The 109,843-nt window shown below is 63.2% G+C and carries 108 protein-coding genes, 1 tRNA gene and 1 riboswitch (1 of these 110 running past the window's edge); of the genes, 57 read left to right on the top strand and 52 right to left on the bottom strand.

Features of this window, described 5'->3' with window-relative positions; genetic code table 11:
* The 4 genes from ACYG9V_RS01155 to ACYG9V_RS01140 all read left to right on the top strand — a co-directional run.
* Window positions 1–506 carry the 3' portion of a VOC family protein gene (locus ACYG9V_RS01155; protein WP_023696420.1) on the top strand. The gene continues 427 nt to the left of window position 1, outside the view, so 506 of the gene's 933 nt are visible here — the last part of the coding sequence; its start codon lies beyond the left edge, outside the window; it ends in the stop codon at window positions 504–506.
* Between the two features lie 4 nt (window positions 507–510).
* Window positions 511–1,143, top strand: coding sequence for an alpha/beta hydrolase (locus tag ACYG9V_RS01150; protein ID WP_023727286.1), 633 nt, complete (start codon window positions 511–513; stop codon window positions 1,141–1,143).
* A complete protein-coding gene (locus ACYG9V_RS01145) occupies window positions 1,136–1,435 on the top strand; it encodes a GNAT family N-acetyltransferase (RefSeq protein ID WP_023683956.1) in 300 nt (99 codons plus the stop codon). Before ACYG9V_RS01150 ends, ACYG9V_RS01145 begins: the two co-directional genes overlap by 8 nt.
* Window positions 1,436–1,684: 249 nt before the next feature.
* Entirely contained in the window at window positions 1,685–2,743 is a 1,059-nt protein-coding gene (locus ACYG9V_RS01140) for a dipeptidase (protein ID WP_023715013.1), read from the top strand.
* A 3-nt stretch (window positions 2,744–2,746) separates the two neighbouring features.
* Here the strand turns inward: ACYG9V_RS01140 and ACYG9V_RS01135 are convergent, their stop codons facing one another.
* From ACYG9V_RS01135 to ACYG9V_RS01120, 4 genes are read right to left on the bottom strand one after another with little or no spacing between them, the layout of a single operon-like run.
* Window positions 2,747–2,992, bottom strand: coding sequence for a hypothetical protein (locus tag ACYG9V_RS01135; RefSeq protein ID WP_023711677.1), 246 nt, complete (start codon window positions 2,990–2,992; stop codon window positions 2,747–2,749).
* Between the two features lie 2 nt (window positions 2,993–2,994).
* Complete coding sequence (locus ACYG9V_RS01130) at window positions 2,995–4,221, bottom strand: aminomethyltransferase family protein (RefSeq protein WP_023711678.1); 1,227 nt, start codon at window positions 4,219–4,221, stop codon at window positions 2,995–2,997.
* 51 nt (window positions 4,222–4,272) lie between these two features.
* Window positions 4,273–5,838, bottom strand: coding sequence for a phytoene desaturase family protein (locus ACYG9V_RS01125; protein WP_352765106.1), 1,566 nt, complete (start codon window positions 5,836–5,838; stop codon window positions 4,273–4,275).
* Complete coding sequence (locus tag ACYG9V_RS01120; protein WP_460221894.1) at window positions 5,825–7,444, bottom strand: phytoene desaturase family protein; 1,620 nt, start codon at window positions 7,442–7,444, stop codon at window positions 5,825–5,827. Before ACYG9V_RS01120 ends, ACYG9V_RS01125 begins: the two co-directional genes overlap by 14 nt.
* A gap of 201 nt (window positions 7,445–7,645) precedes the next feature.
* Here ACYG9V_RS01120 and ACYG9V_RS01115 point away from each other — a divergent pair, with 201 nt between their 5' ends.
* The 5 genes from ACYG9V_RS01115 to ACYG9V_RS01095 all read left to right on the top strand — a co-directional run bounded on the left by ACYG9V_RS01115 (window position 7,646) and on the right by ACYG9V_RS01095 (window position 12,780).
* The gene (locus tag ACYG9V_RS01115) at window positions 7,646–8,446 is read left to right on the top strand and encodes a class I SAM-dependent methyltransferase (protein ID WP_352765105.1); all 801 of its coding nucleotides are present in this window, start codon (window positions 7,646–7,648) and stop codon (window positions 8,444–8,446) included.
* Window positions 8,447–8,473: 27 nt separating this feature from the next.
* On the top strand, window positions 8,474–9,154 hold the full coding sequence (gene betI, locus ACYG9V_RS01110; RefSeq protein WP_023690120.1) for a transcriptional regulator BetI: 681 nt from the start codon (window positions 8,474–8,476) through the stop codon (window positions 9,152–9,154).
* Window positions 9,155–9,212: 58 nt separating this feature from the next.
* Window positions 9,213–10,295, top strand: a complete 1,083-nt coding sequence (locus tag ACYG9V_RS01105; protein ID WP_460221893.1) for an ABC transporter substrate-binding protein — start codon at window positions 9,213–9,215, stop codon at window positions 10,293–10,295.
* 116 nt (window positions 10,296–10,411) lie between these two features.
* Complete coding sequence (locus ACYG9V_RS01100) at window positions 10,412–11,488, top strand: extracellular solute-binding protein (protein ID WP_352765103.1); 1,077 nt, start codon at window positions 10,412–10,414, stop codon at window positions 11,486–11,488.
* Window positions 11,485–12,780, top strand: coding sequence for a flavin monoamine oxidase family protein (locus ACYG9V_RS01095; protein WP_352765102.1), 1,296 nt, complete (start codon window positions 11,485–11,487; stop codon window positions 12,778–12,780). Before ACYG9V_RS01100 ends, ACYG9V_RS01095 begins: the two co-directional genes overlap by 4 nt.
* 40 nt (window positions 12,781–12,820) lie before the next feature.
* Here the strand turns inward: ACYG9V_RS01095 and ACYG9V_RS01090 are convergent, their stop codons facing one another.
* The 3 genes from ACYG9V_RS01090 to ACYG9V_RS01080 form a co-directional block, all read right to left on the bottom strand.
* Window positions 12,821–13,894 carry an ABC transporter ATP-binding protein gene (locus ACYG9V_RS01090; RefSeq protein WP_023730780.1) on the bottom strand — a complete coding sequence of 358 codons (1,074 nt, stop codon included), beginning with the start codon at window positions 13,892–13,894 and terminating at the stop codon, window positions 12,821–12,823.
* A 91-nt stretch (window positions 13,895–13,985) separates the two neighbouring features.
* The gene (locus ACYG9V_RS01085; protein WP_023690125.1) at window positions 13,986–14,810 is read right to left on the bottom strand and encodes an ABC transporter permease; all 825 of its coding nucleotides are present in this window, start codon (window positions 14,808–14,810) and stop codon (window positions 13,986–13,988) included.
* Complete coding sequence (locus tag ACYG9V_RS01080; RefSeq protein WP_023701363.1) at window positions 14,807–15,724, bottom strand: ABC transporter permease; 918 nt, start codon at window positions 15,722–15,724, stop codon at window positions 14,807–14,809. The genes ACYG9V_RS01085 and ACYG9V_RS01080 overlap by 4 nt, the downstream gene beginning before the upstream one ends.
* Window positions 15,725–16,016: 292 nt before the next feature.
* Here ACYG9V_RS01080 and ACYG9V_RS01075 point away from each other — a divergent pair, with 292 nt between their 5' ends.
* Window positions 16,017–17,429 (top strand): aminotransferase, encoded by a 1,413-nt coding sequence (locus ACYG9V_RS01075; RefSeq protein WP_023670068.1) that lies wholly within the window; start codon window positions 16,017–16,019, stop codon window positions 17,427–17,429.
* 15 nt (window positions 17,430–17,444) lie between these two features.
* Here the strand turns inward: ACYG9V_RS01075 and ACYG9V_RS01070 are convergent, their stop codons facing one another.
* Window positions 17,445–18,647: an aromatic ring-hydroxylating oxygenase subunit alpha gene (locus ACYG9V_RS01070; RefSeq protein WP_352765100.1), complete on the bottom strand. Its 1,203-nt coding sequence runs from the start codon at window positions 18,645–18,647 to the stop codon at window positions 17,445–17,447.
* Window positions 18,648–19,150: 503 nt separating this feature from the next.
* Between ACYG9V_RS01070 and ACYG9V_RS01065 the strand changes: the two genes are divergently transcribed.
* Window positions 19,151–19,531 carry a hypothetical protein gene (locus tag ACYG9V_RS01065; RefSeq protein ID WP_023670066.1) on the top strand — a complete coding sequence of 127 codons (381 nt, stop codon included), beginning with the start codon at window positions 19,151–19,153 and terminating at the stop codon, window positions 19,529–19,531.
* A 235-nt stretch (window positions 19,532–19,766) separates the two neighbouring features.
* On the opposite strand, the gene ACYG9V_RS01060 is transcribed toward ACYG9V_RS01065, so the two are convergent.
* Complete coding sequence (locus tag ACYG9V_RS01060) at window positions 19,767–21,857, bottom strand: hybrid sensor histidine kinase/response regulator (protein WP_023670065.1); 2,091 nt, start codon at window positions 21,855–21,857, stop codon at window positions 19,767–19,769.
* 222 nt (window positions 21,858–22,079) lie between these two features.
* A complete protein-coding gene (locus tag ACYG9V_RS01055; RefSeq protein WP_023670064.1) occupies window positions 22,080–22,808 on the bottom strand; it encodes a response regulator in 729 nt (242 codons plus the stop codon).
* A 94-nt stretch (window positions 22,809–22,902) separates the two neighbouring features.
* Here ACYG9V_RS01055 and ACYG9V_RS01050 point away from each other — a divergent pair, with 94 nt between their 5' ends.
* Window positions 22,903–23,607, top strand: a complete 705-nt coding sequence (locus ACYG9V_RS01050; RefSeq protein WP_023670063.1) for a response regulator transcription factor — start codon at window positions 22,903–22,905, stop codon at window positions 23,605–23,607.
* A gap of 71 nt (window positions 23,608–23,678) precedes the next feature.
* Here the strand turns inward: ACYG9V_RS01050 and ACYG9V_RS01045 are convergent, their stop codons facing one another.
* Together ACYG9V_RS01045 and ACYG9V_RS01040 are read right to left on the bottom strand one after the other, a co-directional pair.
* A complete protein-coding gene (locus tag ACYG9V_RS01045; protein WP_023670062.1) occupies window positions 23,679–23,849 on the bottom strand; it encodes a hypothetical protein in 171 nt (56 codons plus the stop codon).
* Between the two features lie 33 nt (window positions 23,850–23,882).
* Window positions 23,883–24,215 (bottom strand): hypothetical protein, encoded by a 333-nt coding sequence (locus ACYG9V_RS01040; RefSeq protein ID WP_023713277.1) that lies wholly within the window; start codon window positions 24,213–24,215, stop codon window positions 23,883–23,885.
* A gap of 329 nt (window positions 24,216–24,544) precedes the next feature.
* On the opposite strand from ACYG9V_RS01040, the gene ACYG9V_RS01035 reads away from it, so the two are divergent.
* Window positions 24,545–25,006 carry a L,D-transpeptidase gene (locus ACYG9V_RS01035; RefSeq protein ID WP_023730774.1) on the top strand — a complete coding sequence of 154 codons (462 nt, stop codon included), beginning with the start codon at window positions 24,545–24,547 and terminating at the stop codon, window positions 25,004–25,006.
* 164 nt (window positions 25,007–25,170) lie between these two features.
* On the opposite strand, the gene ACYG9V_RS01030 is transcribed toward ACYG9V_RS01035, so the two are convergent.
* Together ACYG9V_RS01030 and ACYG9V_RS01025 are read right to left on the bottom strand one after the other, a co-directional pair.
* Window positions 25,171–28,254: an efflux RND transporter permease subunit gene (locus ACYG9V_RS01030; RefSeq protein ID WP_023693710.1), complete on the bottom strand. Its 3,084-nt coding sequence runs from the start codon at window positions 28,252–28,254 to the stop codon at window positions 25,171–25,173.
* Window positions 28,251–29,555: an efflux RND transporter periplasmic adaptor subunit gene (locus tag ACYG9V_RS01025; RefSeq protein WP_023730773.1), complete on the bottom strand. Its 1,305-nt coding sequence runs from the start codon at window positions 29,553–29,555 to the stop codon at window positions 28,251–28,253. Before ACYG9V_RS01025 ends, ACYG9V_RS01030 begins: the two co-directional genes overlap by 4 nt.
* 149 nt (window positions 29,556–29,704) lie before the next feature.
* On the opposite strand from ACYG9V_RS01025, the gene ACYG9V_RS01020 reads away from it, so the two are divergent.
* The 8 genes from ACYG9V_RS01020 to ACYG9V_RS00985 all read left to right on the top strand — a co-directional run bounded on the left by ACYG9V_RS01020 (window position 29,705) and on the right by ACYG9V_RS00985 (window position 37,357).
* Window positions 29,705–30,241: a TetR/AcrR family transcriptional regulator gene (locus ACYG9V_RS01020; protein ID WP_023824982.1), complete on the top strand. Its 537-nt coding sequence runs from the start codon at window positions 29,705–29,707 to the stop codon at window positions 30,239–30,241.
* A gap of 333 nt (window positions 30,242–30,574) precedes the next feature.
* Entirely contained in the window at window positions 30,575–31,363 is a 789-nt protein-coding gene (locus ACYG9V_RS01015; protein WP_023824981.1) for a 3-hydroxybutyrate dehydrogenase, read from the top strand.
* A 140-nt stretch (window positions 31,364–31,503) separates the two neighbouring features.
* Entirely contained in the window at window positions 31,504–32,322 is an 819-nt protein-coding gene (locus ACYG9V_RS01010) for a chromate resistance protein ChrB domain-containing protein (protein ID WP_023683941.1), read from the top strand.
* The gene (gene chrA, locus ACYG9V_RS01005; RefSeq protein WP_023826749.1) at window positions 32,319–33,710 is read left to right on the top strand and encodes a chromate efflux transporter; all 1,392 of its coding nucleotides are present in this window, start codon (window positions 32,319–32,321) and stop codon (window positions 33,708–33,710) included. The genes ACYG9V_RS01010 and chrA overlap by 4 nt, the downstream gene beginning before the upstream one ends.
* Window positions 33,711–33,947: 237 nt before the next feature.
* Window positions 33,948–34,934 carry a methyltransferase gene (locus tag ACYG9V_RS01000; protein ID WP_023751680.1) on the top strand — a complete coding sequence of 329 codons (987 nt, stop codon included), beginning with the start codon at window positions 33,948–33,950 and terminating at the stop codon, window positions 34,932–34,934.
* A gap of 381 nt (window positions 34,935–35,315) precedes the next feature.
* Window positions 35,316–36,521 carry a pilus assembly protein TadG-related protein gene (locus tag ACYG9V_RS00995; protein WP_348524259.1) on the top strand — a complete coding sequence of 402 codons (1,206 nt, stop codon included), beginning with the start codon at window positions 35,316–35,318 and terminating at the stop codon, window positions 36,519–36,521.
* A 4-nt stretch (window positions 36,522–36,525) separates the two neighbouring features.
* Window positions 36,526–36,957: a TadE/TadG family type IV pilus assembly protein gene (locus ACYG9V_RS00990; RefSeq protein ID WP_023690708.1), complete on the top strand. Its 432-nt coding sequence runs from the start codon at window positions 36,526–36,528 to the stop codon at window positions 36,955–36,957.
* Window positions 36,947–37,357, top strand: coding sequence for a TadE/TadG family type IV pilus assembly protein (locus tag ACYG9V_RS00985; RefSeq protein WP_023708223.1), 411 nt, complete (start codon window positions 36,947–36,949; stop codon window positions 37,355–37,357). Before ACYG9V_RS00990 ends, ACYG9V_RS00985 begins: the two co-directional genes overlap by 11 nt.
* Before the next feature lie 277 nt (window positions 37,358–37,634).
* Here ACYG9V_RS00985 and ACYG9V_RS00980 read toward each other — a convergent pair.
* Window positions 37,635–37,711 (bottom strand) — tRNA-Arg (locus ACYG9V_RS00980).
* 106 nt (window positions 37,712–37,817) lie between these two features.
* Window positions 37,818–38,981 carry a M20 aminoacylase family protein gene (locus tag ACYG9V_RS00975; RefSeq protein WP_352463186.1) on the bottom strand — a complete coding sequence of 388 codons (1,164 nt, stop codon included), beginning with the start codon at window positions 38,979–38,981 and terminating at the stop codon, window positions 37,818–37,820.
* 233 nt (window positions 38,982–39,214) lie between these two features.
* Here ACYG9V_RS00975 and ACYG9V_RS00970 point away from each other — a divergent pair, with 233 nt between their 5' ends.
* Together ACYG9V_RS00970 and ACYG9V_RS00965 are read left to right on the top strand one after the other, a co-directional pair.
* Window positions 39,215–40,393, top strand: coding sequence for a D-alanyl-D-alanine carboxypeptidase family protein (locus ACYG9V_RS00970; RefSeq protein ID WP_023699101.1), 1,179 nt, complete (start codon window positions 39,215–39,217; stop codon window positions 40,391–40,393).
* Between the two features lie 3 nt (window positions 40,394–40,396).
* The gene (locus tag ACYG9V_RS00965; protein ID WP_352765920.1) at window positions 40,397–41,500 is read left to right on the top strand and encodes a CobW family GTP-binding protein; all 1,104 of its coding nucleotides are present in this window, start codon (window positions 40,397–40,399) and stop codon (window positions 41,498–41,500) included.
* A gap of 12 nt (window positions 41,501–41,512) precedes the next feature.
* Here the strand turns inward: ACYG9V_RS00965 and ACYG9V_RS00960 are convergent, their stop codons facing one another.
* From ACYG9V_RS00960 to ACYG9V_RS00940, 5 genes are all read right to left on the bottom strand, one after another.
* A complete protein-coding gene (locus ACYG9V_RS00960) occupies window positions 41,513–41,761 on the bottom strand; it encodes a sulfurtransferase TusA family protein (RefSeq protein WP_027050749.1) in 249 nt (82 codons plus the stop codon).
* Window positions 41,762–41,821: 60 nt separating this feature from the next.
* Entirely contained in the window at window positions 41,822–43,117 is a 1,296-nt protein-coding gene (locus ACYG9V_RS00955; protein WP_352765918.1) for a murein L,D-transpeptidase family protein, read from the bottom strand.
* 233 nt (window positions 43,118–43,350) lie between these two features.
* Window positions 43,351–44,301, bottom strand: coding sequence for an acetyl-CoA carboxylase carboxyltransferase subunit alpha (locus ACYG9V_RS00950; protein WP_023685389.1), 951 nt, complete (start codon window positions 44,299–44,301; stop codon window positions 43,351–43,353).
* A gap of 88 nt (window positions 44,302–44,389) precedes the next feature.
* Entirely contained in the window at window positions 44,390–45,301 is a 912-nt protein-coding gene (locus ACYG9V_RS00945; RefSeq protein WP_286458628.1) for a site-specific tyrosine recombinase XerD, read from the bottom strand.
* A 21-nt stretch (window positions 45,302–45,322) separates the two neighbouring features.
* The gene (locus tag ACYG9V_RS00940) at window positions 45,323–45,475 is read right to left on the bottom strand and encodes a hypothetical protein (RefSeq protein WP_023670666.1); all 153 of its coding nucleotides are present in this window, start codon (window positions 45,473–45,475) and stop codon (window positions 45,323–45,325) included.
* 172 nt (window positions 45,476–45,647) lie between these two features.
* Between ACYG9V_RS00940 and ACYG9V_RS00935 the strand changes: the two genes are divergently transcribed.
* From ACYG9V_RS00935 to ACYG9V_RS00925, 3 genes are read left to right on the top strand one after another with little or no spacing between them, the layout of a single operon-like run.
* Window positions 45,648–46,259, top strand: a complete 612-nt coding sequence (locus tag ACYG9V_RS00935) for a shikimate kinase (protein WP_023670667.1) — start codon at window positions 45,648–45,650, stop codon at window positions 46,257–46,259.
* Window positions 46,256–47,389, top strand: coding sequence for a 3-dehydroquinate synthase (gene aroB / locus ACYG9V_RS00930; protein WP_023694054.1), 1,134 nt, complete (start codon window positions 46,256–46,258; stop codon window positions 47,387–47,389). The genes ACYG9V_RS00935 and aroB overlap by 4 nt, the downstream gene beginning before the upstream one ends.
* Complete coding sequence (locus ACYG9V_RS00925) at window positions 47,386–48,282, top strand: HlyC/CorC family transporter (protein WP_023670669.1); 897 nt, start codon at window positions 47,386–47,388, stop codon at window positions 48,280–48,282. The genes aroB and ACYG9V_RS00925 overlap by 4 nt, the downstream gene beginning before the upstream one ends.
* 41 nt (window positions 48,283–48,323) lie before the next feature.
* Here the strand turns inward: ACYG9V_RS00925 and ACYG9V_RS00920 are convergent, their stop codons facing one another.
* Genes ACYG9V_RS00920 through ACYG9V_RS00910 form a run of 3 tightly spaced genes read right to left on the bottom strand, consistent with a single transcriptional unit; the run spans window position 48,324 to window position 53,158 of the window.
* A complete protein-coding gene (locus ACYG9V_RS00920; protein WP_023685369.1) occupies window positions 48,324–49,874 on the bottom strand; it encodes a SpoVR family protein in 1,551 nt (516 codons plus the stop codon).
* Between the two features lie 9 nt (window positions 49,875–49,883).
* The gene (locus ACYG9V_RS00915) at window positions 49,884–51,191 is read right to left on the bottom strand and encodes a YeaH/YhbH family protein (RefSeq protein ID WP_023685368.1); all 1,308 of its coding nucleotides are present in this window, start codon (window positions 51,189–51,191) and stop codon (window positions 49,884–49,886) included.
* Window positions 51,192–51,208: 17 nt separating this feature from the next.
* Complete coding sequence (locus tag ACYG9V_RS00910; protein ID WP_023685367.1) at window positions 51,209–53,158, bottom strand: PrkA family serine protein kinase; 1,950 nt, start codon at window positions 53,156–53,158, stop codon at window positions 51,209–51,211.
* A 92-nt stretch (window positions 53,159–53,250) separates the two neighbouring features.
* Here ACYG9V_RS00910 and ACYG9V_RS00905 point away from each other — a divergent pair, with 92 nt between their 5' ends.
* Window positions 53,251–53,583, top strand: a complete 333-nt coding sequence (locus ACYG9V_RS00905) for a hypothetical protein (RefSeq protein ID WP_245260187.1) — start codon at window positions 53,251–53,253, stop codon at window positions 53,581–53,583.
* A gap of 112 nt (window positions 53,584–53,695) precedes the next feature.
* Window positions 53,696–55,249: an acetolactate synthase large subunit gene (locus ACYG9V_RS00900; protein ID WP_023699106.1), complete on the top strand. Its 1,554-nt coding sequence runs from the start codon at window positions 53,696–53,698 to the stop codon at window positions 55,247–55,249.
* A 12-nt stretch (window positions 55,250–55,261) separates the two neighbouring features.
* Here the strand turns inward: ACYG9V_RS00900 and ACYG9V_RS00895 are convergent, their stop codons facing one another.
* On the bottom strand, window positions 55,262–55,564 hold the full coding sequence (locus ACYG9V_RS00895; RefSeq protein WP_023694052.1) for a BolA family protein: 303 nt from the start codon (window positions 55,562–55,564) through the stop codon (window positions 55,262–55,264).
* Between the two features lie 168 nt (window positions 55,565–55,732).
* Here ACYG9V_RS00895 and ACYG9V_RS00890 point away from each other — a divergent pair, with 168 nt between their 5' ends.
* From ACYG9V_RS00890 to ACYG9V_RS00875, 4 genes are all read left to right on the top strand, one after another.
* A complete protein-coding gene (locus ACYG9V_RS00890) occupies window positions 55,733–56,362 on the top strand; it encodes a J domain-containing protein (RefSeq protein WP_032887126.1) in 630 nt (209 codons plus the stop codon).
* Between the two features lie 123 nt (window positions 56,363–56,485).
* Window positions 56,486–57,472, top strand: coding sequence for a cobaltochelatase subunit CobS (gene cobS / locus ACYG9V_RS00885; RefSeq protein WP_023670677.1), 987 nt, complete (start codon window positions 56,486–56,488; stop codon window positions 57,470–57,472).
* Between the two features lie 11 nt (window positions 57,473–57,483).
* The gene (gene cobT / locus ACYG9V_RS00880; protein WP_023699107.1) at window positions 57,484–59,382 is read left to right on the top strand and encodes a cobaltochelatase subunit CobT; all 1,899 of its coding nucleotides are present in this window, start codon (window positions 57,484–57,486) and stop codon (window positions 59,380–59,382) included.
* Entirely contained in the window at window positions 59,379–60,404 is a 1,026-nt protein-coding gene (locus ACYG9V_RS00875; protein ID WP_352443954.1) for an esterase-like activity of phytase family protein, read from the top strand. Before cobT ends, ACYG9V_RS00875 begins: the two co-directional genes overlap by 4 nt.
* Before the next feature lie 5 nt (window positions 60,405–60,409).
* On the opposite strand, the gene ACYG9V_RS00870 is transcribed toward ACYG9V_RS00875, so the two are convergent.
* The 3 genes from ACYG9V_RS00870 to rpmB all read right to left on the bottom strand — a co-directional run bounded on the left by ACYG9V_RS00870 (window position 60,410) and on the right by rpmB (window position 62,184).
* Window positions 60,410–61,081, bottom strand: coding sequence for a hypothetical protein (locus ACYG9V_RS00870; protein ID WP_352765915.1), 672 nt, complete (start codon window positions 61,079–61,081; stop codon window positions 60,410–60,412).
* 3 nt (window positions 61,082–61,084) lie between these two features.
* Entirely contained in the window at window positions 61,085–61,765 is a 681-nt protein-coding gene (locus tag ACYG9V_RS00865; RefSeq protein WP_352765914.1) for a queuosine precursor transporter, read from the bottom strand.
* Between the two features lie 122 nt (window positions 61,766–61,887).
* Window positions 61,888–62,184 carry a 50S ribosomal protein L28 gene (gene rpmB / locus ACYG9V_RS00860; protein ID WP_023670682.1) on the bottom strand — a complete coding sequence of 99 codons (297 nt, stop codon included), beginning with the start codon at window positions 62,182–62,184 and terminating at the stop codon, window positions 61,888–61,890.
* 260 nt (window positions 62,185–62,444) lie between these two features.
* Between rpmB and ACYG9V_RS00855 the strand changes: the two genes are divergently transcribed.
* From ACYG9V_RS00855 to ACYG9V_RS00845, 3 genes are read left to right on the top strand one after another with little or no spacing between them, the layout of a single operon-like run.
* Window positions 62,445–63,245: a DUF3108 domain-containing protein gene (locus tag ACYG9V_RS00855; RefSeq protein WP_023670683.1), complete on the top strand. Its 801-nt coding sequence runs from the start codon at window positions 62,445–62,447 to the stop codon at window positions 63,243–63,245.
* Between the two features lie 44 nt (window positions 63,246–63,289).
* A complete protein-coding gene (gene yddG / locus ACYG9V_RS00850; RefSeq protein ID WP_023670684.1) occupies window positions 63,290–64,177 on the top strand; it encodes an aromatic amino acid exporter YddG in 888 nt (295 codons plus the stop codon).
* The gene (locus ACYG9V_RS00845; RefSeq protein WP_023699113.1) at window positions 64,174–64,848 is read left to right on the top strand and encodes a lysoplasmalogenase family protein; all 675 of its coding nucleotides are present in this window, start codon (window positions 64,174–64,176) and stop codon (window positions 64,846–64,848) included. The genes yddG and ACYG9V_RS00845 overlap by 4 nt, the downstream gene beginning before the upstream one ends.
* Here the strand turns inward: ACYG9V_RS00845 and ACYG9V_RS00840 are convergent.
* The gene (locus ACYG9V_RS00840; protein ID WP_023828397.1) at window positions 64,845–65,276 is read right to left on the bottom strand and encodes a cupin domain-containing protein; all 432 of its coding nucleotides are present in this window, start codon (window positions 65,274–65,276) and stop codon (window positions 64,845–64,847) included. The two genes, ACYG9V_RS00845 and ACYG9V_RS00840, sit on opposite strands and share 4 nt — an antisense overlap.
* Before the next feature lie 20 nt (window positions 65,277–65,296).
* Window positions 65,297–66,064, bottom strand: a complete 768-nt coding sequence (gene gloB / locus ACYG9V_RS00835) for a hydroxyacylglutathione hydrolase (protein WP_352674257.1) — start codon at window positions 66,062–66,064, stop codon at window positions 65,297–65,299.
* A gap of 118 nt (window positions 66,065–66,182) precedes the next feature.
* On the opposite strand from gloB, the gene ACYG9V_RS00830 reads away from it, so the two are divergent.
* The 3 genes from ACYG9V_RS00830 to ACYG9V_RS00820 all read left to right on the top strand — a co-directional run bounded on the left by ACYG9V_RS00830 (window position 66,183) and on the right by ACYG9V_RS00820 (window position 69,776).
* On the top strand, window positions 66,183–66,965 hold the full coding sequence (locus ACYG9V_RS00830) for a class I SAM-dependent methyltransferase (RefSeq protein ID WP_352765923.1): 783 nt from the start codon (window positions 66,183–66,185) through the stop codon (window positions 66,963–66,965).
* A gap of 137 nt (window positions 66,966–67,102) precedes the next feature.
* Window positions 67,103–68,923: an ABC transporter ATP-binding protein/permease gene (locus ACYG9V_RS00825; protein ID WP_460221892.1), complete on the top strand. Its 1,821-nt coding sequence runs from the start codon at window positions 67,103–67,105 to the stop codon at window positions 68,921–68,923.
* Window positions 68,924–68,987: 64 nt separating this feature from the next.
* Window positions 68,988–69,776 carry a DUF1194 domain-containing protein gene (locus tag ACYG9V_RS00820; RefSeq protein ID WP_023714977.1) on the top strand — a complete coding sequence of 263 codons (789 nt, stop codon included), beginning with the start codon at window positions 68,988–68,990 and terminating at the stop codon, window positions 69,774–69,776.
* A gap of 51 nt (window positions 69,777–69,827) precedes the next feature.
* Here the strand turns inward: ACYG9V_RS00820 and ACYG9V_RS00815 are convergent, their stop codons facing one another.
* Complete coding sequence (locus ACYG9V_RS00815) at window positions 69,828–70,763, bottom strand: glycosyltransferase family 2 protein (RefSeq protein ID WP_023673297.1); 936 nt, start codon at window positions 70,761–70,763, stop codon at window positions 69,828–69,830.
* A 248-nt stretch (window positions 70,764–71,011) separates the two neighbouring features.
* Here ACYG9V_RS00815 and ACYG9V_RS00810 point away from each other — a divergent pair, with 248 nt between their 5' ends.
* On the top strand, window positions 71,012–71,332 hold the full coding sequence (locus ACYG9V_RS00810) for a DUF1330 domain-containing protein (RefSeq protein ID WP_460221891.1): 321 nt from the start codon (window positions 71,012–71,014) through the stop codon (window positions 71,330–71,332).
* A 7-nt stretch (window positions 71,333–71,339) separates the two neighbouring features.
* On the opposite strand, the gene metW is transcribed toward ACYG9V_RS00810, so the two are convergent.
* Both metW and metX read right to left on the bottom strand, forming a co-directional pair.
* Entirely contained in the window at window positions 71,340–71,954 is a 615-nt protein-coding gene (gene metW, locus ACYG9V_RS00805) for a methionine biosynthesis protein MetW (protein ID WP_023673299.1), read from the bottom strand.
* On the bottom strand, window positions 71,951–73,120 hold the full coding sequence (gene metX, locus ACYG9V_RS00800) for a homoserine O-acetyltransferase MetX (RefSeq protein WP_023685352.1): 1,170 nt from the start codon (window positions 73,118–73,120) through the stop codon (window positions 71,951–71,953). Before metX ends, metW begins: the two co-directional genes overlap by 4 nt.
* 60 nt (window positions 73,121–73,180) lie before the next feature.
* A riboswitch (SAM riboswitch) is annotated at window positions 73,181–73,258 on the bottom strand.
* 126 nt (window positions 73,259–73,384) lie between these two features.
* Between metX and hisC the strand changes: the two genes are divergently transcribed.
* Window positions 73,385–74,494: a histidinol-phosphate transaminase gene (gene hisC, locus ACYG9V_RS00795; protein WP_352762722.1), complete on the top strand. Its 1,110-nt coding sequence runs from the start codon at window positions 73,385–73,387 to the stop codon at window positions 74,492–74,494.
* Window positions 74,495–74,498: 4 nt separating this feature from the next.
* The gene (locus tag ACYG9V_RS00790; protein WP_023686715.1) at window positions 74,499–75,434 is read left to right on the top strand and encodes a prephenate/arogenate dehydrogenase family protein; all 936 of its coding nucleotides are present in this window, start codon (window positions 74,499–74,501) and stop codon (window positions 75,432–75,434) included.
* Window positions 75,435–75,440: 6 nt separating this feature from the next.
* Here ACYG9V_RS00790 and ACYG9V_RS00785 read toward each other — a convergent pair whose 3' ends face one another.
* On the bottom strand, window positions 75,441–76,364 hold the full coding sequence (locus tag ACYG9V_RS00785; RefSeq protein ID WP_352762721.1) for a sugar kinase: 924 nt from the start codon (window positions 76,362–76,364) through the stop codon (window positions 75,441–75,443).
* 124 nt (window positions 76,365–76,488) lie between these two features.
* Window positions 76,489–77,487: a DUF2125 domain-containing protein gene (locus ACYG9V_RS00780; RefSeq protein ID WP_352762719.1), complete on the bottom strand. Its 999-nt coding sequence runs from the start codon at window positions 77,485–77,487 to the stop codon at window positions 76,489–76,491.
* Window positions 77,488–77,610: 123 nt separating this feature from the next.
* On the opposite strand from ACYG9V_RS00780, the gene ACYG9V_RS00775 reads away from it, so the two are divergent.
* From ACYG9V_RS00775 to ACYG9V_RS00765, 3 genes are all read left to right on the top strand, one after another.
* Window positions 77,611–78,144 (top strand): gamma-glutamylcyclotransferase, encoded by a 534-nt coding sequence (locus ACYG9V_RS00775; protein ID WP_023673305.1) that lies wholly within the window; start codon window positions 77,611–77,613, stop codon window positions 78,142–78,144.
* 163 nt (window positions 78,145–78,307) lie between these two features.
* The gene (locus ACYG9V_RS00770; protein ID WP_023685347.1) at window positions 78,308–79,255 is read left to right on the top strand and encodes an aldo/keto reductase; all 948 of its coding nucleotides are present in this window, start codon (window positions 78,308–78,310) and stop codon (window positions 79,253–79,255) included.
* Between the two features lie 83 nt (window positions 79,256–79,338).
* Window positions 79,339–79,953 (top strand): LysE family translocator, encoded by a 615-nt coding sequence (locus tag ACYG9V_RS00765; RefSeq protein WP_023685346.1) that lies wholly within the window; start codon window positions 79,339–79,341, stop codon window positions 79,951–79,953.
* Window positions 79,954–80,022: 69 nt separating this feature from the next.
* Here ACYG9V_RS00765 and ACYG9V_RS00760 read toward each other — a convergent pair whose 3' ends face one another.
* Together ACYG9V_RS00760 and ACYG9V_RS00755 are read right to left on the bottom strand one after the other, a co-directional pair.
* On the bottom strand, window positions 80,023–80,832 hold the full coding sequence (locus ACYG9V_RS00760; protein WP_023673308.1) for a lysophospholipid acyltransferase family protein: 810 nt from the start codon (window positions 80,830–80,832) through the stop codon (window positions 80,023–80,025).
* A gap of 115 nt (window positions 80,833–80,947) precedes the next feature.
* Window positions 80,948–81,853: a LysR family transcriptional regulator gene (locus ACYG9V_RS00755; RefSeq protein WP_352762718.1), complete on the bottom strand. Its 906-nt coding sequence runs from the start codon at window positions 81,851–81,853 to the stop codon at window positions 80,948–80,950.
* A gap of 114 nt (window positions 81,854–81,967) precedes the next feature.
* On the opposite strand from ACYG9V_RS00755, the gene ACYG9V_RS00750 reads away from it, so the two are divergent.
* On the top strand, window positions 81,968–82,600 hold the full coding sequence (locus ACYG9V_RS00750; RefSeq protein WP_023673310.1) for a pyridoxamine 5'-phosphate oxidase family protein: 633 nt from the start codon (window positions 81,968–81,970) through the stop codon (window positions 82,598–82,600).
* Between the two features lie 98 nt (window positions 82,601–82,698).
* Here the strand turns inward: ACYG9V_RS00750 and ACYG9V_RS00745 are convergent, their stop codons facing one another.
* From ACYG9V_RS00745 to ftsE, 3 genes are all read right to left on the bottom strand, one after another.
* Complete coding sequence (locus ACYG9V_RS00745; RefSeq protein WP_023673311.1) at window positions 82,699–83,418, bottom strand: YdcF family protein; 720 nt, start codon at window positions 83,416–83,418, stop codon at window positions 82,699–82,701.
* Window positions 83,419–83,551: 133 nt separating this feature from the next.
* The gene (locus tag ACYG9V_RS00740; RefSeq protein ID WP_023704319.1) at window positions 83,552–84,541 is read right to left on the bottom strand and encodes a cell division protein FtsX; all 990 of its coding nucleotides are present in this window, start codon (window positions 84,539–84,541) and stop codon (window positions 83,552–83,554) included.
* On the bottom strand, window positions 84,534–85,193 hold the full coding sequence (gene ftsE / locus ACYG9V_RS00735) for a cell division ATP-binding protein FtsE (RefSeq protein WP_023685344.1): 660 nt from the start codon (window positions 85,191–85,193) through the stop codon (window positions 84,534–84,536). Before ftsE ends, ACYG9V_RS00740 begins: the two co-directional genes overlap by 8 nt.
* A 180-nt stretch (window positions 85,194–85,373) precedes the next feature.
* Between ftsE and ACYG9V_RS00730 the strand changes: the two genes are divergently transcribed.
* The 3 genes from ACYG9V_RS00730 to ACYG9V_RS00720 all read left to right on the top strand — a co-directional run bounded on the left by ACYG9V_RS00730 (window position 85,374) and on the right by ACYG9V_RS00720 (window position 87,010).
* A complete protein-coding gene (locus ACYG9V_RS00730) occupies window positions 85,374–86,009 on the top strand; it encodes a hypothetical protein (RefSeq protein WP_023685343.1) in 636 nt (211 codons plus the stop codon).
* Window positions 86,010–86,032: 23 nt separating this feature from the next.
* A complete protein-coding gene (gene hpt / locus ACYG9V_RS00725) occupies window positions 86,033–86,575 on the top strand; it encodes a hypoxanthine phosphoribosyltransferase (protein ID WP_023673315.1) in 543 nt (180 codons plus the stop codon).
* A 63-nt stretch (window positions 86,576–86,638) separates the two neighbouring features.
* The gene (locus ACYG9V_RS00720) at window positions 86,639–87,010 is read left to right on the top strand and encodes a response regulator (RefSeq protein WP_023673316.1); all 372 of its coding nucleotides are present in this window, start codon (window positions 86,639–86,641) and stop codon (window positions 87,008–87,010) included.
* A gap of 6 nt (window positions 87,011–87,016) precedes the next feature.
* Here ACYG9V_RS00720 and ACYG9V_RS00715 read toward each other — a convergent pair whose 3' ends face one another.
* Window positions 87,017–87,967 carry a DMT family transporter gene (locus tag ACYG9V_RS00715; protein ID WP_023686707.1) on the bottom strand — a complete coding sequence of 317 codons (951 nt, stop codon included), beginning with the start codon at window positions 87,965–87,967 and terminating at the stop codon, window positions 87,017–87,019.
* A 226-nt stretch (window positions 87,968–88,193) separates the two neighbouring features.
* On the opposite strand from ACYG9V_RS00715, the gene ACYG9V_RS00710 reads away from it, so the two are divergent.
* Window positions 88,194–89,057, top strand: a complete 864-nt coding sequence (locus ACYG9V_RS00710; protein WP_023704318.1) for a LysR family transcriptional regulator — start codon at window positions 88,194–88,196, stop codon at window positions 89,055–89,057.
* On the opposite strand, the gene ACYG9V_RS00705 is transcribed toward ACYG9V_RS00710, so the two are convergent.
* From ACYG9V_RS00705 to ACYG9V_RS00695, 3 genes are all read right to left on the bottom strand, one after another.
* Window positions 89,054–89,425, bottom strand: a complete 372-nt coding sequence (locus ACYG9V_RS00705; RefSeq protein WP_023685340.1) for a glyoxalase superfamily protein — start codon at window positions 89,423–89,425, stop codon at window positions 89,054–89,056. The genes ACYG9V_RS00710 and ACYG9V_RS00705 overlap by 4 nt on opposite strands.
* A 41-nt stretch (window positions 89,426–89,466) precedes the next feature.
* Window positions 89,467–92,055, bottom strand: a complete 2,589-nt coding sequence (locus ACYG9V_RS00700) for a TIGR02302 family protein (protein ID WP_352762716.1) — start codon at window positions 92,053–92,055, stop codon at window positions 89,467–89,469.
* A 136-nt stretch (window positions 92,056–92,191) separates the two neighbouring features.
* On the bottom strand, window positions 92,192–93,133 hold the full coding sequence (locus ACYG9V_RS00695) for a threonine/serine dehydratase (RefSeq protein WP_352500415.1): 942 nt from the start codon (window positions 93,131–93,133) through the stop codon (window positions 92,192–92,194).
* A 54-nt stretch (window positions 93,134–93,187) separates the two neighbouring features.
* Between ACYG9V_RS00695 and ACYG9V_RS00690 the strand changes: the two genes are divergently transcribed.
* Window positions 93,188–93,490: an ArsR/SmtB family transcription factor gene (locus ACYG9V_RS00690; RefSeq protein WP_023694025.1), complete on the top strand. Its 303-nt coding sequence runs from the start codon at window positions 93,188–93,190 to the stop codon at window positions 93,488–93,490.
* 20 nt (window positions 93,491–93,510) lie between these two features.
* Here the strand turns inward: ACYG9V_RS00690 and lysA are convergent, their stop codons facing one another.
* The 3 genes from lysA to argH form a co-directional block, all read right to left on the bottom strand.
* Window positions 93,511–94,779 (bottom strand): diaminopimelate decarboxylase, encoded by a 1,269-nt coding sequence (lysA, locus tag ACYG9V_RS00685; RefSeq protein ID WP_023751696.1) that lies wholly within the window; start codon window positions 94,777–94,779, stop codon window positions 93,511–93,513.
* A gap of 80 nt (window positions 94,780–94,859) precedes the next feature.
* Entirely contained in the window at window positions 94,860–95,066 is a 207-nt protein-coding gene (locus ACYG9V_RS00680) for a hypothetical protein (RefSeq protein WP_023673325.1), read from the bottom strand.
* A gap of 68 nt (window positions 95,067–95,134) precedes the next feature.
* On the bottom strand, window positions 95,135–96,535 hold the full coding sequence (gene argH / locus ACYG9V_RS00675) for an argininosuccinate lyase (RefSeq protein ID WP_023735182.1): 1,401 nt from the start codon (window positions 96,533–96,535) through the stop codon (window positions 95,135–95,137).
* 34 nt (window positions 96,536–96,569) lie between these two features.
* Here argH and tlpA point away from each other — a divergent pair, with 34 nt between their 5' ends.
* The gene (tlpA, locus tag ACYG9V_RS00670) at window positions 96,570–97,262 is read left to right on the top strand and encodes a thiol:disulfide interchange protein TlpA (protein WP_023701405.1); all 693 of its coding nucleotides are present in this window, start codon (window positions 96,570–96,572) and stop codon (window positions 97,260–97,262) included.
* A 99-nt stretch (window positions 97,263–97,361) separates the two neighbouring features.
* Here tlpA and ACYG9V_RS00665 read toward each other — a convergent pair whose 3' ends face one another.
* A complete protein-coding gene (locus tag ACYG9V_RS00665; RefSeq protein ID WP_352762713.1) occupies window positions 97,362–99,809 on the bottom strand; it encodes a bifunctional diguanylate cyclase/phosphodiesterase in 2,448 nt (815 codons plus the stop codon).
* A 147-nt stretch (window positions 99,810–99,956) separates the two neighbouring features.
* A complete protein-coding gene (locus ACYG9V_RS00660; RefSeq protein ID WP_023685332.1) occupies window positions 99,957–100,103 on the bottom strand; it encodes a hypothetical protein in 147 nt (48 codons plus the stop codon).
* Between the two features lie 185 nt (window positions 100,104–100,288).
* Here ACYG9V_RS00660 and ugpB point away from each other — a divergent pair, with 185 nt between their 5' ends.
* The 4 genes from ugpB (at window position 100,289) to ACYG9V_RS00640 (ending at window position 104,482) form a co-directional block, all read left to right on the top strand.
* Window positions 100,289–101,599 (top strand): sn-glycerol-3-phosphate ABC transporter substrate-binding protein UgpB, encoded by a 1,311-nt coding sequence (ugpB, locus tag ACYG9V_RS00655; protein WP_023685331.1) that lies wholly within the window; start codon window positions 100,289–100,291, stop codon window positions 101,597–101,599.
* A 71-nt stretch (window positions 101,600–101,670) separates the two neighbouring features.
* The gene (ugpA, locus tag ACYG9V_RS00650) at window positions 101,671–102,555 is read left to right on the top strand and encodes a sn-glycerol-3-phosphate ABC transporter permease UgpA (RefSeq protein ID WP_023694019.1); all 885 of its coding nucleotides are present in this window, start codon (window positions 101,671–101,673) and stop codon (window positions 102,553–102,555) included.
* 9 nt (window positions 102,556–102,564) lie between these two features.
* Window positions 102,565–103,413, top strand: a complete 849-nt coding sequence (gene ugpE, locus ACYG9V_RS00645) for a sn-glycerol-3-phosphate ABC transporter permease UgpE (protein WP_023694018.1) — start codon at window positions 102,565–102,567, stop codon at window positions 103,411–103,413.
* Window positions 103,414–103,420: 7 nt separating this feature from the next.
* On the top strand, window positions 103,421–104,482 hold the full coding sequence (locus ACYG9V_RS00640) for a sn-glycerol-3-phosphate import ATP-binding protein UgpC (RefSeq protein ID WP_023694017.1): 1,062 nt from the start codon (window positions 103,421–103,423) through the stop codon (window positions 104,480–104,482).
* Between the two features lie 35 nt (window positions 104,483–104,517).
* Here the strand turns inward: ACYG9V_RS00640 and ACYG9V_RS00635 are convergent, their stop codons facing one another.
* The 3 genes from ACYG9V_RS00635 to ACYG9V_RS00625 form a co-directional block, all read right to left on the bottom strand.
* Complete coding sequence (locus ACYG9V_RS00635) at window positions 104,518–105,600, bottom strand: ABC transporter ATP-binding protein (RefSeq protein ID WP_352762711.1); 1,083 nt, start codon at window positions 105,598–105,600, stop codon at window positions 104,518–104,520.
* Window positions 105,597–107,168 (bottom strand): ABC transporter permease, encoded by a 1,572-nt coding sequence (locus tag ACYG9V_RS00630; protein WP_023694015.1) that lies wholly within the window; start codon window positions 107,166–107,168, stop codon window positions 105,597–105,599. The genes ACYG9V_RS00635 and ACYG9V_RS00630 overlap by 4 nt, the downstream gene beginning before the upstream one ends.
* A gap of 154 nt (window positions 107,169–107,322) precedes the next feature.
* A complete protein-coding gene (locus tag ACYG9V_RS00625; RefSeq protein WP_023698702.1) occupies window positions 107,323–108,330 on the bottom strand; it encodes an iron ABC transporter substrate-binding protein in 1,008 nt (335 codons plus the stop codon).
* A gap of 204 nt (window positions 108,331–108,534) precedes the next feature.
* Between ACYG9V_RS00625 and ACYG9V_RS00620 the strand changes: the two genes are divergently transcribed.
* Both ACYG9V_RS00620 and ACYG9V_RS00615 read left to right on the top strand, forming a co-directional pair.
* A complete protein-coding gene (locus tag ACYG9V_RS00620) occupies window positions 108,535–109,086 on the top strand; it encodes a sigma-70 family RNA polymerase sigma factor (protein ID WP_023671665.1) in 552 nt (183 codons plus the stop codon).
* 1 nt (window position 109,087) lies between these two features.
* Window positions 109,088–109,726: an NrsF family protein gene (locus tag ACYG9V_RS00615; protein WP_460221890.1), complete on the top strand. Its 639-nt coding sequence runs from the start codon at window positions 109,088–109,090 to the stop codon at window positions 109,724–109,726.
* The last annotated feature ends 117 nt before the right edge of the window (window positions 109,727–109,843 follow it).

Genomic DNA, 109,843 nt, shown 5'->3' with positions numbered 1-109,843 from the left:
GCGGCATTCCCGCTGATGAGGCGATACGCGGCTTCCACTCGGTCTCGCTCAGATTGAAGGATGGCGGCGCCACGGAAGAGCTGTTGAAGTTCATGGGCTATGAGCAAGTGGACAAGTCCGGCAGTGTCAGCCGGCTCGCCATCAAGAACGGCAACGGCGCTGATGTCGTCGATATCGAATCGCTGCCTACCGCGGGCTTTGCCAATCTCGGCGCCGGCTCGGTCCACCATGTCGCCTTCGCGGTGGAGAACCGCGCCCAGCAACTCCAAGTGCGCAAGGCGCTGATCGATACGGGTTATGGCGTAACGCCGGTGATCGACCGCGACTATTTCTGGGCGATCTATTTCCGCACGCCGGGCGGCGTGCTGTTCGAAGTCGCCACCAATGAGCCGGGCTTCGACCGCGACGAGGACACCGCCCATCTCGGCGAAGCCCTGAAACTGCCGACGCAGCACCAGCATCTGCGGCCCTATCTTGAAGAGCATCTGCAGAAGCTGGAAGGCTGAGACGATGAGCAAGGAAGCTTACATCCATAAGGCGCTGCCGGGTTCGCCCGGCGGCCCGCTGCTCTTCGTCTTTCACGGCACCGGCGCGGACGAGAGCCAGCTGCTGTCGCTCGGGCGCGACCTCGCGCCACAGGCGACGATCGTATCGCCGCGCGGCGATGTTTCCGAGCATGGTGCGGCGCGTTTCTTCCGCCGCACCGGCGAGGGCGTCTACGACATGGACGACCTCGCGCGGGCGACCGCCAAGATGGCCGGTTTCATCAAGGCGCAGGTGGCAGCGGCAAGGCCATCTTCGGTCTTGGGTCTCGGCTATTCCAACGGCGCCAACATCCTGGCGTCCGTAATGTTCGCCGCGCCCGAGCTGTTCGATGCGGCGGTGCTGATGCACCCGCTGATCCCGTTCGAACCGCAGGTGCAGGGCAGCCTTGCCGGACGCCGCATCCTGGTCACCGCCGGCAAGCGCGACCCGATCTGCCCGCCCAACCTGACATCCCGGCTGGAGGCCTATTTGCGCGCCGATGGCGCCGATGTCACAGTGGAGTGGCACGATGGCGGCCACGAAATTCGACCAAACGAGATCGAAGCGGCGAGGCGGCTTTTTGCCGATGCGCCGGTTGAAGGAGCAAGCGATGCCTGACGAATTGCCTGAGATCGAACTCGAGGACCGCGGCTCGAAGGGACGTTATGTGCTGCGCGGACCCGGCGGCGCCGAGGCGGAAATGACCTTCACCAAGGTCGGCGAGCACCAGATCATCATCGATCACACCGAAGTGCCGGACGTGTTTCGCGGCCAGGGCGCCGGCCTTCGGCTTGTCACACGCGCCGTCGAGGACGCGCGGGCAGTGGGCAAGAAGATCATCCCGCTCTGCCCCTTCGCCAACGCCCAGTTCCGCCGCCATCCGGAATGGGCGGATGTGCTGAAGCAATAGACCTTTTTCCCTTCTCCCCTTGTGGGGTGAGTTGCCGGTCGCCGAAGGCGAATTCATCGTGCCGGTGGCACGATGAAAGGCCGGCGAACGCCGGGACGCTGCGAAGCAGCGGGGACCCGGCAGGTGGTCGGAGTCGCTCAGCCACAAGAGCGAACGCCTCTCTGGCATTTGCGCAGTTCGGCCTTCTTGCCTAAGTACACAGTTCGCTGCGGTTCGTCCGCTCCTGCCAACTGACCGAATGGCTTCCTGATGACCGAATCCGATCTCGTCCCCGTCTTCGACGGCCACAACGACACGCTGCTGCGACTGTACCAGTCGAAAGACACCGACGTCGAAAAGCTGTTCATCGAGGGGACGCAGGGCGGTCATATAGATCTGCCGCGCGCCAAGAAGGGCGGCTTTGCCGGCGGCATGTTCGCGATCTTTCCACCGCCGGTCGAGAAGAGCAAACGCTCTGCGGTGCCGCCGGCGCCGAGCGACAATGAGCCATTGCCGCCGGAACTGCCACGCGCTGATGCGCTCAATTCCACCATCGGCATGGCCTCGATCCTGTTTCGGCTGGAGCGAGCGGGGGCGCTGACCGTCTGCCGCAGTGCCGGTGACATTCGCGAGGCGATGGCGAAAGGTTCGATCGCAGCGGTGTTTCACATCGAAGGCGTCGAGGCGATCGATCCCGAACTTACCTTGCTCGACGTGCTCTACGAAGCCGGCCTGCGCTCGCTCGGCATTGTCTGGAGCCGACCCAACGCCTTCGGCCATGGCGTCCCGTTCCGCTTTCCGTCGTCGCCCGATACCGGACCGGGGCTGACCGATGCCGGCAAGGCGCTGGTCAAGGCCTGCAATCAGCTCAAGATCATGGTCGACCTGTCACATCTCAACGAAAAGGGCTTTCGCGATGTCGCCGCGCTCAGCGATGCGCCGCTGGTCGCCACTCATTCCAACGTGCATGCGCTGTGCACCCATTCGCGCAACCTGACGGACTGGCAGCTCGGCGCTATCCGCGAGACCGGCGGCATGGTCGGGCTCAACTTCGCCACCGGCTTCCTGCGTGAAGACGGACGGATGAATTCGGACACCAGCCTCGACATCATGGTGCGCCATGTCGACTCGCTGCTGCAGGCGCTGGGCGAGGACGGCGTCGGTCTCGGCTCGGATTTCGACGGGGCGATGATTCCGGCCGTCATCGGCGACGTTGCCGGTCTGCCGAAGCTGATAGATGCGCTGGCCGCGCGCGGTTTCGGACGCGCGTTGATCGAGAAGATAGCCTATCGCAACTGGCTGAGCGTTCTCGAAAGAACCATAGGCTGAGGCTTAAGCGCCCATGCGCTTCAGCCAATCCTGGCCGCCGCGATCCCTGATCATCGGCAGCGGGTTCTCCCAGTCGAGCCGCGCGCAGATGCGGTAGACTTCGAGCGTCTCGGCGCTCATTTCGCCGCGCTTGTAGAAGTACATGGCGGCGGCATAGCGGGCGCGACCCGACCATTTTTCGCCGAGCGGCGTGTTGACCAGCTGCCACTGTTCGGCGGCTTCCGCCTCATCATCCGGTTCGTCGGCCATGATCAGAAATCCGCCGGCGGATTGGCGGTGCGGCGGTCGAGCTTGATGAAGGGACGGGCCACCACCTTGGCCCGCTTCATCAGCTTCTGGTACTGCAACTCGCGCATTGCGTAGATCTCGACCCAGAGGTCTTCGACCATCCTATCACCATAGGGACGCGTCAGCGAGGCGATGGCGATATTGCGCTTGGCCATCGGCGACCACATGGCGGCGCTGACCAGCCCGACCTCCTGATGCTTCTTGTGATAGACGATGGCGTGTTCGGCCGGGATGTTGCCTTCGATCTCCAGCCCGACCAGCACATGGCGCAGCTTGCGTTTAGCGCGCGCTTCGAGCATGGCGCGGCTTCCATTGAAATGGCCTTTTCCCAAATCGACCATAAAGCCCAGACCGATCTCGTCCGGCATGCGCAGACGGTCGGCGCGAATGGCATGCTCGGCGGTGGTGAAGTCGGCATTGGCGACGATGAGGCCGGCTTCCAGCCGGGCGCGGTTGAGGGCGGCGTAGCCGATGGCGCGGATGCCGCGCAGTTCGCCTGCCGTCATCAGGCGGTCCCAGAGGCTGAGCGCTTTTTCGGCCGGCACGAACAGTTCGTAGCCGAGATCGCCGGTGAAGCCGGTGCGCGAGATGGTGATAGTGCCGCCATCGTGCGGGAACTCGGCGAGATCGAACACTTTGAGTTTTTCAACGCCGGCAAAGCCGGCCTCGCGCAGCACGGCGAAGGAGGTTGGGCCTTGCAGAGCGAGACCAGCGACGCTTTCAGTCTCTTCTTCGACGGTCACTTCGAAACCGATGGCGCTGTCGAGCAGCCAGGGCAGGTGCCGCTCCTGCGAACACAGGCGGAAGCGGGTCGGCGACAGCCGGAACAGCGTGCCGTCATCGAGGACAAAACCTTCGTCGTCGCACCATGCGGTGTAGTGGACGCGGCCCGGTTTCAGCTTGGTGACATCGCGCAGCGTGACGCGATCGAGGAAGGCTTCGGCATCCGGCCCCTCGATGCGGTATTTGGTCATCGGCGAGATGTCGAACAAAGCCGCCTGGCTGCGGATGGCGAAATATTCGAGTTCCTCGTCCCACAGCGAACGCGGCGCGCGATAGCCGGCCCAATTGTACCAGTCCTGAGTTTTGGCCAGCGCATCGATGCGCGGCTGGAACGGCGTGCCGAGACGCAGTGTGCGGAAATGCGACTGCGCTGTGGTGCGGGCGGCGTTGTTGATCGGACTCGTCATGACGGCATTCCTTCGCCGTAAAGTGCGGCGTTGACTGGCTGAAACATCAGATCATCCCTTCATCGCGATGATGCGCCGCGCCGCATTCAAACCGGGAGCACCCGAAACGCCGCCGCCCGGATGCGAACCGGCGCCGGCCAGGAACAGCCCCTCGATCGGCGTGTCGTAGCCCGACCAGCCGGAGACGGGCCGCGACATCAACATCTGGTCGGCCTGCAATTCGCCGTGGTGCCAATGGCCGCCCGGCATGCGGCAATTGGCTTCGATATCGGCTGGCGTCAAAAGCTCGGCATGCAGCACGGACTTGCCGATACCGGGGGCGTACGCTTCGAGTTGCGCCATAACAGCCTTGAGGAATTTCGGCTTGCCGGCATCCCAACCCTCTTTCAGCGCATAAGGCGCGTATTGCACGATCGCCGACAGCACGCAGGCGCCGCTTGGCGCGAGCGACGGGTCGGAGAGCGACGGCAGTGTGATCTCCATCACCGGTTCGGCTGAGAACTCGCCATATTTTGACGGGTTGAAGGCGCGCTCGACATGGTCGGCCGAGGGCGCGATGACCAGACGGCCCTTGTGATTATCGGCGCCGACGCCGGAAAATTGCGGTTGCCGTTCGAGCGCCAGATGGAGCTTCGCCGCGTCGCCCCTCATGCGGATGTTCTTTACCTTGCGCACGAAACCCGTGTCGATCTCGCGCGGGCCGACGAGATCGAGCATGGTCGTCGCCGGGTTGATGGCGGAGACGATCGTTCTGGCGTGCAGCACCTCGCCGCCGTCGAGGGTCACGCCGAGGGCGCGCCCTTTCTCGACGACTATTCTGGCCACGGGCGCTGCCGTGCGGATGGTGACGCCGGCTTTCTCCGCCGCCGCGCGAATGGCGGCAACGACCGCACCCATACCACCTTTCGGCAGCATCTGTGCCCCGGCCGCACCGTCAGTCTCGCCGGCCAGCCGGTAATAGAGGCCAAGCAGCGAGGTCGGCGAACGCGGGCCGAGGTGGCTGCCAAGCGTGGCGTCGAAGGCAAGCAGGCCCTTCAGCCTGAGATCGGCAAGCTGTTCGTCGAGCAGGTCGGCGACGTTCAACAGGAGCACCCGCAGGAAATCGCGCATGTCTTCCTTGCCGAGCTTTTTCAGCGCCACGGCCGTCTGGCCGAGCGCTGCGGTTTCAAGCAGCGACATGCCACCGAGATCGGGCGGGCGCCGCGACAGGAACGGTTTCAGGATGCCGGCATAGCGCATGAGTTGCGCGCGCAATTCCTTCCAGGCGGACTGCTCGGACGGAGTGGAGCCGGTCAGCACTTCGCCATAGGCGCCATGCAGGACAAGCGGCGGGCCGTCCTTCGCCAAGGCGACCGACGGCATGAAGTCTGTACGGGTGACCTGCACCCCGTGTTTCTCCAGCTCCAATGTCTTCACCACGTCGGGGTGCAGGCGGTTCAGCACATGCGCGATCGAGGAGACCCGAAAACCCGGCGCAAACTCTTCGGTGCGCGCCGCGCCGCCGACATCGCCAGCGGCTTCCAGCACCAGCACCTTGCGGCCGGCCTTGGCCAGCGTGGCGGCAGCGACAAGGCCGTTGTGGCCACCGCCAATGATAATGGCATCAAATGACGTCATGGGCCGGGCTCATATGGGAGGTCGATTTGGCGAGGTCGCGCAGGATCTCGGCTGCCGCATTGCGGCCGGGTGCGCCCATGACGCCGCCGCCGGGATGTGTCGAGGAGCCGCACATATAGAGCCCGCCGACCGGCGAGCGGTATTGTGCGTAGCCCGGCACCGGCCGGTTGAACAGCAGCTGGTCGAAGGTCAGCTCGCCCTGGAAAATATTGCCTTCGGTCAGCCCAACCTCGGCCTCGATCTCGCGTGGCGTGCGCACCTCCATATGGACGATGCGGTCGCGGAAGCCTGGCGAGTATTCCGCGATCTGCGCAACCACGCTTTCAGCGAAACCGTCGCGGTCGGCATCGGTCCAGTCCTGGCCATTCACCTTGGGCGGCGCGTACTGCACGAAGCAGCTCATGAAATGCTTGCCCGGCGGCGCCATGGTCGGGTCGAGCGTCGTTGGGATGACCATGTCGAGGAATGGGTCGGCCGACCAGCGACCGGCCTTCCAGTCGTCATAGGCGCGCTCCATGCGCTCCATGGAATCGGTGAAATGCATGTCGCCGCGATAAACGGGTAAATCCTTCGGCAGTGCCGGGAATTCCGGCAGAGAATCCAGCGCGATGTTGACCTTGCCGGAGGAGCCGCGGATCTTGAAGTTCCTGACCCGCCGCAGGAAAATGTCGGGCAGTTCCTTCTCCTCGACCAGTTTCAGGAATGTGCGTTTGACGTCGGCGTTGGAGACGACGAGCTTGCCGTAGACCTCCTCGCCGCCGGCCAGCACCACGCCCTTGGCCTTGCCTCGGCTCACCAGCACATGGTCGACCTCGGCGCCGGTGCGGATAGCGCCGCCGGACGCCTTGAAGGAAGCGGCGAGCGCCTTCGTGACGGCGCCCATGCCGCCGCGCGCATAGCCCCAGGCGCCGACCGAGCCGTCGACCTCACCCATATAATGGTGCAGCAGCACGTAGGCTGTGCCGGGCGACATCGGCCCGAGCGCGGTACCGATAATGCCGGACAAAGCGAAGTTCGCCTTGATGACATCGGTCTCAAAATATTCGTCGAGGAATTCCGAGATCGACATGGTCCAGAAGCGCAGCGTCAGCGCCATTTCTTCTGATGACAGGCCGACGAATTTCTTGCCGAGATAGAGAAGCTCTCCGAGGTCGCGCGGCTTGAGACTGGCCGGGTCCGGTGCGGTGCGCATCAGCAGCGGCTGGATGAAACGGCACTGCCGCGTCACGTCGCGCGAATAGCGGTCATAGGCCTCCGCGTCGCGCCTGGAGAAGCGGGCGAATTCGCGCCGGTGCGCATCGTGGTCACGGTAGTTGGCGAGGTAGTCGCCGTCGCGGGTGAACACGGCGCCGCCTTCATAGGAAATAACCTGCAAGCCGAAACGCGGCAGTTCGAGGTCGCGCATGATCTCGGGGCGAAACAGCGAGCAGACATAGGAGCAGTTGGAGTAGAGGAAGCCCGGCGTCAGCTCGCGGCTGGTGGCGGCGCCGCCGACCCAGTCGTTCTTTTCCACCACCAGCACGTCGAGCCCGGCGCGTTGCAAATAGCAGGCGTTGACCAGGCCGTTGTGTCCGCCGCCGATGACGATCGCATCCCAAGCTTTCATTCGCGCCCAGCCTTCATGGTGCTCGACCCTTCATTTTCGCGTGATTTGTCGCCGAATGCGCGGAATTTGGCACGGCAGCGGCTATTCTGTCCAGCCATTCTGAATGAATGTTCAACAAATGATATTGCGTTTTCCTGTTAATACGCTACGCTTTGCCGGCATTCGAACCTGCGCAATTCGGCTGACGGGACTTAAGGTCTGATGATCGAAACGGCAGATGGCGAGCCGGAATATGACGACGCCGCGATCCGCTTCCTCGAGGCGCTGTGGGCCGAGGGCTATCTGTCGCCGGGCGGACCAGACGAGGTCGACCGGGTGGTCGAAGGGCTGTCGCTCAGGGGCAAGACGATCCTCGACATCGGCTGCGGCTCCGGCGGCATCGCGCTGCATCTGGTGGAGCGCCACGGTGCTGCTCATGCCACCGGCTTCGACATCGAGCGGCCGGTGATCGAGGCGGCCAGAAAGCATGCCGCTGCACGAGGGCTTTCAGACCGCGCCAGCTTCGTCCAGGCGCCGCCGGGGCCGCTGCCTTTTGCCGACGCTTCGTTCGATGTCGTCTTCTCCAAGGATGCGCTGGTGCACGTGTCCGACAAGGACGCGCTGTTTGCGGAAATCTTCCGCGTGCTGAAGCCGGGCGGCGTCCTTGCCGCCTCCGACTGGCTGATCGGCCATGACGGCGAGCCGTCATCTGAGATGAAGGCCTATGTCGCGGCCGAAGGCCTGTCCTTCGCCATGGCCTCGCCGGCACGCTATGCGCAAGCGATGCGCAGCGCCGGCTTTGCCGATGTCACTGTGAAGGACCGCAATTCTTGGTACCGCGAGGTCGCACGCGGCGAGCTGGAAAGGCTGAAAGGCCCGCTCTACGAGACGGCGGCAGTCGCGGTCGGAGCGGCCTATGTCGACAAGAACATCAAGACCTGGGAAGCCATGCAGAAGGTGCTTGACAGTGGCGAGCACCGTCCCACTCATCTTCGCGGGTGGAAGCCGGCTGTGGTGGGATAGCCGGCAATGTGGAGCATGACGGCACCGATGAAAGCTGCAGCGCGCGAAGAGCGATCCTCCGACACGTCTGGAAAAACCGAGCCGGAAAAACGCGGCCGCAAGGCGTCGAAGGAGGTCAGGCAACAGCAGCTGATCGAAGCGACCATCGATTCGCTGGCCAAGCGCGGTTATTCGGAAACGACGATGGCCGATGTCGCTGACGGCGCCGGCCTGTCGCGCGGCATCGTCAACTTTCATTTCGAGAGCAAGGAGAAGCTGCTCGTCGCCACGCTGGCCTATATGGCCGACGAATATGCGGCGCATTGGCGCGTCGCGCTGACCAAGGCCGGCGAGGATCCAGCCCGGCAGCTGCGGGCGCTGGTCGCCGCCGATTTCGACCGTTCGATCTGCAACAAGCGCAAGCTCGCGGCGTGGTGCGCGTTCTGGGGCGAGGCCAAGTCGCGGCCGACCTACCAGGCGCTGTGCGGCGCGCGCGACGCGGCCTACCAGAAGATCTTCATCGACCTCTGTGCCACGCTCAAGCAGGGCGGTGGTTATGGCTATGAGCCGCAGGTCATGGCGCTGGCGCTCAGCGCCATGCTGGAGGGCTTGTGGCTGCGGCTGATGATGGGGACCGAGGACGTCACCCGTGAGAGCGCGCTACAGGCGGCAAACGAATTCCTGTCGGCCGCCTTTCCGAAGCACTACCCGCCGGACAGCGGACGTTGACAACAACCGGCGGATCCAAGCCGGAGCGAACAATCAGAAACAAAGAGGATGGAACAGCATGAAAAGAATAGCCCGACGCCTGACACTGACATTGGCGCTGACGGCGACGCTGGCTGGTTCGGCCGCGGCGATTGCGGTCCCCGCCGACAAGGACCTGATCGTGTTCGACTGGTCCGGCTATGAGGACCCGAGCTTCCACCCCAAATATGTCGAGAAGAACGGCGACTCGCCGACCTTCGCCTTCTTCGGCGACGAGGACGAAGCCTTCGAAAAAGTGCGCTCCGGCTTCAAGGCCGATCTTGGTCATCCCTGCTCGCAGAGCGTGACAAAGTGGCGCGAGGCGGGGCTGCTGCAGCCGCTCGACACCTCGAAGATCACCGGCTGGAAGGATCTCAATCCCGGCATCATGGCGATGAAGGATCTGGCCACCACTTCGGACGGCAAGGCCTGGTTCATGCCGTGGGACTGGGGCAACACCCAGCTCACCTACAACTCCGACAAGATCGACGCGAAGGATGTGCAGTCGCTGAAGGCCTTCGCCGATCCCAAGTTCAAGGGGCGGGTCTCGATCGGCGACAATGTCGACGACGCCTATGCGCTGGCCAGCCTTGCCATGGGGCTCAAGGACTGGACCAAGATGACGGACGACCAGTTCAAGCAGGCGTCCGACTTCCTGCGCCAGGTGCACAAGAATGTCCGCTCCTACTGGACCGATACCACGGACGTCGTCCAGTTGCTGAGCGGCGGCGAGGTCGATCTCGCCTGGGCATGGAACGATGCCACGGTACAATCCGTCGCTGCCGGTGTGCCGATCAAGTCCAAGAAGGATACGGACGAAGGCATCTCGACCTGGGTCTGCGGCTACGTGCTGTTCAAGGACGCACCCGGCAATGTCGACAAGGCCTATGACTACCTCAACGCGATCAACGATCCCGAGACCGCCAAGGTGCTGGTCAAGGACTGGGGTTATGGCCAGGCCAACGCCAAGGGCATGGCCGGCGTCGACCCGGCGATCCTGAAAGAAAAGGGCTATGACGATGTGCAGAAATTCGTCGACAAGACCCTGTTCCAATCGCCCGTGCCGTCGTCGCTCAAGCTCAAGATGATCGCCGAATTCGAGAAGATCAAGGCGGGGTACTAAAGCTCTGTCCGGCTTCCTCCGTCTGCCTGTCAGTGCGCCGGGCAGACGGTCTCGCCAAGGCCGCTGAAATTCCGTAACGTCGCCCGGCCGCTTTTCGCGATGAGGAGTTTCGCGCCATGAATTCCATGCTTCGCCGCCTTGCTCTTGCTGCCGCCCTTACGGTCGGCGCAGGCGACGTGCTTGCTTATGCCGAAGGCGGCGGAGACCTCGTCGTGTTCGACTGGTCGGGTTATGAAGATCCGTTGCTGCACCCCGACTACACCGCCAAATACGGCGCCGAGCCGACCTTTGCTTTCTTCGGCGACGAGGAGGAAGCGTTCCAGAAGATGCGCGCCGGCTTCAAGGCCGACATCGCCCACCCCTGCTCGCAAAGCGTGACCAAGTGGCGCGCGGCCGGCATTCTGCAACCGCTCGACACCTCGCGGATCGCCGGCTGGAAGGATCTCAATCCCGGCATCATGGCGATGAAGGATCTCGCCGTCACCGCCGACGGCAAGGCCTGGTTCATGCCGTTCGACTGGGGCAACACTTCGCTGCTCTACCGCACCGACAAGGTCACCGCGGAGGAAGCGCAGTCGCTGAAGATTTTCGCCGATCCCAAATTCAAGGGCCGCGTCACCATCGGCGACAATGTCGATGACGCCTATGCGCTGGCCAGCCTGGTCATCGGCCTCAAGGACTGGACCAAGATGACCGACGCGCAGTTCCAGGAGGCGTCCGCCTTCCTGCGTGACGTCCACAAGAACATCCGCTTTTACTGGACCGACGACACCGACCTCAACCAGGCCTTTACCGGCAATGAGGTCGACCTCGTCTGGGGCTGGAATGAGACCTTCGTGACGCTCAAGGGCCAAGGCATGCCGATCGCCATGAACCGCGACACCAGGGAAGGCATATCCACCTGGGTGTGCGGCTATGTGCTGATGAAGGATGCGCCGGGCAAGCTCGACCAGGCCTATGATTTCCTCAGTGCGGTCAACGCGCATGCCGTGTCCGATTACTTGGTCAAGACCTTCGGCTACGGCCACGGCAACAGCGCCGGGATGGCCGCGATCGACCATCAGGTGCTGAGCGACCGTGGCTTCGACAATCTCGACAAGTTCTTGGACAAGACGCTGTTCCAGCAGCCGGTGCCGCCTGAGCTCAAGCAGCGCATGGTCACGGAATTCGAGAAGATCAAGGCCGGCTATTGAGCGACAGGACTGAAAGAACCGATGTCGTCATCGTCGGCGCCGGTTTCACCGGCCTGTCGGCTGCGCTTGAGCTCAGAAAGGCCGGCATCGATGTCGTGCTGCTCGAGGCACGCGACCGCGTCGGCGGCAGGGTCGAGGCTATTCGCAACGGGCTTGGCGAGCGCATCGACAGCGGCGGCCAGTTTTTCTGCGAAGACATGCCGGAGGTGACGGCGCTGGCCGCGTCCCGTGGCAAGGCCTTCGTCGAAACCTATGTGAATGGCGATTTCATCACCCATCCATCGCTGTCGGTCGAAGAGGCCGAACGGACCTATCATGGCGCGATGGCAATCCGCGAGCGGATGAATGCGATCGAGCCGGACGATCCCTCGATCGCCGGCATGAGCGCTGCCGCCTGGCTCGAACGCCAGCATGATCCCACTGACGCCAAGACGGCTTTCCGCTCGATGATCGAAGGCCTGTGGTGCCTGGCGATGGACAAGGTGCCGCTGTGGTACCTCATCGACAATGACCGCCGCATCACCAACGAGGTGCCCGAGCTGCAATATTCGCTGCTCGAAACCATGCAGTCGCTGGCCGAGGACATGGCGGGAGATCTCGGCGACAGGGTTTGGCTGAACGAGCCGGTTACGCGCATCGAGCACGGGCCGCAAGGGGTTCGTGCCGTCTCGGCAAGCAGCGCCATCGAAGCGCGAAAAGTGCTGGTCGCGCTGCCGCCGGCGACGGCCGCGAAGCTGGATTTCGCGCCCGCTCTGCCGCCGGCTCTCGCAAAGGCGCTCGGCGTCTGGGAAAGCGGTGCGGTGATCAAGATCCTGGTGCGCTATCCCACGCCGTTCTGGCGCGAGCGCGACCTGTGCGGCATGGTGATGTGGCGCGACCTGCCGGGCCTGTTCGCCTGTGACGCCAGCAAGGATGCGCAACATGCCGCGCTGGTCGTCTTCGTCGGCGGACCACTGGCGTTGCGTTGGCGTCCGCTCGCGGACGCGGCGCTGCGTGCGGAGGTCACGGCAAGGCTCGTTGATGCCCTTGGCCCGGAGGCGGCCGATATTATCGATTTCAGCCAGCGCGACTGGATCGATGACCGCTGGAGCGGCGGCGCCTACAGCGACCTTATTGTCGATGTGACGGCAAGGGATGCCGAGCGCACGATCCGTGCCGGCGCAGATCCTGTTCATTTCGCATCGTCGGAACTGTCGCCGTCATTCCCGGGTTATGTCGAAGGCGCCATCGTGATGGGGCGGATCGCAGCCAAACAGATCGCGACGGAACTTAAAATTCTTAGTGGAGCATGATCTTATTCCGAAAACCGGTTTCCACTTTTCGGGATCATGCTCAGTCCGCCATCGCCACCAAGGCCTCCGGATCGTAGCCGAGGCGGATCGAAGTGCCGACGGGGATATCGTCGGCGCCGAAGTCGTTGGTCTCGGTGACCGACAGTGGCTTTTCCAATCCGGGTATCTCGACGATGAGATGGGTGATCTCGCCAAAATAGTGGCGTTCGACCACCTTGCCGGCCACTTCGAATTTCGCCGTCGCGTTGTCCCACAGCACGCGCAATCGCTCCGGCCTGATGCCCAGCGTGGCGCCGCCGCCATTGCGCACGAAGGCCTTCGGCTTGTCGGTCCTGACCCGGCCGAAGCCCAGCGTGTCGACGACCAGCGAGGCGGCATTCTCCTCTATGATCTGCGCTTTTACGAAATTCATGCCGCCGAGGAAATCGGCGACCTGGCGGTTGACCGGCCGCTGGTAGATTTCCTTGGGCGAGGCGACCTGGGCGATCTTGCCGCCGAACATTACGGCGATGCGGTCGGACATAGCGAGCGCCTCATACTGGTCATGGGTGACCAGCACGAAGGTGATGCCGACCGCCTGCTGCAGGCGGCGCAGTTCGACCTGCATCTGCTCGCGCAATTTCTTGTCGAGAGCCGACAGCGGCTCGTCGAGCAGCAGCACCTTGGGCCGCATCACCAAGGCGCGGGCGAGCGCCACGCGCTGGCGCTGGCCGCCGGAAAGCTCGGTGGCGAGGCGTTTGCCGAGGCCGGTGAGCGACACCTGCGCCAGCCCTTCCTCGACGCGGCGCTTTTCTTCCGTTCCTCCCAGCCTGAGCCGTTTCAGCCCATAGGCGACATTCTGCTCCACATTGAGATGCGGGAAGATGGCATAACTCTGGAATACCATGTTGGTCGGCCGGCGGTTGGCCGGGATGCCTTCCATCGACTGGCCGCCGACCGAGATCGAGCCGCTGGTCGGGTTGTCGAAACCGGCAATCATGCGCAGCAGCGTGGTCTTGCCGCAGCCGGAAGGGCCGAGCAGCGAAAAGAACTCGCCCTCCTTGATGGTCAGCGAGGCGTCGTCGAGCGCCTTGAACGCCCCATAGCTGCGGGTAACGCTGCGGATTTCGATCATTGCTCGGTCGGTTTGGGGTCGATCAGATTGGGCCCGCTCGGACTTATCTTGCTTGGATGGCTCATCCTGAGGCCGTTCGGCCCGGGACTGCTCAGGCATAGAGGCCTCCCTCGCTCTGGGTGCGTCTGGCCGCATGGCGGCGCAGGATCTCGGCAACGGTCATCAAAACGAAAGAGGCAACCAGCAGCAGCGTGCCCAGCGCCAACACACCCGGCAGCTTGGCGGCAAAGCGCAACTGGCCCCAGATATAGATCGGCAGCGTCGTCTCGGTGCCGGTCAGGAAGAAAGCGATGACGAACTCGTCGAGCGAGATGGTGAAGCAGACCAGGAGGCTGGAAATGATCGCCGGCGCTACCATCGGCAGCGTCACCCGCCGGAAGGTGCCGAAGGCACTCTCGCCGAGATCGGCGGAGGCTTCTTCGAGGCTGCGGTCGAAGCCCTCGAAACCGGCGGTCAGCACCGTCATCGAATAGGGAATGCAGATCAGGACATGGCCGAGCACGACGGTGAACAGCGACAGGCTCAGGCCTAACTGCAGCATGACCAGCAGCATGGAGATGGCGAGGATGATTTCCGGCAGCACCAGCGGCGCCATGATCAGGCCATTGATTGTGCGGCGGCCGGGATAGCGGTAGCGGGTAATCGAGCGGGCGGCGAGGATGCCGAGCAGCGTCGACAGCACCGATGCCGAGATACCGACGATCAGGCTGTTCCAGGCGGCGTCAAGCAGCGCCGGCGTCTTCGGCAGGTCTTGGTACCATTTCAGCGTATAGCCGGTGAGAGGAAATTTTGGCGTCGGCGCGGTGTTGATCGAGAAGATCGGCAGGAAGATCACCGGCAGATAGAGAAAGACGACGTAGAGGAGGGCGTAGGCGGACAGCCAGCCGCCGGGGAAAAGGCGCCGCCTCGCTGTCATCGCGCCAGCCTCTGCAGCGCGCGGATGATGAGCACGGTGGCGCCCGCCATCAGCGTCACGACCAGCATGGTGGTCACGGACAGTGCCGCGCCGAGTGGCCAGTTGGAGGCCTTATGGAACTGCGACTCGATGGCATTGGCGATCATCACGCCATCCTTGCCGCCGACCAGCCTTGGGGTGACGTAGTCGCCGACGGTGGGGATCATGACGATGAGAGCGGCCGAGATGACGCCCGGCGCCGACAGCGGCAGCGTCACGCGCAGGAAGGAGCGCAGCGGGCCGTCGCCAAGATCGGTGGCAGCCTCGACCAAGGTGCGGTCGACCTTCTCGAGCGAAACGAAGATCGGCAGGATGGCGAAGGCCGCCCAGGCGTGTGTGAGCGTGATGATGACGGCGCTGGAATTGTAGAGTAGCGCGGTCGATGGTTCGTCGATGATGCCGAGGCCCATCAGGCCGGAATTCAGCACGCCATTATAGCCGAGGATGACTTTCCATGACATCACGCGCAGGAGATAGCTGGTCCAGAACGGGATGGTGATCAGGAACAGCCACAGGCTCTTGTGGCGGCCGCCATGGAACGAAATGAAATAGGCGATCGGATAGGCGAGGATGACGGTGAAAAAGCTCACCGTCAGCGAAATGTAGAGCGAGCGCCAGAGCAGATCGCGGTAGATCGGCTCGGTCAGCGCGATGCGATAATTCTCCAGCGTGAATGTATGGTCGATGGTGAGGTAGTTCTGCGTCCAGAAGGAGTGGGCGAAGACCACCAGGATCGGCACGAGCAGCAGGATCAAAGCGTAGACCAAGGTCGGGCTGATCAGGGCAAGGCCCTGGACGGACTCGGACTGCAGAAGGGCGTTTCGCCTTGCTCGCGTCATGCGCCGCGTGGGCACCCCTTCGGCAGCTACCGTCATTGCAGCGACCCGGGCGTGATCTCGGTTGCTGGCTCGAACTGTTCCGCCATGATGCTCCCATCGACCGGGCCGGCTGCCTGTTCCCAATTTTTGCGGAGCGCGCTTTGCTGGTTGCGCTCCAAGCTTGCCGGCTTTCTTTCATCATGAGCGCATCCGTGCATTGAAATCAAGCGCTATTTCTGTAATATTGATTGAACGGACATTCAAAATGAAGTGAAGAAAGCCGGCTTTCCTGCCCTTGGCGCTTCGCTTTCTGTCCGGTGAAATTACGCTCAGACGATGCGAGGCAATGATGGCGGCTGCAAGAGACCTAAGAGCGATGGAAATGGCTGACGGTGGCGATGCGGTCGAGCTGGCCAAGCGCCATCTCATCCAGCCCTGGCCTTATGCCGGCTCGGTCGGCAATGAAGCGCGTGCGCTGATTGGCGAGGGCGATGGCATCTACATCACCGATGTAACAGGCAAGCGACTGATCGACGGGCCGGCCGGCATGTGGTGCATCAATGTCGGCCACCGCCGCGAGGAGCTGGCCAGGGTGATGTACGACCAGGCGATGATGCTGTCCTACAACACGCCCTGGTATACGATGAATGCGCCGTCGGCCGAGCTCGCCAAGCGCCTCGCCGATCATGCGCCGGGCGATCTCAGCCATACCTTCTTCACCACCGGCGGATCGTCGGCTGTCGAGACGGCGCTGCGCTTCATGCAGTTCTACAACAATGTGCGCGGGCGGCCGGAAAAGAAGCTGATCCTCAGCCGCGGCGGCGCCTATCACGGCTCGACCTATCTGTCGGCCTCGCTCAACGGGCGGCCGCGCGACCGCGACTGGATGGACGGCGCCGACGATCTGGTCGTCAAACTGTCCTCGCCAGACCCGTTCCGGCGGCCGAAAGGCATTGACATCGCCGCCTTCTGCGATTTCCTGGTCGATCAGTTTCGCGATACGGTCGCCCGCGTCGGCGCAGAGAAGATCGGTGCTTTCGTCGGCGAACCGGTGCAGGCATCCGGCGGCGTCGTCGTGCCGCCGGATGGCTATCTCAAGCGCATTCGCGAAATCTGCAGGGACAACGATATCCTCTATATCTCCGATGAGGTGGTGACCGGCTTCGGGCGGCTCGGCCATGTCTTTGCCTCCGGCGATGGCTTCGGCATCGACCCCGACATGATCACCTTCGCCAAGGGCGTTACATCAGGCTATTTCCCGCTTGGCGGCGTCATCATCTCGGAGCGGCTGCTTCAGGAAATGCGCCGTTCCAACCATCCCGATGCGATGTTCGGCCATGGCCTGACCTATACCAGTCATCCCATCGGCTGCGCGGTGGCGCTGAAGAACCTCGATATCCTGGAAGACAGCGTGCTGGCCCACACGCGCGATGTCGCGCCCTATTTCCAGGCGCAGTTGAAGACGCTGGAGGAACTGCCGCTGGTTGGCGAAGTCCGCGGCATGGGCCTGATGGGCTGCGTCGAGTGCGTAGCCGACCGCGAAAGCAAGGATCCGCTGCAGCTCGACAAGGATGTCGGCAAGCGCATCGACGCGCATTGCCACGAACTCGGCCTCCTGGTCCGGCCGCTGATCAACATGTGCGTGATGTCGCCGCCGCTGATCATCACGCGAGAGCAGATCGACGACATGGTGGCGATCCTGCGCGAAGGCATTTCGCGGACCATGGATGATCTGCGCAAAGAGGGCGTGTGGCAGGGGTGACTGGCAGTTCCGCCCCTACACCTGCGAGCGCATAGCCTCATTGAGGTTCCACATGTCCTTCTCCTCCGGCGCCGTCTCCAGGCCCAGCACCGGGATCTGCTTGCGCAGATGGTCGTGGTGGGTGCGCACACCGTATTCGAGGTCGGAGAGATAAAAACCCTCGAAGGCCTCCGAGATCATGGACTCGTTTGACCAGACGGAAAGCTGCACGTCCTCGTTCATGGTATCGCGGTCGATGCGGTAGGCGAGATAGCGGGCTGCCGCCTGTTCCCGGGTCTCGTCGGGGTAGCGGTAGATGGCGCCGCGCAGCAGCGTCTCGCCGGTCGACAGCGGGAACTCCTGATAGAACTGCACCGATTCCGGCATGATCGACAGCGCGTTGTTGGGGAAGATGCCGTAATAGATCCAGGCCCTGCGCAGATGCTCCGGCAGGTGTGAGGCATCGGGCGTGAGCTTGATGTATTCGCGCACGCTCCAGCGCCGGCCGGCATGCGGATTGTAGGTGGCAAACGAGCGCGACACGCCGTTGATGAACGGCTCGTCGAAATAGGTCGAGCCGTAGAGATCCTGCAGCGCCGGATGCGCCATGGCGACGTGGTAGCCTTCATTGTCGACGTCGCGCACCGACTTCCAGTTGACCGGCGTTTTCTGTGTCGAGATGCCCCAGGACGGCACCATCTCGGCCACGTTGTAGTGTGCCATCTCGGCCTCGATCGGCTTCAACAGTTCGGCCACCGAAGGCTGCGGGCCGCCCTTGCGAAAGTGGACAAAGATGAAGCCCATCCATATCTCAAGGTCGAGCGGCATCAGGCCGAATTCGGTCTTGTCGAGCTCGGGGAAGGAGCGCGGCCGGGCGGCGCCGCGCAGCGTGCCGTCGAGATTGTAGACCCAGCCATGGAACGGGCAGACCAGCGCGTTCTTGCAGGTGCCTTGGCTGTCGGCGACGACGCGGCTGCCGCGATGCCGGCACATGTTGTTGAAGGCGCGCACGACGCCGTCCTTGCCGCGCACGATGAGCGCCCGCTCGCCGACCACGTCCATAGTCAGATAGTCGCCGGCATTCGGCACGTCGCAGACATGGCCGGCGATCTGCCAATGGTTGCGGAAGACGTATTCCTTCTCAAGTTCGAGAAGCGCGTCGGAGTGATAACTCCAGCCCGGCAGACCCCGCCGGTCCCAATCATTGGGGATCGCCACGTCACGGAGATGCGGGTTCATAAAAAAGCTCTTCTTTTATTGAATACTCATTCAATAAAACCATATTTTACATTGAAATGCAATGGCTTGTAGAAATCTCAACTTTTCAAGTCGGCACAACAGGACCAGCTGAAAGCCAGAAAATCCCGGAATATCCGGGCGTTAACCGGGGGCGTGAAATAGCTGTCCGGCATGCGGATTTGGCCGTGCCGAGCTTGCAAACACGGCCCGCTCCGAGACGAAAATACCTGGCGTCCGCAAATTCGATCCGCAGTGTGAGCTTGTTCATAGTGCGGCCGACAGGAAGCGGGCTTGGTGCGTTCGCGGCCCGCCTGTCGTCAACATTTGATTGCCCGCATGAAACAGCTTCGCAAACGCATCTTGCCGTCGGCACATGACCGGATCTGTCCGGATATGCCCGAATTTCTTGTTTCAAACCTGTTACGCGGGCAAGCCAAGCGCATCATTCGCCCGTTACCAGGCGCGCTTAGGTTCTTTTCATAAGAAAACGAAGGGGAGCAGCAATGCATACGAAAGTCGAGATCACTAGCAACGAACGACGCGCCAAACTGGCACTGCGTCAGCGCGCCAGCGACCATCCGGTTGCGATGTTCTCCATGCTGGGCGCCTGCGCTCTGGCCGTCATGTTCCTGACACCGGCTTCCGGTCCGGCTTTTGCTTCGCTCAACCCGCCGGCCAATGTTGTCCAGGGCGCGCCGACCACCATCAAGACCGCCCGGCTGCCGGAGCCGGAAATCGATTTTGCCTGCCAGGGTCAGGCCTGGGGCGCCGAGAGCGCGGAGTGCCTGCGCGTCATCGCCGCCCAGTCCGGCGTGCACAAGGCGCGTTCCGTCCGCATGATCGCCAACGCAGCGCCGCTGACCACGACACCCAACGTTTTCTGAACCTCCCGAGCGCTTCCTCCCGCGCTCGTTCTTGGCTCCCGCCGCTTCCCTCGGTCGGGAGCCTCTTTTTTAGGGCCTATCGATATTCGGGTGAGGCCGGCCTGCGCATGGAGGTTCCCTGCGCTTCCGGTGCTCGCGTACTTCAAGTACGCTCCGCTCCGGTTCTCGGGAACCACCATTCTCGACTCGGCCTGACCCGAATCTCGATAGACCCTACATGGGTGCTTCCGAAAACTTAGCCGGCGGCGGCGACCTGGTCGGCTATTGCCGAGAGTACGCCGCGGACGTCCAGCGTCGAGAACGGCTTTTCCAGGATTTGCGGGCGCTGCGGCGCCGGCAAGGCTTCGATCTCGGCCTTGGCGCCGATCAGGTCGCCGGTGACCAGCACGAAGCGTTTGGCCAGCGCCAGGTTGTCGGCGAGCAATTCGCGGTAGATGGCAATGCCGCTGGTGCCGGGCATGCGCAAGTCGGAAAAGACGATGTCTGGCGGCATGTGGCCGGTCAAGGTCGCCGCCGCCGACGTCCAGGCCGGCACGACCCGCGACTTGATACCCATCAGTTCCAGGATGTCGGAGAGGGAGCCGGCGACGTCGGGTTCGTCGTCGATGATCAGCGCATGGCGCAAGCCGCTGGAACGAGCCGGGCTGTCGCCGGCTGCTGCCGCGCCGCCGGTGATTACCGGCAGCTGGACGACGAAGCGCGCGCCACGCGGCAGCACCTCCTCGAACCAGATATTGCCGTTGTGGCGCTCGACGATCGATTTCGAGATCGACAGGCCGATGCCGGTGCCGACGCCGACCGGCTTGGTGGTGAAATAGGATTCGAAGATGCGGCTGCGGATCGCCTCGGGAATGCCCGGTCCGTTGTCCTCGACCGAAAACCCGGGGTTGCCGCGATCGCTGCGGAATGTCCGCACCTTGATCAGGCGGTCGCCGCCGATACCGGCCAGAGCGTGTTGGCTGTTGATCAGGAAATTGGCGGCCACCTGCGTGACGTGGTCGGCATCGGCCATCGCCAGCAGCGGGCCGGGCGCGAAATCGGTGTCGATGATGATGCCGCTCGAGCGTGCGCCATAGGCGGTTACTTCGAGTGCGGCGCGGATCACCTGGTTGAGATCGGTCTCGGCCTGCGCCGCCGGATGCAGGCGCACCATCGACAGGAAGCTTTTGACGATGCGGCCGCAGCGCTCGGCAGCGGCGCGCACTTTCTCGGCGCGAACCTTGGTCTGCGGGTCGGTGGCGAATTCATGCAGCAGCGTCGACTGCGCAACGACCACGGCGAGCGGGTTGTTGAGCTCGTGCGAAACACCGGCCAGCAGTGAACCCATCGCCGCCATCTTCTCGTTCTGGTGCAGTTTTTCGCGCTGGCGGTTGATCTCTTCTTCGGCGCGCAGCTTATCGCGCAGATCGCGGATCGAACCGAAGATGAGCTGACGGTCAGCCACCCGCATCTCGGTCGCCGTCAATTCGATGGGAAACACCTCGCCGGCCGCATTCTGTGTCACGGTCTCAAGCCGTTGGCCAACCATCGGCGCGCCGCGGCCAGACATGTATTCGGCGCCCGAGACATAGCCCTTGCGGTAATATTCCGGCACCACGGTATCGAGCAGGTCCTTGCCGAGGATGTCGCTGCGCTGATAGCCGAACATCTTTTCGGCGGCCGGATTGAATTCGATGATCGAGCCGGTCTCGTCGATGACGATGATGGCGTCGAGCGACGCCTGCAGCATGGTGCGGCGGATGACTTCGCTGGCATGGGCGTCGGACGGCGAGTGCTCGATGGCGTCGCCGATGGCGAGCGCGATGATGTGCATCGTCGCCTCTTCCTCTTCGGTCCATTCGCGCTCGTTTAGGCAGTCATTGACCGCGAACGTGCCCCACAGATGACCGTGCGCGAACACCGATACCGACAGGAACGACTTGATGTGCTGCTTTTCGAAATCGGCCCTGAGGAACCCGTCGAGATCGCGCGTATGGCCGGCGAAGATCTTGCCTTGCCGCTCGTCCTCTCCAATCCGCTCCAGCAGCGGATCGGTATCGACGATCGACTGCATGATCACCGTCGGCGAAGCCAGTTCGCCGCCGAAGCGAGGATCGATCCAGTAGGCGGCGACCGATTGGGCGAAGCCCTGGCCGGGCAATTCGCGCAGCCTGAACAGGATGCCGCGCTGGCAATTCATGGCGCTGCAGAGCGTTTCGAGGATGGTTTCCATCTCGCGCTGCCAGTCGCCGGCATCGCGCAACCGGCGGACGACGCGCACAGCCGCCATCGCGGCGCTCTGGCGAGCGCCTTGCGGGTCCATACGTGGTGCTGGTTCAGCGGTCATGTCAGCCATCAGTAAAGGGCCGTCGAATTAGGCAGCTATGGAGCATTTCACGAAAAAGGTGAAACGCTCCATGTTTCAATGCAATCCCGAACGGAAATCGCTACGCACTGTTCCTGGAATTGCTAGAGCGTTTCACCGTTTCACGGAAACGGAGAAGCCTCTATCTCTTTGTTTTTACGCAATTCCGGGCGGAAAACCGCGTACACTTTTCCTGTAATTGCTCTAGTGCCCGTCACCGGTCGGCAGCGAGAAGATATAGCCTTCGCCGCGCACTGTGCGCAAAAATTTCGGATTGGCCGGATCGGTTTCGATCTTCTTGCGCAGCCGCATGATGCGAATGTCGACGGCGCGCGACGATTCAGGATCCTCAACAAAACCAATCGCCTCGGAGATCGCCGATCGCGTCAACAGCCGGTTGGCGCGGGTCAGGAAAACCTCCAGCACATCGAACTCGCTCTTGGCCATGTCGATGACGGCGCCGTTGGCGCCGGTGACAAGCCTGCCGTCGAGGTCGGCCTGGAACGGGCCGAAGGTCAGGCGGCGGCCGCCATCGGCTTGTGTCTTCGCCGCCTGGGGCGGGCTCGGCTGCGGAACGCGGCGCAGCACGCTGCGCACACGAGCCAGCACCTCACGCAACTCGTAGGGCTTGACGATGTAGTCGTCGGCGCCAAGCTCCAGCCCGACAATGCGGTCGAGTGCGGTGCCGGCAGCCGTGGCATAGATGATGCCGACCGGTATTTTCGAGCGCAGCCAGCGGCCGAGCGACAGTCCGTCCTCGCCCGGCATGGCGATGTCGAGAATGGCCAAATGAAACGATTCCGTCTCCAGCAAGGCGCGCGCCTCGGCCGCGCTTCCGGCCTGGGTCACATCGTAGCCGTTGGCGCCGAGATACTCGGCTACCGCGTCCCGGAGATCGGGCTCGTCCTCGACGATGACAATCCGTGCCCGCACTATGGCCTCGCTCCCGCTTTCAGCGGAAAGTAGATTGGGTATAAACATGATGTCCAGCACTCATATCCGGTTGCGGGGGAACGGGAAGAAAAACATGGCTGCACGATCCGTCATCGCGCTGGTTTCCGTCGCCGATGTGGTGGCCGGCGATCTTGCCGATCATCTCGACCGGCGCGGCCATGACGTGCGCGAGGCGCGGCAGCCCTGGGAAGCTGAATCCCTGCTTTCGGCCGGAGGCATCGATATCGTCATCGTCGGCGACAGCCTCAGCCAGGCGGAAGGGCGGGACCTGCTCAGGCGTTATGGCGGCGGCCAGAGCGCGGACGGGAAGGCGGGGCCGGATTTCATCCTGATCTGCCGGCCGGCCGATCTGGTCGACAAGGTGCTGGCGCTCGAGCTTGGCGCCGCAGATGTCGTCGAAAGTCCGCTCAATGTCAGGGAGCTTGCCGCGCGCATCGGCGGCCTGCTGACGCGGCGCGGCAGGTCCGCCCAGGAACTGATCGTGCTGGAAAATGCCACCGTCGATTTGCGGTCGGCCATCGTCATGCACCGTTCGGGTACGGAAGAACAGCTGTCGCCGGGCCAGGTGGCGCTGCTCAGGCTGTTTCTGGCCAGCCCGCGCAAGGTGCTGACGCGCGACGACATCATTGCGGCGGCGCCCGCCGAAAATGCCGATGCCTTCGACCGCTCGATCGATTCGCGCATCGTGCGGCTGCGCCGCAAGCTCGACACCGAAACCATCACAACTATACGCGGCGCAGGCTACCGGTTCGACCCGCCGACGCAGCGCGCCGACTGAGGGTCGGGAGGCTGGATTGTTCCTCGGCTCGCCCAAAAAAGCTGCGCAATCTCGGGCGCCATGCATAGGCGTCAGCGCACCACCAGAAGCGATGGTCCCGACGGCAATTCGCTGGCGACTACGATTTCGCTGGCGGCATGCGCGCGGTCCTTCAGGAGAACCGTGGCGAGACCGGCAAAGCCGAGCAGGCCTTGTGCATAGAGCAGTACCGAAAGCACGGAGGCTGCAGATTTCGTCTTCATCGGTTGTCCCCAAAAATCAGAACCGCGGGTGCTTCAGGATAAACCCGAAGTGCCCGCGTCGCCCACGGAGCCCCCCGTTGCGACGCGGGCCTTCGGTCCTCTCGGCAGCAAGTTGCCGGAGGGGCCGCGCATCCACTTCAACCCGAGGCCGACCCGCCAGAGGGCCCTGAGACGGTTGATGCGCAGACTGGAGACAATCCAGACCAAGGCTATGAACAGCGCGGCATGCAGCGTCGAAATCTCACCCGAATTCATCACCGCCAGTTTCGTCATCGGGGTGCCGGCTACTGTGCCGATGCCGCCGACGACAAATGCGGCGATGCTTATCCTGAAGTACCAGGACAGGGTTGTCGATTTGATGCTCATTTTTCGTTGGCGCCGGCTGTTCTCGTTGGGATGACTTTGCCGTGAGCCTGTAACCAGATCATGCCGCCCGGGCCGCGCTTTGTTGCAAGTCGGTTTCGAGCGAAGCCAATCTTCTTTCATATAAGGACATCAGCACTTTCGTTTGGGGGGCGGTGCGTGTCGGGAGTGCGCAGCGAAGACGGGAGCACGCTCCTTGTCCACCTTGCTTGTTAACCAGAGGAAACAGATTCGAAACACAAACGAGCCTCAGCGAAGTCAGTCTGAAACATGGCGCAGGGATAAGGCGGCCACCGAATTGACGCCGGCAGGACCGGCAAAGAGGAGCCATCATGTACAAAGCCATTTCCGCCAAACTCATCAACGTCGCCGCCGCCGCTGCCGGCGCCGCGCTTCTGCTTGGCGCTGCCAATAGCACCGCCCATGCCGCGGCAAACCAGATCGTCGCGCGTGTTTCGCTGTCGCAGCAGACCATGGAAGTGCTGGTCGATGGCCGGCCGACTTTCGCCTGGAAGGTCTCGACCGGCGACAGTGCGCATGTCACGCCGACCGGCTCGTTCAAGCCGACCCGCATGCACGAGATGTGGCATTCGAAGAAATACGACAACGCGCCGATGCCGCACTCGGTCTTCTTCAGCGGCGGCTACGCCGTGCATGCGACCAACGCCATCAAGCGGCTGGGACGGCCGGCGTCGCATGGCTGCGTGCGGCTGCATCCCGACAATGCCGCCGACTTCTACCAGTTGGTCGAAACCTTCGGCCCGACCAACACCAGCATCGTCATCGTCAAGTAGCAGACTGCGTTTGGAGCGATGGTGCAGCGCAGCCGGCCAGGTCATGCCGCACCGCAAGTTCCCGCCTGAAGCTCCATCAGAGCTTCGCGGTAAATCAATCCAGTCAAAAAAGAGGCCGGAAATTTCCGGCCTCTTTTCGTTTGTTCGCTAACGCCGTTCGCAGCTCAGTCCGCGTGCACCGGCATCAGCTTCGGGTCTGGCTTTTCGGCGTGGTGCGGCAGGTCCTTGCTGGCGATGAAGGTGTAGAACATCGGCACCACGAACAGGGTGAACATGGTTCCGACCAGGATGCCGGTGAAGATCACGAGGCCCATCGAATAGCGCGCCGCCGCACCAGCACCACTGGACACGATCAGCGGCACGACGCCGAGCGCCATCGCCGCTGTCGTCATCAGGATCGGCCGCAAGCGCACCTTGGCCGAGGCGACGATCGCATCGCGCCGCCTCATGCCATGCAGCTCGCGCTGCTGGTTGGCGAACTCGACCAGAAGAATGCCATGCTTGGTGATCAGACCTATCAGTGTGATCAGGCCGACCTGCGTGTAGATATTGAGCGTTCCAAGCCCCAGATTGAGCGGCACGATGGCGCCAAAGATCGACAGTGGCACCGCCATCATGATGATCAGCGGGTCGCGGAAGCTTTCGAACTGCGCCGCCAGCACCAGATAGATGACGATTACGGCGGCTGCGAACGCGATAAGGATCGTGTTGCCCTGCTCCTTCTCCTGCCGGGACTGGCCGGAATAATCGATGAAGAAGGTATCGGGCAGGCTCTCCTTGGCAAGGTTCTCCAGGGTCTGCAGCCCGTCGCCCGTGGTGACGCCGGGAAGCGGCAGCGCTGATATCGTCGCCGAGTTCAGCTGGTTGAACTGCTCGATCGCGGCCGGCGCGGCGTTGGTCGAAATCTTCACTACCGCTGAAAGCGGCACCATTTCGCCGGTCACGCTACGCACGAAATATTCGCCGAGCTTCTCGGGATTGTCGCGGAATTCCTTCGGCACCTGCGGGATGATGTCGTAGCTGTTGGAGTCGCGGTCGAACTGAGCCACTTCGGCGCCGCCGACCAGCAGCGTCAGCGTCTGGCCGATGTCGGCGATCGGCAGGTTGAGAGCCGCCGCGCGGTCGCGGTCGATGGTCACCGTCACCTGCGGAGCGTCAAAGGACATCGAGTTTTGCACGACGATGAAGCGGCCGGAGGCCTGCGCCTTGTTCTTAATCTGCTCGGCCGCCTCGTAGACCTCGGCGGAACCACCGGTCGAGCGCACCACCATGGAGATCGGCAGGCCGCCGCCGGAGCCCGGCAGCGTCGGCGGCGCGAAGACGAAGGCCTCGACGCCGGCCACCTTGCCGAGGCGTCCCTGGATATCGGCTTGAAGCTCCTTTGAGTTGCGCTGGCGCTCGGCCCAATCCTTGAAGGCGAAGCCGACAAAGGCGCCGTTGGTGGCGCCGCCAAAGGCAACGGCGGAGAATTGCGCCCTGGTTTCGGGAATGTCCTTCACCAGGCCGAGGATCTGGTTGACGTAGGTCTCGGTGTAGTCCGAGGTCGCGTAGCGCGGTGCCGTCACGATAGACAAGAGGAAGCCCTGGTCCTCTTCCGGCGCCAGTTCGCTCGAGGTCTTGGTGAACATGAAGCCGGTGAGCGCAACCAGCGCCACGACCATCAGCAGCGTCACCGGTCGATTTCTCAAGGAGGCGGTGACCGCCCGCTCATAGACATGCTCGACACGGCTGAAGGTTCCGTCGACGACGCGCTGGAAGCGACTGTGCGATCCCGTCTTGAGCAGACGCGCCGCCATCATCGGCGTGATGGTGACGGCTATGAGGCCGGACAGCACCACCGAACCGGCGAGCGTCACCGCGAACTCGCGGAACAGCGCGCCGGTCAGGCCGCCGGTGAAGGCCAGCGGCGCGAACACGGCGGCGAGCGTGATGGTCATGGCCACGATGGCGGAGAAAATCTCGCGCATGCCGTTGAAGGCCGCCTGCATCGGCGACATGTGGTCCTCCTCCATGTGGCGATGGATGTTCTCCACCACCACGATAGCGTCGTCGACGACAAGGCCGATGGCCAGCACCATGGCCAGCAGCGACAGAAGGTTGATCGAATAGCCGACCGCAAACAAAAGAAAGCAGACGCCGACCAGCGACAGCGGGATGGTCACGATCGGCATCATCACCGAGCGGAATGAGCCGAGGAACAACAGGATGACCACGACGACGATGGCGACGGCTTCGGCGATGGTCTTGAACACTTCATCGATCGAGGCGCTGATCTGTTCGGTGGAATCGTAGACGATTTCGATGGTCATGCCTTTCGGCAGCGTCTCTTGAATCAAAGGCACGATCTTGTGGATCGCCTCCGCCGTTGTCAGCGGGTTGGCGGCCGGCGTCGGGAAGATGGCGAGGAAGGTGCCGGGCTTGCCATTGAAGCTCACCCTCGTGTCGGTGCTCTCGGCGGCAAGCTCGACTCGCGCCACGTCGCGCAAGCGCACCACCTGGCCGTCCGTCGAGCGCAGCGGAAGCTCGGCAAAGGCCTCAGGCGTCTGCAGCGTCGAGCGAACCGTGATCGAGGAGACGACATATTCGTTCTCGGTGTTGCCGGGCGCCGACAGGAAGTTGGAGTTGTTGATCGCCGCCAGCACTTCGGCGGCGGTGACGCCACGCGCAGCAAGCTTGACCGGGTCGATCCAGACCCGCATCGAATATTCCTCGGCGCCGAAGATCTGCACGTCGGCGACACCTTCGACCGTCGACATGCGCGGCCGCACCACCCGCTCGATATATTCGGTGAGCTGCTCCTTGCTCATGTTCGGATTCTGCATCGAGATGTACATCATCGCGAACTCTTGGCCGGTGCCCTTGACGATGACCGGGTCCTTGGATGCATCCGGCAAGGTGCCGCGTACGCCCTGCACTTTCGACAGGACCTCGGTCAGCGCGACATCCGGATTGGAGCCGAGCTTCATCTGGACGACCACGGTGCTCGAAGACGGCCGGCTGGACGAGGTGACGTAGTCGATGTTCTCGGTCGAGGCGACGGCCCGCGCGATCGGGGCGGAGATGAAGCCCTGGATCAGGTCGGCGCTGGCGCCGGGATAGGCGGTGGTGATGGTGATCGCCGTCTCGTCAACCTTGGGATACTGCCGGATCGACAGGTTGAAGATGCCCTGGAAACCCAGGAGCAGGATCATGCAGGCGAGGACGGTGGAGAGGACCGGCCGGCGAATGAAGATGTCGGAAAAGTTCATTGCTGAGCCTGCTGGTTCGCCGACTTGCTGGGGTCAATGGTGTTGTCGACAGCAACGGACATGCCGTTGAAGAGACGGTTCTGACCGGCGGTGACGACCTCGTCACCGGCCTTGATGCCCTCGACGATCTCGACCATGCCGTCGTTGCGGCGGCCGGGCTTCACGAACACCTGCGACAGCACGAGCGCCGGCTTTTCCGGTTCTGCCGCGGGCTTCGCGGGGTCGACAGCCGGCTTGTCCGCGGGCTTCGCCGCGGCGTCTTCGGCAGCCGGTTTCGCGCCGGCCGGCTTTGCATCTGCCGCCGGCTTTGCCGCGTCGGCCCCTGCGGCAGGCTTTTCCCCGGGTTTCGCGGCCGGGGCGCCTTCCGCCGGCTTCGCCGGAACGACGACGAAGACGAAGTCGCCATAGAGGCTCGACGTCAATGCCGTCTGCGGCAAGGACAGAATGTTTTTCTCCTGCGGCAGCTCGACGCGAACCTGGACGAACTGGCCGGGCGTCAGCTTGCCGTCAGGGTTGGCGACCTCGCCGCGGACGGACACCAGGCGGCTTGAAGCGTCGATCTTGGGATCGATGCCGCGAATGGAGCCGGCAAACGGCATGTCGGCGCCGCCGCCGGTGCCGCCGAGGCCGAGCCGCACCGCCTGGCCTATCTTGAGCAGCGGCAGCTGCTGTTCGGGTACCGAGAAATCGACCCGCATGGTGTCCAGATCCTGCAAGGTCACCACTGCGTTGCCGGGCGAGAGATATTGGCCGAGGTCGATCTTGGGGATGCCCACGGTGCCGGCGAACGGCGCCGTCAGCTGCTTCTGATCAAGCACGGCCTGCAGCTTGTTGACCTGCGCGGCGGAGGCCGATGCAGCGGCTTGAGCGGTGTCGAGCGTGGCATCCGTTCCGACGCCGCGCCGCTGCAGTTCCAGCGCGCGTTCGAGCGCCGTCTTGTCGGACACGGACTGCGCCTTGGCCGCGACGAGATCCGCGCGTTCGACGGCATCGTCGAGCTGCAGCAGGACCGAATCGACAGGCACCTTCTGGTTGGCGTGGAAAAGGATGTCCTTGACGATGCCGCTGGTCTCGACGGTAAGGTCGACACCGCGCACGGCGCGTACCGTGCCGATCGCCTCGACGCCCGGCGTCCAGTCGGAAGGCTTGACGACAACCGTCGATACGGTCGTCGCCGGCGGCTTCATGGTGGCGAAATACTGTTTGATAGCGTTGTCGCGGAACAGGTTGAAGCCGACAACGCCGACGCACACCAGAGCGAGCAGAAGCAGAATTGCGGTGATAGAGATGAAGCGCTTCACGAACTGTCCCCTCGGCCGGTTTCCGGCAAAATAGCCGAATAGCGGGACACTTATCGACGCCAGGTCCCGATTACAAATGACGGCGAACTTACTGTACCGTCTGGACGGTCTTGTCAATTCCGCCTAGGCTGGTGCGGGGGAAGGGATCGATGAAGACCCAAAGGGCAAATTCGCGCGACAAGATACTCGCCGCCGCCGCCGATGTCGCACGTGAGGCCGGTCCCGGCAGCCTGTCGCTTGACGCCGTCGCCAGCCGCGCCGGCGTGTCAAAAGGCGGCCTGTTATATAACTTTCCGACCAAGGCCAAACTGATGCAGGGCCTGGTGGAGAATTACCTGCGCGCGTTCGAGCTGGCGCTGGAATCGGGCCGTGTCGCCGGCGCCAGCGGTGAGAACCTGCTCGCCACCTATATCCGGCTCTCGGCGGATGATTGCGAGGAGCCGAAGCCGACGGCTTCGTGGATATTCTCGGCGATCGCCGAGGATCCGGATTTCCTGACGCCGATAAAAGCCTTCAAGTCGCAGCTGCTGCAGCGGCTGAAGAGCGAGACGCCGGACCTGAAGACGCTGCTGGTCTGCTTTCTGGCCATCGAAGGGCTGCGCAGCATGAACCTCTTCGATTCCGACGTGCTTTCCGCCGACGAACGCCGCTTGCTGGTATCGGCCCTGCTGGAGATTGCGGGATAGCTCAAGGCGTCGGGTCGAAGAAGCGATACGGGCCGGGCGGAAAGGACGGTTGGTGAGCGGCATGGCATAGCCACGCATCACGACATCGGCGATTTCAAGCTACAGCCCCCCTGATTCGTTGGATCGATGGTTCAGGAATGACTGCGCGAATGCGCGGCCGACTATGTTGCGCCGCACCATAACACTGCCGTGTCAGCCTTGAGACGGCGCTCGGCGAGGCCGGCAAAGCGCGTTTTAGGGCTGTGATGGCGCCGACCTATGGTTATGGCGTTGTCATGTTGTGGCGCACAAACTATGTGCCTTTGTAGTCCTCCTAACAGTCGCGAGATCTCCATGGGTTCCCTTTCTTCGAAGAATGCGCTCGTCACCGGATCGACCAGCGGCATTGGCCTGGCCATTGCCCGCGCCCTTGCCGCCGAGGGCTCCAACGTCACGATCAACGGCCTTGGCGAAGCCGCGGCGATCGAACAGGAGCGCGCCGGCATCGAGAAGGATTTCGGCGTCCAGTGCCGCTACTCCGGCGCCAACATGATGGACGGCGCAGCGGTGACCGCCATGGTGCGCGAAGCCGAGCAGGCCTTGGGCAGCCTCGACATTCTGGTCAACAATGCCGGGATACAGCATGTCGCGCCAATCGAGGAGTTTCCCGACGACAAGTGGGAAGCCATCATCCGCATCAATCTGCTTGCCGCCTTTTACGCGATCAAGGCCGTGGTGCCCGGCATGAAGGCGCGCAAATGGGGCCGCATCATCAACACCGCGTCGGCGCATGCACTGGTCGCCTCGCCGTTCAAGTCGGCTTACGTCTCGGCCAAGCACGGCATAGCGGGTCTGACCAAGACGGTAGCGCTGGAAGTCGCGCAGGACGGCATCACCGTCAACGCCATCGCGCCCGGCTATGTCTGGACGCCACTGGTCGAAAAACAGATCCCCGACACGATGAAGGCGCGCGGCATGACCGAGGAACAGGTCAAGCGCGACGTGCTGCTGGCAGCGCAGCCCACGAAGGAATTCGTCACCGTCGAGGAGCTCGCCGCGCTGACGCTGTTCCTGTGCTCTGACGCAGCCAGACAGATCACCGGCACAACCTTGCCGATGGATGGCGGCTGGACGGCGCAGTAGGCGCGGTCCCCCGGCGCCGCTCTTTCCTTGACAAAGACGAAGGATCAATCCAGCATTGTGGCAAGGGGTTCCTTCGCGACGACCCCGTGAGGCGTCAGCCCAATGATCGCGTCCAAACTCTCACTCTGGAGGTGGACGCCATGCCGTCAACAACCGCAATCACCGTAGCGCAGCTTTCCCGCCTTGTCGGTCTGTCCGACGCGCCTGTTCTTGTCGATGTCCGCATCGACGAAGACTACGACGTCGATCCGCGGCTGCTTCCGGCCTCGTGCCGGCGCGACTTCAAGTCTGTTTCGAGCTGGGCGGCCGAGTTCACGGGGGCTCATGCTGTCGTCATCTGCCAGAAGGGGCTGAAGCTCTCGCAAGGCGTTGCCGCATGGCTGCGCCATGAGGGCATTGCTGCCGAATCCCTTGAAGGCGGCTTCGAGGCGTGGCAGGCGGCCAAGGGACTTCTGGTCAAGGCCGACAAGATACCGCCCCGCGACGACAAGGGCCGCACGGTCTGGGTGACGCGTGCCCGCCCCAAGGTCGACCGCATCGCCTGTCCCTGGCTGATCCGCCGCTTCGTCGATCCCTCGGCGGTGTTCCTGTTTGTCGAGCCGTCTGAAGTGCTGGCGGCCGCCGATCGGTTTGGGGCGGTTGCCTTCGACATCGACGACGTGTTCTGGAGCCATCGCGGCGAGCGCTGCACCTTCGACACGATGATCGAAGAGTTCGGGTTGCGGTCCGAAGCGCTCGATCGCCTTGCGCTGATCGTGCGTGCAGCCGATACGGCGCGCCTCGATCTCGTACCGCAGGCGGCCGGGTTCCTCGCTGCATCGCTCGGGCTGTCGCGCATGTTCCGCGACGATCTCGAACAGCTTGATGCCGGCATGCTGCTCTACGATGCGTTCTTCAGATGGTGCCGCGATGCCACTGACGAAACCCACAATTGGCCCAGCGCGGGCAAAGCGCCATGAGCGCCCTTGCCGCGGACGACAATGCACAGGCTACCGAGGCTCCGATCGTCCCGACCTTCCGCCAAGCCGCGAAACTGTGGGCAAGGATCGGCCTGCTCTCCTTCGGCGGGCCGGCCGGACAGATCGCGCTGATGCACAAGGAATTGGTCGAGGATCGCCGCTGGATCGGCGAGCAGCGGTTCCTGCATGCGCTCAACTACTGCATGCTTCTGCCAGGCCCCGAGGCACAGCAGCTCGCCATCTATATCGGCTGGCTGCTGCACCGGACCGCCGGCGGCCTCGTTGCCGGCATCCTGTTCGTGCTGCCCGGTGCGTTTGTCATGCTGGGCCTCAGCATCTTCTACGTGCTTTACAATGATGCGCCCGTCATCGAGGCGCTGTTTTTCGGCATCAAGGCGGCGGTGCTGGCCGTCGTCGTGGAGGCGGTCCTCCGCATCGGGAAACGGGCGCTCAAGAACCGGGTGATGATGGCGATCGCGGTGGCCGCGTTCCTTGCCATTTATGTCATCAGGCTGCCGTTTCCGCTGATCATCCTGGTTGCAGGGCTGACCGGCTGGATCGGCAACCGCCTGGCACCGGCGCGTTTTTCCGGAGCCGCACGCGGCAAGGACAATTTGCCCGATGTCAGGGGCGCCGTCGACGTCATGTTCGAACGCGGCGAACTCGCTCACACCAAGCCGACGAAATGGCACGCGCCGCGCACCATCGCGATCTGGGTGCCGATCTGGCTCGGGCCGGTCGTACTGATCCTGGCGCTGACCGGCCCTGCCAGTGTTTGGGCACAGCTTGGCGGCTTCTTCAGCCTGATGGCGGTGGTCACATTCGGCGGCGCCTACGCCGCACTCTCCTATGTCGCGCAGGCAGCGGTGACGTCGTTCGGCTGGCTGGCGCCGGGTGAAATGGTCGATGGGCTTGGCCTGGCCGAGACGACGCCGGGACCATTGATCCTGGTGCTGCAATTCGTCGGCTTCGTCGCCGCCTACCGGCACGCCGGTGCGATGGGACCGCTTGTCGCCGGATCGCTCGGCGCATTGCTGACGCTCTGGGTGACGTTCGTGCCGTGCTTCTTCTGGATCTTTCTCGGTGCCCCCTACATCGAAGCGCTGCGCGGCAACAAGGCACTGTCGGCGGCGCTGAGTGCGATCACGGCGGCTGTCGTCGGCGTGGTGATGAACCTTGCGCTGTGGTTCGCACTGCATGTCGTCTTCGGCGCGGTGCACCGCGTTGGCCTGGGCATGGAGGTGCCGGTGCTGTCGTCGCTGGATTGGCGTGCCGCGCTGCTGGCGGCAGCCGCTATGGTCGCCATGCTGAAACTGAGGATCGGCATGCTGCCGACATTGGCCGGCTCGGCGCTGGCCGGACTGGCGCTGCTGGCCTTGCCTGCGTAGCGTCCGAAGGCGCGACCAGCCATTATCACAGCCGGATTTTTGAGGTATGCCGGGCCGGCGCACAACGGTCGCGGGCGCTGGTAGGATCAGCGCTGGCCCCGGAGATACGCTTTACGTCGAACCCGATACCGCCAAGCTGAACCTGCTCGACGCGGAGAGCGGCGCGCTGGCGAACTGATTTGACGAGGTTGGCCGATCTGTTCAAAGTCGATCCTGGATCGCACAACGGGATATGACATGGTGGATTCCGATCGGATCGACAAGCTGATCGCAGGGGTGCCCCCCGCCTTGGCGCTTCGTGCCGGGCTGGACCTTGGCATCTTCACCCGGCTCGGCGGCGATGCTGCGACTGCCGACAGCCTTGGGGCAGCGCTCAAAGTCGAGCCCGCTCGTCTGTCGCGGCTCCTCTACGCGCTCGCCAGCATCGGTCTCCTCGACGTCAAGGATGGTCAGTTTCGCAACGGAGCCGAAGCGTCGAAGTTTCTCGACGCGTCCAAGCCGACCTATCGCGGCGGCGATCATGTGCTGCTGCGCGAACTCTGGGGAGCCGACCTTTTGACCGCAGAGTCGCTGCGGCAGAACCGGCCGGCCGCGCTGCATGACTTTTCTGAAGCGGGGCCAGAATCCGCAGCGGCCTTCAGCCGCATGCTCGCACCGGGAGGGGTGATTTTCGGCCGGAATCTGGCCCGTGAGCTGGACCTCTCGGCGGTCCGTTCGGTGATCGACATCGGCGGCGGCGCCGGGACCATTCTGGTCGGACTTCGCGAGCGATGGCCGCATATTGCGGCGACTTTGATGGAACTCCCGACGGTCGCAGCGGTCGCACCAGCGATCCTGTCGGAATACGGTGCCGGCGATGTGGTTGTCGAAGAAGGCGACATAACGGTCGCTCCATCGACCGGCCGGCATGACTTGGCAATCCTGAAGGCTGTCGTCCAGGTCCTGCCGCCGGACCAGGCGCGCAGTTCGATCCTGAACGCGGCGCGTTGCCTCACCCAAGGAGGCGAGATCGCAATTGCGGGGTGGGGTGTCGTCGATGACGACCGTCTCGGCCCGCCTGAGGGTGTCTTTCTCAATCTCACCTTCCTGAACCTTTACCGCGCAGGCGAATCGTACACGGAAGGTCAGTATCGCGGGTGGATGGCCGGGGCTGGGTTCCGGGATATCTCCAGGTCGCAGCTGACCGACGGCACCACGTTGTTTCGTGGGCGCCTCACGGACTGATCGTGGCTGGAGTGGTTGGTTTCGGGCGTGTGTGGCCCTCAGAGCCAGCCCCGGACGGATTGCACAAAGTTCCTGAGGCGGCGTGAGCCGATCTTTCCCCTTACCGGGCAGCGCGGTGTCCCCTGTCTTCTCGATAGCTTCTTCGCAGAGGGGGCATTTAAATGTCACTTGGTCGACAACAAAGTTCGGGATAGCGGCATATTTCGCATTCGTCGATTGGGGCGGAACCTCCGACAGGATGTTGCGCGGTCGCTGCAACTTGCGCCTAGACTAGCCCGTTCGACTACGTCGAATCGGAATGGAGTTTTTAGACATTCGTTTATCTATTCGTGGTTTCTAATACATATGGCATCCAACGCGTTCACCCGGATTTGGTTTGCTTTGAGCCGCCTAAGGCGCGCCACGAACGGTAACGTTGCCGTCATCGTTGCCTTCACCTTGCCGGTCGTGGTTGGCGGCGCCGGCCTCGGTGTGGAGACATCCTTCTGGTATTACAGCAGCCTTAAGCTGCAGGCCGTTGCCGATGCCGCGGCCTATGCCGGCGCGCTCGAGAAAGTCGCGGGTTCCGATAACCCGACCATCATCGCCGCCGCCACGCAGTCCGCGACCTCGAACAATTTTGCCACGCCGGGCACGATCCAGGTCAACACGCCGCCATTGTCCGGCCCGAACACCGCGAAGAAGGCAGTGGAGGTCATCGTCAAGCAGAACCTCGACCGCTACTTCACGGCGATTTTCAACCAGGCGCCCGTTGCCGAACAGGCAAGGGCGGTGGCGCTGATCAATGACGCCTCCAAAGCTTGCGTGCTGGCGCTCAGTCCGTCGGCCTCCCAGGCTGCGCTCTTTTCCGGTAACACCACCGTCAACCTCACCGGCTGTTCGGTCATGTCGGACTCGATTGCCTCGGACGCCATAAAGACGCAGGGCTCGGCGGTGCTCAAGGCCGACTGCCTGATCACGGTCGGCGGCATGGTGCTGAACAATCCAGCGACCACAGTCTGCAAGTCCAACATCACCCGAGCCTTGCCGGCAGCCGATCCTTTCTCCGGCTTGGCGACGCCGACAGCCGGCAACCCTTGCAAGAATGTCAACGGCAACAAGACGTCGCAAACACTCCAGCCTGGCACCTACTGTAGCGGCATGAGCCTCAGCGGCAACGTCACCCTGCAGCCCGGCGTCTACGTCGTGCAGGGCGGTATGAAGGTCAACGCCAACGCGGTCGTCGCCGGCAGCGGGGTAACCATCTTCATGGCAGGCAGCAACACCGTCAGCATGAACGGCAACGCCAAGGTGACGCTGAGCGCGCCTACCTCCGGAGCCTATTCCGGCGTGCTGTTCTACGGCGACAGGACCGGGACTGCGGCACAGAGCACCTTCAACGGCACAGCGGACTCGCTTTTGACCGGCGCCATCTATTTTCCCAGGCAGCAGGTCAACTACCTTGGCAACTTCTCGGGGAACGGTGGCTGCACTCAGGTCGTCGCCGACACCATCCAGTGGTCAGGCAGTACGACGATAAAGCAGAACTGCAAAGGCCTCGGGATGGACGACATTCCGGCGGCACTGTCCGTTCAGCTTGTCGAGTAGCGGGATGGGTGGGCGGACCTTGCGCATTGTCCGGGACAAATCCGGGATAGCCGCCGTGGAGTTTGCCATGTTGCTGCCCGTCCTGTGCTTGGTCTGCCTCGGCATCGCCGATGGCTGGTCCTACGTGACGAGTTACCTGCAGATGCGCGCGGGCGTCAAAACCGCGGCCAATCTCGTGATGGCCGGCGCGTCCAATGACACCGGGACGCAGGCGGTCGCGCTTTCGAGCTGGAACGACAAGCCCGAGGACGCCGCGGTCGTGCTGGTCCGCTCCTATTTGTGCGGCGCCACGGTCGTGGATGAGACCACCATCTGCGGCGGAAAGAAAATCTTCGTCCAGATAACGGCGACGGGCACCTGGGTGCCCCCGTTTAACTTCGGTGTCTTCCCGGACCCGCGCGCGATCAGTCATCAGCAGGTTATCCGTGTCCGCTGAAAGGATCGGATCCAGGTGGCGCCGTGACTGCTCCGGCGCAGCCGGGCTGGAATTCGCCTTGATCGCGCCTTTCCTGGTGATGCTTTTGTTCGGAATCTTCGCCTTCGGCTGGGCCATGAATGCCGTGTCGACCGTCCGCTATACACTGGAAACCTCTTCCCGGGCGCTGCAGCTGAACAACACGCTTTCGCAGAGCGACATCCAGGCTATCGCCACGCAGAAATTGGTGAACCTGGGTCTGAAGAACGTCATTGTGACGATCGCGACTGACCCTGCCAGCGGCGGTTTCAAGATGGCGCATCTGACCGCCAGCTATGCCTTCGTCATCGCTTTCCCGTATTTCGACCAGTATCCGATAAATTACGCCACGACCGTCACGGTGCCCCTGGTTGCCAGCTAGGATACGGCCGGCTTGGTTGAGTTGGCGGCGCCGAACTCAGACCGTAACGGATCGACTGGGAACCATCGCTCGATCTGGAATTGTACTTGCAAGAGGTCGATTCTCTTCGCGGCTGTAGATGCTTAAAGCTCGCTCCTGAGACCTCAGGGATGGACTTTTCTATGGAACTAAAGTCAGGCTGCTTGCTTGGTCGCGTCCGTGAAAATCACCGAAAACCAGTCCATCAGTGCTGCAACATGCCGACAGGCTATCTCAGTCACCAAGCCTTTGATCTTGCTGGTGATCCCGACAGGAATCGAACCTGTGACCTACAGATTAGGAATCTGCCGCTCTATCCTACTGAGCTACGGGACCACGCGGCCCGACACATAGCCGCTTCCGATCGTTTCGCCAAGAGGCTCGCCGAAGGCAATGAAGAGGCCGGCCGAAGGCTAATCGGCCGGCCTTTCGTCGGGGCAGGTCAGGCTGCCAGCGCCGTTTCGGCCAGTTTCACCCAGTAGCTCATGCCGTGCGGTATGACTTCGTCGTTGAAGTCGTAGGCCGGATGATGGAGGCCGGCGGTCTCGCCATTGCCGATGAAGATGAAGGCGCCAGGTCGGGCTTCCAGCATGTAGGAGAAGTCTTCGCCGCCCATCACCGGCTGGATGGCGCGGTGGACCTGGGTGTCGCCGGCGACATGTGCCGCGACATCGCCGGCAAAGACCGTTTCTTCCGGATGATTGAAGGTCACGGGATAGTTGGCGTCATAGTCGACAGTGATCGTCGCGCCGAAGGCGGTGGCTATTCCTTCGCAGATGGTGCGGATGCGCTCTTCCGACTTCTTGGCGATCTCTTTCTTCAGTGTGCGCACCGTGCCGGCAATCTCGGCGGTCTCGGGAATGACGTTGTAGGCGTCGCCGGCGTGGAACTTCGTCACCGAAACCACCACCGCCTCGACCGGATCGGTGCTGCGCGAAGCGACCGTCTGAAGGGCGCCGACCAACTGGCTGGTGATGACGATCGGGTCGATCGTGCCGTGCGGCATCGCCGCATGGCCGCCGCGGCCCTTCACGGTGATGGTGAACTCGGCGGTCGCCGCCATGATCGGGCCCGGCCGGATGGCGAACTGGCCCACCGGCAGGCCCGGCATGTTGTGCATGCCAAAGACGCGCGAAATGTCGAAACGCTCCATCATGCCGTCCTTGACCATCTCGTTGCCGCCGCCGCCGCCCTCTTCGGCCGGCTGGAAGATAACCGCGACCGAACCGGCGAAATTGCGCGTTTCGGTCAGATATTTGGCGGCGCCCAAAAGCATCGCCGTATGGCCGTCATGGCCGCAGGCGTGCATTTTGCCGGGAACGGTCGAGGCATAGGGCTTGCCGGTGATCTCGTTGATCGGCAGCGCATCCATGTCGGCGCGCAAGCCGATGGTCGCGCCTTGCCCCTTGCGGCCATGGATGATGCCGACGACGCCGGTCTTGCCGAGGCCCGTCACCACGTCGTCGCAGCCGAATTCCTTCAGCTTCTCGGTGACGAAGGCGGCGGTCTTGAAGACATCAAAATTCAGTTCTGGCGTTTGGTGCAGATGGCGTCGCCAGCCGGCAACTTCATCCTGCATCTCGGCGGCGCGGTTGAGAATCGGCATAATGGTTCCATCTCGCTGTTGGAGCAGACGATCTGGCCTGCTTGATTGCAATTGTGATTGCCATGCTTGTTGCCATCTTGGCACTTTGCCATCTTGGCGTCACATAGGGTAAATAGCACCCCAGACAATGTGATCCGGAAATTGAGGGCCGGATCAGGTCATGCTGGCCATCGCGTAACGAAATCTTACGGAGCCAGGGGCGACTACGGCAAGAGGCGATTTCGGATTCCATGATGCGGCACAGCCATATCCTCAAATTACTGCTAACGGGCGGCTTGGCGCTACCTATGCTGGCTGGGCCAGCTTTGGCCAATCCGGTGATCCTGTTCGACCTCAACAGCGGCAAGGTTCTGCAGCACCAGGACGCCTTCAAGCGCTGGTATCCCGCTTCGCTGAGCAAGCTGATGACCGCCTATGTCACCTTCCGGGCGATTGCCGCCGGCGAGGTCCAGCTCGATTCACCGATCAAGGTGACCAAGCATTCGGCGGGCGAACCGCCGAGCAAGATGGGCTTCAAGCCGGGCTCGGTGATGCGGCTCGACAATGCGTTGAAGATGATGCTGGTCAAATCGGCCAACGATATCGCCATGGCCATCGGCGAAAACATAGGCGGCTCGCAGGCCGGATTCGCCGTTCGCATGAATGCGGAGGCGGCGCGGCTTGGCATGACCGGAACGCATTTCGTCAATCCGAACGGCCTGTTTTCGCCGGAGCAGTACACGACGGCGCGCGATCTTGCCCTGCTGGTGATGGCGATCCGCAAGGAATTCCCGCAATACGCCCCCTGGTTCTCGATCGAAGGCCTTGCCGTCGGCAAGAAGGCGATCTCCAACTACAATCTCTTGATCGGGCGCTATCCCGGCGCCGACGGCATGAAAACCGGGTTCGTCTGTCCCTCGGGCTTCAACATGATCGGCTCGGCGACACGCAATGGCCGCACGCTGGTCGCGGTCGTGCTCGGCGAAAAATCGGCGATCAGCCGTGCCGAGACCGCCGCCAGGCTGCTTGACCAGGGCTTTGCCATGCCCGACCCGAACTGGCTCACGGTCGCGGCTATGCCTTCCTATGGCGATACCATGTCACCCAACGACATGCATGATGAGATCTGCAGGAAGAAGGCGCCGCACGAGCAGTCCGAGGCGGCTCCGCCGGTGGCCGCGAAGGGCGCCGACGTGCCGAAATCGCCCTATCAGGAAAAGCTCGACCACGTGCCGACGCTGGTTGCAGTCGGCCTCGGCGGCGCCACCGGGCCGGCGCCGAAGGCGATGCTCGACCAGGGCGGCCAGGAATACGCCGATGTGCCGCTGCCGAGCTGGCGGCCAGACATTCCGGCGCCAAAGGGCGCCGAACCGGCCGTGGTGGGCCAGGCAACCGCGGTGCAGGGCGACCAGCTGGTCAAAGCCGCGAACTAGGCGATGGCTGGCTTTCCGATACCCGTCACGGTGGTCACCGGCTTCCTCGGCGCCGGCAAGACGACATTGCTCAACCGGCTGCTCAAAGATCCGGCACTGGTCGACACGGCCGTCATCATCAACGAATTCGGTGAGGTGGCGATCGACCACCTGCTGGTCGAGCAGGCCTCGGACGGCATCATCCAGTTGTCCGACGGCTGTCTGTGCTGCACGGTGCGCGGCGAACTGGTCGACACGCTGGCTGACCTCGTCGACCGGCTGCAGACGGGCCGTATCGCCCGCCTTGCCCGCGTCGTCGTCGAAACCACCGGGCTCGCCGATCCGGCGCCGGTGCTGCAGTCGATCATGGCGCATCCCGCCCTTGTGCAGGCCTTCCGACTTGATGGCGTCATCACGCTGGTCGACGCGGTCAACGGCAATGCGACGCTCGACGGCCATGTCGAGGCGGTCAAGCAGGTGGCGGTCGCCGATCGCATCGTGCTGACCAAGGTCGATCTGGCCAGCGATCCCGGCGACGTCGATGCTTTGCGAACGCGACTCCATCAGCTCAATCCAGGCGCCGTGGTGCTGGACGCCGGCGACAGCCGAACCGGCGTCACGGCGCTGTTCGATTGCGGCCTCTACAATCCGGCGACCAAATCCGCCGATGTCCGGCGCTGGCTCGGCGAAGAAGCCGCCCATGAGCACCACCATCATCATGATCATGACCACGGCGAGCATGAGCACCACCACCGCCACGATTCCCGCGTGCGCTCCTACTCGCTGGTCCATGACGGCCCGGTGCCGTTTTCGGCGATCGAGATGTTCCTCGACCTGCTGCGTTCTGCGCATGGCGACAAGCTTTTGCGGATGAAGGGCGTCATCGAGCTTGCGGAGGACCCGTCGCGGCCGCTTGTCGTCCACGGGGTGCAGAAGATCCTGCATCCGCCGGCGCGGCTGCTGGCCTGGCCGGACGGCCAACGCGGCACCAGGCTGGTGCTGATCACGCTCGATATGCCGGAAGATTGTGTGCGCCGGCTGTTTTCCGCCTTCACCAACCGGCCGTCGATCGACACGCCGGATCGCGCGGCGCTGGAGAGCAATCCGCTGGCGATAGCCGGGGGCTGATTGTCAGGCTCGCTATGCGCCGCGTTCGACCAGGAAGCGGTGGCCGCCGCTGACGGCTGATGTTTCAACAAGCTGGTGGCCAGCGTCGGCGCAAAAGGCGGGGATGTCGATGACCGCCAGCGGGTCGGTGGTCTCCAGCCAAAGCCGGCTGCCCGGCTGCATTGCCGCCAGGCGTTTTTTCGCCTTGAGAACGGGCAGGGGGCAGTTCAGGCCCTTGAGGTCATAGATCGCGGTGTGATTTGTTTGTTTGTCTTCATGCATGTCTTTGTCCCAAAACCGCTGCGCACTTTTGGGCGACATGCATCGGCAAGGCGAAAAACCTCAGCCGCCGAACATGCCTAGCAGCTTGTTCTTGATCTTCGACATCCGGCTTTCGTCCGCCGGCGGTTCTGCAGGCGCCGCGTCGACGCTCGCAGTGGCGACCGGCTGCTGGGCGGCCTGCTTGGCTGCTTCCTTTTCGGCCAGCGCTTGGGCCTTTGCGGCTTGCTTTTCAGCCAGTGCCTGGGCCTTGGCGGCTTTCGCAGCCTCGATGGCAGCAACCCGCTGTTCCTCGGCCTTGCGCTTGGCTTCCTTCTCTGCGTCCAGCGCCGCCATCTTGCGGCCGGCGGGCGAATCGATGCGGCCCATGCGCGCCGTCTCGGTCAGCGTGCCGTCGGAATTCAGCGACGGCGGTTCGATCGGCACGCGCTCGCCCCGGGCGCGGCGCTTCGACCATTCGGAAACGATGGCGGCTTCCTTGATGCCGGCAATGGTCGGCTTGGGCGCCGGCACGCTGGCTTTGACCGCGCCGGTGAAGGCCGCGTCATAGCTGCTTTGATAGGCGTTGAGTGCGCTCTTCAGCGAATCCGGCTGCGTGGTCGCCGGGCAGGCGCCGGTCGGATCGAATGTCGTGCCCTCGGGCGCCACCTGGTTGAAGACATAGCGCTTGTCGCAGACATCGACTTTCGGCGGCACCTTGGTGATCTCGAAATTGTCGTAACCGACCTTCAGCATCTTCCAGAACTCATAGTTCGGGTCGTTGCGGTAACGCGCCATGTTGGCGGCGGTCATGCGGAATGGGAACGCCTGGATCTGGAACTCGGTCTGGCCGCCCTGGAAGGCATCGCGACCAAAAGCGTAGATCTGCTCGATCTGCGGATCGGTCATCGAATAACAGCCCGACGACGAGCAGGCGCCGTGCACCATCAGATTGGCGCCGGTGCGGCCATTGGCACGGTCATAGGCGTTGGGATAGCCGATGTTGAAGGACAGATGATAGTTCGAGCGCGGATTCATCTGCGACGGGCGGACCGTATAGAAACCTTCCGGCGCCTGGCGGTCGCCCTCGGTGTATTTCGGGCCGAGCTTGCCCGACCATTTGCAGATGTCGTAGCTGGCGACCATCTCGTAGCGGCCGGTGGTCTTGGCCTTCCAGATTTCGAGCTTGCCTTCTTCCTTGAAGATGCGGGCCATCACCGACGAGGTGCGGATCATGCCCTTGGCCTTCATGTCGGCCAGGATCTTGTCCGGCAGCGGCTTGCTGGCTTCCGGCGCAAAATTCTTCATCGAGGAATCGTTGCAGCCGGCAACGCCAAGCGCGGCGATCAGAAGTGCAGTGCGGGCAAGCTTGGTAAACATGGATACGGCTATGTCTTTTTCTCGCGTCACGGCCGGATAGCGCCCGGGCCTGCATGCTGAACACTGACGGACCCTAAGCCCGTTAACCTTGAAAATTCCTTACCGCAAGCGTCGGACAGCGCCCCCACGGCAATTCGCCCGGTGTCACGGATTTTTTATTGAGCCGAATGCGGCGGCATTTTTGTGGCGAAATTGCTCCTTGACGCCACATTGCGGTGCGCTGCCGGCCAAAATCAGAGGCTGCGGCCCATCGCCAGATATTTTTCGCGGCGCTGTTCGCGAAAATCGGTGTTGGCGCCGGCAAAATCCTTCATCGTCTTGGCGATGAGGTCGCCGGTGGCGGCGATCACCGTTTCGGGCGCGCGCTGGGCGCCGCCGAGCGGCTCGGCAATGATGGCGTCGATGATCTTCATTTCCAGAAGGTCCTGGGCGGTGATCTTCATGTTGGTCGCCGCATCTTTCGAGCGCGTGGTGTCGCGCCACAGGATCGAGGCAGCGCCTTCCGGCGAGATCACCGAATAGATGGCGTGTTCCAGCATGTAGACGCGGTTGGCGGTGGCGATCGCAATGGCGCCGCCCGAACCGCCTTCGCCGATGACGACCGAAATCGATGGCACTTTGAGGCCGAGGCAGGCCGAGGTTGAACGGGCGATGGCTTCAGCCTGGCCGCGTTCCTCGGCGCCAACGCCGGGGTAGGCGCCGGCGGTGTCGACCAGCGTCAGAAGTGGAATCTGGAAGCGGTCGGCAAGTTCCATCAGCCGCACGGCCTTACGGTAGCCTTCAGGGCGCACCGAGCCGAAATTGTGCTTGAGCCGGCTCGCCGTGTCGGAGCCCTTTTCCTGGCCGATGACGGCCACCGGTTCGCCGCGGAAGCGGGCGAAGCCGCCGATGATCGCCTGGTCCTCGCCGAAATTGCGGTCGCCGGCGAGCGGCGTGAAATCGCTGAACAGACCCTTGATGTAGTCGAGGCAATGCGGCCTGTCGGTGTGGCGCGCGACCTGCACCTTCTGCCACGGGGTCAGCGCCTTGTAGATGTCGCGCAGCGCGTCGCGCACGCGCTTCTCGAGCCGGCTGATTTCGTCGCCGACATCGACCGCCTCGCCATTCTCGGCAAGCTTCTTCAGCTCGAGGATCTTGAGTTCAAGGTCCTGCACCGGCTTTTCGAAATCGAGGTAATTGTACATTCTTGAGCGGACCGATGCGTCGGAAGGCAAACATCGCGCAGATGTAGGCTCCGCGCGGGCACGTTGCCCTCACATAGCGATATGAGGCCTAGTCGGCAAGCGGATGATGATCGTTGACCAGCCGCACCAACCGCTCTTCCAGCACATGCGTGTAAATCTGCGTGGTCGAGATATCGGCGTGGCCGAGCAGCTGCTGCACCGCCCTGAGATCGGCGCCGTTCTGCAGGAGATGGCTGGCGAAAGCATGGCGCAGCACATGCGGCGAAATTTTCGCCGCCGATATGCCGGCCCGCGCGGCAAGGCCTTTGAGATCGCGGGCAAAGACCTGCCGGGAGAGAAAGCCGCTGTCGCCGGCGGCCGGGAACAGAAACGGGCTGTCGGCGAAAGCCGGCACCGACGCCCGGGCCGTGAGCCATGCCCGCATCGCCATGCGGGCCTTGGCCGACAGCGGCACCATGCGCTCCTTGTCGCCCTTGCCGCGCACCATGAAGAAGCGGTCGTCGCGCTGGGCGACGGTCACCGGCAGGCCGACAAGTTCGGAGACGCGCAGGCCGGTGGCATAGAGCACCTCGACCAAAGCGTGCAGGCGCAGTGCCGCCACCCGGTCGCCATTGACGCCATCGCCTGTCTCAAGCGCCGCACGGTCGAGCAGCCGACCGGTATCGGCCTCGCTCATCGTCTTGGGCAGCGGCCGGCCCTTTTTCGGACTGTCCAGCGTGCCGGTCGGGTCGTCGCCGCGCAAGCCCTCGGCGTAGAGGAACTTGAAGAACTGGCGGATCGCCGACAGTTTGCGCGCCTGCGACGTCGACGCAAAGCCGCGCGCTGCGATGTCGTCGAGATAGGCGCGGATGTCGACTGCGGCGGCAGCGGCAAGCCCGCCGGCAATCTGCTGCGAAGCGTCTTCGAGATCACGGCGGTAGGAAGACAGCGTGTTTGCAGCGGCACCGCGTTCGGCGCTCATCATTTCGAGAAAGGCTTCGATGCGAGCCGCGCTGTTCATGTTCCAGGGGTCAGTTTTGGGTCAGTTTTTCTTGGGGTTCAGCTTTTCCGGTGGAATGCGCACGGTGATTTCGGCTTTTTTCGGCTCGACGAACATCGCCAACGCCACCATCGTACCATAGGCAATGCCGGCAAGAATCATCATCGTCACGACAAAGCGGAACAGTGTCGGCATCAATCTTCGCCCGTCTTCTTGCTCTGCGATTCCAAGCCCTGTGTCCTTATGGGACGCTAATTCCGTCAATTCAAGGACGAAGGGCTCTGCGTGCGAAAGGCGCTATGCTTGACGCAAACGGGCTTTTGATGTCGATACGCCGGCAAAGACGGCTTAGAAACAGCATGGTCTCATGAACGCGTTACCAGCAAATCCTCCCGGCGATAGCCATGCCGCGCTGCTCGACAGGCTGGGCAGCCGCTCGATCGTCTTTGTCGGCCTGATGGGCGCCGGCAAGACGGCGATCGGCCGCAAGGTGGCGACGATGCTGTCGCTGCCCTTCGTCGACAGCGACCAGGAGATAGAAACCGTGTCGCGCATGACGGTGCCGGAACTGTTCGAACGCTATGGCGAGACCGAATTCCGGGCATTGGAGCAGCGCGTCATCCTGCGCGTGCTGGAGAGTGGGCCGCAGGTGCTGTCGACCGGCGGCGGCGCGTTCATGAATGCGCAGACGCGGGAAGCGATCGCCGGGCATGGCGTGTCGGTGTGGCTGAAGGCCGAGATCGACCTGTTGATGGAGCGCGTGTCCAAGAAGCAGAACCGGCCGTTGCTCAAAAGCGCCGATCCGCGCGCCGTGCTCGAGCGACTGATGGGCGAGCGCTACCCGGTCTATGCCACGTCCAACATCACCGTGCCGACACGCGACGACCGCAAGGAGGTCATTGCGACGGAGGTTGTCGACGCGCTGTGCGGGCATTTCGGCATTCCGGCTCCGACTGCGCCAGGCGAGGTGCGGCTGTGAGCGAACCGGTCACTGTCGAGGTCGGCCTTGGCGAGCGTGCCTATGACATCCTGATCGGCCCTGGCCTTTTGGCGCGCGCCGGCGCCGAGATTTCGCGCCGCCTGCCCGGCACGAGGGCGGCGGTGGTCACCGACGACAATGTCGCGGCGGCACATCTCGACGCGCTGAAGGCCGGTCTGGAAACAGGCGGCATCCAGCCTGCCGTCATCACTTTGCCGGCCGGCGAAAAGACCAAGAGCTTTGCCCATCTCGAAGAGGTGGTCGACGGCGTGCTCGCCGCCAAGCTGGAGCGCGGCGATGTCGTCATTGCGCTCGGCGGTGGCGTCATCGGCGACCTGACCGGCTTTGCCGCCGGCATCGTGCGCCGCGGCATGAATTTCGTCCAGATTCCAACCTCGCTGCTGGCGCAGGTCGATTCCTCGGTCGGTGGGAAGACCGGCATCAACAGCCCGCGCGGCAAGAATCTGGTCGGCGTCTTCCATCAGCCGAAGCTGGTGCTGGCCGACACCGAAGTGCTCGACACGCTGCCGATCCGCGAATTTCGCGCCGGCTATGCCGAGCTTGCCAAATACGGGTTGATCGACCGACCGGCGTTTTTCGCCTGGCTGGAAGCGAACTGGGAAAAGGTGTTCGCCGGTGGTGCGGAACGGGCGGAGGCGATTGCCGAGGCCTGCCGCGCCAAAGCCGATGTCGTCGCCCGCGACGAGTTCGAAACCGGCGACCGCGCACTGCTCAATCTTGGCCACACGTTCGGCCATGCGCTGGAAGGCGCCACACAGTATGATGGCGCCCGCCTCGTCCATGGCGAAGGCGTCGCCATCGGCATGGCGCTGGCGCACCGCTTTTCCGCAAGGCTCAATCTGGCCAGCCCGGACGACGCGGCGCGCGTGGAGGCGCATCTTCGCGCCGTCGGTCTACCCTGGCGGATGGCCGACATCCCTGGTGAGTTGCCCGATGCCGAGGCGCTGCTTGGCTTCATCACCCAGGACAAGAAAGTGTCGCGCGGCGCGCTGACCTTCATCCTGACGCGCGGCGTTGGCCAGGCTTTTATTGCCAAGGATGTACCGGCGTCGGAAGTGCTTTCGTTCCTCAGGGAGAACCACCCGGGCCAGGAAAGCCGGCAGCGATGATCAACGAGCCCGGCTGGACCGTCGTCGCCGTCCTTGCCATCCTCATCCTGCTGGTCCTGGCCGTGCGCACGCGCCTGCTTGCCATGTTCGGCTATGAGCTGTCGCGCATCGAGCCGCAGCGCTCGACACAGGACGAGTTGCGCGGCGCGGTCGACGATTTCCGCCGCGACGGCCAGATGGTGCGTGAGGACCGCGACCGCGTCGGCGGGCTGTTCGATCTCGCCGAGCTCGAAGTCTCCGACATCATGGTCCACCGCACCAATATGCGCTCGGTCAATGCCGACAATGGGCCGGAAGCGGTGGTGCGCGAGATCCTGCAAAGCCCGCACACCCGCATGCCGTTGTGGAAAGGCTCTCTCGACAACATTGTCGGCGTGCTGCACGCCAAGGACCTGCTGCGAGCGCTGAACGAGGTCGGCAACGACTTTTCCCGGATCGACGTGATGAAGATCGCTTCGAAGCCTTGGTTCGTGCCCGACACCACGACGCTGCAGGAACAGCTCAACGCCTTCCTGCGCGCCAAGGCGCATTTCGCTATCGTCGTCGACGAATATGGCGAGGTCGAAGGGCTGGTGACGCTGGAGGACATTATCGAGGAGATCGTTGGCGAGATCGCCGACGAGCACGATGTAGACATTCAGGGCGTGAAGCAGGAGGCGGACGGTTCCGTGGTCGTCGACGGCACCGTGCCGATCCGCGATCTCAACCGGGCGCTCGACTGGAACCTGCCTGACGAGGAAGCGACCACCATTGCCGGCCTGGTCATCCACGAGACGCAGTCGATCCCCGAGGAAAAGCAGGCTTTCACCTTCCACGGCAAGCGCTTCGTGGTGATGAAGCGCGACAAAAACCGGATCGCCAGAATCAGGATCAGGCCGGCGGGCGAATCTTAAAGGTACCGAGCAGGCCCGCCACATGACGCTCTTTGCCGAGCTTATGCCGCGATCTGGCTCGTAGACCGTTCGTGGATGGTCGCACCGGTTTGAGCGTCAACTGCGACCAGGCTGACCTCGTAGCCCCAGAGGCTGCGGACATGGCGCAGCGTCGCGTCACGGCTGGCCCCTTCGAGCACAACACCATCCTTTACCCTGTGTTGCAGCCGCAACTGCCGGTCGCCGAGCAGGTCGACATCAATCACCTGGATGTCCGGCCGATTCGCTCCAAGGTCGTAACCGTGGGCTAGCTCGGCCCGTATCTTGTGATAGCCACGTTCGTTGTGGATCGAGGCGACTTCGAAATGCGGTTGGTCGGCTCCATCGCCAAGCACGAAGAACCGCCATTTTCGGATCAAGCTCGGGCTGAGGTACTGGCGGATAAAGGATTCGTCGCGGTGGTTGGCCCAGGCCTCAAGCAGGACCTCGCGCCAGTTGCCATGTCCTGCAATGTCCGGGAACCAGTCGCGGTCCTCCGCCGTCGGCTCGGTCGAAATGCGCTGTATGTCCTGCATCATGTCGAGGCCGAGGGCATAGGGATTGATGCCTGAAAACCGGGGATCGTCAAAGGCCGGCTGGAAGATCACGTTCGAATGGTTGCGCAGGATTTCGAGCATGGCACCTTCGCCGATCCGGCCGCGATCGAATAGCATGTTCATGAGCGTATAATGCACGAAGGTGGCGCAGCCTTCATTCATGACTTGAGTCTGTCGCTGCGGGTAGAAATATTGCGCGATGACGCGGACGATCCTGATGATCTCGCGCTGCCAGGGTTCCAGGATCAGGCTGTTCTTCTCGAGGAAATAAAGGAGGTTTTCCTCGGGAAGGTTGAGCGATCTCTTGCGCTCCGCCATCCCTTGATCCTCATTGCCGGACTTGTTTTTGTTCTGCGACGGCGGCAGCGTGCGCCACAGATCGTTGTAGGAGCGCTCTTCGTATTCGAGGCGCTCGCGAAGCCCTTCGCGCTGTCGCTCCGACGAGAGCTTTGGCGGCCGGTGGTAGCGGAACACCCCTTGTTCCATCAGCGCATGGGCGGAATCGAGAATAGCCTCCACTGCTGCAAGGCCGTGCCGCTCCTCGCACCGGGCGATGTAGCCCTTGGCGAAGTCCAGATAACCCAGGATTGCCCCGGCGTCGGTCCATTGCTGAAACAGATGATTGTTCTTGAAGAAATGATTGTGGCCAAGCGCCGCGTGGGCCGTCACAAGGGCCTGCAACGCCATGGTGTTTTCCTCCATGAGGTAGACGATGCAGGGATTGGAGTTGATGACCAGTTCATAGGCCAGCCCCCGACCACCCTTACGGTAAAGAAGCTCCTGGTGAAGGAAATGTTTGCCGAACGACCAATGCCGATACATCAGTGGCATGCCGATAGATGAGTAGGCGTCGAGCATCTGCTGGGAGGAGATTATCTCCATCTGGACCGGGTAAGTATCGAGATGCAACTCGTCGACCGCGATCGCCTCGATCTCTTCAAAAGCCCGCGATAATTTCTCGAAATTCCAGTCGGAACCGGAAAACAACAAATTCGTTTCGTTGGCTCGCCTGACCATCTCTCTCTCTCAAGCGCTCTTGATGGCCACCGGCTGCCTGGCGAAGAGCCGGTGGAAGACCGGGTAAATATCCGCGGGAGCAGCGATGCGGCTCATCTGGAAGTTGGGCCATTTCAGCTCGATCGTACTGTAGGCGCGCCAAAGCGACGTCCCGTTTTCGGTAGCACCGAATATGTGGCTCTCGCGTTCGTCGATGATCTCGACATAGGCGAAATACTGGCACAGGCGCATGAGCTTGCCGTTCATGAGCTCTATGCATCGCTCGGAATCGGTGGTGAAATTGTCCCCGTCAGAGGCCTGCGCGGCGTAAATGTTCCACTCGCTGGCAGGATAGCGCTGGCCGATAATGCGGTGCATTTCGTCGAGCGCGGTGGAGACGATCGTACCGCCGCTCTGCGTGTTGTAGAAGAACGTGTCCTCATCCACTTCGTGCGCCTCATGGGTATGGCGGATGAAGACGATCTCCGTGCGTTCGTAGCGCCGTTTCAAGAACAGGTGCAGCAGCACGAAGAAGCGTTTGGCCAAGTCCTTTTCGCGTTGGCCCATCGATCCGGACACGTCCATAAGGCAGAACATGACGGCATTGGCATTCGGCACCGGCCGGGCGTCGAAGCGGTTAAATCGGATATCGACCGGATCGACAAAGGCAATTCGCCTGCGCCGTCGCTCCAGCCGGTCAAGCTCGTCGCGTAATTCCGCGATGCGCTGGCGCACCGCCGCGCCGGCCGGGGCCGACTCAAGCGTGACGATTTCCCGGAGGATCGCCTCCAGTTCCTGCTGCGTGGGGCGCCTCAGCGCAATGCGCCGGCCTAGGCTGTTGCGCATCGTGCGGCCGGCATTGATGTTGGTCGGGGAACCAGTTGCCGCGAAGCCGGCCCGGCGCGGCTTGAAGGCAAGGATTTCCTTGAGATTGAGCTTAACCAGGTCGGGCAGTTCGAGATCCTCAAAAAAGAGTTCGAGCACCTCCTCGCGTGACAGCACGAAACGAAAATCGTCTTCCGACGCCGTGTTTCCTGGCGACGACGCCGCGCCGCCCCCATGCGGCTTCGGGAGCAGGTCTCCAGGGGAAAAATGCCTGTTGCCCGGAAGGATGTGTCGGCGCCGTCCGCTGGCCCTGTCATCGTTGAAGCTCGGCTCGGCTGTTTTCCTTTCAGGCATGGGCACGGCGTGCTCGGTATCCACGTCGGCGATCCTGCCAGTGCGGATTTGATCGCGAATGCTCCGCTTCAACTCCTCGCGAGCACGCCTGAGGAAGCGCTGTCGATTGCCAAGGCTCTTGTCCTTGGGGTTCAGGCGACGGTCGATGAAGATCGGCATGGAACCATCCGGCTCTGTCAACCCGCCTTGTTCACCCGCATGTACCAGTCCACCAGCCGGCGTACCTGCCGTTCTGTGTAGCCACGCTCGATCATGCGCTGCACGAATTCGTTGTGGCGCTTTTCCGTAACGCTGTCTTGCTTGGAGCCGAAGCTGATCACCGGCAAGAGGTCCTCGACCTGTCCGAACATCCGCTTCTCGATGACCTCGCGCAGTTTTTCATAGCTGGTCCATGACGGGTTGCGGCCGTGGTTTCTTGCGCGAGCGCGCAGAGTGAACTTCACCACCTCGTTACGGAAGTCCTTGGGATTGGCGATGCCTGCCGGTTTCTCGACCTGCGAAAGTTCGTTGTCCAGGATCTCCCGGTTGAGGATCTGGCCGGTGTCGGGGTCCTTGTAGTCCTGGTCCTCAATCCAGGCATCCGCATAGGCGATGTAGCGGTCGAAGAGGTTCTGGCCGTATTCGCTATAGGACTCCAGATAGGCCTTCTGGATTTCGTGGCCGATGAACTCGGCGTAGCGCGCCGCAAGCTCCGACTTGATGAATTCAAGATAGGCCGCTTCCGTTTCCTTCGGGAACTGCTCCCGCTTGATCGCCTCCTCCAGAATGTACATCAGATGCACAGGATCGGCGGCCACCTCCTCATTATCGAAGTTGAATGTCTGCGAAAGGATCTTAAAGGCAAAGCGCGTGCTGACGCCCGTCATGCCTTCATCGACGCCGGCGGCGTCGCGATATTCTTGGACCGACTTTGCCCTGGGATCGACTTCCTTCAGATTTTCGCCGTCATAGGCGCGCATCTTGGTGTAGAGCGGCGAGTTGTCGTGCTCGGCCAAGCGCGTCGAAACTGCAAAGCGGCTGAGGATGTCCAAAACTTCAGGGGCACAGGGGCTGGCGGCCAACTCGCTCTCACGCAGCAATTTCTCATAGATCTGCCTCTCTTCGGTGATCCGCAGGCAATAGGGTACCTTGACCACCAGGATGCGATCGAGAAACGCCTCGTTGTTCTTGTTGCTCTTGAACTGTTGCCATTCCGACTCGTTGGAATGGGCGACGATGATCCCCTGGTAGGGAAAGGCGCCGAAATTTTCAGTGCCGTTGTAGCTGCCTTCCTGTGTCGCGGTCAGCAGCGGATGCAGAACCTTGATGGGTGCCTTGAACATCTCGACGAATTCAAGCAGACCTTGCGTGGTCCGGTTCAGGCCACCGCTATAGGAATAGGCATCGGGGTCGGACTGGCTAAAATTTTCCAATTGCCTGATGTCGACCTTGCCGACCAGGGCCGAGACATCCTGATTGTTCTCATCGCCAGGTTCGGTCTTGGCAATGCCGATCTGGCGCAGCCGCGAAGGCATCAGCTTGACGACGCTGAATTTGGAAATGTCGCCAGACAATTCGTCGAGGCGCTTGGCCGCCCATGGCGAAATCAATCCGTTCAGCCGGCGCCGGGCTATGCCGTATTTATCCTCTAGCAGATCACCCATGTGATCGGGATGGAACAGCCCAAGCGGCGACTCGAAAACCGGGCTGATCTGGTTGCCGACCTTCAGCGTGTAGATCGGGCGCTGCTCCATCAGTTTCTTCAGGCGCTCGGCCAGAGAGGATTTGCCGCCGCCGACCGGGCCGAGGAGATAGAGGATCTGCTTGCGTTCTTCGAGCCCCTGCGAGGCATAGCGGAAATACCCGGCTATGCGCTCGATCGTATCCTCCATTCCATAGAAGTCGGAAAAATGAGGGTAGACCTTGAGGGTCCGATTCGCGAAAATGCGGCCGAGCCGCTCGTCTTTGCTGGTGTCAACCAGTTTTGGTTCGCCGATTGCGTCGACCATCCTTTCGGGAGCCGAAGCGTACATCGATTTGTCTTCCCGACAGGCAAGAAGATACTGTTGGATGCTGACCTCTTCGTCCGCCGCATTGGCATAAATTTCCGAAAAAAGATCGAAGACGTCGGATTGGGTTGCACGCATGATGTTCTGCCCTCGGAGCCGATCTGGATTCCAATCGCCTCATCACCTTCAACTGTCGGAAAGCATTGTTGGTTCCCTTCACATGAAGGAGAGTGGCTGCAATCCGGGTAGAAGGCTTGGGAGGAAACATTCGGAGTGGCTGGAATGGCGGGTTGCCCGGTGCTGCGGCGCTGATGGGCGGCGTTGTCGCCGGCCAGCTATCTCGATGGACACAAGCATCCGCCGACCTTCATCGCCTATTCGCGCGCCGAAGGCTGCGACGACCAATCGAAGGCTTTGCCAAGCGCCTGCGCGCCACCGGCACTGAAGTGACGCTGTTCGACGGCAACGCCTACACGCATATGTCGATCAATCACGACTTCGGCGAGGACGTCGACGCGTTGACCGCCGCGATGCTGGCCTTCCTGAATGCGACCGTCGGTTGATCCCGGATCCCCGCGAGGCGTCCTGGATCAGACCAAAAGCCCCGGCGGGACATTGCCGACCCGGCGCCTACAGGTGCAATTGTTCCTGAATTGTCGATTGGGAAAGAAAATCATGAATGGCGCCGATCTGCTGTGCGACGTGCTCCTGGCCAATGACGTCACGGTCTGCTTCGCCAATCCTGGCACATCCGAAATGCATTTCGTTGCCGCACTGGACCGCAAACCTCAGATGCGCTGCGTGCTCGGCCTGTTCGAGGGCGTGGTGACCGGCGCCGCCGACGGCTATGCGCGCATGACCGACCGCCCGGCAGCAACGTTGCTGCATACCGGACCGGGTCTCGCCAACGGTTTGGCCAACATGCACAACGCAAGGCGTGCGCGCAGCCCGATGATCAACATTGTCGGCGACCATGCTTCTTACCATCTGCCGCTCGATGCCCCGCTGACCAGCGACATAGAAGGCCTAGCGTCGCCGATGTCGAACTGGGTTGGCCGCGTCAAGGGGCCGGCCGATATTGTGCCGGCCGCAGAGGCGGCTTTCCGCGCTTCACTCACGCCGCCTGGCGTCACGACCTTGATCCTGCCTGCGGATGCCGCCTGGGGCGAAGTTGCTGCGATTTCGCCTGGCAAGGTGAAGCTGGAGCCGCCGCCCGCCGTCGACATGGATGTTGTGCGCACGATCGCCGAAGCAATCCGCGCCGCGCCGGGCCGTGTCGGCATGGTGGTGCGTGGGCAGGCGGCGCGCGCCGATGGACTTGAAATCGCAGGGAGAATCTCATCGGGAAGCGATGTCAGGCTGTTCAGTGAGGTTCTGATCGCCCGCATGCAGCGCGGCCGCGGGCGGTTCGCCCCGACCCGCATTCCCTATCCGGTCGATGCGGCGACGGCCACGCTCCGGGATATCGATTTGCTGGTGCTGGTCGGCGCCAAGGAGCCGGTTGCCTTCTTCGCTTATCCCGGCAAGCCCGGGCGGCTGGTTCGGGACGATTGCAAGGTGCTTTCGCTGGCGGCGCATGGCCAGGATCTGAAAGCGGCGCTGGAGGCGCTGGCCGACGAACTCGGCATCAAGCCGACGCAGCAATTCACCGCGGCAACCGCCTTTCCAGACGAAACGACGCTGAGCGGGAGACTGACGGACGATGCCATCGCGCTGTCGATAGCGCGCAAACTTCCGGCCAATGCCATCGTCTGCGACGAAGCAGTCACCTCGGCGAGACGGTTCTTCGCGCTATCCGCCTTTGCGGCGCCGCACGACTACATGATGGGTACGGGCGGATCGATCGGCGGCGGCATTCCCATGGCTACCGGCGCAGCGATCGCCTGCCCGGACCGCAAGGTGATCAATCTCGAAGCCGACGGCAGCGGTATGTACACGGTGCAGGGACTGTGGACCCAGGCCAGGGAAAAGCTTGACGTGCTGACCATCATCTTTTCCAACCGGACCTACGCCATCCTGCATGGCGAAATGAAGAATGTCGGGGTCAATGAAATCGGCGAGAACGCCAAGCGCATGCTCGATCTCGACCATCCTGCGCTGGACTGGGTTGCGCTGGCCAAAGGCATGGGCGTCGAGGCGGCCCGCGCCGACACGTGCGAACGGTTCGACGCGCTGCTCGACAGTGCGCTGTCGCGTCCGGGACCGTTTCTCATCGAAGCGGTGATCTGAGGCGGAAGAGACTTACCAGCGGGTCTTTTCGCCGGGTGCAGCCGGTTCGATTGCCAGCGCATGGACGCCGCCTTGCAGCTCCGCTGCCAGCAATTCGTTGACGGCGCGGTGGCGGTCGATGCGGCTCATGCCGGCAAAGACGGATGAGACGATGCGGACGCGAAAATGCGTCTCGCCAGTGCCGTCATAGGCACCGTGATGGTCGGAGCCGTGGTGGTGATGACCGGCATGGAGATGGCTTTCATTGACGATCGCCAGCCGCTCCGGCGAAAACGCCTTGTTCAGCTTGTCTTCCATCGTCGCCTGTATGGACATCGCCATCTCCCTTCACCATATCTGCAAGGCGTGATCGGGAAATCGGGATCGATCCCGCTGGGCCGCCTCAAAAATCGCCATTCGCCCTGCTTTATGCCGCGATTCAGCGGTTAGGGCGATGATCGCGAAAATGTCAATTCTTGTTTCGCACGTGCGAACAGCCCATAAATGGGTGAGATGAAACCGTACCCCAAATATTTCGAGAAAATTCGGGTCCGTCCCGACAAGGATGCGGAGCTGAAGTCGCACTCGCCGATCTGCCAGTGGGACGGCTGCAAGGAGGCCGGTACCCACCGGGCGCCGGTCGGACGCATGAAGGAAGGCGAGTATTTTCAGTTCTGCTTCGATCATGTGCGCGAATACAACAAGGGTTTCAACTACTTCTCCGGCGTGCCGGACACCGAGATAGCCCGCTTCCAGAAGGAAGCGATGACCGGCCACCGGCCGACATGGAAGATGGGCGTCGCCGGCGCCTCGACGCGCTCCTCGCCCGATTTCGCCCAGCAGCGTTCCGGTCGCGCCGGCTATTACAACCGCATGCGCGATCCCTTCGATCTGTTCAAAGGGCCGAAGGACCCGCGCGAGGCGCGCGAACGCAAGGCCAAGCCGCTTGAGGCCAAGGCGCTGGAAACGCTTGGCCTTGATACAAAGGCGACTGGCAAGGACATCAAGGCGCGCTATAAGGAACTTGTGAAGCGCCACCATCCGGATGCGAATGGCGGCGATAGAGGTTCGGAAGACCGGTTCCGCGATGTGCTGCAGGCCTATCGCGTGCTCAAGCAGGCGGGTTTGTGCTGAGCAACCTAACGGTTCGTGTCGTTTTCCAACTTTCATAAGGGTGGAAAAGGCTCTAAGACCGCCCCCGGACAAAATCGATTGCCGGCGAAATCAGGCATTTCGCCAGTGGAGACTTGGATAGAGATGAACAAGGTCGATCGCGACATCGCCAATTTGCCCGACACGACGGTGTCGGTGAAAGACAAATTCGGCTTCGAGTCCAAGATGGTGGTGCCGGCCTATTCGGTGACCTCGGAACATGTGCCGGACATCGATCCGGACTATCTGTTCGACAAGGCGACGACGCTGGCGATCCTTGCCGGCTTTGCCTACAATCGCCGCGTCATGGTGTCTGGCTATCACGGCACCGGCAAATCGACCCATATCGAACAGGTCGCCGCCCGCCTTAACTGGCCCTGCGTGCGCGTCAACCTCGACAGCCATGTCAGCCGTATCGACCTCGTCGGCAAGGACGCCATCGTCGTCAAGGATGGCCTGCAGATCACCGAATTCCGCGACGGCATCCTGCCCTGGGCCTACCAGCACAATGTCGCGCTCTGCTTCGACGAGTACGATGCAGGCCGTCCGGACGTGATGTTCGTCATCCAGCGCGTGCTGGAATCGTCGGGCCGCCTGACGCTGCTCGACCAGAGCCGGGTCATCCGACCGCATCCGGCGTTCCGGCTGTTTTCGACCGCCAACACGGTCGGCCTCGGCGACACTACCGGCCTCTATCACGGCACGCAGCAGATCAACCAGGCGCAGATGGATCGCTGGTCGATCGTCACCACGCTGAACTACCTGCCGCACGACAATGAGGTGAACATCGTGCTGGCCAAGGCCAAGCACTATCGCGACGGCAAGGGCAAGGACATCGTCAACAAGATGGTGCGGGTCGCCGACATGACGCGCTCGGCCTTCATCAATGGCGATCTGTCGACCGTGATGAGCCCGCGTACCGTCATCACCTGGGCCGAAAATGCCGAGATCTTCGGCAATATCGGCATGGCGTTCCGGCTGACCTTCCTCAACAAGTGCGACGAGCTGGAGCGTTCGGTGGTGGCCGAGTTCTACCAGCGCGCCTTCGGCGAGGACCTGCCCGAGAGCGCCGCCAACGTGGTGCTGGGCTGAGCAGAGCCTCGATGGCGGGTCCGGGCGACAACACGCGCAACAAGTCGAAGACGGGGTCTGAAGCCGACAGCTTCAAGCGTGCCGTCACCGTCTGCATGCGCGCCATCGCCGGCGACAAGGAGCTCGAAGTCGGTTTCGCCAAGGACCGCCCGGCGCTCGCCGGCAGCCGCGCCCGACTGCCCGAACTGCCGAAGAAAGCGTCCAAGACAGACATCGCGATTACTCGTGGCCTGGGCGATTCCATGGCGCTGAAGCGCGCCTGCCACGATCAGCGCATCCACACCAAACTGGCGCCGGAAGGCAAGCTGGCGCGCTCGATCTATGACGCCGTGGAACAGGCCCGCGTCGAGGCGATCGGCAGCCGCGCCATGCAAGGCGTCGCCGACAATATCGGCTCGATGCTGGAGGACAAATACGCCAAGGCCAACCTTGTCGACGTCAAGGACAAGGCCGACGCGCCGATCGAGGAGGCGCTGGCGCTGATGGTGCGCGAAAAGCTGACCGGACGGCCGATCCCGAAGAGCGGCGAACGGCTGGTCGACCTCTGGCGGCCCTGGGTCGAGGAAAAAGCCAAGGCCGATCTCGACGGACTGTCGGCCAAGCTTGGCGACCAGCAGGCCTTTGCCCGCGTCGTGCGCGAGATGCTTGCGTCCATGGAGATGGCCGAGGAACTCGGCGACGACCAGGAGACCGAAGACTCCGAGGACAATGACGACAACCAGCCGCAAGGCGAGGAGCAGAGCGAGGAGGGCGGTGAAGAGGATTCCGGCTCCGAGCAGTCGCAGTCAGAGGATGCCGAGGCCTCCGCCGACGACGAACAGTCGTCCGAGACGGAAGCGTCCGACGCCACCGCTGACGATCTTTCCGACGATGACGATGCGGACGCCGAAACGCCGGGCGAGGCGCGCCGTAACGACAACCCCTTCGCCAACCTGCCGAAAGAGATTGACTACAAGGTTTTCACCACCGCCTTCGACGAGACGGTCGGTGCGGAAGATCTGTGCGAGGAGGAAGAACTCGACCGGCTGCGCGCCTTCCTCGACAAGCAGTTGGCCAATCTCTCCGGCGTCGTCGGCCGGCTCGCCAACCGGCTGCAGCGCCGCCTGATGGCGCAGCAGAACCGTTCTTGGGATTTCGACCTCGAAGAGGGTTATCTCGATCCGGCACGCCTGGTTCGTGTCGTCATCGACCCGATGCAGCCGTTGTCGTTCAAGCAGGAGCGCGACACCAAATTCCGCGACACGGTGGTGACGCTGGTGCTCGACAATTCGGGCTCGATGCGCGGTCGGCCGATCACGGTTGCCGCCACCTGTGCCGACATTCTGGCGCGCACGCTGGAGCGCTGCGGCGTCTCGGTCGAGATCCTCGGCTTCACCACGCGCGCGTGGAAGGGCGGACAGGCTCGCGAGAAGTGGCTGAAGGACGGCAAGCCGCCGAACCCCGGCCGGCTCAACGATCTGCGCCACATCATCTACAAATCCGCCGATCATCCATGGCGCCGTGCCCGGCGCAATCTCGGCCTGATGATGCGCGAGGGCCTGCTCAAGGAAAACATCGACGGCGAGGCGTTGTTATGGGCGCACAACCGGCTGATCGCCCGGCCCGAACAGCGCAAGATCCTGATGATGATCTCGGACGGCGCGCCGGTCGACGATTCGACGCTGTCGGTCAATCCTGGCAACTATCTCGAGCGGCACCTGCGCGCCGTCATCGAGCTGATCGAGACGCGCTCGCCGGTCGAGCTTCTGGCCATCGGCATCGGCCACGACGTCACCCGCTATTACAGGCGCGCCGTCACCATCGTCGATGCCGAGGAACTGGCCGGCGCCATGACCGAGCAGCTGGCCTCGCTGTTTGCCGAGGAAAACGTGCGCGATACACGCCGCGGCGGCTACCGGCGCGCTGGATGATTTTTTTGCGCGGCGGGTTTCGGCAGATGCTCTTCGCGGTCACTGCCTTGTTCGGCATGGCGTTTGCGCCGGCCATCGCCGCCGGCCCAAGCGCGGTCGAGCCGGTCGAAGTCTCGGCGCGGCCGATCACCACCTTCAATATCGGCAGCGCCGACAAGCAGTTTGGGCTGCTGGAATTCGTCGGCGGTCTTGAGATGAACTCGACGACGCGCGATTTCGGCGCGCTGTCGGCATTTCGGTTCGTCAAACCCGGCAGCGATTTCATCGGCGTCGCCGATACGGGCTTCTGGTTCTTCGGCTCGATCACCCATGATGCCGACAAGCGGCCGTCCGGCATCCAGAATTTCCGCATGCAGCAGATGGTCGATGAAAAGGGCCGGCCGATCGACAGGAAATGGGAAGTCGATGCCGAGGGCCTTGCAGTCAAGGACGGCATCGCCACCGTCGGCTTCGAGCGCGATCACCGCGTCGCCCAGTTCAAGATTGACCCCAGCAACATGACGGCCCCGTTCAAGCAACTGAACTTTCTGGTTCCAGCCCGCGAACTGCGACAGAACCGCGGTTTCGAGACCGTCACCCACGCCAATCCCAACGGCCAGCACGAGGGCGGCCTCGTCGTGGTCTCGGAAAAGAGCTTGGACAAGGCTGGCAACATCTATGCCGCCATCATCGAAGGGCCGCACAAGGGCGTCTTCACGGTCAAGCGCAACGGTGATTTCGACATCACTGACGGCGCCTTCCTGCCGGATGGCGACCTGCTGCTTTTGGAGCGCAGTTTCTCGATGGCCGGCGGTGTCAGGATGCGGCTAAGGCGCATCTATGGCGAAAGCGTCGAGAAGGGCGCGGTTGCCGACGGGCCGGTGCTGATGGAAGCCGACATGGGCTACCAGATCGACAATATGGAAGGACTCGACGTCTGGACCCGCGATGACAGAGCGCTGATGGTGTCGCTGATCTCGGACGACAACCATTCGATCCTGCAGCGCAACCTCTATCTGGAATTCATCCTGCACCAGGATTGAGAGCCCTAAGGCTTGGTGGCGATCCAGATGACGTGGCGCGCGCCGCGCTTGCCATTGGCGCGCGTCTTCACCTCGTCCACGACAAAGCCCGCCTGCTTGAGCCTAAGTGTGAAGCCGGCATCGGGGCCTTGCGACCAAACAGCCAGCACGCCCCCGGGCCTGAGCGCTGCACGCGCCGCGCCGAGGCCGGCAGCGCCATAGAGGGCGTCGTTGCCCTTGTAGACGATGCCTTCGGGGCCATTGTCGACATCGAGCAGGATGGCGTCCCAGGCTGCCTTGTCGGATCTTATGATGTGCCCGGCGTCGGCTTCGCGAACCGTCACACGGGGATCGTAGAGACAGCCGGCGAAGACCGCCTCCATGGGGCCGCGCGCCCAGGCGATGACGGCGGGGACAAGCTCGGCAACGGTGATGCCTGCGTCGGCGCCCATTTGGGCAAGCGCAGCGCGCAGCGTAAAACCCATGCCGAGGCCGCCGATCAGGATTTTCGGTTGGGCGCGGCCGCCGATCTTTTCACAGGAGAGCTTGGCCAGCGCTTCCTCGGAGCCGCTGAGGCGGCTGTTCATCAGCTCATTGGTGCCGAGCATGATCGAGAATTCGCTGCCGCGCTGCTTGAGGCGCAGTTCCTGTCCGCCGTCAGGCGTTTTGGCCGAGCCGAGCTGGACCCAGGGAATCACGGCCTAGACAGCCACGGCCGGCTGGCTCCAGTGGGCGGCGAGCAGCCGGTAGGGGATCAGGGCCACAACAGCGATGATCAGCTTCAAAGAGAGGTCGCCCAGCGCCCAGGAGACCCAGCGCATGGACTCGACCGGCAGCACGCCTATCAGCGGCGCCGTCTCCAGCGCAAAGCTGTCGTTCGGGCCGGCAAAAGCGAAGGCGGCCGAAAAGGCGATGCTGAAGAACACCAGGGTGTCGAACACCGAGCCGACCAGCGTGCCGACGATCGGCGCGCGCCACCAGCTCTGCCGGCGCAACCGGTTGAACACGGTGACGTCGAGCAATTGCGCGCAAAGGAAGGCCGCGCCGGAAGCTGTGGCGATGCGCACCAGCCGGTCGGCTGATGTCTCGAACTCGATCAGGCCGTGGCGAAACAGGAAGGGCGGGACGAGGATCGAGCAGACTACCGCGGTCATGAAGCCGACAAGGACGATGCGGCGCGCCACGGTCGGCCCGTAGCGGCGGTTGGCAAGGTCGGTGACCAGGAAGGAGAAGGGATAGGTGAAGGCGCCCCAGGTCAGGATGTCGCCCAGCGACATACCGCCGGCCTGGCCCTGCATCGGGAACTGCACGAGGATGTTCGATGCCACGACGACAAGCGCCATGGCGGCCACAAAGGGCAGATATCGCGAGAAGGAAGTCATTTTTTTATCCTGGGTAATGGAACCAGCCAGGCGCTAGCCGAAGTTCGGGTCGCGCTGCCTTAGAAGTTTTGAGCATCGGATTGCTCCGATGCTCAGGGCGGTCGTCCCCCGCCTTGATATCGTTAAGCGGCGGGCTGGTCGGCCAGCTTCTTGGCGATCTGCTTCTTCAACAGGCGCGCGCGCTGCGACAATTCCTTGGCGTCGGCCTTGGCCAGGAAGGCGTCGAGGCCGCCGCGATGCTCGACCGAACGCAGCGCGTTGGCCGAAATGCGCAGGCGCACATTCTGGTTCAGCGCTTCCGAAATCAGCGTCACATTGACGAGGTTCGGCAGGAAGCGGCGCTTGGTCTTGTTGTTGGCGTGGCTCACATTGTTGCCGGTCTGGACTGCCTTGGCAGTGAGTTCGCAGGTGCGGGACATGGTTCTAACCTTCAGTTCTGTCTAGCCTGCCAAACCTTGTTCGCCCGCGCCGGGTGGCGCGCGGTTTCAGTCAGGCGGCCTTATGGAAAAGTTGGCGTTCCATAGTTGCATTTCGCCAATGCGTCAAGCTCCGGCTTACCCACGACTGTGACGAGCGTTTCACATAAAGGCCGGAATTCAGCCTATAAGCGGTCGGACAGGGACATCTCAAGCCGGAGTCGCCCGCCTCCGGTTAAAAAAAATCAAGGACCGAGCCCGCCATGCTTCGCCCGTCACATGCCGTTGTCGCCATACTTGTCGCCGCCTTGCCGACATCAACCCTTGCCGCCGCGCCCGCAGCCACCGCACAGTCCTTCAAGGGCGAATACACGGTGTCGTTCCTCGGCCTTTCCGTGGCCAAGGCGACATTTTCCAGCCACTACGAAGGCGGTAGCTATTCCATAGACGGCACCGTCTCCAGCGCGGGTCTCGCCACCTTGTTCGACGACACGAGCGGCACGATCTCGTCAAAGGGCAAGATCCTGGGCAAGCAGATGCAGCCACAGGTATTTCGCGCCGATTATAAGTCCGGCAAGAAGGCTTCCATGGTCGATATCCGCTTTGCCAATGGCGCGGTGACCGCCACCCAGGTCATTCCCGAACCGAAAAAGCGCAATCCCAAAAACTGGATACCGCTGGGCAGCAACGATCTGGCATCTGTGCTCGATCCCATGGCGGCTACCGTTATCCATGCCGACAGCCTCGACCAGGTCTGCGGGCGCAAGGTGAAATTCTATGACGGCGAGATGCGCGCCGACCTGACGCTGACCTACGCCTCGAAAGGATCGATCTCGGTCAAGGGTTACAAGGGCGACACCGTTACCTGCAAGATGAGCTTCGAGCCGGTGGCAGGCTACCGCAAGGGCCGCAAGGCGCTGAATTACCTGAAGAAGAAGAGCCAGATGATGGTGACGTTTGCACCGCTCGGCCAAACCGGCATATATGCGCCGATCCACGCCACGGTCGGGACGCAGATCGGCACCTTGACTGTCAGCGCGGGGCGGTTCGAAGCTACTGAATAGACGCGCCCACCCGAATAGAATGGGGCGAGTCGCCGGAGACGGGCATGGGGCGCGCAACACTGATCGGTTTCTCGGCGGTCGCCATGTGGGCGCTGCTGGCGTTGCTCACCGATGCGTCGGGCGCCGTGCCGCCATTCTTGCTCTCGGCCATCACCTTCACCATCGGCACCGCCGTCGGTTTGGTTGCCCGGCTGTTCATGCCGGCGACCGATAAAAGCCTGAAGATCCCACGCCAGGTCTGGGTGATCGGCATTGCCGGACTGTTCGGCTACCATTTCTTCTATTTCACCGCGCTGCGCAACGCGCCGGCGGTCGAGGCAAGCCTGATCGCCTATCTGTGGCCGCTGCTGATCGTGCTGGGATCAGCGCTGATGCCGGGCGAGAAGCTGGCCTGGAACCATGTCGTCGGCGCGCTGCTCGGGCTCGCCGGGACCGTGCTGATCGTCACCAAGGGTGGCGGCCTCGCCTTCGATGCTCGCTACACCTTCGGCTATGCGATGGCGGCCGTCTGTGCGCTGCTGTGGTCGTCCTATTCGCTGCTGTCGCGGCGCTTTCCGGCGGTGCCGACCTCGATCGTCACCTGGTTCTGCGCCGCCACGGCAGCCCTGTCCCTCATCTGCCATCTTCTGCTGGAAAAGACGGTGCTGCCCGATGGCCCCGGCCAGTGGCTGGCGGTGGTTGGTTTGGGGTTGATGCCGGTGGGTGCCGCCTTCTACGCCTGGGATATCGGCGTCAAACGAGGCAACATCCAGGTGCTCGGCGCGGCAAGCTATGCGGCGCCACTGCTGTCGACATTGGTGCTGATCGCGGCGGGCGTTGCCGAGCCGTCGCTGCGTATCCTGGCTGCCTGCGTACTGATCACCGGCGGCGCGGCGCTGGCGGCGAAATCGTTGTTCCTGCGCAAGGCGGCAACTGGCGGGGCAAGCGCATGACGATGCCGTTTGCCGGCGGCATCGACGCCAACGCAAATGCAACATTGATTTTTTCGCTGGTGGCGGCAGTGATCTACGCCTTCACCCTGGATATGCGGCCGACGCTGGCCCGCTCGGCGGCAAAGACGCTGGCCGTGGCCATGCTTGCGGCACTCGCCTTCATGCAAGGTGGGCCGCTGTTGCTCGTCGTCGCACTGCTGCTCAGCGGCGTCGGCGATGCCTTCCTGTCGCGTGACGGCGAAAAGGCCTTCCTCGGCGGGCTGGCCAGCTTCCTTGCGGCGCATGTCCTCTATGTGCCGCTCTTCCTGCTCGGCGGCGGCGGGCTGGATGTGCTCAGCACCGAGACATGGCGCGGCGCCATCGCGCTTGCCATGGCGGCCTTCGCAGTCGTCATGCTGGCGGCGCTCTGGCGCCGTGTCAGTCCCGGCCTGCGGGTGCCGATCGCCATCTATATCGCGGCCATTCTGGCGATGGGCATCTCGGCGTTGACGCTCGCCAATCCGTGGGTCATCGGCGGCGCTGTTATGTTCATGGCATCGGACGGGCTGCTTGCCGCGGAGAAATTCCTGGTTCCGGCAATAGCACCCTATCGCGCCGGCATCCGTTATGCGGTCTGGGTGCTCTACTATGCCGCCCAGCTCTGCATAACTCTTGGTTTTCTTCTGGCCTAAGGCTGCCAGCCCGGCTCGGCCATTTCAAACGCGGCGAAGTCGAAGCCCGGCGCCACGGTGCAGCCGACCAACGTCCATTCGCCGAGGCTGCGCGCCGATTGCCACCAGCCGGCCGGCACGACGATCTGCGGCCGCTCGCCCGCCGCAAGCTCAATGCCGAGCACCTGCTCGATCACCTGGTTAAGCATTGGACTACCTTCCTCGCACATCGACAGCGCCAGCGGCGCTCCGGCATGGAAGTGCCAGACCTCGGCCGCGTCCTTGACCCGGTGCCAGGCCGAAATCTGGTCCTGTTCAAGGAGGAAATAGATCGCCGTCGAATGGCCACGCGCGCCACCGGCGCCGTCGCGAAAGGTCTCGGCATACCAGCCGCCTTCCGGATGTGGCTTGAGGCCGAGCGTGGCGATGATTTCAGCGGCGCTGGTCATGGCTGATCCCGGAATGATGCTCAGAAATTGTCCTTGCGCTTGCGGATTTCCGCGAACACTTCGGCGTCGGAGGCCGCCTCCATACCGAGATGCTTGCGGATCGCCGGGTCGTGCCAGCGCAGGAACGGATTGGTCGACAATTCCTCGCCGATCGTGGTCGGCAGCGTCGCCTTGTTGTCGGCGCGCAGGGTCTCGATCTTGGCGGCGCGTTCCCTGAGCGCCGAATTGGTCGGGTCGACGGTCAACGCAAAGCGGGCGTTCGAAAGCGTATACTCATGGCCGCAATAGATGACCGTGTCCGCCGGGAGTGCGGCGAGCTTCTTCAGCGACTCATACATCACCGGCGGCTTGCATTCGAACAGCCGGCCGCAGCCGAGCGCGAACAAAGTGTCGGCGGTGAACGCCACTTTCGAGGCCGGAAAATGATAGGAGACATGGCCCGCTGTGTGGCCGGGCGTGGCGATGACATCGATCCGCTCACCGCCGAGATGGACGACCGAGCCTTGCCCGACGGTCTCGTCGATGCCGGGGATCTTTTCCTTTTCCGCCTCCGGTCCGACGATGCGCAGCTTGAAGCGCTCCTTCAGCGCCAGATTGGCCTCGACATGGTCTACATGGTGGTGGGTGGTCAGGATCATCGTCGGCTTCCAGCCGGTACGCTCGATCGCGGCAATGATCGGCGCTTCTTCGGGCGCGTCGATAATGGCGGTCTCGCCGCTTTTCGGGTCATGCACCAGCACGCCGAAATTGTCGCTGCGGCACATGAACTGTTCGATTTCGACGGGCATTGGCATCTCTCCATCTGTTGGCGCAGACATAGGGCGCTTGGCCGCCGATGTCACTCTAGCTTTGCAGAACGTGCCGGCTTTGTTGAACTTGGGCGGCATCGCAGCTACCGTCCCGCGCATGCATTCCGATATCGTCGATCTCCGCTCCTTCTATTCGACCACGCTCGGCCGCCTGGCTGAACGCTCGATCACCATGGCGCTGTCCTCAATATGGGCAACAGTGCCCAATGAGCGGCTGGTCGGGCTCGGCTATACCTTGCCGTGGCTGGAGCGGTTCGGCACCGATGCCGAGCGGGTGTTTGCCTTCATGCCTGCTACGCAAGGCGCCGTCGTCTGGCCGGCGAACGGACCGACGGCTACGGCGCTGGTCTTCGACGAGGAACTGCCGCTGGTCGATTCCTGCATCGACCGCATGCTGCTCGTGCATTCGCTCGAACATGTCGAAAACCCGCGCGAGACGCTGAACGAGATCTGGCGGGTGCTGTCGCCGGCAGGGCGCGTCGTCATCGTCGTGCCCAACCGGCGCGGTGTCTGGGCGCGGTTCGAGCACACGCCGTTCGGCAATGGCCGGCCGTTCTCGCGCGGCCAGCTGACAGAATTGCTGCGCGAGGCGAATTTCACACCGGCTTCCTGGTCCGACGCGCTGTTCTTCCCGCCATCGCCGCGGCGCTTCATGATGCGGTTCCACAATGTGCTGGAGCGCGCCGGCCGGCGGTTCTGGCCGATCTTTTCCGGCGTCATCGTGGTCGAGGCGCAGAAGCGGCTCTATCAGGGCGTGCCGGTCGCGCAGCGCGCCTCGCGCCGTGTCTTCGTGCCGGTACTGTCACCGCACGGTGCGACGCGGCTTGGCCGCCGGGCGGAAGGGGTGACATCGGCGACGCGTCAGGTGACACCTTCGTGATCATCATGAAAACTGGTGTTGCGTGGGTTTTTCCCACCTATCTGTCGCAGATGCATTCGCGGTCCGTTTGAGCGGCGGATGCCTTCAAGTCTCTCCATCTGGTTTCAGCAACGCTTCTGAACGCAAGGACCTCGTGCATGGCTGATCAACCGGACAAGTCCGCCACCGCTCAGCCGGTAACCATCGAAGCCAGCAGCTTGCGCGATCAGGTGGCGACGATCAAACGGGCGCTGATAGGCTCACCGGTGCGCAAGTGGCTGGTCTGGACGTCGGTCGGCATTATGGCGGTCATCGTCGCGACGTCGATCGGCCAGGTTCTGCTCAACCGCTGGAACCAGCCTTTCTACGATGCGCTGGCGCGTCGCGACATGGCGGCCTTCCTGCATCAGCTGATGATCTTTGCCGTGATTGCCGGCACGCTGCTGCTGCTCAACATCGCTCAGACCTGGCTCAACCAGATGATCCGGCTGAAGCTGCGCGAGGCGCTGACGCTCGACCTGATCGACCAATGGATGCGGCCGGCGCGGGCCTTCCGGCTCGCCAATGCCGGCGCCATCGGCGTCAATCCCGACCAGCGCATGCAGCAGGATGCTGCGCATCTGTCCGATCTGTCGACGGACCTCGGCGTCGGCCTGCTGCAATCCTTCATCCTGCTGGTGTCGTTCGTCGGCGTGCTTTGGCAACTCTCGTCGGGCTTCGTCTTCCACATCAACGGCTGGTCGCTGGCGATACCGGGCTACATGGTCTGGGCCGCGTTCCTCTATGCCGGCATCGCCTCCTGGCTGAGCTGGCTGGTCGGGCGGCCGCTGATCCGCCTCAACAGCGACCGCTACACCCGCGAGGCCGAGCTGCGTTCCGGGATGGTGCGCGTCAACGAGAATGTCGACGCCATCGCGCTCTATCACGGCGAAGCCGATGCCAAGAGACGGCTCGAAATCGACCTTGGCACGGTGCTGGGCGCGATGCGAAACATCTACAAAGCGCAGATCAACCTGTCCTGGGTGACCGATACCTATGGCTGGATCACCGTGGTGGCGCCGATCCTTGTGGCATCGCCGGTCTATTTTTCAGGCGATATCAGCTTTGGCGGGTTGATGATGGCGGTCGGCGCCTTCAACCAGGTGCACTCGTCGCTGCGCTGGTTCATCAACAATATCGGCGGCATCGCCGACTGGCGCGCCACGCTGATGCGCGTTGCCGACTTCCGCATTGCGCTCGATGAAACCGATGTGTTGCACGACAAGGAAAAGCGCATCGAATTCGGCGATAACGCCAATGGCAGCCTGACCTTCGAGAAGCTCCAAGTGGCCTCGCCGGAGGGCTGCACCAAACTTTCAGACAGCCATGTCGAGATCCATCCCGGCGAGCGCGTCATGATCACCGGCGACCCAGGCGCCGGCAAGACATTGTTCTTCCGCGCCATTGCCGGCCTTTGGCCCTGGGGCAGCGGGCGGATCGGCTTGCCGGCCGGAGAAACGCCGATTTTCGTGCCGCGTGTTCCGTATTTTCCTGCCGGCACGTTACGCGAAGTGCTGCATCCGAATGGCTCGGCGCCGGCTGGCGATGCTGATTGTGGGGCGGTGCTGGCCGAGGTCGGCCTCGAGCGGCTGTCATCCTCGCTCGACCGTTCCGCACGCTGGGAGCGGGAACTCAACGATGACGAACAGCGGTCGCTGGCCTTCGCCAGGCTGGCCTTGCGGCAGCCGAAATGGGTGATCATCGACGAAGCGATGGACGCGTTCGATGGTCCTTCGCTGCGAAGGGTACTGTCCATGCTGGAGAAACGCCTGCCGGAAACCGCGATCCTCAACATCGGGCGCGGACTGCACAATGGTCATTTCTTTCCACGCGCATTGAACATCGTGAAGGATACGGGTGCTGCGCCACTGAAACCCGCCCGAGTCAGGACCGGCGCCATCGACCCGCCGCCGAAAGCGGCCGTGCGGCGAAAGAAGTAGAAGGGGCTTTATTTCGCCGCGATCGCGGCGAAGATTCACGGGTCGAAACATCCGTGGTGCGGCCATGCTCGATGCGCTCAGCCTGCTTGCCTGCCTTGCCTGCACCACGCCCGTGGCTGCCCCGGCCGTTGCCGTGGATGTCGAACTGGTGCTGGCCGTCGACATCTCACAGTCGATGGACGAGAGGGAGTTCGCGCTGCAGCGCGCTGGCTATGTCGAGGCGCTCAGGCATCCCGATTTCATCAAGGCCGTGCGCTCGGGAACCACCGGGCGCATCGCGCTTGCCTATTTCGAATGGGCGGGCGTCGTGCGCGAGGATGGCGTCATCGCCTGGCAGGTGATCGACAGCGCAGAGAGCGCCAACGCCTTCGCCGACAGAATAGAAGCCCGGCCGTTCCGCAGCTTTCGCGGCACCTCGATTTCCGGTGCGCTTGCCTTCGGCGCCGGGCTGTTCGAGGGCACGGGGTTCGATGCGCCACGCAGCGTCATCGACATTTCCGGCGACGGTCCCAACAACACCGGGCTGCCCGTCGCCACGACACGCGATGCGGCGGTGGCCAAGGGCATCGTCATCAACGGCCTGCCGATCCTGATCAGCCCGTCGCCGACGTTCAGCCATCTCGACCAGTATTATGACGACTGCGTCACCGGTGGGCCAGGCTCCTTCGTGTTGCCGATCTATGCGGCCTCGGAATTCGCCACCGCCATACGCCGCAAGCTGATCCTGGAGGTGAGCGGCATCGCCGATGCGACCGTGGTCCCGATCGATGCCGCCGCACCCATGGACTGCCTACAGGGCGAACGCGACCGGCGGCTATATTCCGACCCATATCTGCCGGAACTCGACAAATGAGGTTTGAGGCAGTTCGGAGGGGAAAGCCGCTGCGCGGCTTGTCGGCAAACTTCAGGCCGGCCGTGCACCGTATTTGTCGCGAAATTCGGCATAGAGATCGCGGCGCCAGCGCCGGCCGCCGACATAGCCACGCAACAGCTGCGGCAGCGAATAGCCAAGCGCCTTCGACGACCGGTTGGCCATATAGCCGGAGAACGCCTGCGAAACCCTGCCCTTGAGTGCATCGGCGATGAGCTGCCGGGCGATCATGTAAGGCGGAATGTAGGGGTAGCGGTCGGCGATATAGGGGTGCTTGTCGATCAAGCTCGCATAGGCTTCGACATAGCCGTCCCGGCGACCGGAGATCGAATTCTCCGAGTTGTACTTTTTCCAGTCGATCACTTCGGACAGCTGCGCGCCGCTGCGACGGGCAAAGCGCAGCAACAATTCGCGATCCTGCATGCGCGTGACGTCACTGTCGTAGCCGCCGATGGCCAGCAGCGACTCGCGCCGGGCGGTGATTGCCGACCCGGCAATGAAGATGGTCTGCGCGACAAGGGCCCGCTCCAGCGAGTCGCGGCTCAGCAGCGCCTCGCGGTTGACGCAGTTGGTGCGGCGATTGCCCTTCAGCGACACGAAGGAACTGATCAGCACTTCGAGCGAGGGATTGTTGTCGAACTGCTCCAGCGTCCGCGCCAGGCGATCCGGCAAATAGACGTCGTCGGAATCGAGGAATGTCACAACCGGCGCCTGCGCCCGCTCGATGCCGGCATTGCGGGCGGCATTGGCGCCGCGCCATTTCGAGCCAACATAGATCAGCCGTGGATCGCGGATTTCGGCAAGTGCGGCTGCCGTACCGTCGGTCGAGCCGTCATCGACGACAATGTGTTCGAACCGGGGAAAATTCTGCGCCAGCACGCTCTCCACGGCGCGCACCACCTTGCTGCGGCGATTGTGCGTCGGTGTGATCACCGAGATCAGCGGAGCGAGGTCGGTTGCCTTGGACATGTTGCTTCGATTGTGCCCCGAAATGCCTGGAGGCCGGAGGTTTTGATGGTCGCCGTCCAAGCCTTACCCCGGGATGGCATTCGCTTCGACGCTACAAAAAACCAGCGGCAATGTCATCACAAACTGTTGAGCCAGGACGCCGGTAAGCCGGCCGATTACCCCAGACGTAATCGACCGATGGCCATCATGTCTGCAGATTGCGCCAACGAAGCCGGTCGTCGGGCTTCGATCTCACAGGGAGTTCAGCCATGGCCGCCTACGCCGTCGCCCATATGCGTCAAGTCACAATGGGCCCGCAGATTGTCGAGTATCTGCAGAGGATCGACGCCACATTGGAGCCTTTCGGCGGCCGCTTCCTTGTCCACGGCGGCGACATGGAGGTGGTCGAAAACGAATGGCCCGGGCATCTGATCGTCATCGAGTTTCCGGACAGGGCGCATGCGTGGGGCTGGTACAATTCATCAGCCTATCGCGAGATTCTGGCCTTGCGCACCCACAACTCCCACGCCGATGTGATCATCGCCGATGGCGTTCAGCACCCGCACAAGGCGACGGACGTGCTGGAATAGGGGCAAACTACCGCTTCAGCAAGAACACCGCTTGCTGGCCGAAGAAATTCCAGAACCACCATGGCATCGACAGGCCGATCTTCTGGCCGTTGCCGTCGAGCGCGGTGGCTTTCTCGACCGAAGCGCCGAGTTCCTCGACCAGATTGACGAAGTCGCGGATGGTGCAGAAATGGATGTTGGGCGTGTCGTACCAGGAATAGGGCAGGTCCGCGGTCACCGGCATCCGGCCATTGACGAACAGCGACAGCCGCACCCGCCAGTGGCCGAAATTGGGGAAGGAGACGATGGCGCGGTTGCCGATTCGCAGCAGCTCGTCGAGCACCAGCTTCGGGTTGCGGGTCGCCTGCAGCGTCTGAGACAGGACGACGAAGTCAAAACCCTTGTCCGGATAGAATTCGAGGTCGGTATCGGCATCGCCCTGGATGACCGAGAGACCGCGCGCCACGCATTCATTGACGCCGCGCTGTGACAGCTCCAGCCCGCGGCCGTCGACCTGCTTGGTCTCCTGCAGGAGTTCGAGCAGCAGGCCGTCGCCGGAGCCGACATCGAGCACCCGCGACTGCGGCGGTATCAGGTTGGCCACGACTTCGAGGTCGACGCGCTGGCTGCCATTGACGCTCATGAGGCGAGCCCCCTTGCGCGGGCCGCCGAGCCGATGAAGCCCTTGATGGCGGCAAACAGTTCGGGTTCATCGAGCAGGAAGGCATCATGGCCGCGGTCGGTGTCGATCTCGACGAAGGAGACGGAGGCGCCGGCGGCGTTGAGCGCATGCACGATCGAGCGGCTCTCCTCGGTCGGGAACAGCCAGTCCGAGGTGAAGGACACCAGGCAGAAGCGGGTCTTGGTCCCGGCAAAGGCATCTGCCAACCGGCCGCCATGGTCGGCGGCGAGGTCGAAATAATCCATCGAACGGGTCATGTAGAGGTAGGAGTTGGCGTCGAAGCGGTCGACGAATGTCATGCCCTGGTGGCGCAGATAGCTTTCGATCTGGAAATCTGCGTCGAAACCGAAGGTCAGCGCTTCGCGGTCCTGCAGATTGCGGCCGAATTTCCGATGCAGGGCGGCTTCCGACAGATAGGTGATGTGGGCGGCCATGCGCGCCACGGCGAGCCCCTTTTCCGGGCGCTTGCCGTGCTCGAAATATTTGCCGCCATGCCAGTCCGGATCAGCCATGACAGCCTGGCGGCCGACCTCGTGGAAGGCGATGTTCTGCGAGGAATGGCGTGCGCCTGTGGCGATCGGCAGGGCCGAGAAGACGCGCTCGGAATAGCATGACGCCCATTCCAGCACCTGCATGCCGCCCATCGAGCCGCCGAGCACGCAAAACAGCTTTTCGATGCCGAAATGGTCGACCAGCATCAGTTGCGCCCGCACCATGTCGCGGATGGTGATGATTGGCAGGTCGAGGCCGTAGGGCTTGCCGGTGGCGGGATTGGTCGAGGCCGGACCGGTGGAGCCGAGGCAGCCGCCGATGACGTTGGAGCAAATGACGAAGAAGCGGTTGGTGTCGATGATCTTGCCGGGACCGATCAGCACTTCCCACCAGCCGGGCTTGCCGGTCACCGGATTGGTGCTGGCGACATGCTGGTCGCCGGTCAGCGCGTGGCAGACCAGGATGGCGTTGGTGCGGGCATCGTTGAGGGCGCCATATGTCTGGTAGGCGATCTGGAACGGCGACAAAAGCGTGCCGGCGTCAAGCTTCAGCGGCTTGTCAGGGCCAAAACGCAACACAGGGCTCGACGGGTTGTCGGCCTCGTTGTTGGTTTTTGTAGCGCGGAGCGCGGCCATGTGACTCTCCTTGCCCGCCGTCAGGCAATAAAAAACCGGCAATGCGATCGCAAAGCCGGTTACGTCACGCAAACGGCCCTTTAGCGAGTTGTTTAACGTGGCTGCAAGCCGACCGGCCAAATCACCACGGAACTGTTGCGTTCTTCTAGAACTCGTGCGGCCCGGCGTCAACGGCCAGCTATTGCCCGCCTCTCGACATTCGCGGCTACGGCTTGTATTTCCGCTGCGGCCTCCGGACGGAGGCATTCTCGATGGATTTGCGACATGGACAAGACAGCGGAAAAGGCACGACCGACGCCCCGCGCGGGCATTATGGACATCGACGCCTATGTGCCGGGCAAGAGCACAGCACCGGCCGGCGTCGCCAAGGTCCATAAACTATCGTCGAACGAGAACCCGCTCGGCCCGTCGCCGAAGGCGATCGAGGCCGCGCGTGAAGTGGCTGCCAAGCTCGATGTCTATCCCGATGGCACCGCCCGCCGGCTGCGCGAGGCGATCGCCGAGGTGCATGGCCTCAACCCGGCAAACATCATCTGCTCCAACGGTTCTGACGAGATACTTGGCCTGCTGGCGCAGACCTATCTTGCGCCAGGCGATGAGGCGATTTTTACCGAACATGCCTTCATGGTCTACAAGATCTACATTCAGTCGGCGGGGGCCAAGCCGGTTGCTGTGAAGGAAACCGAGGAACGCGCCGACGTCGACGCGATCCTGGCCGCGGTGACGCCGCGGACCAAAATCATCTTCCTCGCCAATCCCAACAATCCGACCGGAACCTATCTGCCGTTCCAGGAGGTCCGCCGCCTGCATTCCGCGCTCCCGGGCAACGTGCTTCTGGTGCTGGACGCGGCCTATGCCGAATATGTCAGGCGCAATGACTATGAGGCCGGCATCGAGCTGGCGGGCAGCGCACAGAATGTGGTCATGACCCGCACCTTCTCCAAGCTTGGCCTTGGCGGCGCGCGCATCGGCTGGATGTATGGCCCACTGCACATCGTCGATGCCATCAACCGCATCCGCGGCCCTTTCAACGTTAACGCAACAGCGATCGAGGCCGGCATTGCCGCCATCCGCGACCGCGCCCATGTCGAGCGCAGTTCGTTGCACAACGAGACCTGGCTTACCTGGCTGAATGAAGAACTGACGAAGCTTGGGCTGCGCGTGACGCCCAGCGTCGGCAATTTCGTCCTCATCCACTTTCCCGACGACAAGAGGCATTCGGCTGAGGCGGCGGACGATTACCTCACCCAGCGCGGCTATATATTGCGGCGCGTTACCGGCTATGGCTTTCCCAATGCGCTGCGCATGAGCGTCGGCACCGAAGAAGCAAATCGCGGCGTCATCGATGCCCTCACGACATTCCTGAAAAGCTGAAACAATGACAGCACCGATGTTTGAAAAGATCGCGCTGGTCGGCATCGGCCTGATCGGCTCGTCGCTGGCCCGCATCATCCGCCGCGAGGGCCTGGCCCGCCATGTCGCCATCGCGACGCGCAGCCCGGCCACGCTGGCGCGGGCGAAGGAGCTCGGTCTTGGCGAGAGCTACACCACCGACGCCAGGGAAGCGGTCCGCGACGCCGACCTGATCATCGTCTCGGTGCCAGTGGGGTCGTCGGGCGAGGTGGCGCAAGAGATCGCAGCGGCGCTGAAAAAAGGCGCCATCCTCACCGATGTCGGTTCGACCAAGGCCTCCGTCATTGCGCAAATGCAGCCCTATGTGCCGGACGGCGTGCACTTCATTCCGGGACATCCACTGGCGGGTACGGAGAAATCGGGCCCGGATGCGGGTTTCGCCGAGCTGTTCGAAAACCGTTGGTGCATCTTCACGCCGCTGCCCGGCACCGATCCGGCGGCGCTGGAAAAGCTTTCGGAGTTCTGGCGGCGCTGCGGCTCCAACATCGACACGATGGACCCGCAGCATCATGATATGACGCTGGCCATCGTTTCGCATCTTCCGCATATCATCGCCTACAACATCGTCGGCACCGCCGACGATCTGGAATCGGTGACCAAGTCGGAAGTGATCAAATATTCGGCTTCCGGTTTCCGCGACTTCACCCGTCTGGCCGCCTCCGACCCGACCATGTGGCGCGACGTGTGCCTGCACAACAAGGATGCCATCCTGGAAATGCTGGCGCGCTTTTCAGAGGACCTCGCCTCGCTGCAGCGGGCGATCCGCTGGGGCGACGGCGACAAGCTGTTCGACCTGTTCACCCGCACCCGGGCCGTTCGCCGTTCGATCATCGAGGCCGGCCAGGACATCGACGTGCCGGATTTTGGCCGCCAGGCGGTGGAACATCCGGCGAAGAGCTAAGTCTCCTCAAGCGGGCCATGTCGCCGCGACCATGGCCATTGCCTCGTCCCTGTTTGGCGCCCCCAGCCGGCCGCCGAAGCGCTGGCATTTGAGCGCGGCCGCCGCGCTGGCAAAGCGCAACGCCTGCTCGATCGGCATGGTTTCCGCCAACGCGACAGCAAAGGCGCCGTGGAAGACGTCGCCGGCGGCAAGCGTGTCGACCGCCTTGATCTTCGGCGCCGCGATGTGGCGCACGCATCCGGCGGACCGGTCATGCCACCAGCTTCCCGCGGCGCCGCCGGTCACCGCCACGAAGGCATCGGTGCGGCTGGCGAGGTCGGCACAGGCGGTTTCGGGGTCCAGCGCATGGCCGCAGACGATGCGTGCCGCCGACTCCGAAGCGACGATGTGCGATGCCAGCGGCAGCAGGCGCTCCAGCACCTCAACCGGCGCCGTGTCGGCGTCGAGGATGGCGGGACGGCCGGCGCTGCGCGCGGCGGTCAAGGCAAGAGCGGCGGCGCCCGGCCAGCGCACATCGACCAGCACGGCATCGAAGCCGGAAAGATCGGCGACAGGCACCGCCTCGGGGTCGGCCTGCGCCTTTGGGTCGTAGAAGGGCACGATGATGCGCTCGCCATGAGCGTCGACCAGGATCGCGGCCAGCGCCGAGCGGGCGCCTTCGACGCGGCGGACAAAGCCGCAATCGACGCCCTCGGCCTCGATGCCGGCCAGCAATTGGTCGCCGACGGCATCGTCACCTGCACTTGCCCACAGGAACACCTCGGCGCCGAGACGGCGGGCGGCGCAGGCAGCACTTGTCGCCATGCCCGAGGCGATCTGGATGCCGTCCGAGGCGATGAACTTGCCCTGATGCGTGGGCAGGGTTTCGACGCGCAGGATGGTATCCAGCGTCAGCGCGCCAACGCTCAGCAGTTTCACCGGTCGGTTCATGCGTCGGCTTGCTCGAGCACGATCTCTCCCCAAAAGCCGTTCCCGCTCTTTGCGATCATGCTCTATCTCTTTGTTTTAACGCAATTCCGGACGGAAAACCGCTCACACTTTTCCTGGAATTGCTCTAATCGAGCGGCTTGATCTTGCCCAGCGGAATGAAGCCGAGCGAGGCCTTGCCCTTCACCACCTTGAGCGGCATCGACGGTTCGTTGCCGAGCAGCGCCAGACCGGCAAAGCCTTGCTCGATCTGGCTCTTCTGCTCGGGGATTGCGGTGGCGAGGATTGCCGCCACGGCTTTGGGATCCTGCAGCTTGATCGTCAGGTCGGCATTGACCTGGCCGTTGGCGTCGACCGACACCGGGCCGGAGACGGTGATGCGCGCGGTTCCCGACGACAGATCGAGCTTGTGGATGTCGACCGCCTGGCCGCGCAGGCTCCTGGCCTGCGTCTTCATCAGCGCGACGCCGTTCTTCAGCGTCGCGTCGCCGCTGCCGTCGAGCGGCGGCAGCACGCGCCCGCCGATCGCGTCGGCGTCGATCTCAAGATCGGTGAAGCTTCCGGTATAGCCAAGGTCCTGGCCGTCGGGTCGCAACTCGCCCGCCGCGGTTCCGGCGCTGAACAGTGAAACCGGGTCGGTGTCGTCGGCCGGATCGGTCTGGCCGGACAAGCTCTCGGCCTGCAGCGAAATGCTGCGTGGCAAGGGCCAGGAGAGCTTGGCATTGGCCTGCAGATTGTCCCAATCGATCCATAGCGGCGCCATCCCGGGCACCGAGGTGCGCAGCGGCCCACGCAACTCGGCGGCAGGCGACAAAGGCCGGATGAGCTCTGCAACGAAGTTGAAGCTGCCTGCCGAGGCGGCAACGTTCCTGGCGTCGTCCTCGTAAGCCAGATTGTCACAGGAGATGGCAAAACTCAGGGGGTAGCCGCTGACGGTGAGGTTGGCGCAGCCGGCCTCGATGCCTTTGTCCTTGAGCGAGGCCACCGCCTTGTCGGCTTCGCTGCTGACGCGACCGGCGACATAGAACCAGACTGCGCTGTAGACGCCGAACAGCATAACGAGCAAGGCAGCGAGCCACATCAGCCGGCGGCGAAACTTCGACGGACGCTCGTCACTTGACGTCATGCTGCGGCTTTCATTAACGCGGGCGTGTTGCGGGTGGACTGTGGCTTACGCAAAAGCAAAAAGAACAGAAGAGCACCGATTCCGATGCGGCGGCGTCACTCTCGTACAATCAGGCTTGGCGATATGGGCGATTTTTGGGTTTTTGGCTACGGCTCGCTGATCTGGCGACCGGGATTCGCCCATGTCGAGACACGGCGCGCGCGGCTTTACGGCTACCGCCGGTCGCTCTGCGTCTATTCCTTCGTGCATCGCGGCACGCGCCAGCGGCCGGGCCTGGTGCTAGGCCTCGACCGTGGCGGCTCCTGCATCGGGCTGGCCTTTCGCGTGCCCGGCGAGCTGCGCGATGAGGTGCTGACCTATCTGCGCGAGCGCGAATTGGTGACCAGCGTCTACCTCGAGCGTGTGCTCGATATCAGCCTCGACGGGAATGGGGCGGCCGCGGGAGAGAGAGTGAAAGCGGTTGCCTATATCGTCGACCGCCAGCATGAGCAGTATGCCGGCGGGCTCGACCCCGCGCATGCGGCAGGTGTTATCCGTGGCGCCGTCGGCCAGTCCGGAAACAACGAGGACTATGTGCTCAACACGCTGCAGCATCTCGCGGCGCTGGGTATCAGCGACCACTGGCTGGAAGAGGTGGCGAAGCGGATCGCCTCGTGAGCCAGTGGACCACGGCGAGCCTGCAGGCGAAGCGCTCGCGCCTTTGTGAAGCGCTGGCCCGCTGGAAAATTGGCTGAGGCCTTTGACCTCGGCGCGGCGAGACCTAGCTTAGCTGCGGCCCGAAGCATTCGGGTCGCCCGCCGCCAGCCCACGGAGCCCCGTCTTGCAAAAACGCCGTCTCGGTCAAACCGACCTTTCCATCGCGCCGCTGGTCCTGGGCGGCAATGTCTTCGGCTGGACCGCGGACGAGAAGACCTCCTTCGACCTGCTCGACCGGTTCGGCGGCGCCGGCCTCAACGCTATCGATACGGCCGATGCCTATTCGCGCTGGGTGCCCGGCCACGCGGGCGGCGAGTCCGAGACCATCATCGGCAAATGGATGAAAAGCCGCGGCAACCGTGACAAGATCATCGTCATCACCAAAGTCGGCTCGGATATGGGACAAGGCAAGAAGGATCTGTCCGCTGCCCATATCGAAAGGGCAGTCGAGGCGTCGCTCAAGCGACTGCAGACCGATGTCATCGACCTCTATTTGTCGCACTGGCCGGACCCGACCACGCCTTATGAAGAGACGCTCGGCGCCTACCAGAAGCTGCTCGCTGCCGGCAAGGTCCGCCATATCGGCGCCTCGAATCTCGACGCCGGCCAGCTGCGCGCCGCGCTCGATGTTGCCAGCCTGCGCGGGCTGCCGCGCTACAGCGTGCTGCAGCCGGAATACAATCTCTACGATCGCTCATCCTTCGACGGGCCGCTGCATGATGTGTGCGTGGCCGAGGATATCGGCGTCATCACCTATTTCAGTCTCGCCAAGGGGTTTTTGAGCGGCAAATACCGTAGCGAGGCCGATCTCGGCAAAAGTGAACGCGGCGGCGGCGTGAAGGCTTATCTCAATGCGCGCGGCATGCGCATTCTGGCCGCACTCGACACTGTGGCGGCGCGCCATTCGGCCAAGCAGGCGGAAGTAGCACTCGCATGGGTGATGGCGCAGCCCGGCATCACTGCGCCGATCGCCAGCGCCACGACGCTGGACCAGGTCGACAGCCTGGTGCGCGCCGCATCGCTGAAGCTCAGCGCGGAGGATCTCGTGGCGCTGGACAAGGCCAGCGCCTAGCCGCGCAGGTTCGGCACGATCGTTCAAGACGACGGCTGTCCGCCTTGCCACACTGTTCTCCATTATTGTGGAGAAGAGGCAGCATGGCCGCAGACATTCTTTCGCAGGCGCAGCCCTGGCAGCAATTGCTGGCGCTGGTGCTGGCGGCAACCGTCGTCATGGGCAGTCCTGGCCCGGCGACGATCAGCGTCACGGCGATAGGGGCCGCCTTCGGCCTGCGCAATTCGCTTCACTACACATCGGGGATCATTTTAGGCACGGTCGCGGTGCTGCTGGTCGTGGCCACCGGCATCAAGGCTATCCTCACCTCGATGCCGGGCGTAGCGCCAGTGCTGGCGGTCGCTTCAGCCGCCTATATTCTCTACCTCGCCTACAGAATAGCGACAGCGCCGCCGCTGGCCGCGCGTGACAGCAGCGCGGTTCTGCCGACCTTCCTCGGCGGCTTCCTGCTCGCCGTTGCCAACCCGAAAGCCTATCTGGCGATTGCTGCGGTCCTTGCTGGCTCCGCGACCGCAGCTCTCGGCATCCCGGCCAGGCTGGCGGTTCTCACCCTGATGATCGTAGCCATCCATGTGCTGTGGCTGCTGGCCGGCGCGGCCTTCGCCCGCACCCTGCGCCAGCCGCTGACGTCGCGGATCATCAATCTGGCCTTCGCGGCGACGCTGGTGCTGACCACGGCGCTGGCGGCGTGGCCTTGAGCCGGCCCGCAGAAGAGATCAAGCTTTGGTCTTTTTTGTTTTGGCGCGATTCAGGACGGAAAAAACCGCTCACACTTTTCCTGGAATTGCTTTGGCGGCCGCGGCGAGTTCGGCCAGCCGCTTGACCGCCGTCGGCGGCATTTGCGGCGGGTTAGGAGCCTGCGATGCCTCGATCAGCAGCTGGTCGCAGGCGGCTTCCGTATCGCCGATCAGCCGGTCCATGAATTCGTCCTTGCCGAGCCCGGGCGGGATCGGCGGCAGGAAGCGGGCCTTGATGGTGCCGGGAAAGCGCAAAAATTTGCGGCGAGGCCAATAGAGGCCGGCGACATGGGCGACCGGTACCACCGGGACGCCAAGCTGCGTATAGAGCTCGACAATGCCGTATTTGTAAGCCGGCTCGTCGCCTGGCGCTCGGCGCGTGCCTTCGGGGTAGATAATCAGCTGGCGCGGATTGCGCCCCATCTCCTGCTTTGTCGATGCAACGACCTGCTTCAACGCCTTGGAGCGGCTGCCGCGGTGAACCGGGATCATCCGCATCTTCAGGATGTACCAGCCGAAGAAGGGGATCCAGGTCAGCTCGCGCTTCAGGATATAAAGCGGATCGTGGAGGAAGGGAAAGAAAGCGATCGCGTCCCAAAACGACTGGTGTTTCGGCGCCAGGATGAAAGAGCCCTCCGGCAGGTTCTCGACGCCGGTGATGTCGCTCCTGGTGCCGGCGATCTTGTCGTAGAGCCACAGGCTGGTGCGCGACCAGAATTTCGGCACGAACCAGGCGCGATGGCGTGGCGAGAGGAAGTAGTAAGGGGTCCAGAGGACCATCTGGACGATCAGATTGACATAGAAGACGAAGTTGAACGCCAGCGAGCGGATATAGAGCATGCGGGGAAGGGCCCGTTGAGGAGGTGTGCGTTGGTTACACCAAGCGCGGGCAAAAAGGAAACGCCGCAATGGCCTGACATAGGCCGGCTCGCCACTGACTCAAGCCAGTCTCAACTCACCACGTCGCCTGCAACAGCCGCTGCTTCAGCCGCGGAGCGGCGAAATCGAGGAACGCCCTTAGTTTCACCGCCAGCAGGCCTTGGCCGGCATGGACGAGGCTCACCGGCCACGGCTGCGGCTCGAAGGGTCGCAAGACCGGGACGAGCACGCCGGAACGTACTGCGTCCGCGATCTGGTAGGAGAGCACCCGCGTCATCCCGGCGCCTGCAATCGCGGCATCGATTGCAGCTTCCGCCGTGTTGACGCGCAGCCGTGAGTGGATCGGCACGATCAGTTCGCCCTTGTCGCCGGCAAAGCTCCAGCTGGCGAGCGCTGCAGGCCCTTCGAAACTGATGCATTCATGCGCGGCCAGATCGTCCGGCGTCCGCGGCATGCCATGCGCGGCGATATAGGCGGGGCTGGCGCACACGACGCGACGGATCGCGCCGACGCGGATGGCAATGAGGCTCGAAGGCGCAAGCTCGCCGATGCGGATGGCAAGGTCGAGATGTTCCTCCGCCAGTTGGGTTATCCGGTCAGCCAGCGTCAGGCGAATGTTGACTTGAGGATAAGCCGCCAGGAATTCGGTGACGACAGGCAGCACGTGCAGGCGACCAAAAACGACCGGCGCGGTGATGAACAGGTCGCCGATCGGCGTGCTGTATTCGCCGGCAGCGGTGCGTTCGGCTTCGCCGACCTCGCCGAGGATGCGGCGGCAGGCGGCGAGATAGGCCTGGCCGGCATCGGTCAGCGTGAGCTGCCGGGTCGAACGGTTCAGCAGGCGCGCCTGAAGGTGCTTTTCGAGGTCGGAAACCTTGCGGCTGACCGTTGCCAGTGGAATGCCGAAATGGCGGCCGGCAGCGGAAAGGCTGCCCGCTTCCACCGCGGCGACGAACAGCGACATGGCTTCGAGACGATCCATACTTTCTTCCGGAAATTGGAAGGATAGCTTGCAACTATGCCATCTACATCCAAAACATGGAAGGATCTACCTCTTCGCGTACAATGGCCGTGTTTCGGCCTCGCGGAGGCTTCCATGAATGCTCACACTTTCACCAGCGATGTCGCCTTCACGCCGACGGTCAAGGCGATCCAGACCCGCAAAGGTTCGCGCAAGGGCTATGCCAGCGCCGAGGAGCGCGGCGGATGGCGCGCCCATATGACGCCCGACCTCGCCGACTTCATCGCGGCGCAGACCAGCGTCTTCCTGTCGACGGCAAATGGCGAGGGTCAGCCCTACATCCAGCATCGCGGCGGGCCAGCCGGCTTCCTCAAGGTGCTGGACGAGAAGACCATCGGCTTTGCCGATTTCTCCGGGAACAGGCAGTTCATCACGCAGGGGAATCTCGCCGACAACAACCAGGCATTCCTGTTCCTGATCGACTATGCGCATCGCCAGCGCGTCAAGATCTGGGGCACGGCGCGCGTCGTCGAGGACGATGCCGAGCTTCTGGCAAGGCTGATGCCGCAGGACTACAAGGCGCGCCCCGAGCAGGTCATCTTGTTCACCGTCTCGGCCTGGGATGCCAATTGCCCGCAACACATTCCGCAGCGATTCGAGGCCGCCGATGTCGCGGCCGCACTCGCCGAACGCGACAAGCGGATTGAAAGCCTCGAACAGGAGATTGCGCGGCTGCGTGGCGCGGAAGACGGCACGGCCAAGGGGTAATCGAGCGCCGTCAGAGTCGTCTGTCTGGACGCAATTCCCAAGGGAAAGCGTACGTGCTTTTCCCGGGGAAACCGCTACACACTTTTCCTGGAATTGCTTTAGTCCTTGGCGGTCGAAACCTCGGCCAGTGCGACGCTGTCGGCAGTCTGGCGGACCGGGACGACGCCGCGCGCAAGCGCCAGCAGGTATTTGCTGTATTCGGTCAGAAGCACGCGTAGCGCTTCCGGCTTGGTCAGCCAGTCGCCATTGTCCAGATTGGTGTTGACCACCGGATAGGGTTCAAGCCTGGCGCCATGCAGCAGGCGGCCCATCTCGAGCAGGCTGCGCGGCATGTGGTAATTGTTGGTGACGAGGATGACGCTGCCATAGGCGTGGCTCTCCACCCATTTAGCGCTTTCCTCGGCATTGCCGATCGTGTCGAGCGCGGCGCGGTCGATGTCGACACAGCAGGAAAACAGCGCCTTGTCGCCGCCGGTAGCAGCCTGCAATTGGCGGCGGCTGGCAGAGGGATGCACGCCTGAGATCAGCAGCCGCTCGCCCTTGCCGGAGGCAAGCAGATCGAGTGCTGCGTCGAGGCGGGCCTGACCGCCGGTCAAGACGATGATCGCATCGGCCTTGGCTGGGTTGGTCGGGGTCGTCATGTGGCTGACCTTGCTGGCGAACCAGCCGAAGCCACCGGCAAACAGGGCCACCAGCAGCAGTAGACAGAGGGAGGCGAGACGCAGGGCGGTGCGCAAACGGCCCAGCCCGGTACGCACACGCAAACGCACCACTGGCATCTGTCCAGCCGTTCCGGTCGACTCCCGCGCGTTCATCATCCTATGGTTAATCCTGAAATGCCTTTTTGGTAAGGAAAAAAGCGCACATTGCGTTACGTCGGTTTTCGATCCGTGATCGTCCCTTCCATTCCTGTCCTTGCCCCCGAACTGTTTTCGCTTCTGCCCTCACGGTTCACCCCGCATCCGGCTGGCGGACATCGATGTCGCTGAGATAGGCGACGACGGTGGCGTGCGAGGTCGCCGCCGTCAGTCCGCCGATCACCAGCACCATCAGGCCGACGCCGAGATAGCCTGCCGATCCGATGGCGAAATTGCCGAACAAAGCGGTGGCCTGGTCGGCCTGCGGCGTTGCCATGTTGCGCGACGACCACCAGGAAAAGACGATGAAAACCAGGATCGCGGCTGCGCCGCCGGCGGCCGCGCCCTTCATGCCGGTGACCAGGAAATGCCAGCGGAATTCGCGCGCGATGAAGCGCGCCTCGGCGCCGACGAAATGCAGCACTTCGATGATATGGCCGTTACCCGCCATAGCGCCGCGCGTCGCAAACACTACGGTCAGCACCGTCGCCGACAGCATCAGGACCAGCACGGCGATGCCGATGGTGACCGTGGTGCGGGCCATGGCGACCAGCCGGTCGACCCATGTACGGTGATCGTCGAGCGAAGCACTCGGCAGCTTGGGCGTGAGCGCCGCACGGATGGCGCTAAAGTCGGGCGGACTGGTCTCGTCGATGGTGACGATGATCAGGCGCGGCACCGGCAATTCGTCGATATTCAGGCCCGAGCCCAGCCATGGCTCCAACAGACGCGCGGTGGCGTCGCGATCGATGATCCGGGTTTCCTTCACGCCGGGGAATTCGCCGACGATCTGCGAGGCCTGGGCAAGGGCTGCCTCCATGTCGAGGCCGTCGACCGGTTTGATCTGAATCGTCGCCTCGCGCGAGATCTGGTTTTCCCAGACCGAGGCAGTGTCGCGCACCAGCGTGACGGCGCCGAAAGTCAGGCAGGACAGGAAGGTCATGATGGCGATGACCAGCACCAAGGCGCGGCCGGCAATATTCTGCGCCGGCACGATCGGCGCCATGCGGCGGTGGACGCGCTGCGTCGTCGTCGCGGGCTCGGCGGCGTCTTCATGCAGCTGTTCGGCCGATAGCTCAGTCATAAATATCCAGCCTTCCGCCGGCCAGGATCATGCGGCGCGCGTCGACCTGCTCCATCAGGCCGAGATCGTGAGTGGCGATCACCACCGCGGTGCCGAGCCGGTTGAGCTCAATGAACAGCCTGAGCAACCGGCGCGCCAGCGGCGGGTCGACATTGCCGGTCGGCTCGTCGGCAAGCAGGATTTCGGGCTGTTCGATCAAGGCCCGGGCGATTGCCGCGCGCTGCTTTTCGCCACCCGAAAGGACCGGCGGCAGCACATGCATGCGCTCGCCCAGGCCAACCCATTTCAAAAGTTCGGTGACGTCGGTGCGGTAGCTCGCTTCCTCGCGGCCGCGCACGCGCAGCGGCAGAGCGACATTCTCATAGGTGGTCATGTGGTCGAGCAGGCGGAAATCCTGGAACACCACGCCGATGCGGCGCCTGAGATGCGGCAGTTCAGCGCGCGAGATGCGCGAGCGGTCCTTGCCGAAGATGGTGATCAGCCCGCGTGTCGGCTTCAGCGACATGAACAGAAGGCGCAGCAGCGTCGTCTTGCCGGCGCCGGAGGGCCCGCTCAGGAACTGGAAGGAGCTCTCCGGAATGTGCAGGGAGATGTCGCGGAGGATTTCCGGACCCATGCCATAGCGGAGGCCGACATTTTCGAAGCGGATCACGTGCGACGACCTGAGGTGTGTGGCGGCGGCGTGCCAGCCCTTTCTGTCCAACGACCATCGGCCGCCATGGTTAACCGTCGGTTAATTTTCGCTGTTTTTGAGTGCGTCACAAGGGTTCCGGTGGGGAAGCGTTAACCATTTCCATTTACGCAAAAGAAACGAAGAGGCAACAGCGGGGCCATGATGGCTGAGCAACGAACCGCGCGCCCGGTTTCCGGCGAAATCATGACCGGGACAAGTGTCGCACCGGAATCGCGGCCTGTGGCGACCGACATCGTCGATGCGGATTATGAGGTGCTGCCGCAGCTGATCCCACTGATAGAAGCCATGCCGACGCCGGCGCGCGACATCGCGACGCCGTCGATGGAAGGCATGGAGATGCTGCGCAAATCAGATGCGTCAGCCGGGCGGCCGGCATCGCGTGGCGGGCCGATCTTCTGGATTGCCGGCATCGGTGCGGCGCTTGCCGCCTTCTGGGTCTCGGGTGGCCACGCGCTGGTGCGCCAGACGCCGTTCTGGTCAGTCGAACAGCCGGAGGGCGCCGTACTCAGCATTGCCGGCGTCACGTCGCGTGTCGACGCCTCAGGACCCGCCCCGGTGCTGTTCGTGGATGGCGAGGCCGTCAATGACGGTTTGAAGGCGGGACAATTGCCGCCGCTGGAGATACGTGTCACCGGCAATGACAGCCGCATCACCCGTTATACTCTGGGGACATCCAACCGTTCTCTGGCGCCCGGCGAAAGATTCGGCTTTTCCAGCCGCCTCGATGTGCCTAGAAACGGCGTCAAGGCCGTGGCGGTCACCTTCGCCGGCTAGTCGGTTCTCTGGAAAGGTTGTTGATGCCAGTTGTGCGCGGCAAGGACATCGAGGTCCTGTTTTCGGCGTCCGCGATCGCGCGGCGCAATCTCGAACTCGCCAAGGAGATCGCCGAGCACGACTATCACGACCTGCTGGTGATTTCGGTGCTGAAGGGCTCGTTCATCTTCGCCGCCGATCTGATCCGCGCCATGCACGATGTCGGGCTGTCGCCGGAGGTCGAGTTCATCTTCATTTCCAGCTATGGCGCCGGCACCACCAGCGGCGAGGTGAGGGTGCTGCGCGACATCGACAATGAGGTCGCCGGCCGCGACGTGCTGCTGATCGACGATATCCTGGAGTCGGGCAAGACGCTCTCCTTCACCCGCAACCTGATGCTGTCGCGCGGCGCCAAAAGCTGCGCCATCGCGGTGCTGTTGGACAAGCGCATGCGCCGCCAGACGGAGCTGAACGCCGACTATGTCGGCTTCGACTGTCCCGATTACTTCGTCGTCGGCTACGGCATGGACGTCGCTCACGCTTTTCGCGAACTGCCGTTTGTCGGTGTGGTCAAAGGCGATGCCTGAGAAAAGGGCCCGACGCTTCAAATTTTCAGAAAAAGTCAACTTTTGCCCGCCAAATTCCGGCCCATGGCAAAGCTTCTGATCGTCGAGGACGATGAGTCCGTCCGCACCCTCGCCGCCCGCGCGCTCGAACGCGCCGGGCACTCGATCGATATCGCCGCCGACGGCGCGCAGGGGCTGGCGATGGTCAGTGCTGCAGGCGGCGGTTACGACCTCGTCGTCTCCGATATCCGCATGCCGGAAATGGATGGCATCGAGATGGCGATCGCCGCAGCCAGGCTTTTCCCTGACATGAAGATCCTGCTGATGACCGGCTATGCCGACCAGCGCGAGCGCGCCGAGGAATTGAACGGCATCATTATCGACGTCGTGCAAAAGCCTTTCACGCTGGCCGAAATCCGCTCGCGGGTCGACCAGGCGCTCGCCTGCTTCGCCTGACACGCTTCAGGCGGCATCCTGAGACGCGGCGAGGACAGGCGCAGCGCTCCGGCGCCGTTCGGTGTTGAGCGCCAGCAGACCGGCGCCGATGATCAGCGCCGCACCGATGGCGGTGGTCGAGCGCGGCACCTCGTCGAAGAACAGGAAGCCCCACAGCGGCGACCAGATAATCCCGGTGTATTCGAAGGTGGCGACGCGGTTGGCGGGCGCCAGCCTGTAGGCCTGCGACAGCAGAATCATGCCGGCCGAAGCGACGAAGCCGCAGGCCGCCATCTTGAGGAAATCCGGGGTCGTCGGCCAGACCCACGGCCGCACCAGGAATTCGAGGCTGGGGTGGACAGCATGGGTTATGCCGGCAAGCCAGAATGTGCCGGCAACCGCAGCGGCGCCGACCAGATAGGCGCCGTTCTGGTAGAAGGCCATGACGGTGGAGGATTCGGTGTCGCCGATCTTGCGCGCCATCAGCTGTGAAAAGCCGTAGAGCAAAGCCGAGCCCAACGAAAGCAGCGCCGCCCAGTCGAACAGGCCGGCGCCCGGGCGCAGCATCACGACCACGCCCAGCATGCCGATCAGCACGGTGGCGAGAGCCTGCCAGGATACCCGCTCGCCGAGATAGGGCCCGGCTATCGCCATGATGAACAGGGGCGCCATGAAATAGAGCGCCACCGCGTCGGCGAGCGGCAAGGCAGCGATCGCCAGATAGTAGACCGTATAGGAGGAGAACTGGATGAAGGCGCGTATCGTCAGCAGGCCGAACCGCTTCGAGGCGATGGCCCGCAGGCCGACATCGGCGCGAACGAGAACGACCAGGATCGGCAAAGCGACGATCGAGCGGATCCACATCACCTCGGTCACGGGATAGCCGGCTGACACCGCCTTGACCAGCGGGTCCTGGAGCGAGAACACCAGCACGCCAAGGCACAGGCTGATGATGCCGAGAACGATCCGGTTGCGCATATTGTTCTGCCGGCCCTTGCCTTAACTGCCCGCAGCCGCCCGGCCATGGGGTAAAAAGAACCCGCCACCGTTTTGGGCAGCGGGTATGAGTGAGGACTCTTTGATTGGTCCGCAGCCGGTTTCGCGGCGGCATATCCAATGGGTGAGCGGACTATGCTGCGGCGTTTGACATGTTGCAAACGAATTGGAATGATACCAGAGATCAAATTTGCTTATGACGGATTCGATGCGGCCGACTCTCGACAGCGATCTCCTGCGCACCTTCGTCGCCATTGCCGAAGCGGGCAATTTCACCCGGGCGGCGGAGCAGGCCGGGCGCACCCAGTCGGCGGTGTCGATGCAGATGAAGAAGCTCGAGGAGCTGGTCGGCGACAGCCTGTTCGAACGCGGCTCGCGCGGCGTGGCGCTGACGCGCCGTGGCGGCGAGCTGATCGTCAATGCCCGCCGCATCGTCTCGCTGCTCGACGAGACGGCGGCATCGATGGCGGCGGCACCGCTTGGCGGGCCGGTGCGCATCGGCATTCCCGAGGAATATGGTCACGCCATCCTGTCGCGCGCGCTCGGCGCCTTCTCGAAGCGTCACACCAAGGTCGAGGTCACCGTGCGCTATGCACATTCCGGCGCCCAGCTGGCGGCGCTAGCCGCCGGTGAACTCGACCTCGCCGTGGTGTTCGAATGGCAGGATCCTTCCGGCGGCGAGGTGCTGATGCACGATCCGACAGTGTGGGTGACATCGAGCCTGCATCACATGCATGAGGAGCGGCCGGTGCCGATCGCGCTCTACAACCGGGCCGGCTGGTGCAAGGACTTTGCCATCAAATCGCTTGAGCAGCGTGGGCTGGCCTACCGTGTCGCCTATACCAGCGACACCACCGGCGGCCTGAAGCTCGCCGTCACCTCTGGCCTGGCGATCGCGCCGATCTCGCACAGCAATATTCCGGATGGCTGCCGCGAGCTCACCGCCGCGGACGGGTTCGGCCACATCGATTCCTCGAATGTGGTGATGCATCGCAACCCCAATGCCTCAGGCGAGGCGATCGACGGCATGCAGGAAGCAATACGCGAGGCGTTCGTCAACCGGCCGGCTTAGTCTGTTGCATCCTCGTAGAAATGCAGCCGATTGCCGAAGGGGTCGCCGACCGACACTTCACGGGTCTGCCACGACGTGGTTTCGAGGCCCGGCCGGGCGTAGCGGTATCTCTTGCCGATCAGTTCGCGGTGCAATGCCGCGATGTCCTCGACCTTGATGCGCATGGCTATACCCGGCGCGCCGTCGCCATGATGTTCGCTCAGATGCAGGACACAGCCGTCGCGGATTACACCCATGTAGAGCGGCGCATTGTCGTCGAAGCGGTGCTCGAACTCGACCTTGAAGCCGAGAAAGTCGACATAGAATTCGCGTGCCTTGGCGATGTCGAAGATGCGCAGGATGGGCGTGACGGCACCGAGTTTCGGCATGGCGCTGATACCATTCAGTTCGACGGATGTTGCCTTGGAGGCTACTTCAGCTCCAGCAGCCGCTCGAGGTAGCTGCGCTCGATGTCGGGGCTGAGCGCGTTGCCGAGCCGCTTGCGAATCGCCTCGAGAATCTGGCGGGCGCGCTGCACGTCGATCTCGTCGGGCACCTTCACCGAATCGCCGAAATCGGGTCCGCGGCTGGCGCGTGGTCGGCCCAGCGGATCGCGGCCGGCGTCCTGTTGGCGGCCGCCTTCCTGGCTGCCGCCCTGGTCGCCCTGCATCGCCTGCAGCTGCTTCATCATCTCCTTGGCGCCCTTGCGCAGCGCTTCCAGCGCGCGACCCTGGTGGCCGACTGCCTGGTCGCCTTCGCCTTCGCCAAGCGACTTTTCGGCATTGCCCATGGATTTGCCAGCGTCGCCAAACCCCTCATTGGGTTGCATGCCCATGCCTTCCAGGCCCTTCTTCAGCTTGTCGAGTTCGCTCTGCAACTGGCCCTGGCCTTCCTGCAGCTGCTTCATCGCATCGGCGAATTCCTGCGGTGTCATCGACTTCGGCCGGGCGAGAGGATCGCGATCCTTGCCGACGCCCGGCTGGTCCGGGTCGTCGCCATTGCCTTCGCCGGGCTGCTGATTATCTCCGCGCTGCATCTGGTCCATGCGGTAGGTGTCGTTCATCATCTCCTGCTGGCGGCGCATGATCTCGCCCAGCTTGTCCATCTGCTGGCGCATCTCGCTGTCCTGCTCGCCGCCCTGCTGCTGACGGCCGGCCTGCAGGTTGTTCATCATGTTTTCCAGCTGCGACAGCAGCTCCTGCGCCTTGTCGCGGTCGCCCGACTTCGCCAGGTTCTCGATCTGGTCCATCATGCGGTCGATATCACTCTGACGCAGCTCGCGACCATTCTGCTGCATCTGCGGCGCGTTCGGGTTCTGCTTGGCGCGCTCGGCGAATTCCTGCAGGAATTCGTTCATCGCCTCGCGCAGTTCCTTCATCGCCTTTTCGATCTCTTCGTCGCTGGCGCCGCGCTTGATGGCGTCCTGCAGCGCCTGCTGGGCCTGGCGGAGCCGCTTTTCGGCGGACGAGAGATTGCCTTCCTCGATGCCGAGCGCGATTTCCCAGAGATAGGCAACCTCGTTGCGCAACTGATCGTCGCTGTCCGACATCTTCAGCCGGCTGCGGGCGCTCATGATGGCGAGGTAATGCGACATGTTGTCGAACGTGTCCTCGGGCCGCAGCGTGATGGCGTCCATCAGGTCGAGCACGCGCGGCTTGGCATTGGCGTCGAGCGCCAGCAGGCGGCGCTGCTCGACCACCGCCCGCGCCAGCGGGTTGGCGAAGGGCCGCTCCGGCATCACAATAGTCTTGGTTTCGCTGGTCGCGGTGTGTCCGGCATCGTCGGTGGCCACAAGCGACAGCTTGATGCTGGCGCCGGCCCAGACATGCTCGGTGAGGTCCTTAGTGGTCTTGGCGGCGTTCGCCTTGCCGCCGCGGCGCGGCAGCGCCAGCGGCAGGTCAGGCGGACCGTAGAGCGGATGCGCATCGGGCGCCGCCGGATCGGCCAGCGCGAAAACCGCCTTGGCGGTGGCCGCGCCATAGTCGTCGTCGATCTGGTAGTTGAGCTCGAAGGCGCCGTTGACGGCGCGCTTGGGCTCGCCGACGAAGCGGATCGTCGGCGGATTGTCGGGGATCACCGCGAAGGCCCAGCGACCGAGATCGGCTTCGCCCGACTTCAGCGTCAGCGTGCCGTCGGCGGTCAGCTTGCCGGTGAACTGGCGCAGCTTGGGGGTCGCGGGGTTGACCGCCGCTGCCTTGACGGCCGCCACCTGTGGTCCCGACGGGTCGATGGCGCGAGCATTGCCGCCCTTGTCGGCAAAGCTTAGCGTTTCCTCGCCGGAGCCGCCGGTCACGCGCAGCGAGACGTCGCTGCCTTGCGGCACGGTGAAGGTGGCAACCGCCTGCTTGGCGTTGCCATCGATGACTGGCGCGGTCAAGAAGATGGGCGGCTTGCCGGTATAGGCCGGCGGGGTCACCCAGGCATCGATGCGCGGCGGTACGATGTCGCGCGCCGCATGGGCACTGAAACCATCGGACAGCCTGCCGCCGGACGGTCCGAAGGAGAAGGCAAAAGCGGTGACCAACAGCAGCGCCGCCACGGCACGCAATGCCCACGGATCGCGCTCCGGCACGCGCGTACGCGGCAGGTCGGCGCCAAGGCTGCCGAGCTTGTCGGCCATGCGCTTTTGGTGTTCGCGCCACAACGCCTGGGAAAAGATGCTTTCCTTGCCGCTGGGACGGTCGGTCTGCACCAGCACCGGGCTGTGCTGCAGCTGGTTGGCGGCCTCGATACGGCGGTCGATTTCAGCGGCGGATGGAAGCTTGAAGAAACGCAGCGGATAGAGCGCCGCCAGCGTGGCAATACCGAACGCCGTGACCAGGATAACGCGCGCAATGTCAGGCAGCCGGGGGAAAAGGCCGAGCCAGGAGAGGCTGAGAAACAGGCTGGCGATGATGAGCAGCGGCAGAAGCAGCGGCCAGCCGCGCTCGACCGTCATCGAGACCCGTGTCGCCAGCCGGCTCAGGGCAAGCCGCCCGGCCAGGCTGCGATCGCCACTGGAAATGGGGCGTTCCGTCATCGGCCCTTCCTGCCCGGGCGGGATGGCCCGGACTCAACAAGCAGAAGTTTACCAGCAAACACGGCAAAGGCGAGGCGGTTCCGGAAAACTTGAAAAGCTTTGACGGGTTTGCGTCCCACTTCAGTCGAAGCAAGGTTTAGAATTTCGCCGGATCGGTATTCGAGCCGCAGACAAGGACGGCGATCCGCTCGCCCGGCGCCGGCGTGTAGCGGCCGGACAGCAGCGCTGCGAAGGCCGCTGCGCCGCCCGGCTCGGCGATGATCCGCACCCGCTCCCACAGCGCCTTCTGCGCGGCAATGATGGCGTCGTCGGTGACCAGAATGGAGCGCTCGACAAAAGCCTCGGCGATCGGGAACATCATCTCGCCGACGCGTTTGGGCGCCAGCGAATCGGCGGCAACGCCTTCGGCGGGCGCATCGACGGGGTGGCCGGCTTCGAAGGCGTGATGCAGCGTCGGCGCGCCTTCGGGCTCGATGGCGATGATCCTGATGCCGCCGGCAAACCAGGCGGCGATGCCGCCGATCAGGCCGCCGCCGCCGACAGCGACCAGCAGCGTGTCGATGTCGGGCAGATCGTTTTCGATTTCGAGGCCGAGCGTGCCTTGGCCGACCAATGTTTCCTCCTGGTTGAAGGCATGGATCTGCAGCGCGCCGGTCTTTTCAGCAAAAGCCTCGCTGGCGGCCAGCGCCTCGGCATAGCGGGCGCCGCCGACGATCAGTTCGGCGCCGTAGCCGCGGATGCGCTGCAGCTTGGCCGGTGGGCTGACTTCGGGAACGAAGATCGTCGCCTTGTGGCCAAGCCGCATGGCGGCATAGGCGACCGCGGCGCCATGATTGCCGCCCGATGCGGCGACGACGCCGGCCGCAGGCACCGGCCGTTCGAGCAGATTGGTGAAGGCGCCGCGCGCTTTGAACGAACCGGAATGCTGCAGGCATTCGAGCTTGAGGTCGACCGCCAGCGGCGGCCGGTCGAAATCGGCCATGTCGACGCGCAGCACCGGCGTGTGCCTGATATAGCGGCGGATGCGCGGTTCCATCGCGGCAATGCGTTCGCGCGTGACGGTGTTGCCGTTCGTCATGACCATCTCCCTCCTTGGGATTGACGGCAATTAGTAACTTGGCAAAATGGCTAAATGCAAGAGGTTGATGTCTTCAAGGCGATCGCCAACGAACGCAGGCTGCAGATCCTCGACTGGCTGAAGGATCCGCAGGCGCATTTCCCGGCCCAGGCAGACGGCGATCTGGTCGAGGACGGCGTTTGCGCGCTGCTGATCGCGGAGAAGCTCGGCATTACGCAGGCGACGCTCTCCGAACATATGCGCGTGCTTACCCAGGCCGGCCTGCTGCGCCCCAAGCGCATCAAGCAATGGACGTTCTACCGCCGCGACGAGGACAGGATCGCCGACACAAGGATGCTCATCCAGAACCGGCTGTAGCGCAGCCGGCGCTGCGGCTTCTATTTCAGCCAGTCGGGCACCGAATCCAGGCCGATCAGCTCGTCATAGGTCTGGCGCCGGCGCACGACGTGGAAACGGTCGCCGTCGACCAGAACCTCAGGCACAAGTAGGCGGGTGTTGTAGGTGCCGGATTGCACCGCGCCATAGGCGCCGGCGGTGGTGACGGCAATTAGGTCGCCAGACTTGAGCCGGGGCAGGTCACGGTCGAGGCCGAGATAGTCGCCTGTCTCGCAGACCGGGCCGACGACATCGACCGCCATGCGCGGCGTGTCGGCCGGCGGCTGCACCACCGGCTTGATGTCGTGGAAGGCATCGTAGAGCGTCGGCCGGATCAGATCGTTCATGGCGGCGTCGACGACGAGGAAGTTCTTGGCGTCGCCTTCCTTCACGAAGATCACTTCCGAGACCAGGATGCCGGCATTGCCGACGATCAGCCGGCCCGGCTCGAACATCACCTTCACTCCAAGCTTTGTCAGATGCTTCCTGACGATCTCGGCATAGGCATCGGGCAAAGGCGGCGGGCTGTTGTCGGTGCGGTAGGGGATGCCGAGGCCGCCGCCGAGATCGACATGCTCGACGGCATGGCCATCGGCGCGCAGCGCGCCGACCAGTTCCGCCAGAAGCGCGAAAGCATCGTCAAAGGGCTGCAACTCGGTGATCTGGCTGCCGATATGGGTATCGATGCCGATGGGCTTGGTGCCCGGCAGCCCGGCCGCGCGGGCATAGACCTGGCGCGCCCGTTGCCAGGGAATGCCGAACTTGTTCTCGGCCTTGCCGGTGGAGATCTTCCTGTGCGTCCTGGCGTCGACATCCGGGTTGATGCGCAGCGAGACCGGCGCCACCTTGCCGAGCGCGGTGGCGCGGGCCGACAGCAATTCAAGCTCCGGCTCGGATTCGACATTGAAGCAGAGAATGCCGGCCTCGAGCGCAAAATCCATCTCGCGCGCGGTCTTGCCGACGCCCGAGAATACGATCTTGCTGGCCGGGATGCCGGCGGCGAGCGCGCGGCGCATTTCGCCTTCCGAGACGGTGTCGGCGCCGGCGCCGAGCTTTGCCAGCGTTCGCAGCACCGCCTGGTTGGAATTCGCCTTCAAGGCGTAACAGACCAGCGTGTCGAGCCCGGCAAAGGCCCCGGCGAACACCCGGTAGTGCCTGGTCAAGGTTGCCGTCGAATAACAATAGAACGGCGTGCCGACGCTTGCGGCGATGTCTGGTATCGCCACGTCCTCGGCATGGAGCACGCCGTCGCGGTAATCGAAATGGTTCACGAGAGTGTTTCCGGAAGTTGGAGCACGAGACCTGGTTAGCACGAGACCTGGTCAGAAAGACCAAGCCGGTCTCATCGGCTCTAGATCAGCGGGTCGAGGATGAACTTCTTGTCCACGACCGGTTTTTCCGGCTCCGGCGGCACCGGCTGTTTGGCGCGCTCGGCGTCCTTGCGGGCCTGGACGGCCGCTTCATAGGGCGTGTCGAGACCGGCCTTACGGCCGCAAGCGGTCACGGCAGCCATCGCCGTCAGCAGCGTCAGCGTCACCAAAATCCTGCTTGCGGTCATCGATCCATCCGTCCGAAACTTTATGTGCTGCGCTTTTAACCGAGTTTTAGGCGCATTGCACCCCGGCATCATGCCTTGGCGATGCGCTTTTTCCAGCTGCGGATCTGCTTCCTGACTTCCGACGGCGCGGTGCCGCCGAAGCTGGTGCGGCTCTTGACCGAATTCTGCACGGCCAGAACCGAGAAGATGTCCTGGGTGATGCCGGGATTGATCGACTGCAGATCCTCCAGCGCCAGCTTTTCAAGGCTCACCTTCTTCTCTTCGGCCAACGCCACCGCGCGGCCTGTGACATGGTGTGCCTCACGGAAGGGCAGGCCCAGCGTGCGCACCAGCCAGTCGGCGAGGTCGGTCGCGGTCGCGTGGCCCGAGCCGGCGGCTTTTTTCATGGCGGCGGCATTGACCGTCATGTCGCGCACCATGCCGGTCATCGCCGCCAGCATCAGATCGAGCGTCTCGGCGGCGTCGAAGACCGATTCCTTGTCTTCCTGCATGTCCTTGCCGTAGGTCAGCGGCATGCCCTTCATCACCGTCAAAAGGCCGACCAGATGGCCGGTGACGCGGCCGGTCTTGCCGCGCACCAGTTCGGCGGCGTCCGGGTTCTTCTTCTGCGGCATGATCGAGGAGCCGGTGGAGAAGGAATCCGACAGCCTGACAAAGCCGAATTGCGGCGTCGACCAGATGATGATTTCTTCGGCGAGCCGTGACAGATGCGTGGCGCAGATCGCGGCCAGGCTCAAGAACTCCAGCGCGAAATCGCGGTCGGAGACGCTGTCGAGCGAATTGCGCATCGGCTCGCGAAAGCCGAGCGCCTTCGCGGTCTTGTGGCGGTCGATCGGAAAACTGGTGCCGGCAAGCGCTGCCGCGCCGAGCGGGCTTTCATCCATCCGCTCGATGGCATCGTGGGTCCGCGACAGGTCGCGCGAAAACATCTCGACATAGGCCATGCAATGATGGCCGAAGGTCACCGGCTGCGCCGCCTGCATGTGGGTGAAGCCGGGCATCACGGTCGCCGCATGCTCCTCGGCGCGGTCGAGCAAGGCTGAGATCAGCCCCTTCAGCGCCTCGGCGACGCGAAAGCACTCGTCCTTGACCCAGAGCCGGAGATCCACCGCCACCTGGTCGTTGCGTGACCGCGCCGTGTGCAGGCGGCCGGCGGCCGGGCCGATCAGATCGGCAAGGCGGGCCTCGATGTTCATGTGAATGTCTTCCAGCCGGGTCGAGAACTCGAACGTGCCGGCCTCGATCTCTTTCAGGATCGTGTTCAGGCCTTGAGCGATTTTGTCTTGATCGGCCGCCGAAATAATGCCCGTTTCAGCCAACATTTCGCTGTGGGCGACCGAACCTCTTATGTCTTGCGCATAAAGTTTGCGGTCGAACGAGATCGACGCGTTGATCGCTTCCATGATCGCGGCCGGACCCGAGGCAAAACGTCCGCCCCACATCTGGTTGCTGGCCTTCTTGTCGCTCATCGCTATAACCCGTGCTCCGGAGCAGTCTTAGAAAATGGCAGACGGTAACAGATACTTCCCGGCCCCGCGCCTGATCCTCGCCGCTTTGCTGGCGGGCGTGCTGGCCGGCGCGGTCGCGGTATATGTCAGCGAGAGCGGGTCTGGCAACAACGCAGCCACCGGCAGCGCACCTGCGGCCGGCGCGGGCAACAGCAAGGACGATGTCGCCTGCGCCGCCAAGAGCGACCGCGCCAAAAAGGTTGCCGCCGCGGCTACCGGCCAGGTTGCGGCATTGCTGCCCGCGGATCCGCCGCAATCGCTGAAAAGTCTCGCCTTCAACGGTCCCGACGGCAAGCCGATGACGATCGCCGATCATGCCGGCAAGACCGTGCTGCTCAATTTGTGGGCAACGTGGTGCGCGCCCTGCCGCGCCGAAATGCCGGCGCTCGACGCCTTGCAGAAGGAAAAGGGCAGCGATGCCTTCGAAGTGGTCGCGGTCAATGTCGATGCCGGCGACGATGTGAAGCCGAAGAAGTTCCTCGCCGATATCGGCATCGGGTCGCTCGGCTACTACCGCGATTCGACGCTGGCGCTGTTCAACGACGTCAAGACGCGTGGCTTGGCGCTAGGCCTCCCCGTCACCATGCTGATCGATGGCGAAGGCTGCCTGGTCGCGCATATGAACGGACCGGCCGAATGGTCGGGACCGGATGCCAAGCGCCTGGTCGAGGCCGCACTCGCCCCTTAGAGCGGTTCACCGTTTCGTCGAAACGGCTACCCGCGCTAACTTTTTTGTTTCGACGCAATTTCGGACGGAAAACCGTTTCACACTTTTCCTGAAATTGCTCTAGGCTGAGCGTAGGGCCGCCGCCGGCGGCAGCATCAAGATGCTGCCGCCGCATTGTTTGACGCTGGCGTCGTCTTGTGCCGCCGGCGCCGCGACGCCGGTCAGTTCGCTGAACGCCTCGATCGGGCTCGGCCGGCCTAGATAGTAGCCCTGGCCGATCTCGCAGGCCTCGGCGCCGAGGAATTTCAGCTCGCCCAGCGTCTCGACGCCCTCGGCCAGAACCGGCAGGCCGAGACCGCGGCCAAGCCCCAGAACGGCGCGCACGATGGCTGCCACCTGGCCGTTGCTGTCGACTGATTTGATGAATGAGCCGTCGATCTTGATCTTGTCGAAGGGGAAGGCGCGGAGATTGGACAGCGAGGAGTAGCCGGTGCCGAAATCGTCCATCGCCACACGCACGCCAAGCGCCTTCACCTGGCGCAAGGTCGCCAGCGCGCGCGGCATGTCCTTGACCAGCGCCGTTTCGGTGATCTCGAGTTCGAGCCTGCCGGGCGTCAGGCCGGAGCCGAGCAGGACTTCATGCACCTTGCGGCTGAAATTCGGATTGTGGAGCTGCACCGCCGAGACATTGACCGCGACCGTGAGAGGGTTCTTCCAGCGCGCTGCCTCGGCGCAGGCCGTCGCCAGCACCCATTCGCCGATCTGGATGATGACGCCGCTGTCTTCGGCCACCGGGATGAAGGTCGCCGGCGACACGTCGCCGCGCTGCGGATGGCGCCAGCGGATCAGCGCTTCGAACCCGACCATCCGCCCGCTGCTGATCTCCTTTTGTGGCTGGTAGACGAGGCGAAACTCATCGCGCGCCATGGCCTGGCGCAGTTCGTGCTCCATCACGCGCCGGTCTCGCGCCTCGGCGCCCATCGAGGCCTCGAAGTAACGGTAGGTGTCCTTGCCCTCGGCCTTGGCGCGGTAGAGCGCGGTGTCGGCGTGGCTGACCAGGAGTGTCGGCTCATCGGCGTCGAGCGGATAAAGTGCAATGCCGATGCTGGCCGACACCAGCCCGCCACCGACCGACAGCCGGTTTTCCTCGCGCATGGCCGCCAGCACCGCCTCGGCGATGCGGCCGGCCGCCTGCGGATCGGGAAGGTTCGGAGCGATGATGGCGAACTCGTCGCCGCCGAGTCGCGCCAGCATCTGTCCGTGGCGGAGCACGGCGGAGGCGCATAGCGCCACCTTCTGCAGCATGGCATCGCCGGCGCCATGCCCGAACAGGTCGTTCACTTCCTTGAAGCGGTCGAGGTCGAGCAGCAGCAGCGCAAGATGTCCACCCTTGCCGCCGCGGTCCATTGCGGCAATTTCGGCCTCGAGCCGGCCGGAGAAACTGCGGCGGTTGGGGAGCCCGGTCAGCGGGTCGAAATGGGCGAGGCGCAGGATCTCCTGCTCGGCCTTCCTGCGTTCGCGGATGTCGCGCACGGCGACAACGCTGTGCCGCTTGCCGCAATAGTCGATGCTCCTTGCGATAAGTTCGACGGGGATGGTGGCGCCGTCATGGGCTCTGAGTTCGGCTTCCTGTGCCTGTCCGCTGCAGTCGGACATGCCGGCCGCGGTGCGTTCGCCGAAGAGGTCGCCAAGCAGCATCGCGTTCAGCACTTCCGGCGCAATGCCGGTTAGCGCGGCGATGCTGTCATTGGCGCTGACGATGCGGGCGCCGTCGCATACGATCAGGCCCTCGACGGCGGCGTTGGCGAGGCCGTGCATGCGCTCGGCCTCGATCTTGTGACGACGGAAGCGCAGGTCGATCCACAATGCTGCGGCTGAAAGCACCAGGATAGCCATGCTGACTGCAGCGGCGGCGAAGGCCTGCGACATCGGTTCGACCGTGAACTGCGATATCTCGATGGAGGAGTCCGGGAAGATCGACACCGCGCCCATCGCGATGAAGTGCAGGCTGCAGATCGCCAGCGTCAACAGGATGGCGGCGGCGATTGTGGCCTGCATGGACGGCCGTCGCAACACGACCAGCAGCGCCAGCGCGGCGAGGGTGACGCCTGTCAGCACCGAGACGCCGACCAGCAGCGGGTTCCAGACGATGCGCCCTTCGACCTCGAAGGCGGCCATGCCGATATAGTGCATGGCGGCGATACCGGCGCCGAGGACCGCGCCGCCGACCAGAGGGTAGTCGATGCCCCGGCGCAAGGTGGCGATCCACATGCCCGCGGCGGTCAGGGCGACGGAACCGGCGAGCGAAAGCGCCGACATTTCCGTATTGTAGGCGTTGGGGATTCCGGGAGAAAATGCAAGCATTGCGATGAAATGCGTCGCCCAGATACCGAAGCCGGTGGAAGTGGCTGCTATCATCAGCCAGGTATAGCGGTTGCGCTCGCTCGAGCGGTCGACATGGCGAAGCAGGTTGACCGCCGAGAAGGAAGAAATACCGCAAATGAGCGCTGCCAGTGCGACCAGTCTCAGATCGTGCTCATGCACGATACAATTATAGACCGTCAGCATCTCGCCCCACCTGCTCTCCCACAGCAATCAAGCCGTCCACTTGATTAGTATGCCACGCTTGACGAAGAATCGGTTATGGGAACTACAACTACAGCGGGTTTTTCGGGTTGTATGTTGCGGCGATCCTGTCTCATTCCAGACGCACGGTTACAGCAGCGCCTGGCGCGATGCCGCTCGGCCGATCTCGATCTGGCCGAGCGCCGGTTTGGCGGCCGCACGGTGCAGGTGCGTGGCGCTGTCACGCGGGCCCTTCACGCATCGCTGGGCGGTCGGCGATCCTTGCAGGCCCACCATGCCCCATTCTATCGCTGAGCCGGCTTGGCATTTCTCTCTGTCCTCGTTGCAAGGCGAGGGGGCGCGAAGTTAGCCGGGTATGAAATTCACGAAACAGCAACAAATCCGTTGTCCGATTGTCATCAGCGACACATATTGCGTTCGCGGGAGCGCCCCTTTCGCCAATGACAAACGGGAGATGAAACATGAAGTTGTTCGGCTTTGCGGCCGGTGTTGCCGCCACCTTGACCCTGCTTTCCACCACCTCCGCCTTCGCCGCCACCCAGATCAGTTGGTGGCATGCCATGACCGGCGCGAATGCCGAGGTGGTCGACAAGATCGCCAAGGATTTCAATGCCAGCCAGAGCGACTATGAAATTCTCCCTGTTTTCAAGGGCACCTATCCCGAAACGCTGAATGCCGGCATCGCTGCCTTTCGTGCGGGGCAAGCGCCCGACATCATCCAGGTGTTCGACGTGGGTACCGGCGTCATGATGGCAGCCGAAGGTGCGATCAAACCGGTGGCCGATGTGCTGACCAGCGCCGGCGTGACCTTCGACAAGAGCCAGTATTTGCCCGGCATCGTCGGTTACTATTCGAAGCCGGACGGGACCATGCTGTCCTTCCCCTATAATTCCTCGTCGCCCATCCTCTACTACAACAAGGATATCTTCCAGAAGGCCGGGCTTGATGTGAACAATCCGCCAAAGACCTGGAACGAGGTGTGGGAAGCCGCCAAGAAGATCAAGGCGAGCGGCGCCGCTTCCTGCGGCTATACCTCGACCTGGTTGACCTGGATCCACCTTGAGGCCTTCGCTGCCTGGAATGACGTTTCCTATGGCACCAACCAGAACGGACTTGCCGGAACCGACGTCGAGCTCAAGATCAATGCGCCGATCTTCGTCAATCATTTCCAGGCGCTCGCCGACCTGGCCAAGGACGGCACCTTCAAATATGGCGGCCGTACATCCGAAGCCAAGCAGATCTTTCTTGCCGGAGAATGCGGCATCTTCACCGAATCGTCGGGGGGTCTCGGTGACATCGTCAAGTCGGGCATGAACTACGGCATCGGCCAGCTTCCCTATGATAGTGACGCCAAGGGCGCGCCCCAGAACACCACGCCGGGCGGCGCCAGCCTGTGGGTGTTCGGCAACAAATCGGACGAGGAATACAAGGGCGTCGCGGCGTTCTTCTCCTACCTGTCCAAGACCGAAGTGCAGGAGTATCTGCACCAGAAGTCGGGTTATCTGCCGGTGACGCTCGCTGCCTATGAGGCGACCAAGAAGTCCGGCTTCTATGACAAGAATCCGGGCCGTGAGACGCCGATCCTGCAGATGCTGGGCAAGGCGCCGACCGAGAACTCGAAGGGCGTGCGCCTCGTCAACCTGCCGCAGGTGCGCGACATCGAGAACGAGGAGTTCGAGAAGATGCTGGCCGGCCAGCAGACTGCGCAGCAGGCGCTCGACAACGCGGTCGCACGCGGCAACAAGGCGATTCAGGAAGCGATCGGAAATTGAAGCGATTTGTCAGTTGAACCTCGTCCACGCGGACCCGCGTGGACGACTTCCTGAACAGCGAGGGAACCACACTGTCTCCACGCGTCGTCTTTCCCAACAAGACCCTGCCTTACCTGCTGGTGGCGCCGCAACTCGCCATTACGCTGATCTTTTTCTACTGGCCGACGGGGCAGGCGCTCTACCAGTCGATGCTTAGGGAAGACCCGTTCGGGCTGAAGAGCAAGTTCGTCGGGCTCGCCAATTTTCGCAAGGTGCTGGCCGACCCGGCCTACCTCAACTCGATCAAAGTTACGCTGGTGTTCTCTCTGGCGACCGCGATGGTCGCCATGGGTGTGGCCCTGTTGCTTGCCGTCATGGCCGAGAGGGTGGTGCGCGGCAAAGGCCTTTATCGCACGCTGCTGATCTGGCCGTATGCGGTGGCGCCGGCGATTGCCGGCATGTTGTGGCTGTTTCTGTTCAACCCCTCGATCGGTTCGCTGGCCTACGCCTTGAGAGGTCTCGGCATCGCCTGGGATCCCTTGCTTAACGGAAACCAAGCCATGATCCTGCTGGTGTCTGCGGCTGCCTGGAAGCAGATCAGCTACAATTTCCTGTTCTTCGTCGCCGGGCTGCAGGCGGTGCCGAAGACGTTGATAGAGGCGGCGGCCATGGACGGCGCCGGGGAGACGAAGCGCTTCTGGACCATCGTCTTCCCGCTGCTCGCACCGACGACCTTCTTCCTGCTGGTCGTCAACACTGTCTATGCGCTGTTCGACACTTTCGGTATCGTTCATGCCGTCACCGGCGGCGGGCCAGGCAAGGCCACCGAGACGCTGGTCTACAAGGTCTACAATGACGGTTTCGTCAATTTGATCCTCGGCGATTCGGCCGCGCAGTCGGTCATCCTGATGGTCATCGTCATCTCACTCACGGCCATCCAGTTCCGCTATGTGGAACGCAAAGTCCACTACGGTTGAGCGCGAGCGATGATTGGTCAGTCCCCGCTTCGCGCCCTCATCGCCCACGCCGTGCTCATCCTGGGCATCCTGATCGTCGCTTTCCCGATCTACTACACCTTCGTTGCCTCCACGCAGACGCTGCAGACCATCCTCAAGCCGCCATTGCCTCTTTTGCCCGGCGACCAGGTCTGGAACAATTACAGCGAGGCGCTGTTCGGCGGTGTCGGCCGCATCGGCGGCGTCAGTGTCGGCCGATTGCTGCTCAACACCACGATCATGGCGCTCGGCATCGCGGTGGGGAAGATTTTCATCTCGATCCTTTCGGCCTATGCGATCGTGTTCTTCCGTTTTCCGCTTCGGATGGTCTTCTTCTGGCTGATCTTCATCACGCTGATGCTTCCCGTCGAGGTGCGCATCCTGCCGACCTACAAGGTGATGGTCGATCTCGGCATGATCGACACCTATGCCGGCCTGATCATTCCGCTGATCGCCTCGGCCACCGCCACGCTTCTGTTTCGCCAGTTCTTCATGACCATCCCAGGTGAGTTGGTGGAAGCGGCGCGTGTCGACGGCGCCGGACCATGGCGCTTCTTTTTCGACATCCTGCTGCCGCTGTCGCGCACCAACATCGCGGCGCTGTTCGTCATCCTCTTCATTTATGGCTGGACGCAGTACCTGTGGCCGCTGCTCGTCACCAACAGCAATGACATGAACACCATCGTCATCGCACTTAGAAAGATGGTCTCCTTCGCCGATGCCGATACCCAATGGCATCTGGTCATGGTCACCGCGATGCTGGCCATCCTGCCGCCGATCCTGATCGTGGTGCTGATGCAACGCTGGTTCGTGCGCGGACTGGTCGATACCGAAAAGTGAGAAGCTGATGGCGACCGTCGATCTGAAGGATGTGAAGAAAGTCTATCCCGGCGGCGTCGAGGCGGTGAGGGGTGTCTCGATCGCCATTCCCGACAAGGAGCTTTGCGTTCTGGTTGGGCCGTCCGGCTGCGGCAAGTCCACGCTGCTGCGGATGATCGCCGGGCTTGAGACCATTTCTTCCGGCATCGTCGCCATCGACGGCAAGATCGTCAACACGATCGGTCCGACCGAGCGCGACATCGCCATGGTGTTCCAGAACTATGCGCTCTATCCACATATGAAGGTCTACGACAACATGGCCTACGGGTTGCGCAACCGGGGTACTCCCAAGGACGAGATCGACAGCAGGGTTCGCTCGACCGCCAAGGTGCTGGAGCTCACGGCGCTGCTCGACCGGCGCCCGCGCGAGCTTTCCGGCGGCCAGCGCCAGCGCGTGGCCATGGGTCGCGCAATCGTGCGCAATCCAAAAGTCTTCCTGTTCGACGAACCGCTTTCCAACCTCGACGCCAAACTGCGCGGCCAGATGCGGGTCGAAATCAAGAATTTGCAGCGCTCGCTCGGTGTCACCTCGGTCTACGTCACCCACGACCAGCTTGAGGCGATGACGCTGGCCGATATTCTCGTCGTCATGAATGGCGGGTTGGTCGAGCAGACGGGCGCGCCGCTCGACATCTACGAGAAGCCGGCATCGACCTTCGTCGCCTGCTTCATCGGAGCGCCGCCGATGAACCTTCTGCCTCTTTCGCAAGGACCGGCTGGTCCGGCGCTGACCGACGGCAAGACGGTTGACTTCGCGCCTACGAACGCCGCCACGCTTGGCTTCCGCCCTGAGGATGCCGACGTCACCTTCAGTGCCGAGGCATCATCCGGCGCGCTTATTCTGCCTGCGGCGGTCGAGGCGGTCGAACCTGTGGGAGCCGAAAGCTTTCTTCACTGTGCCGCCGGCGGCAACCGCATCGTCGTGCGTGTGGCCGGCCGCGCCACGGCCAAACCCGGCGATCAACTGCGCGTCGTGGCCAGGGCCGAGAAGCTGCATTGGTTCGACAATGCTGGGAAACGAGTCGATTGACGCAGCCGCTCGCGCCAATCCGACGCATCGGCAGTTCAGGCGAAGACATGCGCCTTGCCGGAAACTGTCAGGCGCACGATCTCGCCGACGGAAGGCGCGTCGATACCCGGTTTGCGCAGGATCAGCGGCGTGCTGCCTATTGCCGCGGCGTCGGGCGGATCGGGGTTGTTCAACAAACGCACCGCAATGGTGCACATCGAGCCGGCGAATTCCGAGTCCGTCACCTCGGCGAAGATCGTGCCCGCAGGACCCGACATGCCTTCGCGCGACGTGCGCTTTACCTGCACCTGCTCCGGTCGCAGCATGATGCGGGCGATGTCGCGCCGCTCCTTCGAGTCGACGGCGATGCGGCCGAGCGAGGAGGTGGCGAAGCCGCCTGAAATCTTTGCCGGCAAGATGATGGCGTCGCCAAGAAATTCGGCGACCATGCGGTCCTTCGGCTGCATATAGAGCTCACGCGGCGTGCCGACCTGCGAGAACTTTCCGTCGCGCATCACCGCGACCTGGCTGGCGAAGGACAGCGCCTCGGCCTGGTCGTGGGTGACCAGGATGGTGGTGATGCCGGCGGCTTCGAGTAGTTCGGCGACCGCCTTGCGCATCGAGGCGCGCAGACCGGTGTCGAGCGCCGAGAACGGTTCGTCGAGAAGCATCAGCCTGGGCTTCATCGCCATGGCGCGGGCCAGCGCCACGCGCTGCTGCTGGCCGCCGGAGAGCTGGTGCGGGCGGCGCTTGAGGATCGCCTTGTCCAGCCCGACGGTATAGGCGAGCTCGGCGATGCGCTCGGCGCGCTGGTCCTCGCCGCGGGCCATGCCAAAGCCGATATTGTCGCCGATGCTGAGATGCGGGAACAGGGCGCCGTCCTGCGCCACCAGGCCGATGCCGCGGCGGTGCGCCGGCACCGCATGGCCGCCATTGGCCAGCACCTCGCCGTCGAGCACGACGCGGCCCTGGTCGGGCGCCTCGAAGCCGGCGATCAGCCGCAGCAACGTCGTCTTGCCGCAGCCGGACGGGCCGACGATCGCGGTGCGACTGCCGCTTGCGGCGCTGAGCTCGATGCCGGCAAGGGCTGCGACCGGGCCGTAGTGCTTGGTGAGGCCACTGATTTCGAGAAAGCTCATCGCCCGGCCATCCGTTTCGACTGGACATAGAGCAGCCAGGTCAGCGGCAGCGACATCGCCACCATGATGAAGGCGTAAGGGGCGGCGGAGGCATAGTCGATCTCGCCGCTATAGGACCAGAACGCCATGGCCAGCGTGCGCGTGCCGTTGGGCGCCAGCATCTGGGTGGCGGTCAGCTCGTTCATGATGCCGAGCGCGACCAGCGCCATGCCGGCCGCAGCCCCCGGCGCCGACAGGCGAATCGTTGTCGACCAAAGCGCCTTCAGCGGCGGCCGGCCAAGGCTGGCGGCGGCGCGTTCGAGCTCGACCGGCGCCTGTGCGATCGAGGCTCTGAGGCTGATCAAGGCGCGCGGCAGGAACATCAGCGCATAGGCGACCAGGATTGTGAACAGCGTCTGGTAGAGCGGCATGGCGATGCGCACGGTGATGGTGACCAGCGCCAACGCGATGACGACGCCGGGCAGCGAACCGACGATGTAGTTGCAGCCCTCGAGCAGCCGCTGCAGCGGCCCGGGCGCGCGGATCGAGATCCAGGCCATCGGCATGGCGGCGATTGTCGCAAGCAAGGCGCCGGCGAGCGCCAGGAAGAGCGTCTGGCCAAGCGCCAGGCCGATCTCGTCGAAACGCCAGACATCGGCGCCGCCAGCGACCAGCCAGCGGCCGATGGTGACGAAGGGCACGCCGATGGCGAGCAGCGTGGTGATGGCAGGCAGAGCCAGGCAAGGCAGCGTGGCGCGCCCGAGCCTGGTGCGCTGCTGGCGGCGCGCGGCACCCGAGCCTACGCGGGCATAGCGTTCCTCGCCGCGCACCAGCACCTCCAGCGCGAGCAGCACGAAGCAGCAAGTCACCAGGACGCCGGCTAGCATGTTGGCGGCGGGACCGTTGAAGGTCGACTGGAACTGGTCGACGATCGCCGTGGTGAAAGTGTCGAAGCGGATGAAGACGTAGAGGCCGTATTCGGCCAGCAGATGCAGGCCGACCAGCAGCGCGCCGCCGCAAATGGCCAGTCTCAGCTGCGGCAGCACGACACGCCAAAACACCCGCCATGGTCCAAGGCCGAGTGCTGCGGCTGCGTCCTCCAAAGCAGGATCGAGCCGGCGCAGAGCCGCCGCCAGCGGCAGATAGAGGAACGGGAAATAGGCGAGAACCGAGACCAGCACGCCGGCCCACAGGCCGTGCAAGGTCGGCACCATGGTGATCCAGGCGTAGGAATGCACGAAGGCGGGGATGGCGAGCGGCGCCACCGACAGCCAAGCCCACAGGCGGGCGCCGGGCAGGTCGCTGCGCTCGGTCAGCCATGCCAGCGTCACCGACAGCACGGTGGCGATCGGCACGGTGAGCGCCACCAGAAGCACGGTGTTGACCAGAAGTTCGCCGACGCGCGGCCGGAAGACCAGGGCCGAAGCAGTGTCCCAGCCGATCTGCACACCGATCCAGATGATGAACGCCAGCGGCAGCAGCGACAGCAGCGAGACAATTATGGCGGCAAGCGCGATCCAGGACATGGGCTTCCGGCGGGACCGCCCGACTGTCTGGCCTGAACGTGCGAGATCGACCGCAGTTTGCATCAGCTCGACCGCGCCACTGCCGCCGGGGCGGGGGCGCCGCAGGCGCGGCCGGAAACGCAATGTGTTGTCATGGACAATGCCATCTCGAAAACAGAGCGCTCCTGCGGAAAGTCCGGCAGGAGCGCAATCGTTGCCCTTTTAGGACGAACCCAGCCTAAAGCAAGCCGGCTGCCGTCATCAGGTCCGTCACCTTTTTGGAGTTCAGTGTCGCCGGATCGACCTTCGGCGCCTGCAGGTCGGCCAGCGGCACCAGCTTGGGATTGGACTGCGCGTCCTTGCCGATAGCGTATTCGAAGGACGTGCCGGTCTTCAGCACGTCCTGGCCGCCTTTCCCGGTCACCCATTTGAGGAACGCCTGGGCTTCCTTCGGGTGTTTGCTCGAGGCGAGCACGCCGCCGCCGGAGATCGAGACGAAAGCGCCGGGATCCTGGTTCTTGAAATAATGCAGTTCGACGTTCTTGCTGTTTTCGCCGGTCTTTGCCTGATCGCCGAAATAGTAATAGTGGTAGATGATTCCGCCTTCGATCTCGCCGGCATTGACCGCCTTCATCACCGTGCCGTTGCCCTTGTAGGCGGTGAAATTCTCCTTCATGGCCTTCAGCCAGTCGGCGGTTGCGGCTTCGCCCTTGAGCTCGAGCAGCGCGCTGACGATGGCCTGAAAATCGGCGCCGGAAGGCGAGGCTGCCCAGCGGCCTTTCCAGGCGGGATCGGCGAGATCGAGCATCGATTTGGGCAGCTTTTCGGCCGTGAGCTTGGTCTTGTTGTAGGCAAAGACGGTGCTGCGCGCCGCGACACCCACCCATTTGCCGCTGCTCGGCTGGAATTCGGCCGGGACTTGCGCCAGCGTGTCGGCGTCGACCGGCGCGAAAAGGCCCGCCGCTTCGACCAGGGTCATCGCCGGCGAGTTTTCGGTCAGGAACACGTCGGCCGGCGAAGAAGCGCCCTCGGCGACGATCTGGTTGGAGAAATCGCTGTCGCCGCCATTGCGCAGCGTGACCTTGATGCCGGTTTCCTTGGTGAAACCTTCGACCCATTCCTTGGCCAGGCTCTCATGCTGGGCGTTGTAGACGATGATGCCTGCATCCGCGGCCATCGCCGGCCCGGCGATCATGCTCACGGCCAGCGCTGTGGCCCCCGCTAGGGTGGAGAGCGTGTATCTCATGGCGTCATCCTCAATCTCGGTGGTTCTGGTTTCGCAGGCTGCACCTATCGATACCTGACAGCAGTAGTCAACATTGCTCGGCTGCTTCAATCGGTCGCCGCTCCCGCAAACTTTCGTGATTTTGCGGCACTTTGGCTTGGACATTATTTCGCCGGACACGTAACAAATCGGTGCCGAGGCGCGAAGATCGGGGAGTGAACTCTTGTGAGCGGCAAGGATGAGGCCGAGCTTTCCCGGCTGATGCGGGCCGCGATCGCGGGAGATGAAAGGGCCTACGCCGACTTTTTGCACCGGATCGCCGCGCTGGTTCGCGGCTTTGCGAGGCGCAAGATCGTACAGGGCGGGGTCGATCCCGAGGATGTCGTGCAGGAAACCTTGCTGGCCATTCATGTGAAACGGCATACCTGGCGCCAGGACGCGCCGGTGTTGCCATGGATCTATGCGATAGCCCGCTTCAAGCTGATCGATGCTTTCCGGCGGCGCGGACGGCGCATCGAAATCGAGATCGACGAGATCGCCGAGACCTTTGCCGAGCCGGAAACCGAGACCGTCAGCGAACGCGACATCAACCGGGCGCTGGACGGACTGCCGGCTGCGCAGCGCTCCGTCGTTTCTTCGATCTCGGTCGACGGCCGCTCCATCGGCGAGACGGCGGCCAGGCTCGGCGTCAGCGAGACGGCGGTGCGGGTGTCGCTGCATCGCGGGCTTGCCGCGATCGCCAAGCGATTTGGGCAGGGGCGCTTCGGGCGGCAGTGACATGAGGACGGAGGATCTCATCAAGGCACTCGACGCCGACACAAGCAGCAAGGCGATGCCGCTGCGCTCGGCCTGGTTGATGGCGGCGGCAGCCGCGGCGGTGATCGCGGCTCTGGTCTTCTTTCTCACCATCGGCCCGCGTCCCGACATCATGACCGCCATGCACACGATGCGGTTCCTGGCGAAGTTCGTGTTCACCATCGTGCTAGCCGTCACCGCCTTTGGCCTGGTCCGGGCGTTGTCGACGCCGGGCGCTTCGACGGCAAGAGCCGCGGCCTGGATGCTGGCGGCGCCGCTGCTGGTGGCCGTGGCGGTGGCTCTCGAACTGTTCATGGTGCCGGAGCCGATGTGGAGCACGCGCATGGTCGGCTCCAACATGATGATCTGCATGGGCTTCATCCCGCTGATCGGAATCGGCCCGCTTGCCGTCTTCCTGTGGATGCTGCGCTATGGCGCGCCGACGCGGCCGGTGTTGGCCGGGGCGGTCGCGGGACTGCTCGCCGGCGGCCTGGCGGCAACCTTCTACGCCGCGCACTGCTTCGACGATTTGCCGCTTTTCGTCGCCACCTGGTACACGCTCGCCATCGCCGTCCTCGCCGGTCTGGGCGCGCTCGGGGGACGGTTCTTCGTGCGCTGGTGACCGGGCGGTTCAAGATCGCCCAATAATCACCGATCCTTAATCATGCCGGCAATTGTTTGCGGGTTCACCGTGTTGCCGGTGGCTCCGGCGCAACCTTTCCTTAAAATCGATCATCCA

The sequence above is a fragment of the Mesorhizobium sp. W016 genome, assembly GCF_054719485.1.
The sequence above is the reverse complement of the archived record's forward strand: the minus strand, read 5'-3'. Positions and strand labels throughout refer to the sequence as shown.

What these genes read in the sequence shown, in the direction of transcription:
- ACYG9V_RS01150 (WP_023727286.1), top strand. Translation starts at nt 511, where the DNA reads ATGAGCAAGGAAGCTTACATCCATAAGGCGCTGCCGGGTTCGCCCGGC.
- ACYG9V_RS01145 (WP_023683956.1), top strand. Translation starts at nt 1,136, where the DNA reads ATGCCTGACGAATTGCCTGAGATCGAACTCGAGGACCGCGGCTCGAAG.
- ACYG9V_RS01140 (WP_023715013.1), top strand. Translation starts at nt 1,685, where the DNA reads ATGACCGAATCCGATCTCGTCCCCGTCTTCGACGGCCACAACGACACG.
- ACYG9V_RS01135 (WP_023711677.1), bottom strand. Translation starts at nt 2,992, where the DNA reads ATGGCCGACGAACCGGATGATGAGGCGGAAGCCGCCGAACAGTGGCAG.
- ACYG9V_RS01130 (WP_023711678.1), bottom strand. Translation starts at nt 4,221, where the DNA reads ATGACGAGTCCGATCAACAACGCCGCCCGCACCACAGCGCAGTCGCAT.
- ACYG9V_RS01125 (WP_352765106.1), bottom strand. Translation starts at nt 5,838, where the DNA reads ATGACGTCATTTGATGCCATTATCATTGGCGGTGGCCACAACGGCCTT.
- ACYG9V_RS01120 (WP_460221894.1), bottom strand. Translation starts at nt 7,444, where the DNA reads ATGAAAGCTTGGGATGCGATCGTCATCGGCGGCGGACACAACGGCCTG.
- ACYG9V_RS01115 (WP_352765105.1), top strand. Translation starts at nt 7,646, where the DNA reads ATGATCGAAACGGCAGATGGCGAGCCGGAATATGACGACGCCGCGATC.
- betI (WP_023690120.1), top strand. Translation starts at nt 8,474, where the DNA reads ATGAAAGCTGCAGCGCGCGAAGAGCGATCCTCCGACACGTCTGGAAAA.
- ACYG9V_RS01105 (WP_460221893.1), top strand. Translation starts at nt 9,213, where the DNA reads ATGAAAAGAATAGCCCGACGCCTGACACTGACATTGGCGCTGACGGCG.
- ACYG9V_RS01100 (WP_352765103.1), top strand. Translation starts at nt 10,412, where the DNA reads ATGAATTCCATGCTTCGCCGCCTTGCTCTTGCTGCCGCCCTTACGGTC.
- ACYG9V_RS01090 (WP_023730780.1), bottom strand. Translation starts at nt 13,894, where the DNA reads ATGATCGAAATCCGCAGCGTTACCCGCAGCTATGGGGCGTTCAAGGCG.
- ACYG9V_RS01085 (WP_023690125.1), bottom strand. Translation starts at nt 14,810, where the DNA reads ATGACAGCGAGGCGGCGCCTTTTCCCCGGCGGCTGGCTGTCCGCCTAC.
- ACYG9V_RS01080 (WP_023701363.1), bottom strand. Translation starts at nt 15,724, where the DNA reads ATGACGGTAGCTGCCGAAGGGGTGCCCACGCGGCGCATGACGCGAGCA.
- ACYG9V_RS01075 (WP_023670068.1), top strand. Translation starts at nt 16,017, where the DNA reads ATGGCGGCTGCAAGAGACCTAAGAGCGATGGAAATGGCTGACGGTGGC.
- ACYG9V_RS01070 (WP_352765100.1), bottom strand. Translation starts at nt 18,647, where the DNA reads ATGAACCCGCATCTCCGTGACGTGGCGATCCCCAATGATTGGGACCGG.
- ACYG9V_RS01065 (WP_023670066.1), top strand. Translation starts at nt 19,151, where the DNA reads ATGCATACGAAAGTCGAGATCACTAGCAACGAACGACGCGCCAAACTG.
- ACYG9V_RS01060 (WP_023670065.1), bottom strand. Translation starts at nt 21,857, where the DNA reads ATGACCGCTGAACCAGCACCACGTATGGACCCGCAAGGCGCTCGCCAG.
- ACYG9V_RS01050 (WP_023670063.1), top strand. Translation starts at nt 22,903, where the DNA reads ATGGCTGCACGATCCGTCATCGCGCTGGTTTCCGTCGCCGATGTGGTG.
- ACYG9V_RS01045 (WP_023670062.1), bottom strand. Translation starts at nt 23,849, where the DNA reads ATGAAGACGAAATCTGCAGCCTCCGTGCTTTCGGTACTGCTCTATGCA.
- ACYG9V_RS01040 (WP_023713277.1), bottom strand. Translation starts at nt 24,215, where the DNA reads ATGAGCATCAAATCGACAACCCTGTCCTGGTACTTCAGGATAAGCATC.
- ACYG9V_RS01035 (WP_023730774.1), top strand. Translation starts at nt 24,545, where the DNA reads ATGTACAAAGCCATTTCCGCCAAACTCATCAACGTCGCCGCCGCCGCT.
- ACYG9V_RS01030 (WP_023693710.1), bottom strand. Translation starts at nt 28,254, where the DNA reads ATGAACTTTTCCGACATCTTCATTCGCCGGCCGGTCCTCTCCACCGTC.
- ACYG9V_RS01020 (WP_023824982.1), top strand. Translation starts at nt 29,705, where the DNA reads ATGAAGACCCAAAGGGCAAATTCGCGCGACAAGATACTCGCCGCCGCC.
- ACYG9V_RS01015 (WP_023824981.1), top strand. Translation starts at nt 30,575, where the DNA reads ATGGGTTCCCTTTCTTCGAAGAATGCGCTCGTCACCGGATCGACCAGC.
- ACYG9V_RS01010 (WP_023683941.1), top strand. Translation starts at nt 31,504, where the DNA reads ATGCCGTCAACAACCGCAATCACCGTAGCGCAGCTTTCCCGCCTTGTC.
- chrA (WP_023826749.1), top strand. Translation starts at nt 32,319, where the DNA reads ATGAGCGCCCTTGCCGCGGACGACAATGCACAGGCTACCGAGGCTCCG.
- ACYG9V_RS01000 (WP_023751680.1), top strand. Translation starts at nt 33,948, where the DNA reads ATGGTGGATTCCGATCGGATCGACAAGCTGATCGCAGGGGTGCCCCCC.
- ACYG9V_RS00990 (WP_023690708.1), top strand. Translation starts at nt 36,526, where the DNA reads ATGGGTGGGCGGACCTTGCGCATTGTCCGGGACAAATCCGGGATAGCC.
- ACYG9V_RS00975 (WP_352463186.1), bottom strand. Translation starts at nt 38,981, where the DNA reads ATGCCGATTCTCAACCGCGCCGCCGAGATGCAGGATGAAGTTGCCGGC.
- ACYG9V_RS00970 (WP_023699101.1), top strand. Translation starts at nt 39,215, where the DNA reads ATGCGGCACAGCCATATCCTCAAATTACTGCTAACGGGCGGCTTGGCG.
- ACYG9V_RS00965 (WP_352765920.1), top strand. Translation starts at nt 40,397, where the DNA reads ATGGCTGGCTTTCCGATACCCGTCACGGTGGTCACCGGCTTCCTCGGC.
- ACYG9V_RS00960 (WP_027050749.1), bottom strand. Translation starts at nt 41,761, where the DNA reads ATGCATGAAGACAAACAAACAAATCACACCGCGATCTATGACCTCAAG.
- ACYG9V_RS00955 (WP_352765918.1), bottom strand. Translation starts at nt 43,117, where the DNA reads ATGTTTACCAAGCTTGCCCGCACTGCACTTCTGATCGCCGCGCTTGGC.
- ACYG9V_RS00950 (WP_023685389.1), bottom strand. Translation starts at nt 44,301, where the DNA reads ATGTACAATTACCTCGATTTCGAAAAGCCGGTGCAGGACCTTGAACTC.
- ACYG9V_RS00945 (WP_286458628.1), bottom strand. Translation starts at nt 45,301, where the DNA reads ATGAACAGCGCGGCTCGCATCGAAGCCTTTCTCGAAATGATGAGCGCC.
- ACYG9V_RS00940 (WP_023670666.1), bottom strand. Translation starts at nt 45,475, where the DNA reads ATGCCGACACTGTTCCGCTTTGTCGTGACGATGATGATTCTTGCCGGC.
- ACYG9V_RS00935 (WP_023670667.1), top strand. Translation starts at nt 45,648, where the DNA reads ATGAACGCGTTACCAGCAAATCCTCCCGGCGATAGCCATGCCGCGCTG.
- ACYG9V_RS00925 (WP_023670669.1), top strand. Translation starts at nt 47,386, where the DNA reads ATGATCAACGAGCCCGGCTGGACCGTCGTCGCCGTCCTTGCCATCCTC.
- ACYG9V_RS00920 (WP_023685369.1), bottom strand. Translation starts at nt 49,874, where the DNA reads ATGGTCAGGCGAGCCAACGAAACGAATTTGTTGTTTTCCGGTTCCGAC.
- ACYG9V_RS00915 (WP_023685368.1), bottom strand. Translation starts at nt 51,191, where the DNA reads ATGCCGATCTTCATCGACCGTCGCCTGAACCCCAAGGACAAGAGCCTT.
- ACYG9V_RS00910 (WP_023685367.1), bottom strand. Translation starts at nt 53,158, where the DNA reads ATGCGTGCAACCCAATCCGACGTCTTCGATCTTTTTTCGGAAATTTAT.
- ACYG9V_RS00900 (WP_023699106.1), top strand. Translation starts at nt 53,696, where the DNA reads ATGAATGGCGCCGATCTGCTGTGCGACGTGCTCCTGGCCAATGACGTC.
- ACYG9V_RS00895 (WP_023694052.1), bottom strand. Translation starts at nt 55,564, where the DNA reads ATGTCCATACAGGCGACGATGGAAGACAAGCTGAACAAGGCGTTTTCG.
- ACYG9V_RS00890 (WP_032887126.1), top strand. Translation starts at nt 55,733, where the DNA reads ATGGGTGAGATGAAACCGTACCCCAAATATTTCGAGAAAATTCGGGTC.
- cobS (WP_023670677.1), top strand. Translation starts at nt 56,486, where the DNA reads ATGAACAAGGTCGATCGCGACATCGCCAATTTGCCCGACACGACGGTG.
- cobT (WP_023699107.1), top strand. Translation starts at nt 57,484, where the DNA reads ATGGCGGGTCCGGGCGACAACACGCGCAACAAGTCGAAGACGGGGTCT.
- ACYG9V_RS00875 (WP_352443954.1), top strand. Translation starts at nt 59,379, where the DNA reads ATGATTTTTTTGCGCGGCGGGTTTCGGCAGATGCTCTTCGCGGTCACT.
- ACYG9V_RS00865 (WP_352765914.1), bottom strand. Translation starts at nt 61,765, where the DNA reads ATGACTTCCTTCTCGCGATATCTGCCCTTTGTGGCCGCCATGGCGCTT.
- rpmB (WP_023670682.1), bottom strand. Translation starts at nt 62,184, where the DNA reads ATGTCCCGCACCTGCGAACTCACTGCCAAGGCAGTCCAGACCGGCAAC.
- ACYG9V_RS00855 (WP_023670683.1), top strand. Translation starts at nt 62,445, where the DNA reads ATGCTTCGCCCGTCACATGCCGTTGTCGCCATACTTGTCGCCGCCTTG.
- yddG (WP_023670684.1), top strand. Translation starts at nt 63,290, where the DNA reads ATGGGGCGCGCAACACTGATCGGTTTCTCGGCGGTCGCCATGTGGGCG.
- ACYG9V_RS00845 (WP_023699113.1), top strand. Translation starts at nt 64,174, where the DNA reads ATGACGATGCCGTTTGCCGGCGGCATCGACGCCAACGCAAATGCAACA.
- ACYG9V_RS00840 (WP_023828397.1), bottom strand. Translation starts at nt 65,276, where the DNA reads ATGACCAGCGCCGCTGAAATCATCGCCACGCTCGGCCTCAAGCCACAT.
- gloB (WP_352674257.1), bottom strand. Translation starts at nt 66,064, where the DNA reads ATGCCCGTCGAAATCGAACAGTTCATGTGCCGCAGCGACAATTTCGGC.
- ACYG9V_RS00830 (WP_352765923.1), top strand. Translation starts at nt 66,183, where the DNA reads ATGCATTCCGATATCGTCGATCTCCGCTCCTTCTATTCGACCACGCTC.
- ACYG9V_RS00825 (WP_460221892.1), top strand. Translation starts at nt 67,103, where the DNA reads ATGGCTGATCAACCGGACAAGTCCGCCACCGCTCAGCCGGTAACCATC.
- ACYG9V_RS00820 (WP_023714977.1), top strand. Translation starts at nt 68,988, where the DNA reads ATGCTCGATGCGCTCAGCCTGCTTGCCTGCCTTGCCTGCACCACGCCC.
- ACYG9V_RS00815 (WP_023673297.1), bottom strand. Translation starts at nt 70,763, where the DNA reads ATGTCCAAGGCAACCGACCTCGCTCCGCTGATCTCGGTGATCACACCG.
- ACYG9V_RS00810 (WP_460221891.1), top strand. Translation starts at nt 71,012, where the DNA reads ATGGCCGCCTACGCCGTCGCCCATATGCGTCAAGTCACAATGGGCCCG.
- metW (WP_023673299.1), bottom strand. Translation starts at nt 71,954, where the DNA reads ATGAGCGTCAATGGCAGCCAGCGCGTCGACCTCGAAGTCGTGGCCAAC.
- metX (WP_023685352.1), bottom strand. Translation starts at nt 73,120, where the DNA reads ATGGCCGCGCTCCGCGCTACAAAAACCAACAACGAGGCCGACAACCCG.
- hisC (WP_352762722.1), top strand. Translation starts at nt 73,385, where the DNA reads ATGGACAAGACAGCGGAAAAGGCACGACCGACGCCCCGCGCGGGCATT.
- ACYG9V_RS00790 (WP_023686715.1), top strand. Translation starts at nt 74,499, where the DNA reads ATGACAGCACCGATGTTTGAAAAGATCGCGCTGGTCGGCATCGGCCTG.
- ACYG9V_RS00785 (WP_352762721.1), bottom strand. Translation starts at nt 76,364, where the DNA reads ATGAACCGACCGGTGAAACTGCTGAGCGTTGGCGCGCTGACGCTGGAT.
- ACYG9V_RS00780 (WP_352762719.1), bottom strand. Translation starts at nt 77,487, where the DNA reads ATGACGTCAAGTGACGAGCGTCCGTCGAAGTTTCGCCGCCGGCTGATG.
- ACYG9V_RS00775 (WP_023673305.1), top strand. Translation starts at nt 77,611, where the DNA reads ATGGGCGATTTTTGGGTTTTTGGCTACGGCTCGCTGATCTGGCGACCG.
- ACYG9V_RS00765 (WP_023685346.1), top strand. Translation starts at nt 79,339, where the DNA reads ATGGCCGCAGACATTCTTTCGCAGGCGCAGCCCTGGCAGCAATTGCTG.
- ACYG9V_RS00760 (WP_023673308.1), bottom strand. Translation starts at nt 80,832, where the DNA reads ATGCTCTATATCCGCTCGCTGGCGTTCAACTTCGTCTTCTATGTCAAT.
- ACYG9V_RS00755 (WP_352762718.1), bottom strand. Translation starts at nt 81,853, where the DNA reads ATGGATCGTCTCGAAGCCATGTCGCTGTTCGTCGCCGCGGTGGAAGCG.
- ACYG9V_RS00750 (WP_023673310.1), top strand. Translation starts at nt 81,968, where the DNA reads ATGAATGCTCACACTTTCACCAGCGATGTCGCCTTCACGCCGACGGTC.
- ACYG9V_RS00745 (WP_023673311.1), bottom strand. Translation starts at nt 83,418, where the DNA reads ATGATGAACGCGCGGGAGTCGACCGGAACGGCTGGACAGATGCCAGTG.
- ACYG9V_RS00740 (WP_023704319.1), bottom strand. Translation starts at nt 84,541, where the DNA reads ATGACTGAGCTATCGGCCGAACAGCTGCATGAAGACGCCGCCGAGCCC.
- ACYG9V_RS00730 (WP_023685343.1), top strand. Translation starts at nt 85,374, where the DNA reads ATGATGGCTGAGCAACGAACCGCGCGCCCGGTTTCCGGCGAAATCATG.
- hpt (WP_023673315.1), top strand. Translation starts at nt 86,033, where the DNA reads ATGCCAGTTGTGCGCGGCAAGGACATCGAGGTCCTGTTTTCGGCGTCC.
- ACYG9V_RS00720 (WP_023673316.1), top strand. Translation starts at nt 86,639, where the DNA reads ATGGCAAAGCTTCTGATCGTCGAGGACGATGAGTCCGTCCGCACCCTC.
- ACYG9V_RS00715 (WP_023686707.1), bottom strand. Translation starts at nt 87,967, where the DNA reads ATGCGCAACCGGATCGTTCTCGGCATCATCAGCCTGTGCCTTGGCGTG.
- ACYG9V_RS00710 (WP_023704318.1), top strand. Translation starts at nt 88,194, where the DNA reads ATGCGGCCGACTCTCGACAGCGATCTCCTGCGCACCTTCGTCGCCATT.
- ACYG9V_RS00705 (WP_023685340.1), bottom strand. Translation starts at nt 89,425, where the DNA reads ATGCCGAAACTCGGTGCCGTCACGCCCATCCTGCGCATCTTCGACATC.
- ACYG9V_RS00700 (WP_352762716.1), bottom strand. Translation starts at nt 92,055, where the DNA reads ATGACGGAACGCCCCATTTCCAGTGGCGATCGCAGCCTGGCCGGGCGG.
- ACYG9V_RS00695 (WP_352500415.1), bottom strand. Translation starts at nt 93,133, where the DNA reads ATGACGAACGGCAACACCGTCACGCGCGAACGCATTGCCGCGATGGAA.
- ACYG9V_RS00690 (WP_023694025.1), top strand. Translation starts at nt 93,188, where the DNA reads ATGCAAGAGGTTGATGTCTTCAAGGCGATCGCCAACGAACGCAGGCTG.
- ACYG9V_RS00680 (WP_023673325.1), bottom strand. Translation starts at nt 95,066, where the DNA reads ATGACCGCAAGCAGGATTTTGGTGACGCTGACGCTGCTGACGGCGATG.
- argH (WP_023735182.1), bottom strand. Translation starts at nt 96,535, where the DNA reads ATGAGCGACAAGAAGGCCAGCAACCAGATGTGGGGCGGACGTTTTGCC.
- tlpA (WP_023701405.1), top strand. Translation starts at nt 96,570, where the DNA reads ATGGCAGACGGTAACAGATACTTCCCGGCCCCGCGCCTGATCCTCGCC.
- ACYG9V_RS00665 (WP_352762713.1), bottom strand. Translation starts at nt 99,809, where the DNA reads ATGCTGACGGTCTATAATTGTATCGTGCATGAGCACGATCTGAGACTG.
- ACYG9V_RS00660 (WP_023685332.1), bottom strand. Translation starts at nt 100,103, where the DNA reads ATGGTGGGCCTGCAAGGATCGCCGACCGCCCAGCGATGCGTGAAGGGC.
- ugpB (WP_023685331.1), top strand. Translation starts at nt 100,289, where the DNA reads ATGAAGTTGTTCGGCTTTGCGGCCGGTGTTGCCGCCACCTTGACCCTG.
- ugpE (WP_023694018.1), top strand. Translation starts at nt 102,565, where the DNA reads ATGATTGGTCAGTCCCCGCTTCGCGCCCTCATCGCCCACGCCGTGCTC.
- ACYG9V_RS00640 (WP_023694017.1), top strand. Translation starts at nt 103,421, where the DNA reads ATGGCGACCGTCGATCTGAAGGATGTGAAGAAAGTCTATCCCGGCGGC.
- ACYG9V_RS00635 (WP_352762711.1), bottom strand. Translation starts at nt 105,600, where the DNA reads ATGAGCTTTCTCGAAATCAGTGGCCTCACCAAGCACTACGGCCCGGTC.
- ACYG9V_RS00630 (WP_023694015.1), bottom strand. Translation starts at nt 107,168, where the DNA reads ATGCAAACTGCGGTCGATCTCGCACGTTCAGGCCAGACAGTCGGGCGG.
- ACYG9V_RS00625 (WP_023698702.1), bottom strand. Translation starts at nt 108,330, where the DNA reads ATGAGATACACGCTCTCCACCCTAGCGGGGGCCACAGCGCTGGCCGTG.
- ACYG9V_RS00615 (WP_460221890.1), top strand. Translation starts at nt 109,088, where the DNA reads ATGAGGACGGAGGATCTCATCAAGGCACTCGACGCCGACACAAGCAGC.